General features: G+C 55.6%; 111 protein-coding genes and 1 other RNA gene (2 of these 112 cut by a window edge). 41 read left to right on the top strand and 71 right to left on the bottom strand.

Annotation, left to right across the window (positions count from 1 at the left end):
- From dnaX to KGP22_RS05155, 3 genes are all read right to left on the bottom strand, one after another.
- A protein-coding gene (dnaX, locus tag KGP22_RS05165) for a DNA polymerase III subunit gamma/tau (protein WP_223581462.1) crosses the window boundary here: on the bottom strand, window positions 1–925 show its 5' portion. The gene continues 1,004 nt to the left of window position 1, outside the view; only the first 925 of its 1,929 coding nucleotides appear in the window; it begins with the start codon at window positions 923–925; the stop codon falls past the left edge of the window.
- A gap of 88 nt (window positions 926–1,013) precedes the next feature.
- Window positions 1,014–1,565 (bottom strand): adenine phosphoribosyltransferase, encoded by a 552-nt coding sequence (apt, locus tag KGP22_RS05160; protein ID WP_000127359.1) that lies wholly within the window; start codon window positions 1,563–1,565, stop codon window positions 1,014–1,016.
- Window positions 1,566–1,715: 150 nt separating this feature from the next.
- Entirely contained in the window at window positions 1,716–2,093 is a 378-nt protein-coding gene (locus tag KGP22_RS05155; protein ID WP_024906851.1) for a DUF454 family protein, read from the bottom strand.
- A 50-nt stretch (window positions 2,094–2,143) separates the two neighbouring features.
- Here KGP22_RS05155 and priC point away from each other — a divergent pair, with 50 nt between their 5' ends.
- On the top strand, window positions 2,144–2,671 hold the full coding sequence (gene priC / locus KGP22_RS05150) for a primosomal replication protein N'' (protein ID WP_111963388.1): 528 nt from the start codon (window positions 2,144–2,146) through the stop codon (window positions 2,669–2,671).
- 14 nt (window positions 2,672–2,685) lie between these two features.
- Window positions 2,686–2,862, top strand: a complete 177-nt coding sequence (gene rsmS, locus KGP22_RS05145) for a pleiotropic regulatory protein RsmS (protein WP_223581460.1) — start codon at window positions 2,686–2,688, stop codon at window positions 2,860–2,862.
- A gap of 1 nt (window position 2,863) precedes the next feature.
- Here the strand turns inward: rsmS and mscK are convergent, their stop codons facing one another.
- Both mscK and acrR read right to left on the bottom strand, forming a co-directional pair.
- A complete protein-coding gene (mscK, locus tag KGP22_RS05140; protein ID WP_223581458.1) occupies window positions 2,864–6,211 on the bottom strand; it encodes a mechanosensitive channel MscK in 3,348 nt (1,115 codons plus the stop codon).
- 113 nt (window positions 6,212–6,324) lie between these two features.
- Complete coding sequence (gene acrR, locus KGP22_RS05135; RefSeq protein ID WP_111963391.1) at window positions 6,325–6,978, bottom strand: multidrug efflux transporter transcriptional repressor AcrR; 654 nt, start codon at window positions 6,976–6,978, stop codon at window positions 6,325–6,327.
- A gap of 140 nt (window positions 6,979–7,118) precedes the next feature.
- On the opposite strand from acrR, the gene acrA reads away from it, so the two are divergent.
- The 6 genes from acrA (at window position 7,119) to KGP22_RS05105 (ending at window position 13,953) form a co-directional block, all read left to right on the top strand.
- On the top strand, window positions 7,119–8,312 hold the full coding sequence (acrA, locus tag KGP22_RS05130; protein ID WP_023310601.1) for a multidrug efflux RND transporter periplasmic adaptor subunit AcrA: 1,194 nt from the start codon (window positions 7,119–7,121) through the stop codon (window positions 8,310–8,312).
- Window positions 8,313–8,334: 22 nt separating this feature from the next.
- A complete protein-coding gene (gene acrB, locus KGP22_RS05125) occupies window positions 8,335–11,481 on the top strand; it encodes a multidrug efflux RND transporter permease subunit AcrB (protein ID WP_029741964.1) in 3,147 nt (1,048 codons plus the stop codon).
- 510 nt (window positions 11,482–11,991) lie between these two features.
- Window positions 11,992–12,366, top strand: a complete 375-nt coding sequence (gene tomB / locus KGP22_RS05120) for an Hha toxicity modulator TomB (protein WP_008499288.1) — start codon at window positions 11,992–11,994, stop codon at window positions 12,364–12,366.
- A 27-nt stretch (window positions 12,367–12,393) separates the two neighbouring features.
- A complete protein-coding gene (locus KGP22_RS05115) occupies window positions 12,394–12,612 on the top strand; it encodes an HHA domain-containing protein (protein ID WP_008499287.1) in 219 nt (72 codons plus the stop codon).
- A 204-nt stretch (window positions 12,613–12,816) separates the two neighbouring features.
- On the top strand, window positions 12,817–13,368 hold the full coding sequence (maa, locus tag KGP22_RS05110) for a maltose O-acetyltransferase (RefSeq protein WP_111963392.1): 552 nt from the start codon (window positions 12,817–12,819) through the stop codon (window positions 13,366–13,368).
- A gap of 117 nt (window positions 13,369–13,485) precedes the next feature.
- A complete protein-coding gene (locus KGP22_RS05105) occupies window positions 13,486–13,953 on the top strand; it encodes a YlaC family protein (protein WP_023310598.1) in 468 nt (155 codons plus the stop codon).
- Here KGP22_RS05105 and KGP22_RS05100 read toward each other — a convergent pair.
- Window positions 13,925–15,382 carry a PLP-dependent aminotransferase family protein gene (locus KGP22_RS05100; RefSeq protein ID WP_223581456.1) on the bottom strand — a complete coding sequence of 486 codons (1,458 nt, stop codon included), beginning with the start codon at window positions 15,380–15,382 and terminating at the stop codon, window positions 13,925–13,927. The two genes, KGP22_RS05105 and KGP22_RS05100, sit on opposite strands and share 29 nt — an antisense overlap.
- Before the next feature lie 101 nt (window positions 15,383–15,483).
- Between KGP22_RS05100 and KGP22_RS05095 the strand changes: the two genes are divergently transcribed.
- Window positions 15,484–16,194 carry a GNAT family protein gene (locus KGP22_RS05095; protein WP_115874370.1) on the top strand — a complete coding sequence of 237 codons (711 nt, stop codon included), beginning with the start codon at window positions 15,484–15,486 and terminating at the stop codon, window positions 16,192–16,194.
- Here the strand turns inward: KGP22_RS05095 and ykgO are convergent.
- Complete coding sequence (gene ykgO, locus KGP22_RS05090; protein WP_003859006.1) at window positions 16,191–16,331, bottom strand: type B 50S ribosomal protein L36; 141 nt, start codon at window positions 16,329–16,331, stop codon at window positions 16,191–16,193. The two genes, KGP22_RS05095 and ykgO, sit on opposite strands and share 4 nt — an antisense overlap.
- Before the next feature lie 2 nt (window positions 16,332–16,333).
- Entirely contained in the window at window positions 16,334–16,594 is a 261-nt protein-coding gene (locus KGP22_RS05085; RefSeq protein WP_010428154.1) for a type B 50S ribosomal protein L31, read from the bottom strand.
- Window positions 16,595–16,814: 220 nt separating this feature from the next.
- On the opposite strand from KGP22_RS05085, the gene KGP22_RS05080 reads away from it, so the two are divergent.
- Complete coding sequence (locus tag KGP22_RS05080; protein ID WP_111963397.1) at window positions 16,815–18,380, top strand: EAL domain-containing protein; 1,566 nt, start codon at window positions 16,815–16,817, stop codon at window positions 18,378–18,380.
- Here the strand turns inward: KGP22_RS05080 and KGP22_RS05075 are convergent.
- A complete protein-coding gene (locus KGP22_RS05075; protein WP_111963398.1) occupies window positions 18,373–18,645 on the bottom strand; it encodes a metal-sensing transcriptional repressor in 273 nt (90 codons plus the stop codon). The two genes, KGP22_RS05080 and KGP22_RS05075, sit on opposite strands and share 8 nt — an antisense overlap.
- 134 nt (window positions 18,646–18,779) lie before the next feature.
- On the opposite strand from KGP22_RS05075, the gene KGP22_RS05070 reads away from it, so the two are divergent.
- Complete coding sequence (locus KGP22_RS05070) at window positions 18,780–19,613, top strand: nickel/cobalt efflux protein RcnA (protein WP_223581454.1); 834 nt, start codon at window positions 18,780–18,782, stop codon at window positions 19,611–19,613.
- A 39-nt stretch (window positions 19,614–19,652) separates the two neighbouring features.
- Here the strand turns inward: KGP22_RS05070 and KGP22_RS05065 are convergent, their stop codons facing one another.
- The 3 genes from KGP22_RS05065 to KGP22_RS05055 form a co-directional block, all read right to left on the bottom strand.
- Entirely contained in the window at window positions 19,653–22,742 is a 3,090-nt protein-coding gene (locus KGP22_RS05065; protein WP_149366107.1) for a beta-galactosidase, read from the bottom strand.
- Window positions 22,743–22,844: 102 nt separating this feature from the next.
- A complete protein-coding gene (locus KGP22_RS05060; protein ID WP_149366108.1) occupies window positions 22,845–23,915 on the bottom strand; it encodes a LacI family DNA-binding transcriptional regulator in 1,071 nt (356 codons plus the stop codon).
- A gap of 78 nt (window positions 23,916–23,993) precedes the next feature.
- On the bottom strand, window positions 23,994–24,605 hold the full coding sequence (locus KGP22_RS05055) for a hypothetical protein (protein WP_223581452.1): 612 nt from the start codon (window positions 24,603–24,605) through the stop codon (window positions 23,994–23,996).
- Between the two features lie 86 nt (window positions 24,606–24,691).
- Between KGP22_RS05055 and KGP22_RS05050 the strand changes: the two genes are divergently transcribed.
- Window positions 24,692–26,113 carry a PLP-dependent aminotransferase family protein gene (locus KGP22_RS05050; RefSeq protein WP_149366109.1) on the top strand — a complete coding sequence of 474 codons (1,422 nt, stop codon included), beginning with the start codon at window positions 24,692–24,694 and terminating at the stop codon, window positions 26,111–26,113.
- Between the two features lie 81 nt (window positions 26,114–26,194).
- Here KGP22_RS05050 and KGP22_RS05045 read toward each other — a convergent pair whose 3' ends face one another.
- The 6 genes from KGP22_RS05045 to ffs all read right to left on the bottom strand — a co-directional run bounded on the left by KGP22_RS05045 (window position 26,195) and on the right by ffs (window position 29,521).
- Entirely contained in the window at window positions 26,195–26,410 is a 216-nt protein-coding gene (locus KGP22_RS05045; RefSeq protein ID WP_023310588.1) for a hypothetical protein, read from the bottom strand.
- Window positions 26,407–26,658, bottom strand: a complete 252-nt coding sequence (locus KGP22_RS05040; RefSeq protein WP_032638522.1) for a hypothetical protein — start codon at window positions 26,656–26,658, stop codon at window positions 26,407–26,409. Before KGP22_RS05040 ends, KGP22_RS05045 begins: the two co-directional genes overlap by 4 nt.
- Window positions 26,659–27,093: 435 nt before the next feature.
- Complete coding sequence (locus tag KGP22_RS05035; RefSeq protein WP_223581450.1) at window positions 27,094–27,501, bottom strand: hypothetical protein; 408 nt, start codon at window positions 27,499–27,501, stop codon at window positions 27,094–27,096.
- A gap of 106 nt (window positions 27,502–27,607) precedes the next feature.
- A complete protein-coding gene (locus KGP22_RS05030) occupies window positions 27,608–28,216 on the bottom strand; it encodes a hypothetical protein (RefSeq protein WP_111963404.1) in 609 nt (202 codons plus the stop codon).
- Entirely contained in the window at window positions 28,213–29,262 is a 1,050-nt protein-coding gene (locus tag KGP22_RS05025; RefSeq protein WP_223581448.1) for an N-acetylmuramidase family protein, read from the bottom strand. The genes KGP22_RS05030 and KGP22_RS05025 overlap by 4 nt, the downstream gene beginning before the upstream one ends.
- A 162-nt stretch (window positions 29,263–29,424) precedes the next feature.
- Window positions 29,425–29,521, bottom strand: an RNA gene (gene ffs, locus KGP22_RS05020) — signal recognition particle sRNA small type.
- A gap of 172 nt (window positions 29,522–29,693) precedes the next feature.
- Between ffs and KGP22_RS05015 the strand changes: the two genes are divergently transcribed.
- The gene (locus KGP22_RS05015) at window positions 29,694–30,005 is read left to right on the top strand and encodes an MGMT family protein (RefSeq protein WP_223581446.1); all 312 of its coding nucleotides are present in this window, start codon (window positions 29,694–29,696) and stop codon (window positions 30,003–30,005) included.
- A gap of 33 nt (window positions 30,006–30,038) precedes the next feature.
- On the opposite strand, the gene KGP22_RS05010 is transcribed toward KGP22_RS05015, so the two are convergent.
- Window positions 30,039–30,566, bottom strand: coding sequence for a YbaY family lipoprotein (locus KGP22_RS05010; protein ID WP_024906833.1), 528 nt, complete (start codon window positions 30,564–30,566; stop codon window positions 30,039–30,041).
- Between the two features lie 200 nt (window positions 30,567–30,766).
- Between KGP22_RS05010 and tesB the strand changes: the two genes are divergently transcribed.
- Complete coding sequence (gene tesB, locus KGP22_RS05005) at window positions 30,767–31,627, top strand: acyl-CoA thioesterase II (RefSeq protein ID WP_023310585.1); 861 nt, start codon at window positions 30,767–30,769, stop codon at window positions 31,625–31,627.
- A gap of 96 nt (window positions 31,628–31,723) precedes the next feature.
- Here the strand turns inward: tesB and amtB are convergent, their stop codons facing one another.
- The 5 genes from amtB to KGP22_RS04980 form a co-directional block, all read right to left on the bottom strand.
- Window positions 31,724–33,013 (bottom strand): ammonium transporter AmtB, encoded by a 1,290-nt coding sequence (gene amtB, locus KGP22_RS05000; RefSeq protein ID WP_008503303.1) that lies wholly within the window; start codon window positions 33,011–33,013, stop codon window positions 31,724–31,726.
- Window positions 33,014–33,048: 35 nt separating this feature from the next.
- A complete protein-coding gene (glnK, locus tag KGP22_RS04995) occupies window positions 33,049–33,387 on the bottom strand; it encodes a P-II family nitrogen regulator (protein WP_008503304.1) in 339 nt (112 codons plus the stop codon).
- Between the two features lie 221 nt (window positions 33,388–33,608).
- On the bottom strand, window positions 33,609–35,390 hold the full coding sequence (locus tag KGP22_RS04990) for a SmdB family multidrug efflux ABC transporter permease/ATP-binding protein (protein WP_149366112.1): 1,782 nt from the start codon (window positions 35,388–35,390) through the stop codon (window positions 33,609–33,611).
- On the bottom strand, window positions 35,383–37,155 hold the full coding sequence (locus KGP22_RS04985; protein WP_223581444.1) for a SmdA family multidrug ABC transporter permease/ATP-binding protein: 1,773 nt from the start codon (window positions 37,153–37,155) through the stop codon (window positions 35,383–35,385). Before KGP22_RS04985 ends, KGP22_RS04990 begins: the two co-directional genes overlap by 8 nt.
- Before the next feature lie 30 nt (window positions 37,156–37,185).
- A complete protein-coding gene (locus KGP22_RS04980) occupies window positions 37,186–37,644 on the bottom strand; it encodes an Lrp/AsnC family transcriptional regulator (RefSeq protein WP_023310581.1) in 459 nt (152 codons plus the stop codon).
- Between the two features lie 112 nt (window positions 37,645–37,756).
- Here KGP22_RS04980 and KGP22_RS04975 point away from each other — a divergent pair, with 112 nt between their 5' ends.
- Window positions 37,757–38,806: a PLP-dependent cysteine synthase family protein gene (locus KGP22_RS04975; RefSeq protein ID WP_220353779.1), complete on the top strand. Its 1,050-nt coding sequence runs from the start codon at window positions 37,757–37,759 to the stop codon at window positions 38,804–38,806.
- Window positions 38,807–38,846: 40 nt separating this feature from the next.
- Here the strand turns inward: KGP22_RS04975 and cof are convergent, their stop codons facing one another.
- Window positions 38,847–39,665 (bottom strand): HMP-PP phosphatase, encoded by an 819-nt coding sequence (cof, locus tag KGP22_RS04970; RefSeq protein ID WP_115874355.1) that lies wholly within the window; start codon window positions 39,663–39,665, stop codon window positions 38,847–38,849.
- Window positions 39,666–39,766: 101 nt separating this feature from the next.
- Between cof and KGP22_RS04965 the strand changes: the two genes are divergently transcribed.
- Both KGP22_RS04965 and queC read left to right on the top strand, forming a co-directional pair.
- On the top strand, window positions 39,767–41,467 hold the full coding sequence (locus tag KGP22_RS04965; protein ID WP_223581443.1) for an SgrR family transcriptional regulator: 1,701 nt from the start codon (window positions 39,767–39,769) through the stop codon (window positions 41,465–41,467).
- Window positions 41,468–41,533: 66 nt separating this feature from the next.
- Window positions 41,534–42,229, top strand: coding sequence for a 7-cyano-7-deazaguanine synthase QueC (queC, locus tag KGP22_RS04960; protein ID WP_008503311.1), 696 nt, complete (start codon window positions 41,534–41,536; stop codon window positions 42,227–42,229).
- Between the two features lie 61 nt (window positions 42,230–42,290).
- Here queC and KGP22_RS04955 read toward each other — a convergent pair whose 3' ends face one another.
- The 9 genes from KGP22_RS04955 to bolA all read right to left on the bottom strand — a co-directional run bounded on the left by KGP22_RS04955 (window position 42,291) and on the right by bolA (window position 52,653).
- Window positions 42,291–42,689, bottom strand: a complete 399-nt coding sequence (locus KGP22_RS04955) for a YbgC/FadM family acyl-CoA thioesterase (protein ID WP_024906822.1) — start codon at window positions 42,687–42,689, stop codon at window positions 42,291–42,293.
- 99 nt (window positions 42,690–42,788) lie between these two features.
- The gene (locus KGP22_RS04950) at window positions 42,789–43,169 is read right to left on the bottom strand and encodes a helix-hairpin-helix domain-containing protein (protein WP_133293886.1); all 381 of its coding nucleotides are present in this window, start codon (window positions 43,167–43,169) and stop codon (window positions 42,789–42,791) included.
- A gap of 148 nt (window positions 43,170–43,317) precedes the next feature.
- Complete coding sequence (gene ppiD / locus KGP22_RS04945) at window positions 43,318–45,189, bottom strand: peptidylprolyl isomerase (protein WP_223581442.1); 1,872 nt, start codon at window positions 45,187–45,189, stop codon at window positions 43,318–43,320.
- A 212-nt stretch (window positions 45,190–45,401) separates the two neighbouring features.
- Window positions 45,402–45,674: a nucleoid-associated protein HU-beta gene (gene hupB / locus KGP22_RS04940; protein WP_002444653.1), complete on the bottom strand. Its 273-nt coding sequence runs from the start codon at window positions 45,672–45,674 to the stop codon at window positions 45,402–45,404.
- A 210-nt stretch (window positions 45,675–45,884) separates the two neighbouring features.
- The gene (gene lon / locus KGP22_RS04935; protein ID WP_023334706.1) at window positions 45,885–48,239 is read right to left on the bottom strand and encodes an endopeptidase La; all 2,355 of its coding nucleotides are present in this window, start codon (window positions 48,237–48,239) and stop codon (window positions 45,885–45,887) included.
- 182 nt (window positions 48,240–48,421) lie between these two features.
- The gene (gene clpX / locus KGP22_RS04930) at window positions 48,422–49,696 is read right to left on the bottom strand and encodes an ATP-dependent protease ATP-binding subunit ClpX (RefSeq protein WP_023310570.1); all 1,275 of its coding nucleotides are present in this window, start codon (window positions 49,694–49,696) and stop codon (window positions 48,422–48,424) included.
- Window positions 49,697–49,822: 126 nt separating this feature from the next.
- The gene (gene clpP / locus KGP22_RS04925; RefSeq protein ID WP_010428105.1) at window positions 49,823–50,446 is read right to left on the bottom strand and encodes an ATP-dependent Clp endopeptidase proteolytic subunit ClpP; all 624 of its coding nucleotides are present in this window, start codon (window positions 50,444–50,446) and stop codon (window positions 49,823–49,825) included.
- 260 nt (window positions 50,447–50,706) lie between these two features.
- Window positions 50,707–52,005, bottom strand: a complete 1,299-nt coding sequence (gene tig / locus KGP22_RS04920) for a trigger factor (RefSeq protein WP_023310569.1) — start codon at window positions 52,003–52,005, stop codon at window positions 50,707–50,709.
- 330 nt (window positions 52,006–52,335) lie between these two features.
- Complete coding sequence (bolA, locus tag KGP22_RS04915) at window positions 52,336–52,653, bottom strand: transcriptional regulator BolA (protein WP_021241655.1); 318 nt, start codon at window positions 52,651–52,653, stop codon at window positions 52,336–52,338.
- Window positions 52,654–52,958: 305 nt separating this feature from the next.
- Between bolA and KGP22_RS04910 the strand changes: the two genes are divergently transcribed.
- The 8 genes from KGP22_RS04910 to KGP22_RS04875 all read left to right on the top strand — a co-directional run bounded on the left by KGP22_RS04910 (window position 52,959) and on the right by KGP22_RS04875 (window position 61,833).
- Entirely contained in the window at window positions 52,959–53,537 is a 579-nt protein-coding gene (locus KGP22_RS04910) for a lipoprotein (RefSeq protein ID WP_023310568.1), read from the top strand.
- Between the two features lie 46 nt (window positions 53,538–53,583).
- Complete coding sequence (gene ampG / locus KGP22_RS04905; RefSeq protein ID WP_223581441.1) at window positions 53,584–55,059, top strand: muropeptide MFS transporter AmpG; 1,476 nt, start codon at window positions 53,584–53,586, stop codon at window positions 55,057–55,059.
- Between the two features lie 477 nt (window positions 55,060–55,536).
- On the top strand, window positions 55,537–56,484 hold the full coding sequence (cyoA, locus tag KGP22_RS04900) for a cytochrome o ubiquinol oxidase subunit II (RefSeq protein ID WP_014882770.1): 948 nt from the start codon (window positions 55,537–55,539) through the stop codon (window positions 56,482–56,484).
- Between the two features lie 16 nt (window positions 56,485–56,500).
- Window positions 56,501–58,492: a cytochrome o ubiquinol oxidase subunit I gene (cyoB, locus tag KGP22_RS04895; RefSeq protein WP_014168864.1), complete on the top strand. Its 1,992-nt coding sequence runs from the start codon at window positions 56,501–56,503 to the stop codon at window positions 58,490–58,492.
- Window positions 58,482–59,096 (top strand): cytochrome o ubiquinol oxidase subunit III, encoded by a 615-nt coding sequence (locus KGP22_RS04890; protein ID WP_008503324.1) that lies wholly within the window; start codon window positions 58,482–58,484, stop codon window positions 59,094–59,096. The genes cyoB and KGP22_RS04890 overlap by 11 nt, the downstream gene beginning before the upstream one ends.
- Window positions 59,096–59,422 carry a cytochrome o ubiquinol oxidase subunit IV gene (locus tag KGP22_RS04885; RefSeq protein WP_006176899.1) on the top strand — a complete coding sequence of 109 codons (327 nt, stop codon included), beginning with the start codon at window positions 59,096–59,098 and terminating at the stop codon, window positions 59,420–59,422. Before KGP22_RS04890 ends, KGP22_RS04885 begins: the two co-directional genes overlap by 1 nt.
- An 11-nt stretch (window positions 59,423–59,433) precedes the next feature.
- Window positions 59,434–60,321, top strand: a complete 888-nt coding sequence (gene cyoE / locus KGP22_RS04880) for a heme o synthase (protein WP_013095848.1) — start codon at window positions 59,434–59,436, stop codon at window positions 60,319–60,321.
- A gap of 150 nt (window positions 60,322–60,471) precedes the next feature.
- Window positions 60,472–61,833, top strand: coding sequence for an MFS transporter (locus tag KGP22_RS04875; protein WP_223581440.1), 1,362 nt, complete (start codon window positions 60,472–60,474; stop codon window positions 61,831–61,833).
- Between the two features lie 31 nt (window positions 61,834–61,864).
- Here the strand turns inward: KGP22_RS04875 and KGP22_RS04870 are convergent, their stop codons facing one another.
- Complete coding sequence (locus KGP22_RS04870; protein WP_023334701.1) at window positions 61,865–62,356, bottom strand: YajQ family cyclic di-GMP-binding protein; 492 nt, start codon at window positions 62,354–62,356, stop codon at window positions 61,865–61,867.
- A 121-nt stretch (window positions 62,357–62,477) separates the two neighbouring features.
- Between KGP22_RS04870 and panE the strand changes: the two genes are divergently transcribed.
- Together panE and yajL are read left to right on the top strand one after the other, a co-directional pair.
- Complete coding sequence (panE, locus tag KGP22_RS04865; protein ID WP_223581439.1) at window positions 62,478–63,389, top strand: 2-dehydropantoate 2-reductase; 912 nt, start codon at window positions 62,478–62,480, stop codon at window positions 63,387–63,389.
- Window positions 63,352–63,942, top strand: a complete 591-nt coding sequence (gene yajL, locus KGP22_RS04860; RefSeq protein WP_214576059.1) for a protein deglycase YajL — start codon at window positions 63,352–63,354, stop codon at window positions 63,940–63,942. Before panE ends, yajL begins: the two co-directional genes overlap by 38 nt.
- A 69-nt stretch (window positions 63,943–64,011) precedes the next feature.
- On the opposite strand, the gene thiI is transcribed toward yajL, so the two are convergent.
- Window positions 64,012–65,460: a tRNA uracil 4-sulfurtransferase ThiI gene (gene thiI / locus KGP22_RS04855; RefSeq protein WP_111963420.1), complete on the bottom strand. Its 1,449-nt coding sequence runs from the start codon at window positions 65,458–65,460 to the stop codon at window positions 64,012–64,014.
- Between the two features lie 191 nt (window positions 65,461–65,651).
- Here thiI and xseB point away from each other — a divergent pair, with 191 nt between their 5' ends.
- From xseB to KGP22_RS04835, 4 genes are all read left to right on the top strand, one after another.
- Entirely contained in the window at window positions 65,652–65,894 is a 243-nt protein-coding gene (gene xseB, locus KGP22_RS04850) for an exodeoxyribonuclease VII small subunit (RefSeq protein WP_008503331.1), read from the top strand.
- Window positions 65,895–66,794: a (2E,6E)-farnesyl diphosphate synthase gene (ispA, locus tag KGP22_RS04845; RefSeq protein WP_223581438.1), complete on the top strand. Its 900-nt coding sequence runs from the start codon at window positions 65,895–65,897 to the stop codon at window positions 66,792–66,794. It begins immediately after the preceding gene.
- Between the two features lie 24 nt (window positions 66,795–66,818).
- The gene (dxs, locus tag KGP22_RS04840; protein WP_149366120.1) at window positions 66,819–68,681 is read left to right on the top strand and encodes a 1-deoxy-D-xylulose-5-phosphate synthase; all 1,863 of its coding nucleotides are present in this window, start codon (window positions 66,819–66,821) and stop codon (window positions 68,679–68,681) included.
- A gap of 62 nt (window positions 68,682–68,743) precedes the next feature.
- Window positions 68,744–69,718: an aldo/keto reductase gene (locus tag KGP22_RS04835; protein ID WP_149366121.1), complete on the top strand. Its 975-nt coding sequence runs from the start codon at window positions 68,744–68,746 to the stop codon at window positions 69,716–69,718.
- Window positions 69,719–69,780: 62 nt separating this feature from the next.
- Here KGP22_RS04835 and thiL read toward each other — a convergent pair whose 3' ends face one another.
- The 5 genes from thiL to nrdR form a co-directional block, all read right to left on the bottom strand.
- On the bottom strand, window positions 69,781–70,752 hold the full coding sequence (gene thiL, locus KGP22_RS04830; RefSeq protein ID WP_063453537.1) for a thiamine-phosphate kinase: 972 nt from the start codon (window positions 70,750–70,752) through the stop codon (window positions 69,781–69,783).
- Between the two features lie 77 nt (window positions 70,753–70,829).
- Complete coding sequence (gene nusB, locus KGP22_RS04825; RefSeq protein ID WP_006809908.1) at window positions 70,830–71,249, bottom strand: transcription antitermination factor NusB; 420 nt, start codon at window positions 71,247–71,249, stop codon at window positions 70,830–70,832.
- A gap of 21 nt (window positions 71,250–71,270) precedes the next feature.
- Complete coding sequence (gene ribE, locus KGP22_RS04820) at window positions 71,271–71,741, bottom strand: 6,7-dimethyl-8-ribityllumazine synthase (protein WP_006176874.1); 471 nt, start codon at window positions 71,739–71,741, stop codon at window positions 71,271–71,273.
- 87 nt (window positions 71,742–71,828) lie between these two features.
- Window positions 71,829–72,932 (bottom strand): bifunctional diaminohydroxyphosphoribosylaminopyrimidine deaminase/5-amino-6-(5-phosphoribosylamino)uracil reductase RibD, encoded by a 1,104-nt coding sequence (gene ribD / locus KGP22_RS04815; protein ID WP_223581436.1) that lies wholly within the window; start codon window positions 72,930–72,932, stop codon window positions 71,829–71,831.
- A gap of 4 nt (window positions 72,933–72,936) precedes the next feature.
- Window positions 72,937–73,386 carry a transcriptional regulator NrdR gene (gene nrdR, locus KGP22_RS04810; RefSeq protein WP_008503337.1) on the bottom strand — a complete coding sequence of 150 codons (450 nt, stop codon included), beginning with the start codon at window positions 73,384–73,386 and terminating at the stop codon, window positions 72,937–72,939.
- 152 nt (window positions 73,387–73,538) lie between these two features.
- On the opposite strand from nrdR, the gene KGP22_RS04805 reads away from it, so the two are divergent.
- Together KGP22_RS04805 and KGP22_RS04800 are read left to right on the top strand one after the other, a co-directional pair.
- Window positions 73,539–74,078 carry a DUF3251 domain-containing protein gene (locus KGP22_RS04805; protein WP_223581434.1) on the top strand — a complete coding sequence of 180 codons (540 nt, stop codon included), beginning with the start codon at window positions 73,539–73,541 and terminating at the stop codon, window positions 74,076–74,078.
- A 270-nt stretch (window positions 74,079–74,348) separates the two neighbouring features.
- The gene (locus KGP22_RS04800; protein ID WP_223581432.1) at window positions 74,349–75,227 is read left to right on the top strand and encodes a nucleoside-specific channel-forming protein Tsx; all 879 of its coding nucleotides are present in this window, start codon (window positions 74,349–74,351) and stop codon (window positions 75,225–75,227) included.
- An 88-nt stretch (window positions 75,228–75,315) separates the two neighbouring features.
- Here the strand turns inward: KGP22_RS04800 and KGP22_RS04795 are convergent, their stop codons facing one another.
- From KGP22_RS04795 to queA, 7 genes are all read right to left on the bottom strand, one after another.
- On the bottom strand, window positions 75,316–75,996 hold the full coding sequence (locus tag KGP22_RS04795) for a YafY family protein (RefSeq protein WP_223581430.1): 681 nt from the start codon (window positions 75,994–75,996) through the stop codon (window positions 75,316–75,318).
- A 14-nt stretch (window positions 75,997–76,010) separates the two neighbouring features.
- Entirely contained in the window at window positions 76,011–76,376 is a 366-nt protein-coding gene (locus KGP22_RS04790) for a VOC family protein (protein WP_223581428.1), read from the bottom strand.
- 143 nt (window positions 76,377–76,519) lie between these two features.
- Window positions 76,520–77,491, bottom strand: a complete 972-nt coding sequence (gene secF / locus KGP22_RS04785) for a protein translocase subunit SecF (RefSeq protein ID WP_008503342.1) — start codon at window positions 77,489–77,491, stop codon at window positions 76,520–76,522.
- 10 nt (window positions 77,492–77,501) lie between these two features.
- Entirely contained in the window at window positions 77,502–79,349 is a 1,848-nt protein-coding gene (gene secD / locus KGP22_RS04780) for a protein translocase subunit SecD (protein WP_111963428.1), read from the bottom strand.
- 27 nt (window positions 79,350–79,376) lie between these two features.
- Entirely contained in the window at window positions 79,377–79,709 is a 333-nt protein-coding gene (gene yajC, locus KGP22_RS04775) for a preprotein translocase subunit YajC (protein WP_003859109.1), read from the bottom strand.
- Window positions 79,710–79,731: 22 nt separating this feature from the next.
- Window positions 79,732–80,859: a tRNA guanosine(34) transglycosylase Tgt gene (gene tgt, locus KGP22_RS04770; RefSeq protein ID WP_003859110.1), complete on the bottom strand. Its 1,128-nt coding sequence runs from the start codon at window positions 80,857–80,859 to the stop codon at window positions 79,732–79,734.
- Window positions 80,860–80,912: 53 nt separating this feature from the next.
- The gene (queA, locus tag KGP22_RS04765) at window positions 80,913–81,983 is read right to left on the bottom strand and encodes a tRNA preQ1(34) S-adenosylmethionine ribosyltransferase-isomerase QueA (RefSeq protein ID WP_045328322.1); all 1,071 of its coding nucleotides are present in this window, start codon (window positions 81,981–81,983) and stop codon (window positions 80,913–80,915) included.
- 92 nt (window positions 81,984–82,075) lie between these two features.
- Between queA and acpH the strand changes: the two genes are divergently transcribed.
- Window positions 82,076–82,657 carry an ACP phosphodiesterase gene (gene acpH, locus KGP22_RS04760; RefSeq protein WP_223581426.1) on the top strand — a complete coding sequence of 194 codons (582 nt, stop codon included), beginning with the start codon at window positions 82,076–82,078 and terminating at the stop codon, window positions 82,655–82,657.
- Window positions 82,658–82,784: 127 nt separating this feature from the next.
- Window positions 82,785–83,387 (top strand): peroxiredoxin, encoded by a 603-nt coding sequence (locus tag KGP22_RS04755; protein WP_008503347.1) that lies wholly within the window; start codon window positions 82,785–82,787, stop codon window positions 83,385–83,387.
- Window positions 83,388–83,430: 43 nt separating this feature from the next.
- Here KGP22_RS04755 and KGP22_RS04750 read toward each other — a convergent pair whose 3' ends face one another.
- The 7 genes from KGP22_RS04750 to phoB form a co-directional block, all read right to left on the bottom strand.
- A complete protein-coding gene (locus KGP22_RS04750; RefSeq protein ID WP_223581424.1) occupies window positions 83,431–84,816 on the bottom strand; it encodes a DUF3999 domain-containing protein in 1,386 nt (461 codons plus the stop codon).
- Window positions 84,813–87,428 carry a DUF2339 domain-containing protein gene (locus KGP22_RS04745; RefSeq protein ID WP_223581422.1) on the bottom strand — a complete coding sequence of 872 codons (2,616 nt, stop codon included), beginning with the start codon at window positions 87,426–87,428 and terminating at the stop codon, window positions 84,813–84,815. Before KGP22_RS04745 ends, KGP22_RS04750 begins: the two co-directional genes overlap by 4 nt.
- A gap of 86 nt (window positions 87,429–87,514) precedes the next feature.
- Window positions 87,515–89,332 carry a maltodextrin glucosidase gene (gene malZ / locus KGP22_RS04740; protein ID WP_223581420.1) on the bottom strand — a complete coding sequence of 606 codons (1,818 nt, stop codon included), beginning with the start codon at window positions 89,330–89,332 and terminating at the stop codon, window positions 87,515–87,517.
- Window positions 89,333–89,495: 163 nt separating this feature from the next.
- Complete coding sequence (gene proY, locus KGP22_RS04735; RefSeq protein WP_223581418.1) at window positions 89,496–90,869, bottom strand: proline-specific permease ProY; 1,374 nt, start codon at window positions 90,867–90,869, stop codon at window positions 89,496–89,498.
- An 81-nt stretch (window positions 90,870–90,950) separates the two neighbouring features.
- Window positions 90,951–92,270, bottom strand: coding sequence for a branched-chain amino acid transporter carrier protein BrnQ (brnQ, locus tag KGP22_RS04730; RefSeq protein ID WP_111963434.1), 1,320 nt, complete (start codon window positions 92,268–92,270; stop codon window positions 90,951–90,953).
- Window positions 92,271–92,679: 409 nt separating this feature from the next.
- Entirely contained in the window at window positions 92,680–93,975 is a 1,296-nt protein-coding gene (gene phoR / locus KGP22_RS04725) for a phosphate regulon sensor histidine kinase PhoR (protein ID WP_063620941.1), read from the bottom strand.
- Window positions 93,976–93,996: 21 nt separating this feature from the next.
- The gene (phoB, locus tag KGP22_RS04720; RefSeq protein WP_008503265.1) at window positions 93,997–94,686 is read right to left on the bottom strand and encodes a phosphate response regulator transcription factor PhoB; all 690 of its coding nucleotides are present in this window, start codon (window positions 94,684–94,686) and stop codon (window positions 93,997–93,999) included.
- A gap of 187 nt (window positions 94,687–94,873) precedes the next feature.
- Here phoB and sbcD point away from each other — a divergent pair, with 187 nt between their 5' ends.
- Together sbcD and sbcC are read left to right on the top strand one after the other, a co-directional pair.
- Entirely contained in the window at window positions 94,874–96,079 is a 1,206-nt protein-coding gene (gene sbcD, locus KGP22_RS04715; RefSeq protein ID WP_223581416.1) for an exonuclease subunit SbcD, read from the top strand.
- Complete coding sequence (gene sbcC, locus KGP22_RS04710) at window positions 96,076–99,207, top strand: exonuclease subunit SbcC (RefSeq protein WP_223581414.1); 3,132 nt, start codon at window positions 96,076–96,078, stop codon at window positions 99,205–99,207. Before sbcD ends, sbcC begins: the two co-directional genes overlap by 4 nt.
- 76 nt (window positions 99,208–99,283) lie before the next feature.
- Here the strand turns inward: sbcC and mak are convergent, their stop codons facing one another.
- Window positions 99,284–100,189: a fructokinase gene (gene mak / locus KGP22_RS04705; protein ID WP_223581413.1), complete on the bottom strand. Its 906-nt coding sequence runs from the start codon at window positions 100,187–100,189 to the stop codon at window positions 99,284–99,286.
- 123 nt (window positions 100,190–100,312) lie between these two features.
- On the opposite strand from mak, the gene rdgC reads away from it, so the two are divergent.
- Window positions 100,313–101,227, top strand: coding sequence for a recombination-associated protein RdgC (rdgC, locus tag KGP22_RS04700; RefSeq protein ID WP_023310540.1), 915 nt, complete (start codon window positions 100,313–100,315; stop codon window positions 101,225–101,227).
- Between the two features lie 48 nt (window positions 101,228–101,275).
- On the opposite strand, the gene ppnP is transcribed toward rdgC, so the two are convergent.
- The 5 genes from ppnP to KGP22_RS04675 form a co-directional block, all read right to left on the bottom strand.
- A complete protein-coding gene (gene ppnP, locus KGP22_RS04695) occupies window positions 101,276–101,563 on the bottom strand; it encodes a pyrimidine/purine nucleoside phosphorylase (protein ID WP_008503270.1) in 288 nt (95 codons plus the stop codon).
- A gap of 71 nt (window positions 101,564–101,634) precedes the next feature.
- Entirely contained in the window at window positions 101,635–102,312 is a 678-nt protein-coding gene (locus KGP22_RS04690) for an AroM family protein (RefSeq protein ID WP_032661586.1), read from the bottom strand.
- Window positions 102,313–102,549: 237 nt separating this feature from the next.
- Complete coding sequence (gene yaiA / locus KGP22_RS04685) at window positions 102,550–102,741, bottom strand: protein YaiA (protein WP_023334675.1); 192 nt, start codon at window positions 102,739–102,741, stop codon at window positions 102,550–102,552.
- A gap of 44 nt (window positions 102,742–102,785) precedes the next feature.
- Window positions 102,786–103,310, bottom strand: a complete 525-nt coding sequence (aroL, locus tag KGP22_RS04680) for a shikimate kinase AroL (protein ID WP_032639634.1) — start codon at window positions 103,308–103,310, stop codon at window positions 102,786–102,788.
- Between the two features lie 144 nt (window positions 103,311–103,454).
- Window positions 103,455–103,913, bottom strand: coding sequence for a YaiI/YqxD family protein (locus KGP22_RS04675; RefSeq protein ID WP_010428006.1), 459 nt, complete (start codon window positions 103,911–103,913; stop codon window positions 103,455–103,457).
- 97 nt (window positions 103,914–104,010) lie between these two features.
- On the opposite strand from KGP22_RS04675, the gene proC reads away from it, so the two are divergent.
- Window positions 104,011–104,820, top strand: coding sequence for a pyrroline-5-carboxylate reductase (proC, locus tag KGP22_RS04670; protein ID WP_111963440.1), 810 nt, complete (start codon window positions 104,011–104,013; stop codon window positions 104,818–104,820).
- Window positions 104,821–104,834: 14 nt separating this feature from the next.
- On the opposite strand, the gene adrA is transcribed toward proC, so the two are convergent.
- The 6 genes from adrA to KGP22_RS04640 all read right to left on the bottom strand — a co-directional run bounded on the left by adrA (window position 104,835) and on the right by KGP22_RS04640 (window position 110,502).
- A complete protein-coding gene (gene adrA / locus KGP22_RS04665; RefSeq protein WP_111963441.1) occupies window positions 104,835–105,938 on the bottom strand; it encodes a diguanylate cyclase AdrA in 1,104 nt (367 codons plus the stop codon).
- A gap of 102 nt (window positions 105,939–106,040) precedes the next feature.
- Window positions 106,041–106,361, bottom strand: a complete 321-nt coding sequence (psiF, locus tag KGP22_RS04660) for a phosphate starvation-inducible protein PsiF (protein WP_008503278.1) — start codon at window positions 106,359–106,361, stop codon at window positions 106,041–106,043.
- 89 nt (window positions 106,362–106,450) lie between these two features.
- Complete coding sequence (phoA, locus tag KGP22_RS04655) at window positions 106,451–107,866, bottom strand: alkaline phosphatase (RefSeq protein ID WP_223581412.1); 1,416 nt, start codon at window positions 107,864–107,866, stop codon at window positions 106,451–106,453.
- 99 nt (window positions 107,867–107,965) lie between these two features.
- A complete protein-coding gene (iraP, locus tag KGP22_RS04650) occupies window positions 107,966–108,226 on the bottom strand; it encodes an anti-adapter protein IraP (RefSeq protein ID WP_024906786.1) in 261 nt (86 codons plus the stop codon).
- Between the two features lie 209 nt (window positions 108,227–108,435).
- On the bottom strand, window positions 108,436–109,650 hold the full coding sequence (locus tag KGP22_RS04645; protein WP_048990434.1) for a multidrug efflux MFS transporter: 1,215 nt from the start codon (window positions 109,648–109,650) through the stop codon (window positions 108,436–108,438).
- Between the two features lie 168 nt (window positions 109,651–109,818).
- Window positions 109,819–110,502 (bottom strand): extensin family protein, encoded by a 684-nt coding sequence (locus KGP22_RS04640; RefSeq protein ID WP_149366133.1) that lies wholly within the window; start codon window positions 110,500–110,502, stop codon window positions 109,819–109,821.
- Between the two features lie 103 nt (window positions 110,503–110,605).
- On the opposite strand from KGP22_RS04640, the gene ddlA reads away from it, so the two are divergent.
- Window positions 110,606–111,706: a D-alanine--D-alanine ligase gene (gene ddlA / locus KGP22_RS04635; RefSeq protein WP_111963444.1), complete on the top strand. Its 1,101-nt coding sequence runs from the start codon at window positions 110,606–110,608 to the stop codon at window positions 111,704–111,706.
- Here the strand turns inward: ddlA and KGP22_RS04630 are convergent.
- Window positions 111,703–111,939, bottom strand: a complete 237-nt coding sequence (locus KGP22_RS04630) for a DUF2754 domain-containing protein (protein ID WP_111963445.1) — start codon at window positions 111,937–111,939, stop codon at window positions 111,703–111,705. The genes ddlA and KGP22_RS04630 overlap by 4 nt on opposite strands.
- Window positions 111,940–112,186: 247 nt before the next feature.
- Between KGP22_RS04630 and KGP22_RS04625 the strand changes: the two genes are divergently transcribed.
- Window positions 112,187–112,486 (top strand): DUF2755 family protein, encoded by a 300-nt coding sequence (locus KGP22_RS04625; RefSeq protein WP_008503287.1) that lies wholly within the window; start codon window positions 112,187–112,189, stop codon window positions 112,484–112,486.
- Here the strand turns inward: KGP22_RS04625 and KGP22_RS04620 are convergent.
- The 3 genes from KGP22_RS04620 to KGP22_RS04610 all read right to left on the bottom strand — a co-directional run.
- Window positions 112,483–113,580, bottom strand: coding sequence for a DUF1615 domain-containing protein (locus KGP22_RS04620; RefSeq protein ID WP_223581411.1), 1,098 nt, complete (start codon window positions 113,578–113,580; stop codon window positions 112,483–112,485). The two genes, KGP22_RS04625 and KGP22_RS04620, sit on opposite strands and share 4 nt — an antisense overlap.
- A gap of 14 nt (window positions 113,581–113,594) precedes the next feature.
- Window positions 113,595–114,815 (bottom strand): peptide antibiotic transporter SbmA, encoded by a 1,221-nt coding sequence (gene sbmA / locus KGP22_RS04615; protein ID WP_149366137.1) that lies wholly within the window; start codon window positions 114,813–114,815, stop codon window positions 113,595–113,597.
- Window positions 114,816–114,930: 115 nt separating this feature from the next.
- Window positions 114,931–115,343, bottom strand: partial view of an isochorismatase family protein gene (locus tag KGP22_RS04610; RefSeq protein ID WP_223581410.1) — the 3' portion only. Its footprint extends 121 nt past the window's final position; 413 of the gene's 534 nt are visible here — the last part of the coding sequence; its start codon lies off the right edge, out of view — the gene reads right to left on this strand; the stop codon is at window positions 114,931–114,933.

The following is a 115,343-nucleotide window of genomic DNA, read 5'->3' as shown; positions in this document are numbered from 1 at the left end:
TGGTAGCCATATCCGCACCGATGGCGGACGGAGAAAGCTGCAGCATCGCCACGCGGTGCAGCAGGCTGAGCATCTCAACCAGCAGTCCTTCCCATTCAATACCCCGGGCAGCGGCGGCATTCACCAGCGACATCACGCGTTCGCCGTTGGCGGCAATCATCGCTTCGATAAGCGACAGCGCCTGATCGTCATCCAGCGTGCCGAGCATGGTGCTGACCGCCTCGGTGGAAAGCTTCCCGTCACCGCTGGCAATCGCCTGGTCGGTCAGGCTTAACGCATCACGCAGGCTGCCGTCCGCCGCGCGGGCCAGCAGCTGCAGGGCGCGCGGTTCGTGGACAATCTTCTCTTCATCAAGAATATGCTCAAGCTGCGCGCGGATCTGCTCAACGTCCAGCGCCTTCAGGTGGAACTGCAGGCAGCGCGATAAAATCGTGACCGGCAGCTTTTGCGGATCGGTAGTCGCCAGCAGGAACTTCACGTGCGCGGGCGGCTCTTCCAGCGTCTTCAGCAGGGCGTTAAAGCTGTGGCGCGACAGCATGTGCACTTCATCGATCAGGTAGACCTTGAAGCGGCCGCGCGCCGGGGCGTACTGGACGTTGTCCAGCAGGTCGCGCGTATCTTCCACTTTGGTACGCGAAGCGGCGTCGATCTCGATCAGATCGACAAAACGCCCCTGCTCGATCTCCCGACAGTTATCACACACGCCGCACGGCGTGGCGGTGATCCCGGTTTCGCAGTTGAGACCTTTTGCCAGCAAACGGGCAATAGAGGTCTTACCGACGCCGCGGGTGCCGGAAAAAAGATAGGCGTGATGGATGCGACCTAGCGACAAGCCGTTCGCCAGGGCCGTCAGCACATGTTCCTGACCGACAACGTCAGCAAAGGTTTGTGGTCGCCATTTACGGGCTAACACCTGATAACTCATGGGCAGGCTCTGCAACGCTGGAAGGTGAATTTATGGAGGGGAATGCTATCACAACCTCACCCATTGAGCGAGGTTGTGAAAACCGGGATTAGTGACCCGGGAAAGGCACCAGGCTGTAGCTGGTAATACCCTGTTTTTCCAGGCGCTGTTCACCGCCGAGATCGAACAGGTTGATGATGAAGGCCGCGTCGGTCACTTCGCCACCCAGACGGCGGATCAGCTTCACGGTCGCTTCAATGGTGCCGCCGGTCGCCAGCAGATCGTCAACCACCAGCACTTTGTCGCCAGGCTTGATCGCGTCAACGTGGATCTCAAGCTGATCGGTGCCGTACTCCAGTTCGTAACTTTCTGCGATGGTTTCACGCGGCAGCTTGCGCGGCTTACGCACCGGCACAAAACCCACGCCCATTGCCAGCGCAACCGGTGCGCCAAACAGGAAGCCACGGGCTTCGGTACCTACTACTTTGGTGATCCCGGCGTTTTTATAACGCTCGACCAGCAGTTCAATGCTGAGCGCGTACGCTTTCGGGTCTTCCAGCAAGCTGGTGACATCACGGAAAAGAATGCCAGGCTTTGGATAGTCCTGGATGCTTTTGATGCTGTTTTTCAGATATTCAAGCTGCTGTGCAGTTGCGGTCATCGGTTTTGCCTAAATGAAACAGTGTTACTCACAGCGCGCAACGAGTCGGCCAAGGCAACAATTGTTTAACCTTTGACCAGGCGCACCTGTGCTCGAAAACGGTCGAATTTACTGGCTGCGCGTGATAATTGCAACAGCCATGATGAGGCTTCAGTGCTTTTGTTGCTTTTCATCAACCACGGGGATCCGCCACATAAAGAAAAGCAGGCAGGTCAGGATCGCCAGCAGCAGAATACGTACCCACATCATTTTCACGAGCCATAATGAAATAGCGAAGGTGATGAGAATCACTGCGATCGCGCGCGGCTTCGCGCCGGGCGGCATGGCCCGGTGTTTTTGCCAGTGCCGCAGATAGCCGCCAAACCATGAGCGGTAGAGCAGCCAGTGGTGAAAACGCGGCGACGAGCGGGCGAAGCACCAGGCCGCCAGCAGGATAAATGGCGTGGTCGGCAGCAAGGGTAAAAACACCCCCAGCGTGCCAAGCACTACCGCAAGCCAGCCAATGATGATTAAAATAGTACGCTTCATAATGCGAATCGTTATCAAACTGAACGGCTACTTTACCACTGGAGAGCGCCTTGAAAACAGCACTGCTTCTTGAGAGGCTGCAAAATCAGCTGATTGCTCTGCGGGAGCAGGCCACGCCGCTAATGGGGCACGCCACGCTGAAGCCGCGCTTTGACCGGCAGCTTTTTCGTACCCGCAGCACCGTCATTCAGGATTACCTTGCTGAAGCGCAGACGAACCTCGACGAGCTTCGCCATGCGGTTGAGAGTGAACAGCAGGAGCAGGTGGCGTGGCTTGCAGAGCATCTCACTGAGCAGATCACCGCCCTGCATCGCGAGATTACCGCCTGGCCGCTGCGCGCTTGGGACAGCGCCTCGCCGGGACTCGGTAAATGGCAGCGCAAGCGGCTGGAGAACCAGGAGTTTGAGCGCCGGCTGTTTGAGATGAAGCGCGAACGCGAAGTGCGTCTGAACCACAGCGAAACGCTGGAAGAGCAGCAGCTATTGATGCGCGAGATTAGCGCGCTGGAAGGACGTATAGTCCGCTGCCGTCAGGCGCTGGATGAGATTGAGCATGTGATCGAACGTTTGACCCGTTAACAGGAGCCACACCCATGTCACTGGAAAATGCACCCGATGAGGTCAAGCTGGCCGTCGATTTGATTATGCTGCTGGAGAATAATGAGATCCCCGCCGGGACGGTGCTTAAGGCACTGGAGATTGTACGGCGGGATTTTGAGGGGAAACTTCCCCCTCACCCTAACCCTCTCCCAGGGGGAGAGGGAAAATAGATTAAGCCGGAGTCGGGTCGTCGCCCTTAATGTCGCGCTTCACTTCCGTATGCTCATCACCTTTCTCGTTACGCAGGTGAACCTCAAGCTGGTTGAAGGCGATATTAATATCGTTTTCACGGCACAGCCGATCGATAGAACGGTTAAGTTCATCCACCGTGTAGCTGCGGTCGCGCAGTTCTCGCACGTATAAACGCAGCTCGTGATCCAGCGTACTCGGCCCAAAGGTGGTAAAGAACACCGCCGGAGCCGGATCGTGCATCACTTTCGGATGCTCAGACGCCGCCTTCAGCAACACCTCTTTCACCTTATCCAGATCCGATCCATAGGCTACGCCCAGGCGGATCACCACGCGCGTTACCGTATCCGAGAGCGACCAGTTGATCAGACGCTCTGTCACGAACGCTTTGTTCGGGATGATCACCTCTTTACGATCGAAGTCGGTAATGGTGGTAGCGCGGATACGGATCTTGCTGACAGTTCCCGAGAACGTGCCGATAGTGACGGTATCGCCGATACGTACCGGACGTTCGAACAGGATGATCAGGCCGGACACGAAGTTACCGAAGATCTCCTGCAGGCCAAAACCAAGACCGACCGAGAGGGCCGCCGCCAGCCACTGCAGTTTATCCCACGAGACGCCAAGCGAGCCAAAGACCGTCATCGCCCCAACAATAATGATCACGTAGTTGAGGATCGTGGTAATGGCGTAGGACGCCCCCTGGCGGAGATTCAGACGTGACAGGAGCAGCACTTCAAGCAGGCCTGGCAGGTTGCGGATCAGCGCCCAGGCGACCACCGACGACACCAGCGCAAACAGCAGGCTGCCCATGGTCACGCTTTTCATGACCGCAGCGCCCGCTTCGGTACCGTTGTATTGCCAGAGGGTAATACTATCGAGATAGGCGAAAACGGTAATAAGATCGGACCAGATAGCCCAGAACATCACCGCAAACAGGGCGATCATCACCAGCATGGTAATGCGCAGCGTCTGCTGGTTAACCTGCTCCAGCGCGATGGTCGGCTCTTCCTGTGGCTCCGCGCCTTCCGCCCCCTCTTTCACCTGATGCTGACGACGCGCAATGGCGCGGCGATAGGCAATGCGGCGGGCCGCCACGCTCAGGCCGCGCAGCACGGTCTGATAAAGCAGGTTCCAGACGATCACCAGATAGACCGTTTCAATCCAGCGCCCGGACAGGCGCAGCGTGGTATAGAAGTAACCCGTTGCCGTCAACACCATCAGCGCCAGCGGAATGATCGCCAGCACCGTCACGGTGACCAGGCGAATATTGTGGGACTCTTTATCACGCCAGCTGTCACGGCACATCGGCCACATCAGGATCGCAATCAGCAGCAGGTTCAGCAGGATCACCAGCTGGCCCAGCACATCATCCATCAGATGCAGCGGGGAAAGTTCAGAGACAACCGACCAGAAGTGCAGCGGCAGAAGCGCGAGGCTGATGCGCACAATCTGCCGACGCCAGTGGCTGGTCAGCTGCGCAGGCATGTTGAAATGACGCACCGCCACGCCGTCTTTTTCCAGCACCTTCCAGCACACGCCAAACACCAGCCAGAACAGCGCCAGTTTTTTACTGAACGCCCACAGCAGATCGCTGACGTTGAGCTGCATGGTGAGCAGAATCAGCCCCACGGCCAGAATAATCAGGCACACCGGCAGGGCGCGGATGAGATCGATCAGAATCGCTTTTGGCGTATGGAGCTGGCTATCGTTGCGCAGCTGCCCTACTTCGGAGGCCAGCTTCGCCTGGTATTTTTTCAGCCAGCCCAGACGCCAGCGGATCAGGCCGGCAATCAGCAGCAGCGGTAAACCGGCCAGGAAAGCAATCATTACCGCAGGCCAGGCTTTCTCCCAGTTTACGGTGATCTTCATGCTCTTGATCTGCGTTTTCAGCGTCTCAGGGAAGGATTTGACCCAGTCCCAGTCGATCGGCTTGTTGCTGTTCACCCAGAAAATCTGCTGGGTCAGGATTTCCTGCAGACTTTTCGAGACGCTCACCAGCTGCTGCTGGTTGATTTGCAGGTTAATGGCCATCATCAGCTGGTTGCCCAGCTGTTTATTGAGCTGGTCCAGCAGCTCGCGACGCATATCCACGACCTGGAGCAGCGCGTCGTGCACTTCCGGGTTCACGTCGCTGGAATGCCCCTCTTCAATTTTGGCGACAAAGGTATCGCTCTGAAAAAGGGCATCGCGCTGCTGGTTGACGTCAAACTGTTCCAGACGTAAATCCGCAATGCGGTTGGTCATGTCCTCCAGCTCGTCGGCGGACGGAAGCGTCTGCTGCTGCTGGTAGAGAATACGCGACAGCAGGAGGCTGCCCTTCAGGACCGCGATCTGCTCTTTGATGTTGCGTTCAGCCTGCAGGGCGCGATCCAGCCAGTTCTTCACTTTGATATTTTGCTGAACCAGCGAGTTGCCGTTTTCCGTTGCCAGTATCAGGCGCTGGCTCAGCTGGTGGTTGGCCTCGAGCTCCTGTTTAACCAGCGGATTCGCCTGAATGCGGGCGGTTTCGTCAGGCGATACGGCCTCCTGGGCGGTTTTTTCCGTTAGCGTCAGGCGCTTGCTGTTAACCGCTTCCTGCAGCAGCTGAAGCTGGTGTTCCAGGCGATTAATATTCGCGGTGACGTAATCACGCTGTTTCTGAAGCGTGTCCTGCAGCACCGTATTCCCTTCAAGGCTTTTACGCTGCTGTTCGATTTGCGCATTGAGCAAGGTCTGCTGAACCAGCAGCAGGGTTTGCTGCGTAGGGCGCAGCGTGCCTTCGCCGACCGTCGTGCCGTTCAGACGGTTGCGGATCTGCTGCAGCTGCTGAGACGCGGCGTACATCGCGTTTTGCACGCGCTCGGGCTGGGTCTGCAGAGAGACAAGCTGGCTATTATACGTTGCGAGATCCGACTGTGCGGTTTGCAGGTCGTCGAGCAGTTGAGCCACGCGGGACTCGAGCTGACGTAAGGAGAGCGTCGAGAGCGTCTTGCGCGTCTCGTCGTCGTTATCCACATCGCTGAGGGCATTCAGCGCTTCGGTGGCCTTACGCATGTTTTCAGGTGCCTGCGCCACCTTCTGGCGAAGCTGGACGGTTTCTGCTTTTACGCGTTCAATTTTATCCAGCGTTTCCAGCGTTTCTGTCAGATCCTGCTGGATGAGTTTCTCCTGAGGGGAGAGATCTTTTTGTTTGTTCAGCGTGTCGAGCTGCGACTGAACATCGCCGCGCGAGGGAATATCGTTGCTGTTATCGGCGCGGGCCCAGGTCAGCGGCGCCGTGGCGAAGAAAAATAGCATCGCAAAGAGCAATGCAAAAACAGGATGTTGCGAGCGATTGATGGGCAGCATAGTTGTGAATGATGTCAGAAGATGACCGAAAATAGTCCGGCGTGAAGAATATCACGCTCGCCGAAAGCAGAATAGCGCGAACGTTATCCTCTGAGATAAATCCTGGAAAGGGATCAGGGCGTTAGCGAAGGCGCGTCGCTGCGCAGCGTGGGGCAGAGCTGCAGCATTTCCAGTAAAATCGCCACGTAGCTGCGGGCTTCCTCTTTAAGGTCAAAGGATTGCGGCGCGAAAAGCCAGTTCTCCATCAGACCTGAAATGTAGCTGCGCATCAGGATTGCCGCTCGTCGGGTCAAGAGATTGGCCGGTAATAGTTTTGCCTGCATACAAAGGTTCAGGTTCTGTTCAATACGGTCGTAGCTCTCCAGGCTTAGGCTGCGCTGTGCCTGCTGCACAACCGCCATCTCGCCCACGAACTCGCATTTATGAAAAATAATCTCCATCATTAATCTGCGACGTTCTTCAACTACCGTTGCTTCAAGGATATATACTAATATTTCTCTCAATACTGAGAGTGGATCGTCAGGGAATTTTGCCCGATACTCACTCTCGAGATCGCTAATGCTGGACTCTGAAAGCTCCCAGATTTCACTGAACAGATCTGACTTATCTTTAAAATGCCAGTAAATCGCTCCTCGCGTCACACCGGCAGCCTGAGCAATCTGCGCCAGCGAGGTGGATGAAACACCCTGCTGCGAGAACAAACGTATTGCCACGTCCAGAATGTGTTGTCGGGTTTCCAGCGCTTGTTGTTTAGTTTTTCGTGCCATAGGTGGGTGAATTTACAGGAGTCAGATTTACATACATTTGTGAATGTATGTACCATAGCATGACGATAATATAAACGCAGCAATGGGTTTTAGACTCAGGACCCTTGATCAATTTGAAATCGGACACTCGAGGTTTACATATGAACAAAAACAGAGGGTTAACGCCTCTGGCGGTCGTTCTGATGCTCTCAGGCAGCTTAGCGCTAACAGGATGTGACGACAAACCGGCTCAACAAGGAGCTCAGCAGGCGCCAGAAGTAGGCGTTGTTACGCTCAAATCTGAACCTCTACAAATCACCACCGAATTACCAGGCCGTACAAATGCTTACCGCATTGCGGAAGTGCGTCCTCAGGTTAGCGGTATTATCCTGAAGCGTAACTTCACCGAAGGCGGTGATGTGAAGGCCGGTGAGTCTCTGTATCAGATTGATCCCGCAACCTATCAGGCTTCTTATGAAAGTGCGAAGGGAGACCTGGCGAAAGCACAGGCCGCGGCCAAAATTGCTCAGCTGACGTTGAACCGCTACCAAAAACTGCTCGGCACTAAGTACATCAGCCAACAGGATTACGATACCGCCCTGGCAGATGCACAGCAGGCTAACGCAGCCGTGGTGGCAGCCAAAGCGGCCGTCGAAACCGCGCGCATTAATCTGGCCTATACCAAAGTGACCTCCCCTATCAGCGGACGTATTGGTAAGTCTTCCGTCACGGAAGGGGCTCTGGTGCAGAACGGTCAGACCACTGCGCTGGCGACCGTGCAGCAGCTCGATCCGATCTACGTTGACGTGACGCAGTCCAGCAACGATTTCCTGCGCCTGAAACAGGAGCTGGCTAACGGCACCCTGAAACAGGAAAACGGCAAAGCCAAAGTGGAGCTGATTACCAACGACGGTATCAAGTTCCCGCAGGAAGGTACCCTGGAATTCTCTGATGTGACGGTCGACCAGACCACCGGTTCCATCACCTTACGTGCGATTTTCCCGAACCCTGACAAAAATCTGCTGCCAGGTATGTTCGTTCGCGCACGTCTGGAGGAAGGAACAAATCCAACCGCACTTCTGGTTCCACAGCAGGGTGTGACCCGTACGCCACGCGGCGATGCGAGCGCGCTGGTTGTTGGGGCTGATGACAAAGTCGAAACGCGCAATATCACCGCCACTCAGGCGATTGGCGATAAATGGCTGGTGACGGAAGGTCTGAAAGATGGCGATCGCGTGATTGTTACTGGTTTGCAAAAAGTTCGTCCTGGCGCGCAGGTTAAAGCACAGGAAGTGAAATCTGACGATAAACAACAAGCTTCGGCCGCTGGCCAGTCAGAACAAACCAAGTCTTAACTTAAACAGGAGCCGTTAAGACATGCCTAATTTCTTTATCGATCGCCCCATATTTGCATGGGTGATCGCCATTATCATCATGCTGGCCGGGGGACTTGCGATCCTGAAGCTGCCTGTCGCGCAATATCCAACGATTGCGCCACCGGCGGTGACAATTTCCGCAACCTACCCGGGGGCTGATGCGAAAACGGTGCAGGACACCGTCACCCAGGTTATCGAACAGAACATGAACGGTATCGATAACCTGATGTACATGTCCTCAAACAGTGACTCTACCGGTACGGTGCAGATCACCCTGACCTTCCAGTCAGGTACGGATGCTGACATTGCGCAGGTTCAGGTGCAGAACAAACTGCAGCTGGCGATGCCTTTGCTGCCGCAGGAAGTACAACAGCAGGGCGTGAGCGTCGAGAAATCGTCCAGCAGCTTCCTGATGGTTGTCGGGGTTATCAACACCAACGGCACCATGACGCAGGAGGATATTTCCGACTACGTGGGCGCCAACATGAAGGACGCCATCAGCCGTACTTCCGGTGTGGGTGACGTGCAGCTCTTCGGTTCCCAGTACGCGATGCGTATCTGGATGGATCCGAACAAGCTGAACAACTTCCAGCTGACCCCGGTTGACGTGATCAGCGCGATTAAAGCGCAGAACGCCCAGGTAGCGGCCGGTCAGTTAGGCGGTACGCCGCCGGTGAAGGGCCAGCAGCTTAACGCCTCGATCATCGCGCAGACCCGTCTGACCTCTGCCGATGAATTCAGCAAAATTCTGCTGAAGGTGAATCAGGACGGTTCGCAGGTTCGCCTGCGCGACGTGGCGAAAGTCGAGCTGGGCGGTGAGAACTACGACATCATCGCGAAGTTTAACGGAAAGCCGGCTTCCGGTCTGGGTATCAAACTGGCGACAGGCGCTAACGCCCTGGACACCGCCACGGCGATCCGCGCAGAGCTGAAGAAGATGGAGCCGTTCTTCCCGTCAGGTCTGAAAATCGTTTACCCGTACGACACCACGCCGTTCGTCAAAATTTCGATTCACGAAGTGGTTAAGACGCTGGTTGAGGCGATCATCCTCGTCTTCCTGGTTATGTACCTGTTCCTGCAAAACTTCCGTGCGACGCTTATCCCAACGATTGCCGTGCCGGTGGTATTGCTCGGGACCTTTGCGATCCTGTCGATATTTGGCTACTCGATAAACACCCTGACGATGTTCGGGATGGTGCTCGCCATCGGCCTGCTGGTGGATGACGCCATCGTGGTGGTCGAGAACGTCGAGCGTGTCATGGCAGAAGAAGGTCTACCGCCGAAGGAAGCGACCCGTAAATCGATGGGTCAGATCCAGGGCGCGCTGGTTGGTATCGCGATGGTGCTGTCTGCGGTATTCATTCCGATGGCCTTCTTCGGGGGCTCTACCGGTGCGATTTACCGTCAGTTCTCCATTACCATCGTTTCCGCGATGGCGCTGTCGGTGCTGGTGGCGTTGATCCTGACCCCTGCCCTGTGTGCCACCATGCTGAAGCCGATTCAGAAAGGCGGTCACGGCGAGCACAAAGGGTTCTTCGGCTGGTTTAACCGCATGTTCGATAAAAGCACGCACCACTACACCGACAGCGTGGGTAACATCCTGCGCAGCACCGGTCGTTACCTGCTGCTCTATATCATCATCGTGGTGGGCATGGCTTTCCTGTTCGTTCGTCTGCCAAGCTCGTTCCTGCCGGATGAAGACCAGGGCGTGTTCCTGACGATGGCGCAGCTTCCGGCAGGTGCCTCGCAAGAGCGTACCCAGAAAGTGCTGGATGAAGTGACGGACTACTATCTCACCAAAGAGAAAGACAACGTTGAATCCGTGTTTGCGGTTAACGGCTTTGGCTTTGCGGGTCGTGGTCAGAACACCGGTATTGCCTTCGTTTCTCTGAAAGACTGGTCTGAACGTCCGGGCGAAAAGAACAAGGTTGAAGCCATCACCGGCCGTGCAATGGGCACCTTCTCGCAGATTAAAGATGCGATGGTCTTCGCCTTTAACCTGCCAGCGATTGTTGAACTGGGTACCGCGACCGGCTTCGACTTCCAGCTGATTGACCAGGGTGGCCTCGGTCACGAGAAACTGACGCAGGCGCGTAACCAGCTGTTTGGTGAAGTCGCTAAACACCCTGACCTGCTGGTCGGCGTACGTCCAAACGGCCTGGAAGATACGCCGCAGTACAAAATCGACATCGATCAGGAGAAAGCCCAGGCGCTTGGCGTATCCATCAGTGACATCAACACCACGCTGGGCGCAGCCTGGGGCGGTAGCTACGTTAACGACTTCATCGACCGCGGTCGTGTGAAGAAAGTGTACGTGATGTCAGAGGCGCAGTACCGTATGTTGCCGAACGATATCAACAGCTGGTTCGTGCGCGGCAGCAATGGTCAGATGGTTCCGTTCTCGGCGTTCTCAACGTCACGCTGGGAATACGGTTCACCGCGTCTGGAACGCTATAACGGTCTGCCATCGATGGAGATCCTGGGTCAGGCTGCACCGGGCCGAAGCACCGGTGAAGCCATGAACCTGATGGAAGAGCTGGCGAGCAAACTGCCTGCGGGTATCGGCTATGACTGGACCGGTATGTCCTATCAGGAACGTCTGTCCGGTAACCAGGCCCCTGCTCTGTACGCCATTTCACTGATTGTGGTCTTCCTGTGTCTGGCGGCACTGTACGAGAGCTGGTCGATTCCGTTCTCCGTTATGCTGGTGGTTCCACTCGGGGTTATCGGTGCGCTGCTTGCGGCGACGTTCCGTGGGTTGACCAACGACGTTTACTTCCAGGTAGGCCTGCTGACAACCATTGGCTTGTCGGCGAAGAACGCGATACTTATCGTTGAATTCGCCAAAGATCTGATGGAGAAAGAAGGCAAAGGTCTTATTGAGGCGACGCTTGAGGCGGTTCGTATGCGTCTGCGCCCGATCCTGATGACGTCACTGGCGTTTATCCTCGGCGTACTGCCGCTGGTTATCAGTTCCGGAGCGGGCTCCGGTGCGCAGAACGCAGTAGGTACTGGTGTTATGGGCGGTATGGTTACCGCGACCGTATTGGCCATCTTCTTCGTACCGGTGTTCTTCGTGGTGGTTCGCCGCCGCTTTAGCCGAAAGAATGAAGATGTTGAACACAGTCATTCGGTAGAACCTCACTGATACCGGTTTCACATGATAAAAAGGCCGCATTAGCGGCCTTTTTCATTTTCAGAAAAAATCATAAATTACGCTTATTGTGGTTCAATTTATTTTCTGCCATCTTAAATAGACATATCATAATTAACTGATAACTTAATCGGTGAAATCGGGATTTTTTTAATTTCATTTCCCCGCTTAAAGTATTAGGAATATTCCTAATAAGAAGTTCTTACAAAGATAAGTCTTAATCTGAACTTTTCTCATCATTTTTGCTAAGCCAATGAAACGTAAGGAAGCGATAAAGCACCGTCGTTAATTTGGATAAAAACGTTGAGTCCAGGACGACCATTTGCGTTCAAGCCCCCAGCCTGCGGTTTTATTTGTAATTTTTCGTAATAGCGCGATGAAATCCAGGAAGGAGTGGCTTATAGTTAGGTTATCAGGAACACAGCACTCATGTAGCTAAGTCAGTTGTATCCATCCCGACAATGATGTTCGGTGAGTAAGAAATCACTCAGAAGGGGATGCGCTATGGACGAGTACTCGCCAAAAAGGCATGATATCGCGCAGTTGAAATTTCTCTGCGAATCCTTGTACCATGACTGCCTTGCCAATCTTGATGAAAGTAACCATGGCTGGGTAAACGATCCAACGTCTGCCATCAATTTACAGTTGAATGAGCTGATAGAGCATATCGCAACCTTCGCACTTAATTATAAAATTAAGTACAATGAAGATAATAAGCTCATCGAGCAAATTGATGAATACCTGGACGACACCTTTATGTTGTTCAGTAGTTACGGCATTAACGCTCAGGATTTGCAAAAATGGCGTAAATCGGGAAATCGGCTATTCCGCTGTTTCGTCAACGTGAGCAGAGCTAACCCGGTGAGTCTTTCCTGTTAAAATTATTACAATTACTAAGGTGAATTTATGTCTGATAAACCACTCACAAAGATCGATTATTTGATGCGCTTACGACGTTGTCAGTCAATTGACACGCTTGAACGCGTCATTGAAAAGAATAAATACGAGCTTTCTGATAATGAACTGGCGGTATTTTATTCAGCCGCTGACCATCGTCTTGCTGAACTAACAATGAATAAGCTGTATGACAAAATCCCTACTTCTGTGTGGAAATTTGTCCGTTAATCTTTGAAGGGTGTCTGTAGAGTTCTACGCCTCGTTCTGAGTTTTACCTATCCCGTTATGCCCCCTGTGCGTACGCCAGGTCTCCGTGTAAAACGCGTTCAACAACAGCAATGTTGTGACGATGGTCACATCGGCTTTCCGGGAACGTTCCCCTTCTGGCCAGTTCCGATTAATCTGCGGTAATAACATCCAGAGAGGTTTCCAGTGAGCTTAGAAAAACAGAAAATGATTGCCGGTGAACATTATCGCCCCGGCGATGAGACATTACGGGCTGACCGACTGCGGGCCCGCCATCTGGTTTACCGCTATAACCACACTGCGCCTGATGAAAAAACAGAACGCCAGAACATTCTGGCGGAACTTCTCGGACAAAGCGCAGGCGCTTATATAGAGCCGAGCTTCCGCTGCGACTACGGATATAACATTTATCTGGGCAAAAACTTTTACGCTAACTTCGACTGCGTAATGCTGGATGTCTGCCCTGTTCATATTGGCGATAACTGTATGCTCGCGCCGGGTGTTCATATTTATACGGCAACCCACCCGCTGGATGCGGAGGAGCGAAACAGCGGCGTGGAGTTTGGAAAACCCGTCAATATTGGAAATAACGTCTGGATTGGTGGCCGGGCGGTCATTAACCCTGGCGTCACCATTGGTGATAATGTGGTGGTGGCCTCCGGCGCGGTCGTGACGAAAGACGTCCCGGCTAACGTCGTCGTTGGCGGCAACCCGGCAAAAATTATCAAAGCGCTGTGAAGTCGCGGGGAGTCAACTGTTATAGTCTTTTAGCGCCAGACTGTTACTTTTTTCAGCCTGATGGCTCCCCTAAAATTGGCAGACACCCTGTATTGTCAACTCTCATGAAGGCAAAAAATGACCGAGATACAGCGCCTGCTTACCGCCACCATCGACGATCTTAACCTCCGCGAAAAGCGCGATAATCGCCCGCGCTTTAGCATTAGCTTTATTCGCAAACATCCTGGCCTGTTTGTCGCCATGTATGCCGCCTGGCTGGCGACGCTTATTGTTATGCTGAAGTCCGAAACGCTGGTGGACTCCGTCTGGCTGCTGGTTGTACTGTTTGTCGTCTTTAACGCCTTTTTCTTTTTCGACGTGAATCCGCGCTACCGTTACGAAGATATCGACGTGCTCGATTTTCGGGTCTGCTATAACGGCGAATGGTACAACACGCGTTACGTGCCAGAGGAGCTGATCGAAAACATCATGCACTCTCCGGCAGTTGAAGCCGGGCAAAAAGAGAAGCTGCAGAAAATGGTCTCCACCAAAGGACAGCTCTCATTCTATGATGTCTTTACCCTTTCTCGCCCTGCTGCTGCGTAATTAACGCCTGCAGACGTCGGATCCCCGGCGCAAACTGAGAAGCAGAGGTATTACCGTAACCTAAAACCAGCCCGGTTTGCCCCTGCTTCGCCTCCAGGTAATACCCGCTCAGTGCAGCGGGTGCCAGCTGAAACGCTCTCGCCTTCGCCACCAGCCTCTGGTCGTCAATACCGTCTATCGCCAGCGTCAGATGCATCCCACCTTCGCCTGCCAGAATGCGGTGCGGAGTATGAAGCTCGGCGCCCAGCACCTCCCGCAGCTGGCGGTAGCGTTTACGGTACAGCCGACGCATGGCGGCAAGGTGGCGGGCGTAATGACCTTCTTCAATGAACAGCGCCAGGGTGCGCTGTTCGGCACGATGCCCACCCCGCAACAGCGAGCCGATGGCCGGACGAACCGCCTTAGCCAGCGCTGGCGGTAACACCATGAACCCCATGCGAAGTGACGGAAACAGCGTTTTACTGAACGTCCCCAGATACACAACGGGCGCATTGTTGACCATTCCCAGCATCGCCGGTACGGGCTCACCGGCATAACGGAACTCGCTGTCGTAATCATCTTCAATGATCCACGCGTTGTGCTGCCGGGCCAGGTCAAGCAGCGCCAGCCGCCGCGCGCTGAGCACGCTCCCGTAAGGGAACTGATGCGAAGGCGATGTAAAGATCATTGAGGGGGCAGGCGCATCCAGCCCTTCCCAGCACATTCCCTCGTCATCAACCGGTATCCCCGTCATCGCCAGGCCGGTTTTAACAAACGCACTCTTTGCCCCGCTATAGCCCGGGTTTTCTACCCAGGCGACATCGCCAGGCTCGCTTAACATCATCGTGCAGAGATTGACCCCCTCGAGCGCACCTTCGGTGAGCACAATCTGGCTGGCGTCGCAGTCGATACCGCGGGACAAGGCGAGATGCCGGGCAATCGCTGCCCGCAGAGACGGTTCACCGGCCGGGTCACCATAGCCTAACAGGGCACTTCCCTCCTCGCGCAGAACACGATCGTACAATCGCCGCCACAGCGGCAAGGGGAAATAGTTAATGGCAGGCGTTCCCGGCGTGAACGCCATCACAGGGGTATCGCGCGGCACAGGGGCGGGCAGCAGGGCGACACGTTTTGTCAGCCTGACGTCAGGCTCCGGCAGCGTTCGGGCAATCGTACGATGAGCGAATTGCCCCACCCGTGTCCCCTGACGGTTACGCAGCAAATAACCTTCGAGCGTGAGCTGGTCCAGCGCCGCATTGACGGTGTTTCGGGAAACCGAGATCTGCTGCGCCAGCGTTCGCGAACCGGGCAGCTGGCTGCCGGACCGAAGCCTGCCGCACAGTATCGCCTCCCGCAAAGCATGATAGAGCGTGCGCTGGAGCGTCTCTTGCCCACGCTTTTTCAGCGCAGCATGGAGCAAAGTGTAAAGCTCATCACCCGGTATATTCATCTTTCCTCCTAGTGGTACCAGAAAAACATAGCCTGGTGGTTCTTTTTAAGGAACCAGCAATTCACTAATCTGGAGTTCTTTTCAACGACATGGAAATAAACATGAATACATTCAATGAGTTTGGACAGCCTGTAGGCGAAGCCCTTATCGACTGGCAACCTCGTCAACACCCGTCCCGGGTGGTCCTTCAGGGTCACTATTGTCGGCTTGAGCCGCTGCGCGTGGAGCATGCCCACGCGTTGTTCTCCGCCTATTCCCTGGCCGAAGATACCCGCAGCTGGACATGGCTACTGCGTGAACCCGATGCCACCGCAGAAGAGTTTGCCAAATGGGTGGCGAGCGTAAGTGAGTTATCCGATCCCATCCACTTTACCGTTATGGATAACCAGACCGAGTCTCCTGTCGGGACGCTGTCCCTGATGCGGATCGATCCTAAAAACGGGGTCGTGGAAGTGGGGCACGTTCATTTCTCTCCTCTGTTAAGCCGCACGCCAGGGTCGACAGAGGCGCAATATCTGCTGATGCGGTACGTGTTCGATACCCTGGGCTACCGACGTTATGAATGGAAGTGCAATAGCCTGAACGAGCCTTCCCGTAAAGCGGCGCTGCGTCTGGGCTTTCAGTTTGAGGGGCGCTTTCGCCAGGCGCTGGTCATAAAAGGCCGTAACCGGGATACCGACTGGTTTTCTATTCTCGACAAAGAGTGGCCGGCGCTGGCGAGCGCCTTTGAAAGCTGGCTTGCCACCGACAATTTTACTGCCGATGGCAAACAGAAAAGATCCCTGGAAAGCTGGCGAGAAACGCGCGTCTAGCGTCTTTTTTTACGTCCCTGAACCGCCTTAAAGCGCGGATTAGATTTGCAAATCACGTATAAGCGTCCCTTGCGTTTGACTATCTGGCAATCCGGGTGACGCTGCTTTGCACTGCGTAATGAGTTAAGTACCTGCATGGTTAGCCCCGCTTCGCATTGAGAAAACCGCCAAAACGCTTGCGGAAGCGCGCGGCGCTACCGTCCGTGGAGAACGTTTTCTGCTTACCGGTATAAAACGGGTGCGATTTCGAAGAAACCTCAATGGTGATGTACGGATACGTTTCACCGTCGAGTTCAATTTCGCGGTCGGTCTTAATGGTTGAGCCAACCTTGAAGTATTCATTAGCGCTGGTGTCGTGGAATACCACGGTGCGATAGGCTGGATGGATATCAGGCTTCATCGTAAATCCTTTGTGTTTTGTTATAACATAACAAAATAATATCCAGGCCAGTTCGAAAAAACAACCCCCTCTCGCCGGGCGATATTTTCTCGTTTGCCTGAGATAAAATGAAAACCTGGCTGCCCACGTGCTATAACTATATCATTTCGCGGTAAAATCTTTCTCTTCAGGCAAGGAACTCAATGCCCAGGAACGGGTATACGAGGAAGGACACGACAGCATGAAAACCCGACATCTGGTCAGTCTGGTGACTGGCATACTTATTTTTTCTGTGCTGGTTCCCATTTGCCTGAGCATCTGGCTGGCCCATCGCCAGGCGGAAGATAAGTTTGCCAATGCGCTGGATAACTATGCATCACGCGTGTTGGTAAGAACCGACAGAGTTGTGGATCAGGCAAAAGAAGCGCTCGATCACCTGCAGGCCTTTGAAGGGGTGCCGTGTAGCCCGTTGCAGTTAAGAGAGATGCGCCGGGTCGCTTTTTCGTGGCGATATGTTCAGGAAGTGATTTATATCGATAACCTTCAGCCGCTCTGCTCCTCCCTCGAGCAAACCAGTCATGCCCCCCCTTTCCCTCCTCCGATGCGCATTACCGAAGATGGTTACAGCGCATGGCTGACCACGCAAAACGATCTTGGGTTTAACCGCTACATGGCAGTGCTGGGAAAAGGCCACTACCTTGTCATGGTCGATCCTGCCTCGCTGGTGGACGTTATCCCTTTCGGCGAGATAGCGATTGATGCCGCCCTGGTAGGCACTACAACACACCGCATATTCGCCAGCAGCAGTAAGCTCAATTCTCACATCCGCGACATGGTTCAGGAGCGGGATGTCAAAAGCGTGCAGTACAACGGTTCAATGTACGTCATGAAGTCTGTACCTGAGCTTGGATTTACCGTCGTCGCATGGGCAACGCTCAAACCGCTGGCTGAAACCTGGCACCGGCAGCTTCTTTTCTGGTTACCGTTCGGCATGTTAATAAGTCTGCTCGCCGCGCTGTTTGTCCTGCGGATCCTGCGTCGTATCCAGTCGCCTCGCAATCGCCTGCTTGACGCCATTAACAGCCGGGATTTTGTGGTTCACTATCAGCCCATCGTGGCGCTCTGTAGCGGAAAAATTGTGGGCGCAGAAGCGCTGACGCGCTGGCCGCAGCCAGACGGAAGCAGCCTCTCGCCGGATATTTTTGTCCCCCTTGCCGAGCAAACGGGGCTCATCTCGCAGCTGACGCAGTTAGTCATCGAAAAGGTGTTTGAAGATATGGGCCACTGGCTGCAACGCCATCCCGATCAGCATATCTCCATTAACCTCGCCCCTGCCGATTTAACCTCCGGCATCCTTCCACCTTTACTGAGTCAGCTACTGAATAAGTGGCAAATACATCCCCGACAAATCGCCCTTGAGCTCACCGAGCGCGGCTTTGCCGATCCCAAAATTAGCGCGCCGGCTATCGCAGCGTTTCGCCGTTCAGGCCACCCTGTCTATATTGATGATTTTGGCACGGGCTATTCCAGCCTGAGCTATCTGCAGGATCTGGACGTCGACACGCTAAAAATTGATAAATCGTTCGTCGATGCGCTGGAGTATAAAAACGTGACGCCGCACATCATTGAAATAGCAAAGTCGTTGAAGCTGGCGATGGTGGCGGAGGGCATCGAGACCGCAGGGCAGCTCGCCTGGCTACACCGTCACGGCGTGCAGTACGGGCAGGGGTGGTACTACAGCAAGGCACTGCCAAAAACGGAATTTATTCTTTGGGCAGAAAATAACCTCGGCACGCACGCTACTTGAGATAGGATTTGATCACCCGCAACACCACGCCAAGATCGGCTTCACGCTGCGCTTCTTCAGGCTCTTTCACCACGTGATCGGTTAAATGCCCTTCGATCACCTGCATCATCATGCCATTGACCGCCCCGCGGATCGCCGCCAGCTGCTGTAACACCTCGGCGCATTCGTGATCGCTGTTAAGCATTTTTTCCAGCGCGGTGCTTTGCCCCTGAATTTTCTTCAGGCGAGTCAGTAACATCTTCTGGTCTCTAACGGTATGTGACATCTCTGTATCCCTAATTTTTTGGCTTTTAAAGCATATCACGCTCTACTCCCCCTGAGTATTTTTCTACTGGGGGGTAGTATTAAGCTACTGGGGGGGAGTAGTATCTCCGCACGCTTTCCACTCCGGAATTTCCCATGACCGATTTTGCTTTACTTCTTCAGCAGGGCAATGCCTGGCTGTTTGTTCCCAGCGCTATCCTGCTCGGTGCGCTGCATGGCCTGGAACCGGGCCATTCAAAAACAATGATGGCAGCCTTTATTGTTGCCATCCGCGGCACGCTGAAACAGGCGGTACTGCTTGGCCTGGCGGCAACGCTCTCCCATACGGCGGTGGTCTGGCTCGTTGCGATGGCGGGATTATGGTTTGGTCGGGGCTGGGATGCGCATACGTCCGAACCCTGGTTCCAGCTGATCTCCGGGGTGCTGATCGTTGCGATCGCCCTGTGGATGGCGTGGCGAACCTGGAAAGAGAGCCAGCCGCACGATCATCATCACGACCATGATAGCCATCACCACCACGACCATGACCATGACCATGACCACCATCATGATCATTATCACCACGAACACACGCTGATTGAAGAAGAGTGGCAGGACGCCCACCAGCGCGCTCACGCGCAGGATATTAACCGCCGCTTCAGCGGTCAAAATGTCACCACCGGACAGATTATGATGTTTGGCCTGACCGGCGGACTTATCCCCTGCCCGGCGTCCATCACCGTGCTGCTGATCTGCCTGCAGCTTAAGCATTTCGCCCTCGGCGCGACTCTGGTGTTCAGCTTCAGTATTGGTCTGGCGTTAACGCTGGTCGCTTCCGGCGCGATTGCCGCCTTAAGCCTCAAGCACGCGACCAAACGCTGGCCCGGGTTTAGCGAATTCTCCCGTAAGGCACCGTGGATCTCCGCTGCGCTGATTACCGTGGTAGGAATTTACATGAGCCTACATGGCCTGAGCGGCATTCTGGCGTAAGCCTGCGGCCACGCTCTGTGGCCGCATCTCCACGGTCAGTTAAGGGTTCTGCTGCCAGCTGAAGGTATAGCGCAGCTGACGTGTCTGCAGAATGAATTCCGGTGAAACGCTGGGGCTCCAGGAGTCGTCGCCGCCCACGCCCATATGGAACGCATCGAGGTTAAGCCAGCATCCCGGCTCTTCCCGCAGCAGATGATGATGGGTTGTCTCCCGCAGCTGCTGCTGGCTATAGCGGCTCACCGAGAAGTGGAACTGGCCATTTAGCTGATGCGTTCCCAGCGTCAGCTCCCGCGTATCACAGCGCAAACCATTTTCCGTCGGGAAGATATACGGCGTGTGCATCTCCGCCAGGGGTAATGTCCAGCGCCCCTGCTGTGCCGCCAGCTTTCTGTCCGGATAGTTTTCATGCGGCCCCAGTCCCAGCCAGGAGACGTTTTCCGGCGTTTCGGCGAGATGAACACTCAGGCCAACGCGCGCAGGCTCCGGGATATCAGATGCAATATCGACCTGAATATCGCCATGCAGAACGCCTCGCTCGTCCACCCTCCAGACTTTACGGCTCATGAACAGGGCTTTGCCGCGATACTCAAGGACGTGCTGGGTTGTGACCACTACTTCGTCTGCGTGCTGCTCTGCCTCACAGTGCAGAACGCGCGAGGTGAGATCGTACATGCCCGCCGCTTTCCAGCGTTCAACCCAGGCGTTTGGATCGATCTTCGTCGCTTCACTTACGCCAATGTCGTTGTCCAGCGGCGCGCGGCTGACGTTATCCGTCAGAGGTGAAAGCAGCGTTTCAACGCCATTTCGCCACCACTGGGTCAGATTTCCGGTTGCGCGATCGAATTGCCAGCGCTGTTGACGATGGGAGATCTCCTGGACGCGATCGTTTTGCGTCAAGACCGGCGGCTCGCCCACCGGAGCTGGCGGAGCAATAAAGAGTGGAGCCGGCAGCGGCCACTGCTCCCACGCGCAGCGATGGTCAGCCGGTGACCACGGCGTTGCCCGCGGCTGGCGAACTTCAACGTTCAGCCAGACCTCACCCGGCCCGGCTTTCAGCTCCGGCAGGTCGATCTCCAGACGCTGGATACCTTCAGGCGACATCGAGAGCGTCACCTCTCCCGCGGCCAGCACGTCCCCGTCCCGGGCAACCGTCCAGCTCAGCACTTCGTTATCGGTGTGGCGGAACAGGTAGCCGCTTTGCACCTCAATCACCAGCGGCGAGGTGCTGACCCGCGTAAAGGTAAAGAACTGCTGGGCGCGCTGCGCCTCGTACAGCGCCGGGTGCGGCGTGCGATCGGGGAATACCAGGCCATTGAGGCAGAACTGCCGATCGTTCGGCTTATCGCCAAAGTCTCCCCCGTAGGCCCAGAACGCGTTGCCAGCTTCGTCCTGTTTCGTCAGGGCCTGATCGACCCAGTCCCAGACAAATCCCCCCTGCAGGCGAGGGTGGCTGCGAAACGCCTGCCAGTATTTCGCGAACCCGCCAAAGCTATTCCCCATCGCGTGAGCATATTCACAGAGGATCAGCGGACGCGTTTCGTCCGGCATACCGATCCATTTTTTGATTGACCATTTAGGCACTGCCGGGAAGGGCTGATCCTGATCGACACGGGCATACATCGGACACACAATATCGGTAGCCGTCGTGTTCGCGCCGCCGCCTTCATACTGCACCGGACGCGTCGGATCCGTGGATTTCACCCAGCGATACAGTGAGTCGTGGTTTGCGCCGTGCCCGGACTCATTGCCCAGCGACCAAATGATAATTGAGGGATGATTACGATCGCGCTGCACCATTCGGGTCACGCGCTCGCTCATGGCGGGCAGCCAGCGTGGATCGTCTGCAAGGCGGCTCATCGGCACCATACCGTGGGTTTCGATGTTGGCTTCATCAACAACGTACAGCCCGTAGCGGTCGCAAAGCCGGTACCACAGCGGATGGTTCGGGTAGTGCGAGCAGCGCACGGCGTTGAAGTTGTGCTGCTTCATGATTTCGATATCGCGGCGCATGGTCGCTTCGTCCATCACCTGGCCGTTTTCCGGGTGATGCTCGTGCCGGTTAACCCCTCGGATCAGCAGCGGTTTACCGTTGAGCTTCAGGAGGCCATTGCTGATATCAACGCGGCGGAAGCCCACGTCGCACGCCTCAATCTCAAGCACTTCACCCTGCGGGTTGATAAGCGCAATCGTCAGGCGATACAGTTCTGGCGTTTCAGCGCTCCAGAGCGCGGGCTGTTCAACGGGCATCGCCGCCGTTAAGCGCTCTGCCCAGCTGCCGCGCTCGTCGACGATGGCTGACCCTGGACGCCGGGAAACGCAGGCGCATTTTTCCTCCGCGCGCCACAGGGTAAAAACCACCTCGCAGTCTGCAAAGCCAGCGCCTGCCAGCGCGACATCAACCTTCAGCACCGCGCGGTCCAGCTCCTTATTCAGGTCCGTCACCACGTGATAATCGGCAATCCGGGTATCGGGTTTATGCAGCAAAGTCACATCGCGGAAAATGCCGCTCATGCGCCACATGTCCTGATCTTCAAGATAGCTGCCGTCGCACCAGCGCAATACCATGACCGCCAGGCGGTTCTGCCCGGGGCGTAATGCCGCCGAGAGGTCAAATTCGGCGGGTAGCCGACTGTCCTGGGAATAGCCTATCCACTTCCCGTTGCACCAGAGATGGAACGCCGAGTTCACACCGTCAAAGATGATGCGTGTTTGCCCGCTCTGAAGCCAGGCGTCATTCATTTCAAATGTGAGCGAGTAACAACCTGTCGGATTTTCCTGCGGCACAAAAGGTGGGTTAACGGAGATGGGATAGGTGACATTGGTGTAGATGGGCGTGTCGAACCCCTGCATCTGCCAGTTCGACGGTACGGGCATTGCGACGGCATCCGCGCAATCCTCAATTGCCCATGCTTGAGGAACCTGCTCCGGCGCTGAAAAATAGCTAAACCGCCATAGCCCGTTGAGAGAGCGCCTGCTGGTAGATCCGGCGTCATCTCTGGCGGAAGATTCATTGCGCCAGCTGTGTAACGGCGCATGTGCGGGCAGACGGTTCCACTGGGTGACGCCGGGGTTTTCCCAGTCCCGACGGGCCAGAATGGCGCTGAGGGTCAGCGGTGAAGTGGTGGACATAGTAACCTCTTTGCGAAGCGCTCACAATTTTGGTTAACATGCCCTGGCACCCGGCGATGGTAAAGCGCCCATTCGCAGGGTAGCGAGTCAGATCACAAAGTTTTATTTGCGGGCAATCTGCTCGGCAAGGAGTGCCAGGCTTCTCAGCTGCTCCGCCAGATCCTCGCGTTCAGCCTGCTTCGGGTTGCGGCGTGCGCTTGAATGACGGGTAACCAGCGTCACCGGCAGTTGAACCTGCCAGCACGCCTCCTCCCCGGTGGGGGCCAGCAGCCATTCCACACTGCGTTCACCCGCATCGCGAAACGCCTGACGAATGGTCGTCAGCGGCGGGGAAAACCAGGCGCTGTCGGCCGTATCGTCAAACCCGACCACCGACATCTGGCCAGGAATAGCGATCCCTTTTTCCGCGCAGGCGCGCATTACCCCGAGCGCCATCTGATCGTTAGCCACCAGAATGGCATCCGGTAATATCGTCCCCGACAGAAGGACATGCCCTTTCTCATAGCCGCTGGCGGCGCTCCAGTCACCGTAAGCCACCTCAACGGCTTCATGCCCCGCGCGGGCCAGAGCGGCTTTCCACCCCGCCAGACGCGCCCGAGCAGAGACCGAGCTTTCCGGCCCGCTCAGCAGAGCAATATGTCGATGCCCCAGCGAAAGCAGATGCTCAACGCCCAGACGCGCCCCCTGCTCCGCGTTAAACACGAGGCTGTTTACCCGCGCTGAAGGCGCCACATCGAGAAATAGCACCGGGACGGGCGACGCCAGTGCCCTGAGTTCTTCAGCGTCACGATCGTCAAGCGGAACATTCACCAGCAGCGCGTCCACCCGCTGCGCCAGCAACGCCTGAAGCGCGACCTGACACTGCTGCGGCTGTTCCACCATGGAGATAAGGACACTCGCCCCCTGTTCCGCCGCGCGGGATTTTACCGCCGACACAATTTGCGAGGGCGCATGCAGGGCCAGATCGGTGGTGATAAGTCCCAGCGTGCGGGTGCGTTTACCCGCCAGCTGCTGTGCGCGCAGGTTAGGCACGTAGTGCAGCTCCGCCATCGCCTGCTGCACCTTTTCCCGCGTGCGGGCAGAAACATGCTCCGCGTCGTTAATGACGCGGGAAACGGTCTGATAAGAAACCCCCGCAAGGAGGGCGACATCGTAGAGAGTGATAGCTTTCATGCATTGTGGCATCGCGTGAGTCGGGGCCCATTATTGTGGCACAGCGACGCCGTTAAAACATGTGAGCGCTTCGCAAAATTAAACAACCCGCTCCGGCTGGGGTATTTCCGCAATGCGCGGCTTTTGGCGGAACCAGGGCAAACAGAGCTGGATAAGCGGGCCAATGGTCAGGGCATAAAGTACGGTTCCCACGCCAAAGGTGCCGCCAAGCACGCACCCAATCAGCAGGACGGACACTTCAATTGAGGTGCGCACGCTACGAATGGACCACCCCAGTCGGGCATGAATGCCGGTCATCAGACCATCGCGCGGGCCTGGCCCGAAACCGGCCCCGATGTACATGCTGGTCGCAATCCCGTTCATCACGATGCCCGACACCAGGAAAGCGATTCGAACGGGTAACGATTCCAGTTCCGGGATAAGCGCCATGCTGGCGTCCGCCGCCAGACCGATACAAATCACGTTACTGATCGTGCCAAGCCCCGGCATCTGGCGCAGCGGGATCCACAGCAGCAGCACCGCAGCGCCGGTCACAATAATCACCGTTCCGATAGTCATTCCCAGCTGTAACCCCACCCCAAGGTGAAATACATCCCAGGGGTCGACGCCCAAATCGGAACGAATAAACATCGCGGTGGAAAGGCCATACAGTCCTAAACCGACATAGAGTTGTAGCAGACGACGTACCATTGTTATCTTCTCCAGTGAACCAGGCTTTCATCCTGACCTAAAATGGCACTATGATTAATGTCCAGTTTTCAAATAGTGGACTGCATATGTCATCACGCCGCTTCGGAAGTCAGTCTCTGGTACGCCTTTTAGGCCACTGGCAACAAGCCTCATCCCGAACCCCGCTCTGGCGACAGCTGGCAGACGCGCTGCGTTTATTAATCCTTGACGGACGGCTGGCACTGAATACGCGGCTGCCGGGCGAGCGTGAGCTGGCCGCGGCGCTGGACGTGAGCCGTACCACCGTCAGCAGCGCGCTCGCCCACCTGCGTGAAGAGGGATATCTTGAAAGCCGCCACGGCAGCGGGTCACGCGTGATCCTCCCGGATACGCGCGCCGTTCCCACTCTTTCCGCGGCGAGCGCCGCACTGGATCTCTCCACTGCCGCCCTCAATGCCGGGCCGGAGATCCATCAGGCGTATACCCATGCGCTCACGGCCATTACCCCGCATCTCTCGCTGACGGGCTACGATCAGCTAGGGTTGCCGACGCTGCGGGAAGCCATCGCTGCACGCTATACCGCGCGTGGTCTGCCCACCCGCGCAGACGAAGTGATGGTGGTCAATGGCGCCGTCAGCGGCTTTGCGCTGGTACTGCGGATGATGGCCGGGCCGGGGGACCGCGTCGTGGTCGATCATCCCACCTATCCGCTGGCGATTGCCGCCATTCAGGGTGCGCAGTGTCGGCCAGTCGGGGTGTCTCTGCCGGAAACCGGTTGGGATACGGATGGCTTTGCCGCAACGCTTGCCCAGACGGCGCCTCGTCTGGCCTATCTGATGCCAGATTTTCATAATCCGACCGGGCGCTGTATGGATATTGCCACCCGTCAGGCCATCACGGATATTGCAGCCCAAACCCGCACGGCGCTGGTGGTGGATGAAACGATGGTGGATCTCTGGTTTGATGCGCCTCCCCCACCACCGCTGGCCTCCTTCAACCCGCAGGCCACCGTCATCACTTTAGGCTCTGCCGGCAAAAGCTTCTGGGGAGGGCTTCGTCTAGGCTGGATCCGCGCCTCATCGCGCACCATCGCCACGCTTGCTCAGGCGCGGGATACGCTGGATTTAGGCTCGCCGCTGCTGGAACAGCTGGCAATGCAGTGGCTCATTAACAACAGCGAGACGTTTCTGCCCGCACGCCGGAAAATGCTAGCGGAACGGCGCGATCGATGCGGTGACCTGCTGCGAGAACATTTCCCGGAGTGGAAATTCCACGAGGCGGAAGGCGGGCTCTCCTACTGGATAGAGCTACCGGGCATGCTGGCGACACAGCTTGCCGCACGGGCAGAAATAATCGGTATTAACCTTGGAACCGGGACGCGATTTGGTTTATCGGGGGCGTTTGACCGCTATTTACGTATGCCCTTCTCGCTGGAATCGACAGAGCTTGAGCAGGCGTTACTGAGGATCAAACCGTTATGGCTCGCCCTGAATAAAAACGTGCCATCGTTAAAACGCAGCGTAATTTAATATTAAAAAATTTGAAGCAGATCATAAAATAAAAACTGCTGACTGTAATATATGCAGTCAGCAGTTTTCACTGGTCAGTGTTTAATGCTGAGGAGGAATAGGAAAGCCTTTTAGTGAAATAACGAAATTATCACCGTCTTTCTTTATTTTTGCACCGGTATCGCACCAGTCAGACGCAATACGAAAGAACTCATCGCTTCCAACATTCCAGCCAAGACGTACATGCTTCACGTAGCCTGAACGCAACAGATCGCAGGCCTCGTTGTAGTCACTGGCAGTTGACAGTTGTTGTTTCATTTTCTCTTCTTCAGAAGTTTACGTAGAGCCTTGATTTCTTTAGGAGTAAAAGGAGAAACACTCTCTTCTTCCGTATGCTGATTATCAATATCCTCTTCCGATACTCCCGCCTCTTCTACTGCTTCGAATGCCAGCAGCAGCAGTTTCTCTGTTGTCACGCTTAAATTCTCGTTATTGAGTTCCGCATAGTGGCGAAGCCTTTCTTTTAGCGCGTCATCAATCTTAACGTTTAATACCGCTGTAGCCATGTTTGTCACTTCCCTTCGGAATAAGTACTTTATTTAATACACGAAGTTAACAATGTTATCCAGATATAAATTTTTTCGAGTTATGGAAGAAAATAGACGTCCAATTATAAAATGACAGTCTATTATTACAGGTTTATGACAATAATATTTCAGCGCGATGAAATATATATTACACGATATAGGCATAATATTATTGTGGGATAGCAGTCAAAAGTGAGAGGTGAAAGCAGGAAGATTTTATGAGGGCGGAAATGGGTAGGGGCCCTGCCAGCTAAGCTTTTTCTAATAAAACCTATGTATTTCAATGCACTAAAAAGCGGTGGGGCAATAATTTTGTATCACCAAAAGAATACACTGGCAAGCCGTTTTCTCATGCGACAGACACAAAAAAACCGGGGCTGACCCGGCTTTGTATGGCTTTTGACCAAACTCCATCTAAGCCACATTTTCCACTACCATGTAGGATCGCCCAACCTCTTCAATCAGTGGTTGGAGGTTCGTATTGCTGCCTTTGACTGTAAATAGGTCTTCTGGCTGTTCATCTTTTACGGCTTTTTTAACATAACCATAATACGGACGACTAACCGCAGTCCTTAAAGATACCTCCGTACAAGAAGATAAAGCGACCACATTTTCCCCTGTGTACTTGAACACTGGCGGCTCATAGTTTTTGATCACGCTCCGGCAAGAGTTCATAAATTGTGTGAAAGCTTCAATTTTACCTGCCAGGGCCATACGACGGGCATGTTCGATCTCATCTACCGTGAGATCGGGAGCGGAATATCTGTCGCACAAATGGGTGGGCCCCTGACGGCTAGCTATAACTCTCATTTTCGGTGTCATAGGGTGCGGTCATGCGGGGAAAATAGCGTTACGGATTAGCTTAATGAGATTGCCGATGCGAAAGCATCGCCCGGCAATATTGAATTCAGGGGGAGAAATAAATCGATCAGGATGCAGGAGGCGTTAACGGCTGAACGTCATTGCTATTCACCCAGCCGTGCGTCGTTTTTCCGCTACGGGCGACAAACTCTACCTCTGCCCAGCCAGCCTGGGTTTGTATTACCCCTACTACATCTCCTTTAACGATCCAGGCTTTACGCCGGGTCGCGGCATCAGGCGTGGAGCTCAGATAAGCCCGCGGGCTGCTTACCTTCATCAGCGTTTGCCACTGTGTCTGCCGCGTCCTCTCCAGCTCCAGACCTGTCGCAATTTCAGGCATCAGCACATTCATACACCCAGCATGGTTTTGCCCATCAGGAATGGCTAATGTGACACCCGCGGTATTCGCGGCAATATGGCCCGCGAGCACAGATGAAGACCATGAAGTGATGGTGTCTGGCTGTTGCGCTGAAACATGGCCTGTCAGAAAGAAAGTGCAGGTACGTTTTACGCTGTCTTCAGCCGATTCAGAGTAATACCCGGTGATATTGCCCGTCGGTGAGACGGCGAGTAACAAACCTTCATATACGCCAGACTGTAGCGTAGTGGCATACGAAGAAAACGCCGCCATTAAGACTGAAAAACCGCAAACTATGCGCATCATTTTAATTTTCATCTCCGCCCCTTCTCCAGGCTTTCATACGTTCTGCGAATTTTAACGTCATAATCACCGAAATCGCTTCCGTTATAGTTGAATGCCATATTATAAAAGTCCTTATTTACCATTGCCGACAGTAGTGAGCTGTTCTTATTGCACAAATGTAAAAAAGCATTTAATTGCTTACCGGCATTAGACTTCATATCTTTTAAAAATGTGCCGAGATCTTTATAACCGCACGATTCGTAATTAAACCCCATAACCTGGAACATCCCCCATGAACACGATTTTATCGCAGCTTCGGCATCAAGTGCGTAAGCCTTCGCCAGGGTATTCCATGCAGAAAGCTGGTCGATATTGTTTTTTTGCCATTCCGGACCCGCTTTCTTTACATATTTATAAGACAAGAAAGGGTGGGTTTGATCGTATTTCCTTTTGGTGTATTTACGGAAAATATGCCCTTCATACGCAATAATCGGTAGATTTAAAGCATTAAACCCAGATCGTCCGCCCGACTCCACAATAGAAAAAGCTTTGATGATATTCAGTTCTACCCGACGATTAAGATTTTCCCAAGCTTCAGTAAAGTCCTGTTCCGTCAGCGATACAGCCCCATCAATTCCAGGCGCCATCAGCTTGCTTCGCTCAAGGGTTTCATCTGCTACGTTGTAGCGCTCTTTTCTCAGATAATCGTTAACCAGCTGACGGACGCTATTTTCATTGGCAGAAGGTTGCCTAAAAAATGAAGACGTGAAAGACGATTGTTGAGACGCAAGGGGATATTTCATCGCAGCAGCAACTAATCCACGGAAAGTCTTCCCTTCTGGCTCAATAACCCCATCGGGATGCTGGAAACGCAAATGAATGGACTGAAACTGGCTGATGGTTCTGATCAATGTCGGGGAAATAATCCCATCTTCTGGGATGTCATACTGGATGATAGGCTTAATGAGATTAAACAGGTATTGCACGATAATCACGTCGCGCTGAAAGTTTCCTGCTTTACCTGGCGTTCCTACGGCACTTTTCAATAAAGGTGACAAACGTCTGAGAGAATTATCCATTTCTGAGTACTCATAAATGAAAAAATATACGGTTAGTGGGAAACCGCATCTCGTGATCGACAGCATCAAGCTGCTCACATCCAGCAGGCATTGATACGCCACTTGCGCCGCACCAGGTAAACACTGAAAACAGGAGTTATTGGGAGCACAAATGGGTGGGGGCCCTGCCAGCTACATCCCGGCACACACGTCGTCTGCCCTGGCTGCTTCCTTCCGGACCTGACCTGGTGAACAGAGTAGCGTTGCGGGAGAACCAACAGAGCCCCCATTGAGAGCGTTGATAACCAACGCGCTGGCGCATTATCCCTGTGCTAAAGCCCAATTGCAAGCGACCAGCAACAGGATGCTGGTTTCTTGCGCAAACAGGCGCAGCAATCATGAAGATCTTCGTTTACCATAGCGTTCCAGAAACTCCCCCCACAGGTGAAGGTATGGACAAACACGACTCCTTTCCACAGCGCGTATGGCAAATCGTGGCCTCAATCCCCGAAGGCTATGTCACTACCTATGGTGATGTTGCGCGCCTGGCCGGTTCCCCGCGCGCGGCGCGACAGGTTGGAGGCGTCCTGAAACGGCTACCGGAAGGCAGTACGTTGCCCTGGCATCGCGTGGTGAATCGTCATGGCACCATTTCACTCACCGGACCGGATCTTCAGCGTCAGCGTCAGGCGTTACTTTCAGAGGGTGTCCAGGTGACAGGGTCGGGTCAGATCGATTTGCAGAAGTTTCGCTGGATATATTGACCCCTCTCCCGGAGGAGAGGGGAAATGCAGGAATTACATCTGAGTCGGTGGGGTTGGCAGAGACGGCTGATTGGTCTGCGGTGCGACCGGTACTTCGGTCTGCTGCACCGGCACCAGGTTCAGGTCGATTTTTGTCCCACCGTTGTTGATTGCTTCCTGAACCGTATCGGTGATAAAGACCAGCTTACCGTTGATGGTTACCGCTGCACTCAGCAGAATACGGGCGTTAGGCTGCACGTCCGACGGGTTATACGGCAACACGAAGCTAAATGGCGCCTGCTTACCTTCTGTACGGACCGCACGCTGGGCCACGACTTTAGACGGCGCGTCGGCCAGGGAAGCATCAGACAGCGTTACCGTTAGTACCGCGTCCGGTGGCAGAGCGACTCTCTGCTTGATCCAGATTGTACCGGAAACGTTAGGCTGCTGAATGGACTGCTGTGAAAGGGTATTAATCCCGTTCGGATCTGCAGCTGGAACCGGCACCTGGGCGCTCTTACCGGCACAGGCGGACAACGCCACCGCAATAGCTACACCACTAAGCATGGGCACGAGTTTCATTGAAGTCTCCTTATCAATGCACCAGCGGGATCGATCCCATCCGATGTCGTTTCAATCACATAACGTATTCAAGTGTGGCACAGATCACCGATTTATGCCTGAAAACGTGCCGATATTCAGATTATTCTACCCATCGGACCACTTTCATTTCTGCGTTATACTCTGCCTATCTTTCGCTGCGGCGTTTATTGAGGACAACTATGAGTCAGGCACTGAACAATCTGCTGACATTACTAAATCTGGAAAAAATTGAGGAAGGACTCTTTCGCGGACAGAGCGAAGATCTCGGCTTACGCCAGGTATTCGGGGGGCAAGTCGTCGGACAGGCACTGTACGCAGCAAAGGAGACTGTCCCGGCAGACCGTCTGGTGCATTCATTCCACAGCTACTTCTTACGCCCTGGCGATAGCGCAAAACCGATTGTGTATGACGTTGAAGTTCTGCGAGACGGCAACAGCTTCAGCGCGCGCCGCGTAGCGGCCATTCAGAGCGGCAAGCCGATCTTTTACATGACGGCCTCTTTCCAGGCGCCGGAGCCGGGCTACGAGCATCAGAAAGTGATGCCCCCGGCTCCGTCACCTGACTCTTTAAAATCAGAGACGGATATTGCTCGCGCGCTGGCGCATCTGCTTCCCCCTCAGGTCAAAGAGAAGTTTCTCTGCGATAAGCCGCTGGAGATCCGCCCGGTTGAGTTCCACAACCCGATGAAAGGCCATACCGCCGAGCCGAAACGCCAGGTTTGGATCCGTGCCAACGGGACCGTGCCGGAAGATTTCCGCGTCCATCAGTATCTGCTGGGCTATGCGTCTGACTTCAACTTCCTGCCGGTGGCGCTGCAGCCGCACGGCGTTGGTTTCCTGGAAAAAGGGATGCAGGTCGCGACGATCGATCACTCCATGTGGTTCCACCGTCCGTTCAACATGAATGAGTGGCTGCTTTACAGCGTGGAGAGCACGTCAGCGTCGAGCGCGCGCGGATTTGTGCGTGGAGAATTTTATACTCAGGACGGCGTGCTGGTCGCTTCGACGGTGCAGGAAGGGGTGATGCGTAATCGCGGGTGATTGTGTGCGGCCTGATGCCCTCCCCCTGACCCTTTCCCACCGGGAGAGGGAATACACATTAAAAACGGCAACCAGAGGTTGCCGTTTTGCTGTTTATCAGGCGTTATACGCATTCTCGCCGTGGCTGTTGACGTCCAGGCCTTCGCGCTCCTGCTCTTCCGGTACGCGCAGACCCACCGTCATATCCGCCAGCTTATAGCCAATGAAGGCCACAACAGCAGACCAGACAACGGTGATAGCAATACTTTCCAGCTGCACCAGCACCTGATGAACCATGGTGACACCTTCCGCGTAACCCACGCCACCGAGCGATTTCGCCGCGAAGATACCGGTCATGATACAACCGACTATGCCGCACACGCCGTGCACGCCGAATACATCGCATGGGTCGTCGACGCGCAGCACACGTTTCAGAGCGGTCACGCCCCACAGACCCGCCAGACCCGAGACCAGGCCAACCAGCAGCGCACCGCCGACACCGACATAACCACACGCAGGCGTAATACCGACCAGACCGGCGATGGCACCCGAACAGGCACCCAGCAGAGAAGGTTTACCGCGCACCGCCCACTCGCCAAACACCCAGGAGAGAATCGCACCCGCCGTGGCAACAACGGTGTTCACGAAGGCCAGCGCGGCGATTTCGTTGGCCGCACTCGCAGAGCCGGCGTTGAAGCCAAACCAGCCAAAGTAGAGGATCGCAGTACCGGTAAACACCATCGGCAGGTTGTGCGGTTTAAACGCTTCTTTACCGAAGCCCACGCGTTTGCCAATCAGGTAGGCCCCCACCAGACCCGCTACCGCGGCGTTGATGTGTACAACGGTACCGCCCGCGAAGTCCAGCGCACCGTGCGTTGCCAGCAGACCGCCACCCCAGACCATGTGCGCAATCGGCACATAGGAGAGCGTCAGCCAGACCACCACGAAGATCAGAACGGCAGAGAAACGAATACGCTCCGCCAGCGCGCCCACAATCAGCCCGACGGTAATACAGGCGAAGGAGCCCTGGAACGCCACGTGAATATACTGATAGAAGCTGCCCATCAGCGCGGTCAGCTCAATATTTTTCAGCATCACCCAGTCGAAGTTACCAAAGAACGCGTTGCCCGTGCCGAACGCCAGCGAGTAACCGTAAACCACCCACAGCACGCAGACCAGCGCAAACGTCACGGCAACCTGCGTCAGCATGGAGAGAACGTTTTTGCCACGGATCAGGCCGCCGTAGAACAGCGCAATGCCCGGAATGGACATGAAAAGCACCAGCGCGGTGCTGATCATCATAAAGGCGTTATCGGCTTTATCAGCCACCGCAGGGGCAGCAGCCAGCGCCAGGCCCGGCAGCAGCGCCAGCGAACCCAGACCCGTTTTAAGTGTTGCTATCTTCATTTTCTCGATCCCTATCACTGTGTGCCAGGCGTTATTTACAATGCCGCTTCGTCAGATTCGCCGGTACGGATGCGAATGACGCGCTGCAGTTCGGCAACGAAAATTTTGCCGTCGCCAATTTTGCCGGTGTAGGCCGCTTTGCTAATGACATCAATGACTTCATCAAGCTGATCGTCAGCAATCGCGACATCAATTTTTACTTTTGGCAGAAAGTTAACGCTGTATTCCGCCCCGCGATAAAGCTCGGCATGACCCTTCTGACGACCAAAGCCTTTCACTTCGGTGACAGTCAGTCCCTGAATACCCATTGAAGACAACGCTTCACGCACGTCTTCGAGTTTGAATGGTTTGATTACAACCGTAACCAGCTTCATAGATCCCCTCCAGTCAGAATTCGGTAATGGCCGTAGCTTACGCAGAAGGTATTGCAAGGGATGTGCCAGAAATGCAAACGGGGGGGGAACGGCGGCGCACAGAGCATTACACGGCCTTGATAAACGAACTGGTGAAAAAAAACGCACCATGCCGGTGCATGGTGCGTTTCAGTTTTGCACCAACAGGAATGACTGTTAGTGCGCCGCCTCATTTTGGTGCATCAGGCGCTAAGCGACTCTTCATCGCGCACGCTGGCCGCCAGCTCTTCGCCCGCCAGCTGCAGCTGGTACATCTGCCAGTAGCGCCCTTTTGCTTCCAGCAGTTCACGGTGGGTACCACGTTCAACGGCCTGTCCGCGATGTAGCACCAGAATGGTATCGGCATCGACGATGGTGGAAAGACGGTGGGCAATCACCACCAGCGTCGTATGGTCGCGTACGGCGGAGAGTGCCTGCTGGATGGCCTGCTCGGTGCCGGAGTCAATACTGGCAGTGGCTTCATCCAGAATCAGGATCTGCGGCGTTTCAATCAGCACCCGCGCCAGCGCCAGGAGCTGCTTTTGCCCGACAGAGAGATTATTCCCCTGCTCGCCCAGCCTGGTATTTATCCCATCGCTAAACCCGCGCGCAAGCTCTGCCAGCTGCACTTTTTCCAGCACGTCCCAGACCTGTCCCTGAGTGTAGTCTCGTCCCAGAGTCACGTTGGCGTAGAAGGTATCGGCCAGCACGACCGGATCCTGTTGCACCATCGCGACGCCTTTACGCAACACAGTGTGGCTGAGAGACGCGAGCGGGCGCCCGTCGAGGCGGATTTCGCCGCGCGTGACCGGGTAATAGCCCATCAACAGGCTGGCTAGCGTGCTCTTACCGCTGCCGGTATGCCCCACCAGCGCCACGAAACCGCGCGACGGAACGTCAAGCGTGATGTCCTGCAGCACCAGCCGATCTTCGCGATAGGCAAACGATACGTTATCAAAGGCGATAGTCCCGCTTTGCAGAGGTTGCTCGTCATTGCCGTAGGCCTGACGCGGCCTGTCCATCAGCTCAAACACGCGCTCACCGGCGACCACCGCCTGCTGCAACATCGATTGCTGGGTGGTGAGCTCGATCAACGGCTCGTTAAGGCGTCCCAGATAGCTAATAAAGGCGTACAGCACGCCCACCTCAATCGTACCGTTTGAGCTCAGCCCAAAGAGCATCAGCAGCCCGCAAAGCACCAGCGCCGAGAAAAGGCTCAGCAGCGGACGCAGCAGGAAACCATCAAGCCGCAGCGTCTGCATACGCGCCATATAGTGCGAACGGCTGGCTTCCCCCATGCGTTCGCCAAAGCGGGCCTGCTGGCGGAACTGCTGGATGACGCTCATGCCGTTAATCACTTCGTTGAAGCCATCGTTGATGTCGGCCAGATAGGCGCGAACCCGGCGCACAATCGGCGTGCTGTAACGCTGGTAAATCACCATGACGATCAACACCGCCGGGAAGATGGTGATCGCCACCAGCGCCATACGCCAGTCAAGGCTGAACATCGCAACCAGCATCGCGCCAATCAGCGCCGCGCTGCGCAATACGGTCGCCACAACGGTGACGTACAGATCGCGGATCACCTCGGTATCGTTGGTCACGCGCGAAATTACCTGCCCAACCGGCTGGATATCAAACTCGCTGAGCGGCTGGCGAAGCGCCGCGTCCATCACATCCGTACGCAGCTGCTGAACAACGCCCACGGCAGCACGGTTAAACAGCAGCGACTGAGCATAGTGCAGCCCTGCCGCCGCCAGCTGAAGGCCAACGTAGGCCACGCCTAACCCCGCCACCAGCCCCAGGGGCAGATAGCTTTTGGCGACCATATTGTCGATGAAGTAGCTAATGAGCAAAGGACCGCTCACTTCAGCAATCGCCGCAATCCAGAGTAAAAGCACGGCAACGGAGAGCGGTTTACGCCACGGCGAGCCGTAGGCCAGCAGACGTTTGAGCGTCGGCCACATCGTTCCGAGCTTACGCATTGGCGGCCTCCTCATCTTCTTCCGGCGCATCGTCCAGCGCCGCCTCAAGCTGTTGATAGCGGTACATATCGCGATACCAGCCCGGCTGCTCGGCAAGCGTTTCATGCTGCCCGCGCTGGGCAATGTGCCCGTGCTGCAAGACCAGAATTTCGCTGGCTTCGGTTAGCGCAGACAAACGGTGGGCGCTGATAATGACCGTGCGTCCGTCGCCCCACTGGCGCAGGTTATGCAGAATTTGATGCTCGGTACGGCCGTCCACGGCGGAAAGTGCATCATCCAGAATCAGGATTTCAGCATTCAGCAGCAGCGCGCGGGCAATGGAGATACGCTGTTTTTGCCCGCCGGACAGCATGACGCCGCGTTCCCCGACTTCCGTCTCGTACCCCTGAGGCAGACGCAAAATATCATCATGAACGCTGGCCAGACGCGCCACGTGTTCAATCTCTTCCTGCGTCGCCCCAGGGCGTCCAAGGGCGATGTTGTTCGCCACGGTGTCCGAAAATAAAAACGGCGTCTGGCTGACGACCGCCAGGCGACCACGCCACTCGTCAAGCAGCAGATTCGTCAGGGGGATATCATGGAAACGAATATCGCCCTCGGTGACGTCAAAGTGGCGCTGGAGCAGAGAGAGCACGGTACTTTTACCGGATCCCGTCGGGCCGCAGATGCCCAGCATCTGGCCCGGCTGAAGCGTAAAGCTGACGTTCTCCAGCACCGGATGCTCCGTTTGTGGATAGACAAACTTGCGGACGTCGACATGCATGACGCCGCGTCCTTCCGGTACGACTTCGCTGCCGTCATTGACCACCGGCGCTTCGGCCAGCATGGCGCGAATGCGGCTGTAGGCGGCGCTGCCGCGCTCCACGATGTTAAACATCCAGGCCAGCGCCAGCATCGGCCAGATCATGAGACCCAGATACATCGCAAAGCTGGTCAATTGCCCCAGGGTAAGCGTGCCCTGCACTACCATCCAGCTTCCGCCGCCAATGGCCAACATATTTGCCATGCCGATTGCGATGTAAATCGTCGGATCGAAACGGGCGTCGATACGCGCGACGCGCATGTTTTTCGCCCCCGTGTCCGCGGCATCGGCGGCAAACAGCGCAGACTGCCGGTCTTCCAGACCAAACGCTTTGATCATGCGGATGCTGGTCATGCTCTCCTGGGTGCGATCGTTCAGCGACGAAAACGCCGCCTGCGCCAGCTTGAAGCGCTCGTGCAATTGTTCGCCATAGCGATTGATCGCCAGCGCCATGAGCGGCATCGGCAGCAGGGCCAGCAGGGTCAACTGCCAGCTGATCTGCGTGGACATCACGATCAGCACCGCACAGCCCATCACCAGCGAGTCCACCAGCGTCAGCACCCCTTCCCCGGCGGCAAAGACCACGCGATCGACGTCGTTCGTCGCGCGGGCGATGAGATCCCCGGTGCGATGGCGCAGATAAAATTCGGGATGCTGTCGGCTCAGCTGGCGGTAGAAATCTTCACGTAGCTCAACGGCCAGCTGATAGGACGCACCAAACAGCAGCACGCGCCAGACGTAGCGCAGCAGATAAACAATGACCGCCGTCAGCACCAGCGTGCCAACCCACATCAACACCCGTGCGGTGGTGTAATGCTGTTCGGTGACGCCATCCACGACGTAGCCCACCACTTTCGGCGGGATCAGCTGCAGGATGGCAATGATAATAAGCAGGGCGACTGCACCGAGGTAGCGTTGCCACTCCCGACGAAAGTACCAGCTTAATTGGGCAAATAATCGCACGCGGTTTGTTCCTGAAGGTGTTTTACGAAGTTATTCAATGGGTAATGCTGTGGTGTATTTAATCTGTTCCATGGCGAAGCTTGAGGTGACGTCCGACAAACCCGGTACGCTGTTCACCAGCCGCTTGTAGAAATCATCATAGCGCTTCATGTCGGCCACCTGGACGCGCATCAGGTAATCATACTCGCCGGCCATGCGCCAGAAACCGAGCACTTCGGGCATCTCAGACACCTGGGTGACGAAGCGGCAATACCACTCGCTGCTGTGATGCTGGGTTTTTATCAGCACAAATGCCGTCAACCCAAGCCCCAGCTTTTCGGGATCTAACAACGCGACGCGCCCCAGAAGAATGCCGTCATCTTCCAGCTTCTTAAGACGCTTCCAGCACGGGGTGGTGGTCAGATTAACGGCATCTGCCAGCGCCTGCAAAGAGAGGGTACAGTCATTTTGCAGCAATGAAAGGAGCTTGCGGTCAATTTTATCTAGCATACCCACCTCGCAGAGAAAATTTTTCTCCCTTCATTCTATTTTAAAGGCCAGATAGCAACAATTTTTTCTGTGCTTTTCGCTATCCTAGGCACAAAATGACAAACGGATAACGATGATGAATAGCACCTGGGTTAAACATGCGATCAGCGAAATCAATGCCGACTATCAGCGCTCGGCGGATACGCACCTGATTCGCCTTTCCCTGCCGGGATTTGACGGCATTCAGCTCTATCTCAAAGATGAAAGCACCCATCCTACCGGCAGCCTGAAGCATCGCCTGGCACGCTCGCTGTTTTTATACGGTTTATGTAACGGCTGGATTAAAGAAGGCACGACTATCATTGAATCTTCGTCCGGTTCAACGGCGGTGTCCGAAGCCTATTTTGCCCGCCTGCTGGGCCTGCCGTTTATCGCGGTGATGCCGTCCTGCACCGCAAAACGCAAAATCGAACAGATCGAATTTTACGGCGGACGCTGCCACTTTGTGGAAAGCGCCTGCGAAATCTACGCCGCTTCTGAAATGCTGGCCCGTGAGCTGAACGGCCACTATATGGACCAGTTCACCTTCGCCGAGCGCGCGACGGACTGGCGCGGGAATAACAACATTGCCGACAGTATTTTCCGCCAGATGACCCACGAACCACATCCGGTTCCGTCATACATTGTCATGAGCGCCGGTACAGGAGGCACGTCAGCCACGATCGGACGCTACATCCGCTGTCAGGGTTACGATACCCAGCTGATGGTGGTTGACCCGCAAAACTCCGTGTTCCTCGACTACTGGCAAAACCGCGATGCTGGCCTGCGCAGCCCGGTGGGCAGTAAAATTGAAGGAATTGGCCGCCCGCGCGTGGAGCCCTCTTTCATCCCCGACGTGGTGGACGAGATGATGCGCGTGGCGGATGCCGCAAGCGTGGCAACGGCACACTGGCTGGAAACGCAGCTGGGCCGCAAAGTGGGCGCATCGACGGGCACCAATATGTGGGGAGCACTGCAGCTTGCCGCACGCATGCGCGAAGAGGGCCGCACCGGTTCCATCGTCACGCTGCTGTGCGACAGCGGAGAGCGCTACCTTGAAACTTACTACAATGCGGAGTGGGTGCAGGCCAATATCGGCGATATCGCCCCGTGGAAAGCGCAGATTGCAGAACTGGTGAAATAAAAAAAGCCAGACCGAAGTCTGGCTTGCTGGAAGGGTCTCACTATTCGGGGGAATACGGGAGATTGTTGTTGTCCAGCCAATGAGTCAAAAAATGAGACACTGCTTCATTGCGGCAGTGGCCAATAACCGGCAGATGGGGAAGTTCTGCTTTCAGCTGCGCCATCGCATTCCCCATGATCAGACCGCGACCTACGCTACCCAGCATTTCGCGGTCGTTCATGGCATCACCAAACGCCATACACTCCTGCAGCGTTAATCCCAGGTGGTCGCTCAGAACCGCCAGAGCGGAACCTTTGTTACAGCCGACCGGCAGCACTTCCAGACAATCAACCGCCGAGAAGGTCAGATGCGCCCGGTCGCCTAGCGCCTCATTCAGCTGAATCCGTAAGCGACACAGATCGTCGTGATCGCCACAGAAACAGATCTTAGTGACCGCATGGGCGGGGATCCGACGCAGATCGATAAGCTGGTACCTGAAGCCGCTGTATACATGCGCGTGCAATAATTCCGGGATTTCGCTTCCGGTAAACCAACCCCGATCGTTAAAGACGTGGATACTGGCCTTCGTGTCCCAGGTGCTGTGCAGTACGATATCCGCCACTTCCGGATTGAGATCCTGACGGTGCAGTACATCGCCTTCTATAGAATGAATTCGCGTACCGTTGCCGGTGATCAGAAAAGCGTCAAGGGAAAACGCACCAAGCAGATGGCGCATCTCCAGCACATGGCGGCCAGTGGCAAACGTCAGGGTAACATCACGCTCGTGCAGGCGTTTCAGCGTGTTCAGGGTTTTTTCCCCTAAACGGTGATCCGGCATTAACAGCGTACCGTCCATATCAAATGCAGCGAGCCGAGCCATGATTACTCCCGAAATGTGATGCGGTTAACTTGTGCATCAGTATCGTGTGAGATATACGGAAGTAATAGTGAATAGATGAAAATTATTGTTCCGGGTTTCTTATGCGCCAGCTCAATCGACTCAATCAGTATCACCGCCTCTGGCAGCCTTCCCTGGGTGCAACGCAACAGGTCACTATCAGCGAGCTGGCTGCCCGCTGTTTTTGCAGCGAGCGGCATGTCCGAACGTTGCTGCGTCAGGCCCAGGAGGCGGGCTGGCTGAGCTGGCGAGCGCAGTCTGGCCGCGGCAAGCGCGGTGAGCTGACGTTTCATGTCGCGCCGGAGTCACTGCGCAATGCGATGATGGAGGAGGCGCTGAAGAGCGGGCAGCAGCATAACGCGCTGGAACTGGCCCAGCTTGCCCCTGAAGCGCTGCGATCATTACTGCATCCTTTTTTGGGCGGGCAGTGGCAAAACGATACGCCGACGCTGCGCATTCCCTACTATCGCTCCCTGGAGCCGCTGCAGCCGGGGTTCTTACCTGGTCGGGCGGAGCAGCATCTGGCAGGACAGGTGTTCTCAGGCTTGACGCGTTTTAACGGTAACAGCAGTGAACCCACGGGCGATCTGGCGCATCACTGGGATGTCTCTGCTGACGGCATGCGCTGGCATTTCTACATTCGCTCCACCCTGCACTGGCATAACGGCGATAAAATAGAAACGGCGCAACTCCAGCGAAGTCTGACAGCGCTGTTGACGCTCCCCGCCCTGCGCACCCTGTTACAGAGCGTCTTAAATATTGAGACAACGCATCCACAGTGTCTGACGTTTACGCTGCATCAACCTGACTACTGGCTACCGCACAGGCTGGCAACCTACTGTAGCCGTCTTGCGCATCCCGACCATCCTTCGGTTGGCTCTGGCCCCTTTCGGCTGGCTGCCTTTGAGCCCGATCTGGTTCGTCTGGAAAGCCATGAGCAGTATCACCTGAGTCATCCGCTGCTCAAAGCCATCGAATATTGGATCACACCCCAGCTTTTTGATTACAGGCTGGGTACCAGCTGTCGTCACCCGGTGCAAATCGCGATCGGCGAGGCCGACGAGCTGGAAAGTCTGCGGCTGGTAAGCAGCAGCACAAGCCTGGGGTTCTGTTACCTTACGCTAAAACAGAGCGCACGCCTGAGTGAGCTCCAGGCAAAGCGGCTTATCAATATCATTCATCTCTCCCGGCTTCTCCACACCCTTCCACTAAACGAAGGGCTCATCACGCCAACTCAGGAACTGCTTCCCGGCTGGACCATCCCCGAATGGCCTGATTTATCGGGCGTAACCCTCCCTGAAGCATTGACGCTTGTTTATCATCTCCCTGTTGAGCTTCACACTATGGCCAGCCAGTTGAAGGCATACCTGGCGCTACAGGGGTGTGAACTGACCGTCATCTTTCACGACGCCAAGACGTGGGACGGATGCCTGGAGCTTGCAGATGCAGACATCATGATGGGCGACAGGCTTATTGGCGAAGCGCCGGAATATACGCTGGAACAGTGGCTGCGCTGCGATGCCCTCTGGCCGCACGTTCTTAGCGCACCGGCTTACGCCCATTTGCAAGCGACGCTGGATGCGGTACAGACGCAGGCAGAGGCGCGGGATAGGCACGCGGGGCTGCAAGCCATCTTCAACCGGTTAATGGAAAGTGCAGTGCTGACACCACTCTTTAATTATCAATACCAAATCAGTGCTCCACCAGGCGTGAATGGTATACGTCTCAATACCCGCGGCTGGTTTGACTTTACCGAAGCCTGGCTTCCCGCCCCTAAATCGTGAAGAAGCTGGTCGGCGCCACAGGCAGACGGTAACATAACGTTTTTACCGTAACAGTCGAGATGATTTATGAAACGTGCCGTCGTCGTGTTCAGCGGAGGACAAGACTCTACTACCTGCCTGGTTCAGGCCCTTCATCAGTACGATGAAGTTCACTGTGTCACTTTCGATTATGGTCAGCGCCACCGCGCTGAAATCGACGTTGCCCGTGAACTTGCCCTGAAACTGGGCGCACGCGCGCACAAGGTGCTGGACGTTACGCTGTTAAATGAACTGGCCGTGAGCAGCCTCACACGCGACAGTATTCCCGTCCCGGACTACGAACCTGATGCCAGCGGCATTCCGAATACCTTCGTGCCGGGCCGTAATATCCTCTTCCTGACCCTGACGGCGATCTACGCCTACCAGGTAAAAGCCGAAGCGGTGATTACGGGCGTTTGCGAGACCGACTTCTCCGGCTACCCGGACTGTCGTGATGAGTTCGTGAAAGCGCTAAACCACGCCGTCAATCTGGGGATGGCGAAAGAGACGCGCTTTGAAACTCCGCTCATGTGGCTGGATAAAGCCGAAACCTGGGCGCTGGCGGATTACTGGGGCAAGCTGGACCTGGTTCGCAGCGAAACGCTCACCTGCTATAACGGTATCAAAGGCGACGGTTGCGGCCAGTGCGCGGCCTGTAATCTTCGCGCGAACGGACTGAACCACTATCTTGCCGATAAAGCCGGCGTGATGGCCGCGATGCAGAAAAAGACTGGCCTAAAATAGGGCTACTTGACCGTGCTGTCACAAAACGGGTGTCGACAGCACGAGTACGCCTTAACAAGTCTTACGCGATCATCAACTCCAGCTTTTCACGCAACTCACCTTCGAGCGGCAGCGCTTTCTGCGTTTTCAGATCGATACAGACAAAGGTGATTAGCGCATCAGCCACCACCTGCCCTTCTGGATCGAGCGTCACCACCTGGCTTAACACCCCGCTTTTGCCATTGATTTGCTGCACCTGGCTTGTCACCGTGAGCACATCGCCCAGCACGGCCGGACGGCGGTAGTTGATGTTGATATTGACGACCACGAACGCGATGTTGTGCGCGGTCAGCCACTGAAAGCTTTCGCTGTTTTCCAGCCCGTCCCAGCGCGCTTCTTCAAGAAACTCAAGATAGCGGGCATTGTTCACATGCTGATAAACGTCGAGATGAAAACCGCGTACTTTGATTTTTGTCTGCATAGCGCAATAGCCTTTACTGTTATTGTAGGATGAGAGGTCATAACTGGTATGACCTCTTTATCCTGGCAAAATTTTGCCGCAGTGCAAGAAATTGCGTGATTACAATGTCAGGTGTGAGAGGTTGCGCTCAACCAGCGCGCTGCCCATGCCCGGCACCTGTTTGAGATCGTCGACCGTTTTGAAAGGACCATACTCTTCGCGGTAGCTGACGATGGCCTGCGCTTTTTTCAGGCCGACACCATTCATCGCGCGGGCCAGATCTTCCGCAGAGGCAGAATTGATACTGACCCGCGTACCGTCATCATCCGCATTTTTACCGGCGTCAATCGCTTTGGTTTGCCCTTGCACCGGCGCTGCCGCGTCGGACTTGCTCTGGGTAGTTTGTGATTTGGCGGCGGGAGCCGACGCCATCGCGCCCGCGCTCATCCCAGTGGTGGCAATAGCCAGCGTAATTAACAGTGCTTTGATTCCACATTTCATGCTGTTATCTCCTTGTTTGTTGACAGCCACGTCACGATAGCCGCCAGTTCAAACCGGCACAAACAGCAGATTGCAGAAATGGAAAAGGCCGCGAAAGCGGCCTTTAGTTTTTGCAGAGCGTTACGAAAATCTGCGAGCAGACACGTAATTACTGCTGCTGAGTCATTACATCACCCAGCTTGATTTTGGCTTCTTTACGCAGGTTGCTCATCATGGCTTCGAAGGCAATCTGGGCATTGTTCTGGGTAATTCCCTGAACCATCGCTTTCTTCTGCGCTTCTGGTAAGGTGCCGGCTTTCACTTCATCCAGCGCCAGCAGAACGACGTTACCCTGCGCATCGGTGGTGGTACCGAAGCTTGGCTTGTCCTTCGCAGGCAGAGTCAGACCAAACGCGGCCTGGCTGATAGGGTCCTGACCGGTACGGCTCAGCGTTTTCGCTTCACCGAAGCTCAGGCCAGCCGCTTTCAGCGCGTCTTCTTTACCCGTTTTCAGATCGGACAGAATCTTCTCAGCATCCAGTTTCGCCTGCTGTTCAGCTTTGTTGTGCTTAACCTGAGCGATGACCTGATCCTTCACTTCCGCCAGCGGTTTGATCGCTTCTGGCTTATGCTCGCTGACGCGCAACACAAATGCACGATCGCCGTCGACGGTAATGATGTCAGAGTTACTGCCCGGCGTGCCGTTCTCGCCCACCAGACCACCGTTGAAGATTGCATCAGAAACCGGTTTGAAGTTCAGCTCTTCCGGCAGGTTGTCACGACCAAACCAGCCAGTTTCAACCGCCTTCACGCCCGCCGCCTGCTCTGCACCTGCCAGAGATTCGTTGTCGTTGCTGGCAGCATCGCTAACCTTCTGCTGCAGCGCGTAGTAGGCATCCAGCGCTTTTTCCTGTTTCACTTTCGCTGCGATATCATCGCGGACGTCAGCCAGCGGCTTGGTTTTCGCCGCGGTGATGTCGTCCAGACGCACGACCAGGAAACCAACGGAAGACTTAATGACGCCAGAAAGTTGGCCTTTCTCTTTCAGACCGGCATTTTTCAGCTCGTCAGGCGTGGTCGCGTCTTCCAGCCAGCCCATATCACCGCCATTTTTCGCCGAGATAATGTCGGTGGATTTCGCTTTCGCAACGGTCGCGAAATCAGCGCCTTTGTTCAGCTCATCCAGCGCAGCTTTAGCATCAGCCTCGGTTTTCGTCTGAATCACGCTGTAGCGGTTACGCTGGGGCTGAGTGAACTGATCCTGATGCTGATCGTAGTAAGACTGGATCTCTGCATCAGACGCGGTTTCCTGCAGCGCGGCCGCATCCAGCTTGATGTAGCTCACGCGGAACTGCTCTGGAGAAACAAAAGAATTCTTGTTCTGTTCGTACCAGGCGTTAACGTCAGCGTCGCTCACCTGCTGTTTCGCCGCCAGGGCGTTAACATCAATGGTCGCTTCGCGTACAACACGCTGCTGTGCCACCAGCGCGGCCAGTTCGTCCGTTTCACCTTTGAGCATGAAATCGGTGCCCACGACAGCATTGATGAGCTGCTGGGTGGTCAGCTGGTTACGCAGCGCCTGAGCGTACTGATCGGCCGTCATCCCCATCTGGTTGACGATACTGTTGTAACGCGCGTTGTCGAATTTACCGTTAGACTGGAAGGCCTGGGTGGAGAAGATGGCTTTTTTCACCTGCTCATCACTAATGCCAAGGCCGAGTTTTTTGGCATACTGATCGAGCAGCGCTTCGTCGATAAGACGGTTCAACGTCTGTTGGCGCAGAGTCTTCATGTACCCTTCGTTCGCCGCCAGTTCAGAGAATTGGTCGCCCAGCTGTTGCTGCATACGGTTACGTTCACCGGCAAAAGCATTCTCGAACTGACCGCGGCTGATCTCCTGGCCATTCACTTTTGCGGCGTAGTTTGCGCCACCGCCAATAAGGTAACTGCTCACGCCGGTCAATATGAACGACACGATAATGATACCGAAAATAATCTTGAGCACGAGACTGTTAGCAGCCGTGCGTAAGCTGTCCATCATGGTGTAACAACACTCCGCTGTAGGTGACTGGTTACCTGACGCTGACGGAAAATCCTGCCCGTCGCGCGTGAAGGCGTATTGTGACAAGAAAACGGGGCGATTGTCAGCCCACAACTCGCATAAACTCGCACAAATCAGGTCTGGACAAACAAAAAAGGCACATCAAATGATGCGCCCTTGTACTTTCCGGCTTCCCTGAAACGGGAAAGCAATCAGTTTACTGCGTCTTTCAGCGCTTTACCTGCACGGAAACCCGGCACTTTAGCAGCAGCAATGGTGATCTCTTTACCGGTCTGAGGGTTGCGGCCAGTACGGGCAGCACGCTCTTTAACAGCAAAAGTACCGAAGCCTACCAGTGCAACGTCGTCCCCAGCCTGCAGAGATTCAGTAACAGAAGCAATTAATGCATCTAACGCACGTCCAGCTGCAGCTTTAGAAATATCAGCACCAGCAGCAATTTTGTCAATCAGTTGAGATTTATTCACTGTTCTCTTCCTCTCTTTATAATTTATATCGCGCCTGAATCCTTCACAACGCGACCGCGCAGCAGTTATATCAGGCCTGCCATGACCTTACAACACCCGTTGTTGATGGCTGACCTAATCAGCAATCTAAATTAGCTATACAAAAAAAGGCTGGCAAGTGCGAAATCACTTACCAGCCTTGTTTTTATTGACGCTCTTTGCGCGAGGTCACTATTTTGCGGTTACAACCTGCATTCCGGAGGGTTCATTCTGCAAAGCGAGACTGAGAACTTCCTCAATTCGCTTAACAGGATGGATCTGCAGATCGGCAATCACGTTGTCCGGAATCTCTTCCAGATCGCGTTTGTTTTCGTAAGGGATCAATACGGTTTTGATCCCACCGCGGTGTGCCGCCAGCAGTTTTTCTTTTAAACCACCAATCGGCAGAACCTGGCCACGCAGCGTAATTTCACCGGTCATTGCCACATCGGCACGCACCGGGTTCCCGGTCAGGCAGGAAACCAGAGCGGTACACATGGCAATACCCGCGCTTGGACCATCTTTTGGCGTCGCCCCTTCAGGTACGTGCACGTGGATGTCGCGTTTTTCGTAGAAATCAGGGTTAATTCCCAGTTTCTCCGCACGCGCGCGCACCACGGTCAGCGCAGCCTGGATGGATTCCTGCATCACTTCACCCAGCGAGCCGGTGTAGGTCAGTTTGCCTTTACCCGGTACACAGGCGGTTTCGATGGTCAGCAGATCGCCGCCCACTTCCGTCCATGCGAGTCCGGTCACCTGACCAACACGGTTTTCGTTGTCCGCGCGGCCGTAGTCGAAGCGCTGAACGCCGAGATAGGCATGCAGATTGTCGCCGTTAATCACAATGTGTTTCAGGCTCTTATCCAGCAGCAGCTGTTTCACCGCTTTACGACACAGCTTCGAGATTTCACGCTCAAGGCTACGCACGCCCGCTTCACGGGTGTAGTAACGAATGATGCCGATAATCGCGCTGTCCTCAACGGTCAGCTCGTTGGCTTTCAGCGCGTTACGCTCAATTTGTTTCGGCAGCAGGTGCTGCTTAGCAATATTCAGCTTCTCGTCTTCGGTATAGCCCGAGAGACGGATCACTTCCATACGGTCCAGCAGCGGGGCCGGAATGTTCATGGAGTTGGAGGTCGCTACGAACATCACATCGCTCAGGTCGTAGTCCACTTCCAGGTAGTGATCGCTGAACGCCACGTTCTGTTCTGGATCAAGCACTTCCAACAGTGCAGACGCAGGGTCGCCACGCATGTCCGACGACATTTTGTCGATCTCATCGAGCAGGAACAGCGGGTTTTTAACTCCCACTTTCGCCATCTTCTGGATCAGTTTACCCGGCATAGAACCGATGTAGGTACGGCGGTGACCGCGGATTTCCGCTTCATCGCGCACGCCACCCAGCGCCATACGGATATACTTACGTCCGGTCGCTTTGGCGATGGACTGACCCAGAGAGGTTTTACCCACCCCCGGCGGTCCTACCAGGCACAGAATTGGCCCTTTAATTTTGTTTACACGGCTTTGTACCGCGAGGTACTCAAGAATGCGGTCTTTCACGCGTTCCAGGCCGTAGTGGTCGGTATCCAGGATTTCCTGTGCCTGACGCAAGTCTTTTTTGACCTTGCTGCGGGCGTTCCACGGAACCTGCACCATCCACTCAATGTAGCCGCGTACAACGGTCGCTTCAGCCGACATTGGAGACATCATTTTCAGCTTCTGCAGTTCTGCTTCGGCCTTCTCTTTCGCCTCTTTCGGCATCTTCGCCGCGTCGATCTTACGCTTCAGCGCTTCGTTTTCGTCCGGCGCGTCGTCCATCTCGCCCAGTTCTTTCTGAATGGCCTTCATTTGCTCATTCAGATAGTACTCACGCTGAGATTTCTCCATCTGCTTTTTCACGCGGTTGCGAATGCGCTTCTCAACCTGCAGCAGATCGATTTCAGACTCCATCATCGCCATCAGGTATTCCAGACGCTCGTTAACGTCGGACATTTCCAGCACGGACTGCTTGTCAGCCAGCTTCAGCGGCATATGTGCAGCGATGGTGTCCGCCAGGCGCGCAGGATCGTCGATGCTGTTCAGCGACGTCAGCACTTCTGGTGGGATTTTCTTGTTCAGCTTGATGTAGCCTTCAAACTGGCTAATCGCGGTGCGAACCAGTACTTCCTGCTCGCGCTCATCAAGCTCAGGCGAATCAAGGTACTCTGCCTTGGCAGAGAAGTGTTCGCCGTCGTCTGACAGAGTGGTAATACGCGCACGCTGCAGGCCTTCTACCAGCACCTTCACGGTGCCGTCAGGCAGCTTCAGCATCTGCAAAATAGAGGCCACGGTCCCGACGGTGAAAAGATCGTTTACACCCGGCTCATCCGTTGATGCTTCTTTCTGCGCCACCAGCATGATTTTTTTATCATGATCCATGGCGGCTTCAAGGCAACGGATAGATTTTTCCCGCCCTACAAATAAGGGTATGACCATGTGCGGATAAACCACCACATCGCGCAACGGCAATACGGGGATTTCAATGCGTTCAGAACGCTCAGGATTCATAGAGCTCTCTCTTAGTTAGTGTCCGCCAGGTAAGCTGGTCATGTCACTGTGCTTCACATAACCATTAACATGTATCCAGTATATGGGGATGTTTCCCACACATTCAACGCTATGAATACGGAAAAAGTAAAGGGGAGATAAAATCCCCCCTTTTTGATTAACTGCTTGTATGGTTTGGTGAATTATTCGCCAGATGCCTGCTGCGCTTCAGGTTTGCCGTAAATCAGCAGCGGCTTGGTTTGACCGCTAATAACGGACTCGTCAATCACCACTTTCTCAACATCTTCCATCGACGGCAGATCGTACATGGTGTCGAGCAGTGCTGCTTCAACAATTGAACGCAGACCACGAGCACCGGTTTTACGGACCATCGCTTTCTTGGCAATAGCATCCAGCGCTTCGTCGCGGAATTCCAGGTCAACGCCTTCCAGATTGAACAGCGCCTGATACTGCTTGGTCAGCGCATTTTTCGGTTCTTTCAGGATCTGGATCAGCGCGTCTTCACTCAGCTCATTCAGCGTTGCCACAACCGGCAGACGGCCGATGAACTCAGGGATCAGACCGAATTTGATCAGATCTTCCGGTTCAACCTGAGACAGCAGCTCGCCTTCGTTTGGTTTTTCGGACGTCGATTTCACCGTTGCGCCAAAACCAATGCCGGAGCCGGTTTCAACACGGTGGGAGATGACTTTATCCAGACCAGCAAACGCACCACCACAGATGAACAGGATCTTGGAGGTATCAACCTGCAGGAACTCCTGCTGCGGATGTTTACGACCACCCTGTGGCGGAACGGCGGCAACCGTACCTTCGATCAGCTTCAGCAGTGCCTGCTGTACGCCTTCACCCGATACGTCACGGGTGATGGACGGGTTGTCTGATTTACGGGAGATCTTGTCGATCTCATCGATGTAAACAATCCCGCGCTGGGCTTTCTGTACGTCGTAATCGCACTTCTGCAGCAGTTTCTGAATGATGTTTTCAACGTCCTCACCCACGTAACCGGCCTCGGTCAGGGTGGTGGCATCCGCCATCGTGAACGGAACATCGAGCAGACGCGCCAGGGTTTCAGCCAGCAGCGTTTTACCGGAACCGGTTGGGCCGATCAGCAGAATGTTACTTTTACCCAGTTCTACGCCATTGCTGGTGTCGCCGTTACGCAGACGTTTGTAGTGGTTATAGACCGCTACCGCCAGCACTTTCTTGGCCTGCTCCTGTCCGATGACGTAGTCGTCAAGGTGATGACGAATTTCATGCGGTGTTGGCAGCGCGCTGCGCTCACGGTGCGGTGCGACTTCTTTAATCTCTTCGCGAATAATGTCGTTACATAAATCGACACATTCGTCGCAGATATACACGGACGGCCCGGCAATCAGTTTACGCACTTCATGCTGGCTTTTGCCGCAAAAAGAGCAGTACAGCAGTTTGCCCGAACCATCTTTGCGTTTATCTGTCATGAGTCCAAACCTCTTTTTAAGTTCTTTGTGCCGCACATGACGACGCAAATGCCATTCTAAGACGCAAGCTGCAATGAGCAGCGTGCCGCCCTACCTTAGTATAGCGGCACACTCGCGTCGCGGGCATCAATTACGATGGGTCAACACGGAGTCGACTAAGCCGTACTCAACTGCCTCTGGAGCAGAGAGGAAGCGATCGCGCTCGGTATCGCGCTCGATCTGCTCGAGTGGTTGACCCGTATGCTGCGCCATAAGTTCATTCATGCGCGCTTTTACTTTCAGAATTTCGCGGGCGTGGATTTCGATATCCGTCGCCTGCCCCTGATAACCGCCCAGCGGCTGGTGAATCATCACGCGGGAATTTGGCAAGCAGAAACGCTTACCCTTCGCTCCTGCTGTTAACAGGAACGCGCCCATAGATGCAGCCTGACCCATACAGATAGTGCTTACATCAGGTTTGATGAATTGCATGGTGTCATAAATGGACATCCCTGCTGTAATCACGCCACCCGGGGAGTTAATGTACAGGTAAATGTCTTTTTCCGGGTTTTCCGCTTCCAGAAACAGCATCTGCGCCACGATCAGGTTAGCCATATGGTCTTCCACCTGGCCAGTCAGAAAGATAACGCGTTCCTTGAGCAGACGGGAATAGATATCAAAAGAACGCTCACCACGTGAGGTCTGTTCAATAACCATTGGCACCAGAGCCATATGGGGTGCAAAGTTATCTCGTTCGCCACTGTATGACATTTCCGTCTCCTGGATCAAAATTGAAAACACCTGCTGTACTGATTGTAACCTTACGGACGGATTATCAGCCAGTCTCATTCATCGTGATTACGTACTTATGGGGTTTACAGTGCCCTATTTCAAGCATAACAACCTTTTGTTGTTACGCTAACACCGAAAGGGCGTTTTAGCACTCTTCCTGGGCTATAGCTGCGATAAAAAAAAACCGTTGCCGCAAGGCAACGGGTTTTCTGTTCAAACTTTAAACCGTTGGGGCGAAATTACGCCTGCTGGTTCATCAGTTCGTTGAAAGAGGTCGCTTTTTCGGTCACTTTCGCTTTCGCCAGTACCGCTTCAACAGCCTGCTCTTCCAGGGCAACGTTGCGCATGTTGTCCATCAGTTCTTTGTTCTTACCGTAGAACTCGATCACTTCTGATGGATCTTCGTATGCAGAAGCCATCTCTTCGATCAGGCCTTTCACACGTTCTTCGTCAGCTTTCAGCTCGTGGGTACGAATCACTTCGCCCAGCAGCAGGCCAACAACAACGCGGCGTTTCGCTTGCTCTTCGAACAGCTCGCGTGGCAGTTCCATCGCTTGCTGCTGGTTGCCACCGAAACGCTGTGCAGCCTGACGGCGCAGAACGTCGATTTCGCTGTCGATCAGGGCAGCTGGAACGTCGATTTCGTTGGCTTTAACCAGACCTTCGATCGCCTGAGATTTCACACGGTTACGCACCGCGCCGTTCAGTTCGCGTTCCATGTTCTTACGCACTTCGGTACGCAGACCCGCTACAGAACCATCTTCCACGCCGAAACGCTTGATGAATTCTTCAGTCAGTTCTGGCAGTTCGCGCTCTTCAACTTTCTTCAGGTTGATAGCGAACTTCGCTGCTTTCCCTTTCAGGTTTTCAGCGTGGTATTCTTCCGGGAAGGTCACGTCGATGGTGAACTCTTCGCCAGCTTTGTGGCCTTTGATACCGTCTTCGAAGCCTGGGATCATACGACCCTGGCCCATTGCCAGTACGAAGTCAGACGCTTTACCGCCTTCGAACTCTTCGCCGTCTACAGAACCGGTGAAGTCGATGGTGACACGGTCTTCAGCGTCAACAGCGCCTTCTTTCTCTTTCCAGTTCGCCTGCTGCTTGCGCAGGGTATCCAGCATGCCGTCAACGTCTTCGTCAGTCACGGAAACAACTGGTTTTTCAACTTCGATAGATTCCAGACCTTTCAGCTCAACTTCCGGGTACACTTCGAACTCTACAGAGTAGGTGAAGTCTTCGCCCAGTTTGTATTCGCCTGGAACGTAGTTCGGCGCACCGGCCGGATTGATTTTTTCTTTGATGATCGCATCGATAAAGTTGCGGCTCATCAGTTCACCCAGCACATCCTGACGCACGGAAGCGCCATAACGCTGAGCAACAACATTCATTGGTACTTTGCCCTTGCGGAAGCCGTCAATACGTACTTTTTTTGCTACGTTGACCAGCTCGCTTTTCACAGCAGTTTCGATGCTGTCAGCAGCGATAGTAATCGTTACACGGCGGCCAAGGCCTTGAGTGGTTTCAACTGAAACTTGCATCTTGTTACCTCAAAAAAATCACAGTGCTCGGTCAACTCTGAATCTGTCTGTTATACCGGGATGCTCTCTTAGTGCAGATTCACATTCCCTGTCGCCAGAATCATCCCGAAGACATTCAATAAGACGCGGCATTATAGCGGCATCACTTAGGTGAGTCGAGAACGGTTGGGGCATGTTGCTGCGGCTTTTTTCACACTTTAAGGCTATTTTTAGCCTTAAAATCGCACCATCCGCTCAAAACTCAGACAAAACAAAACGGCCCGGAGGCCGTTTTGAGGAAATCTCTAAGCAACATACTGGAAAAGCTCCAGCCGTTGCAAATCCGATTTATCAGGCGATAGTGCCTGCACCGCGACAAGGTGGCGATGCGAAAACCGTATCCTGCAGACCTTCCCATTCCTTAATGGTGTAGGTATGCAGTGCCAGCGCATGCACGGTCGTGGAGAGTTCTTCCGTCAAGGTGCTGTAGATCAAGCGGTGTCGATTCAGGAAACGTTCTCCCGTGAAGCGATCGCTAACCAGAACCACTTTAAAGTGGCTTTCAGAACCTGCCGGCACGTTATGACGATAGCTTTCGTCGACGACTTCGAGGAACACAGGGTTGAACGCTGCCCTTAATTTATCTTCTATATGCTCACGTATCATCATGAAATTACTCCTCCGACAACGCCAGGATGTCACCCATCCCTTTAAATGTTAGCCGCTTTTACCGTTTCCATTACACCTTGACAACAAATATTTAGCTTTCGTCTGATTTTCTCATTCAAACGAATGAAGTTCACTGTGAGACTCATACGTTTTGTCATACACGGTTTGGGAAAAACGGTGAACTGGTCAGTTTTCGGACAAGGCGATGAATTTACATGCGTTGACCACTTCCCCTCGCCGTTGGCGATGTTATGATGACGACAATTTTTCTCTTTATATGCTTACGATTCGTTGAGAACCCGAAAATGTTAAAAAAACTCTTCTTTCCGTTGGTAGCCCTTTTTATGCTGGCAGGCTGCGCTACCCCGCCTACCACTATTGATGTCTCACCAAAAATCACCCTGCCTCAGCAGGACCCAAGCCTGATGGGCGTCACCGTGAGCATTAACGGCGCCGATCAGCGTCAGGATCAGGCGCTGGCTAAAGTGACCCGCGATAACCAGCAGGTTACCCTCACCGCGTCCCGTGACCTGCGCTTCCTGCTGCAGGAAGTGCTGGAGAAACAGATGACCGCTCGCGGGTATATGATTGGCCCAAGCGGCGCGGTCGATCTGCAGATCATCGTGAACAACCTGTACGCTGACGTGTCTCAGGGCAACGTGCGCTACAACATCGCGACCAAAGCGGATATCGCCATCATTGCCACCGCGAAGAATGGCAACAAGATGACCAAAAACTACCGCGCCAGCTATTCTGTTGAAGGTGCGTTCCAGGCCTCCAACCAGAACATTGCTAACGCCGTTAACAGCGTGCTGACCGATACCATCGCCGATATGGCGCAGGACACCAGCATTCACGACTTCATCAAGCAGAACGCGCGTTAATCCCGCTCGCTGACCCGGTGTATCACCGGGTCAGTTTTATAAGAACATGTCCAGCCATTACTTACGCATTTTCCAGCAACCGAAATCAGCGATTCTGCTGATCCTCGGCTTTGCCTCGGGTTTACCCCTCGCGCTCACTTCCGGCACGCTTCAGGCGTGGATGACGGTTGAAAACATCGATCTTAAAACCATTGGGTTCTTCTCGCTTGTCGGCCAGGCCTATGTCTTTAAGTTCCTGTGGTCTCCGGTCATGGATCGCTACACGCCGCCTTTCCTCGGGCGTCGGCGCGGCTGGTTAGTGATGACGCAGATTCTGCTGCTGCTGGCTATTGCGGGTATGGGCCTTCTTGAACCCACCACCCAGCTTCGCTGGATGGCCGCACTTGCGGTAGTGATTGCTTTCTGTTCCGCCTCTCAGGATATCGTGTTCGACGCCTGGAAGACGGACGTGTTACCTGCGGAAGAGCGCGGTGCTGGTGCAGCAATCAGCGTGCTGGGCTATCGCCTCGGGATGCTGGTTTCCGGCGGGCTGGCGCTGTGGCTCGCCGACAGGTACCTCGGCTGGCAGGGTATGTACTGGCTGATGGCCGCCCTGCTTGTCCCCTGCATTATCGCGACGCTGTTCGCGCCCGAACCGAGTGACGTTATTCCGGTACCCCGCTCGCTGGAGCAGGCCGTCGCCGAACCGCTGCGTGATTTTTTTGGCCGCAACAATGCCTGGCTGATCCTGTTGCTTATCGTCCTTTATAAGCTGGGCGATGCTTTCGCCATGAGCCTGACCACCACCTTCCTGATCCGCGGCGTCGGTTTTGACGCCGGAGAAGTAGGCGTGGTGAATAAAACGCTTGGGTTGTTTGCGACCATCGTCGGCGCGCTTTATGGCGGCGTGCTGATGCAGCGTCTGACCCTGTTTCGCGCGCTGCTAATTTTCGGCATCCTTCAGGGTGCCTCTAACGCAGGCTACTGGCTGCTGTCGATTACCGACAAACATACGATCAGCATGGCCACAGCGGTATTCTTCGAAAACCTCTGCGGCGGCATGGGCACTGCGGCGTTTGTCGCCCTGCTGATGACCCTGTGCAATAAGTCGTTTTCAGCCACCCAGTTCGCTCTGCTCTCGGCGCTCTCAGCCGTTGGCCGGGTGTACGTTGGCCCGATTGCCGGCTGGTTCGTGGAAGCCCATGGCTGGCCAACATTTTATCTCTTCTCGGTCGTAGCTGCCGTGCCGGGAATTTTATTGTTGCTGGTCTGCCGTCAGACGCTGGAATATACCCAGCGAACAGAACACTTTATGCCGCGCACCGAATATCACCGCGCCTACCGTTTTGCGTTACGCCTGTTAATGGCGGGCTGCATTGCTCTGGCGCTCTGGCTCGTGGTGCTTATTATCAATGCCAGCATCTCTCTGGAACTCCCTTTCGAAGCCCTTCTGCTGGACGCAGGCGCCCTGCTGGCTATCGCCGGGATCCTGATCGGAGGTCTGCTTGATTTCATGGCGTTGCGTAAAACGCAGATGACCTGAAGAAAAATGCGAAAGGTTATTTCCCGTTGTAATCACTAACCGAAATTATAACGACGAAATAGCCGCCAGGCGCAAAAAAAATATTTGTTGTTTTGTGCGGGATAGGATTTGGAAATTATTGGCTCCTATTCCAAAACGCTATTTTTCATTAAACGATTCAGCATACGAGAGTTTGATTTTTCGTTTTTTATATGTCTTTTTATTGATAATTAATTGTTAATTTTTTGTTTATTTTCAACAATGGTTATACCAATTGCCCCTTTTAGGGTATGCTTGGGGGTCCTTTCGTTATAAAGTCCATGCCGTGCGGCTTCGGTCATAAAAACCGACATAATTTGCAACACTTGTGACACGTGCGGCAGAACCCGGTAACACCTTCCTGACACAGGCCTAATGATGTTTACAGTAATGTAACCTTCCCGTAAAATGCCCGCACACTTTAAACGCCACCAGACTCCGTGGAATTGAGGTCGTTAAATGAGACTCGGGAAATACAATAAAAGTTTGGGATGGTTGTCATTATTCGCGGGCACTGTATTACTCAGTGGCTGTGATTCTGCACTACTAGACCCCAAAGGACAGATTGGACTGGAACAACGTTCACTGATATTGACGGCTTTTGGCCTGATGTTGATTGTGGTTATTCCTGCCATTTTGATGGCTGTTGGTTTCGCCTGGAAGTATCGTGCGAGCAATAAAGATGCGAAGTATAGCCCTAACTGGTCACACTCCAATAAAGTGGAAGCTGTGGTCTGGACGGTACCTATTCTGATCATCCTGTTCCTTGCCGTGCTGACCTGGAAAACCACTCACGCACTTGAGCCAAGCAAACCGCTGGTTCACGATGAGAAACCTATTACCATTGAAGTGGTCTCCATGGACTGGAAATGGTTCTTCATCTATCCAGAGCAGGGTATTGCTACCGTGAATGAAATCGCCTTCCCGGCGAACACTCCGGTTCAGTTCAAAGTGACCTCCAACTCCGTAATGAACTCCTTCTTCATCCCACGTCTGGGTAGCCAGATTTACGCGATGGCCGGTATGCAGACCAACCTGCATCTGATCGCGAATGAAGCAGGCACCTATGATGGTATCTCCGCCAGCTATAGCGGCCCGGGCTTCTCAGGTATGAAGTTCAAAGCTATTGCGACGCCAGACCGTGCCGCTTTCGACCAGTGGGTTGAAAAAGCGAAGCAGTCTCCAAACACCATGTCTGACATGGCGGCGTTCGAAAAAGTGGCTGCACCAAGCGAATACAACAAGGTGGAGTACTTCTCTAATGTGAAACCTGATTTGTTCAAAGATGTTATTGGCAAATTTATGGATCACGGCAAGAGCATGGACATGACCCAGCCAGAAGGCGAGCACAGCGCGCACGAAGGTATGGAAGGCATGGACATGAGCCACGCGGAAACCGCTCACTAAGGGGCCGAGGAAGAAAATGTTCGGAAAATTGACACTGGATGCAGTGCCCTACCATGAACCGATTATCGTGGTTACGGTGGCTGCAATTATCATTGGTGGCGCGGCCTTACTGGCCCTGATCACTTACTTCGGTAAGTGGAGCTACCTGTGGAACGAGTGGCTGACTTCGGTTGACCACAAAAAACTCGGTATCATGTACTGCATCGTCGGTATCGTCATGTTAATTCGTGGCTTTGCGGATGCGATCATGATGCGTAGCCAGCAGGCACTCGCTTCTGCGGGTGAAGCCGGCTTCCTGCCGCCGCACCACTACGATCAGATCTTTACCGCCCACGGCGTTATCATGATCTTCTTCGTGGCGATGCCGCTGGTTATCGGTCTGATGAACGTTGTCGTTCCGCTGCAAATCGGCGCGCGCGACGTGGCGTTCCCGTTCCTGAACAACCTGAGCTTCTGGTTCACGGTTGTCGGCGTTATCCTGGTTAACCTGTCACTGGGTGTGGGCGAATTCGCGCAGACCGGTTGGCTGGCTTACCCACCGCTGTCAGGAATTGAGTACAGTCCTGGCGTTGGCGTCGACTACTGGATTTGGGCGCTTCAGCTCTCCGGTGTTGGTACAACCCTGACCGGTATCAACTTCTTCGTGACCATTATCAAGATGCGTGCCCCTGGCATGACCATGTTCAAGATGCCGGTATTTACCTGGGCATCTCTGTGCGCCAACATCCTGATTATTGCCTCCTTCCCAATTCTGACCGTCACCATCGCGCTGCTGACCCTGGATCGCTATCTGGGCACCCATTTCTTCACGAATGATATGGGTGGCAACATGATGATGTACATCAACCTGATTTGGGCCTGGGGTCACCCGGAAGTGTACATTCTGGTTCTGCCTGTGTTCGGTGTGTTCTCCGAAATCGCGGCAACCTTCTCGCGTAAACGTCTGTTTGGTTACACCTCTCTGGTGTGGGCAACCGTGTGTATTACCGTTCTGTCGTTCATCGTTTGGCTGCACCACTTCTTCACCATGGGTGCGGGCGCGAACGTAAACGCCTTCTTCGGTATCACCACCATGATTATCGCCATCCCTACCGGGGTGAAGATCTTCAACTGGCTGTTCACCATGTACCAGGGCCGTATCGTGTTCCACTCAGCGATGCTGTGGACCATCGGCTTCATCGTAACCTTCTCCGTAGGTGGGATGACCGGCGTACTGCTGGCGGTACCGGGCGCTGACTTCGTTCTGCACAACAGCCTGTTCCTCATTGCGCACTTCCATAACGTTATCATCGGTGGCGTGGTCTTCGGCTGCTTCGCTGGCGTAACCTACTGGTGGCCAAAAGCGTTCGGCTTCACGCTGAACGAAAAATGGGGTAAACGCGCGTTCTGGTTCTGGATCATCGGCTTCTTCGTAGCATTTATGCCGCTGTACGTGCTGGGCTTCATGGGTATGACCCGTCGCCTGAGCCAGCAGATCGATCCGCAGTTCCACCCAATGCTGATGGTTGCAGCGGGCGGTGCCGTGCTGATTGCCTGTGGTATCGCGTCTCAGCTGATTCAGTTCTACGTGTCTATTCGCGACCGCGATCAGAACCGTGACCTGACCGGTGACCCATGGGGTGGCCGTACGCTGGAGTGGGCGACCTCTTCTCCACCTCCTTTCTATAACTTCGCCATTGTGCCGCAGGTTCATGAACGTGACGCATTCTGGGAAATGAAAGAGAAAGGTGAAGCGTACAAGCAACCTGCTCATTACGAAGAGATCCACATGCCGAAAAACAGCGGTGCGGGCATCGTGATTGCCGCCTTCGCAACGGTATTTGGTTTCGCAATGATCTGGCACATCTGGTGGATGGCGATTGTTGGCTTCGCCGGCATCGTAATCAGCTGGATTGTGAAGAGCTTTGACGAGGACGTGGACTACTACGTACCAGTCCGTGAAGTTGAGAAGCTGGAAAATCAGCATTTCGACGAGATTTCTAAAGCGGGGCTGAAAAATGGCAACTGATACTCTGGCGCACTCAACTGCCCACGCGCATGAGCATGCGCACCACGATACAGGACCGACCAAAGTCTTCGGTTTCTGGATCTACCTGATGAGCGACTGCATTCTGTTCTGCTGTCTGTTCGCAACCTATGCCGTTCTGGTGAACGGCACAGCGGGCGGCCCGACCGGCAAGGACATCTTTGAACTGCCGTTCGTTCTGGTTGAAACCGCACTGCTGTTATTCAGCTCCATCACCTACGGCATGGCGGCTATCGCCATGTACAAAAACAACAAGAGCCAGGTTGTTTCCTGGCTGGCGTTGACCTGGTTGTTTGGTGCTGGATTTATCGGGATGGAAATCTATGAATTCCATCACCTGATCATGGAAGGCTTCGGCCCGGATCGCAGTGGCTTCCTGTCCGCGTTCTTCGCGCTGGTCGGCACTCACGGTCTGCACGTGACCTCCGGCCTGATCTGGATGGCAGTCCTGATGTTCCAGATCTCCCGTCGCGGCCTGACCAGTACTAACCGTACCCGTATCCTGTGCCTGAGCCTGTTCTGGCACTTCCTGGACGTGGTGTGGATCTGTGTGTTCTCTGTTGTCTATCTGATGGGGGCGATGTAATGAGTCATTCTAACGATCATGGCGCTTCCCACGGCAGCGTAAAAACCTACATGACAGGTTTCATCCTGTCGATCATCCTGACGGTGATCCCGTTCTGGATGGTGATGAGCGGTTCTGCGTCTAAGCCGGTTATCCTGGGTGCAATCCTGGTAACCGCTGTGATTCAGATTCTGGTGCATCTGGTTTGCTTCCTGCACATGAACACCAAGTCCGATGAAGGCTGGAATATGACCGCCTTTATCTTTACCGTGATTATCATCGCTATCCTGGTAGTCGGTTCCATCTGGATTATGTGGAACCTCAACTACAACATGATGGTTCACTAAGAGCGGCGAGTATGTTTAAGCAATACCTGCAAGTAACGAAACCAGGCATCATCTTTGGCAACCTGATCTCCGTGATCGGAGGGTTCCTGCTGGCCTCTAAGGGCAGCATTGATTACACCCTCTTTATCTACACGCTGGTTGGTGTGTCACTGGTTGTTGCGTCCGGTTGTGTATTTAACAACTACATCGACATGGATATCGACAAGAAGATGGAAAGGACCAAAAATCGGGTGCTGGTGAAAGGCCTGATCGCCCCTTCCGTCTCGCTGGTGTACGCCACCTTGCTGGGTATTGCTGGCTTTATGCTGCTGTGGTTTGGTGCTAACCCACTGGCCTGCTGGCTGGGGGTGATGGGGTTCGTGGTGTATGTGGGCGTCTACAGCCTGTATATGAAACGCCACTCCGTCTACGGCACGCTGATTGGTTCTCTCTCCGGCGCTGCGCCGCCGGTGATTGGCTACTGTGCGGTCACGAACGAGTTCGACAGCGGTGCGCTGATCCTGCTGGCTATCTTTAGCCTGTGGCAGATGCCGCACTCCTATGCCATCGCGATTTTCCGCTTTAAGGATTATCAGGCAGCGAACATCCCGGTTCTGCCGGTCGTGAAGGGCATTTCGGTTGCCAAGAACCACATCACGCTGTACATCATCGCCTTTGCCGTGGCAACGCTGATGCTCTCTCTGGGTGGTTACGCTGGATATAAATATCTGGCGGTAGCGGCTGCGGTGAGCGTCTGGTGGCTCGGTATGGCGCTGCGCGGTTACAAAGTGGAAGATGACAAAGTCTGGGCGCGCAAACTGTTTGTGTTCTCGATTGTGGCCATCACCTCGCTGTCCGTGATGATGTCCGTAGACTTCATGGTGCCGGATTCACATAACCTGCTGACTTACGTCTGGTAAGCCAAAACAGGTCAATAAAGGGGGTGCTTCGGCACCCTTTTTTATTCGCTGAATCTACTAATAACGCATGTAATATTTGTTAAATAACCCTTTATTTACCCCGCCCCTTCCCCGCACTACACTATGGCCTGCTTTTGAACTGAGGTGGTAATGAACGATTATAAAATGACGCCAGGCGAGCTACGCGCGACCTGGGGCTTAGGGACTGTCTTCTCGCTACGGATGCTTGGCATGTTTATGGTCCTGCCTGTTCTGACCACGTACGGTATGGCGCTGCAGGGGGCCAGCGAGGCGCTGATTGGACTCGCGATCGGCATCTACGGCCTGGCGCAGGCGGTTTTCCAGATCCCTTTTGGCCTGCTCTCTGACCGGGTGGGCAGAAAGCCGCTGATCGTCGGCGGGCTGCTGGTCTTTGTGCTCGGAAGCGTAATTGCCGCCCTCTCCCACTCCATCTGGGGGATTATACTCGGCCGCGCCCTGCAGGGCTCCGGCGCGATTGCCGCCGCGGTGATGGCGCTGCTGTCCGACTTAACCCGCGAGCAAAACCGCACCAAAGCAATGGCGTTCATCGGCGTGAGCTTTGGCGTAACGTTTGCGATTGCGATGGTGCTTGGCCCCATCATTACGCACACGTTGGGTCTGCACGCCCTGTTCTGGATGATTGCCGTGCTGGCAACCATTGGTATTGCGTTAACCCTGTGGGTCGTGCCGGACAGCAAAAACCACGTCCTCAACCGTGAATCCGGGATGGTAAAAGGCTGCTTCAGCAAAGTGATTGTCGAGCCGCGCCTTCTGAAGCTGAACTTTGGCATTATGTGTCTGCACATCCTGCTGATGTCGACCTTTGTCGCCCTGCCCGGCCAGCTTGCGGCAGCGGGTTTCCCGGCGGCTGAGCACTGGAAAATCTATCTGGTCACGATGCTGATTTCGTTTGTCTCCGTCGTGCCGTTCATCATCTACGCCGAAGTGAAGCGCAAAATGAAGCGCGTCTTCGTGGGCTGCGTGGCGGTCCTGCTGATTGCCGAAATCGTGCTCTGGGGTGCCGGTCCGCACTTCTGGGAGCTGATTGCCGGCGTGCAGCTGTTCTTCCTGGCCTTTAACCTGATGGAAGCGCTGCTGCCGTCGCTTATCAGCAAAGAGTCGCCCGCCGGTTACAAAGGTACGGCAATGGGTATTTACTCCACCAGCCAGTTTCTCGGCGTGGCGATCGGCGGCTCGCTCGGCGGCTGGGTGGACGGCCTGTTTGATTCACAAACCGTGTTTCTCGCCGGTGCGCTGTTAGCGACAGTCTGGCTGCTGGTCGCCAGCACCATGAAAGAGCCGCGCTACGTGAGCAGCCTGCGGATAGAAATCCCGGATGATGTGGAAATCAGCGATGCGCTTAAGCAGCGTCTGGAAGGAAAAGAGGGCGTGACGGACGTGCTCATTGTCCCGGAAGAGCGCAGCGCTTACGTCAAGATAGACAGTAAAATGACTAACCGCTTCGAAGTCGAGCAGGCGCTCAAGGCGTGATAAAAAGCCCGGTTTAACCGGGCTTTTTATATTAATCGCGGAAGTTTTTAAACTGGAACGGTTGTCCCAAATCGCCGCCGCGCACCAGCGCCATTACGGACTGGAGATCGTCGCGGGACTTACCGGTCACGCGAATTTCTTCACCCTGGATCTGCGCCTGCACCTTCAGCTTGCTGTCTTTTATGAGCTTAACGATTTTCTTCTGCACCGCACTCTCAATACCCTGCTTCAGCTTGGCTTCTACAAACCAGTTCTTACCGCTGTGCACGAACTCTTCCGGCACATCGAGAGACGTCCCTTCGATACCGCGCTTTAACAGCTTGGCGCGCAGAATGTCGAGCAGCTGATTCACCTGGAAATCAGACTCGCTCAGCACCTTAATGGTCTTATTTGCGTCGTTCAGCTCAAACGACGCCTCAACGCCACGAAAATCGAAACGTGACTCAACTTCGCGGGTTGCGTTCTCTACGCCGTTGCGAACTTCCTGGATATCAACTTCGGAAACAATATCGAAAGATGGCATCTTTTCTTCTCCCTTCACTTTTGTTGCGTTGCATAATACCCGCTACGAGGCATAACTCAACAGAAGCTTAGCTGTATAATTAAGCTGTAACACCTGGCGCAGTTGCAGGTGAGGAGGAACAATGAAAATTACGGTGCTCGGATGCGGAGCGCTTGGTCAGCTGTGGCTGACCGCGCTGTGCAAGCACGGACATGAGGTTCAGGGCTGGCTGCGAGTGCCCCAACCCTACTGCAGTGTAAACCTGATTGGTGAAGACGGAAGCATCTTTAACGAATCTCTCACCGCCAACGATCCTGATTTCCTGGCGCAAAGCGACCTTTTACTGGTGACGCTCAAGGCCTGGCAGGTCTCAGACGCGGTAAAGACACTGGCCGCGCAGCTCCCCCCCACTTCGCCCATACTGCTGCTGCATAACGGCATGGGTACCCTCGATGAGCTGAAAAGCGTCCCGCAGCCCCTGCTGATGGCGACCACCACGCACGCTGCCCGTCGCGACGGCAACATCATTGTGCATGTCGCCAGCGGCGTGACGCACATGGGTCCTGCCAGACCAGAGGATGGCGACTACAGCTATCTTGCCGATGTTCTGCAAAAGGTCTTGCCGGACGTCGCCTGGCACAACAACATCCGCCCTCAGCTGTGGCGTAAGCTTGCGGTAAACTGCGTGATCAATCCGCTGACGGCGCTGTGGAACTGCCCGAACGGGGAGCTGAAAAATCATCCGCAGGACGTTGCCATTTTGTGTGCGGAAGTCGCGGCGGTCGTTGAGCGGGAAGGGCTGCATACCTCGGCAGACGATTTGCGCTGCTATGTCGAGCAGGTTATTGAGAGTACAGCAGAAAACATCTCCTCAATGCTGCAGGATGTTCGGGCATTACGCCACACGGAGATCGATTACATCACGGGATATCTGCTAAAACGCGCCCGCGCGCACGGCATCGCCGTGCCGGAAAACGCCCGTCTGTATGACCTGGTTAAACGTAAGGAGAGTGAATATGAGCGCGTCAGCACTGATCTGCCTCGCCCCTGGTAGCGAAGAGATGGAAGCGGTCACCACCATTGATTTGATGGTGCGCGGCGGCATTAAGGTCACCACCGCCAGCGTCGCCAGCGACGGCAATCTTGCAATCACCTGTTCACGCGGGGTGAAAATCCTGGCAGACGCGCCGCTTGTTCAGGTGGCAGACGGAGATTACGACATCATCGTGCTGCCCGGCGGCCTAAAAGGCGCGGAATGTTTTCGCGACAGCCCGCTGCTGGTCGAGACCGTGCGTCAGTTCCATCTGTCAGGCCGTATCGTCGCGGCTATCTGTGCCGCCGCGGGAACGGTTCTGGTTCCGCACGATATCTTCCCCGTCGGCAATATGACCGGCTTCCCGGGGCTGAAGGATACGATTCCGGAAGAGCATTGGGTGGACAAACGCGTCGTCTGGGACCCGCGCGTAAACCTGTTGACCAGCCAGGGGCCTGGCACTGCGATTGATTTTGGCTTAAAGATTATTGACCTGCTGGTCGGGCGCGAGAAGGCCTACGAAGTGGCATCATCGCTGGTGATGCCGGCGGGGATTTATAATTATTACGAATAGATGTTTTCTCCCTCTCCCCGTGGGAGAGGGCCGGGGTGAGGGCATCTGGCCGCACTCCCCGGTAATAAACTACGGGCGATACACCTTCACATTCGCAAAGCCCTGCTCGCGCAGATACAGCGCCTGCAGGCGACTCATCACCCCGCGCTCACACCACAGCAGATACGTTTTGCTCTGGTCGAGATCGCCAAACTTCGTGCTCAGCTTGTAGAACGGCAGAGAAACCACTTCGACGCCTTCCACCTGCAGCGGCTTGTCATCCTGCTCGTCAATAGAGCGAATATCCAGAATCGCGTCGTTCGCGCCGAAACCGCTCACGGTCTCCACTTCAACCACTTCCTGCTCGGTCTGCTGGGCAATCTCGCGGATATCAATGTTGGACGCTTCTTCCACCACTTTATCCAGAATGCTGAAATCGAAGTTCTCTTCTTCCGCTTCGATCTTCGCCTTTACCGCTTTCACCGTTGGGCTTTTAGAGATCACGCCGCAGTATTCCGGCATGGTGCGGGCAAAATCTTCGGTGCCGATTTCGCGCGCCAGATCGATGATGTGCTCTTTGTCATGGGAGATGAGCGGACGCAGGATCAGCGTATCAGATACGTTGTCGATCAGACGCAGGTTGGTCAGCGTCTGGCTGGAGACCTGGCCCAGCGCTTCGCCGGTGACCAGCGCCTGCACGCCGTAGCGTTCAGCCACTTTGGACGCCGCACGCACCATCATGCGCTTAAGGATGACGCCCATCTGACCGTCGTCCACTTTCTCGAGGATTTCGCCGACCACAGGTTCGAAATTGATTGCCACGAAACGCACGCGGTGGGAGCTGCCGAAGCGGTTCCACAGATAATGCGCCACCTGACGAACGCCGATTTCGTGCGCCGCGCCGCCCAGGTTGAAGAAGCAGTAGTGCACACGGCAGCCGCGACGCATCAGCATATAGCTTGAGACGCCGGAGTCGAAGCCGCCAGAGATCAGGGATAATACGTCTTCCTGGGTGCCGATAGGGAAGCCGCCGATACCTTCATAGCGCCCTTTCACCAGCAGCAGGCGATCGTTTTCGATCTCCAGGTTCACCGTCACGTCCGGGTTGGTCAGACGTACGCGCGCCGTTTCAACGTGCTGGTTTAAACCGCCGCCGACATAACGTTCCACTTCAATGGAGCTGAATTCGTGCTTGCCGCGACGCTTCACGCGCACGCAGAAGGTTTTGCCTTCGATCTGGTCACGGTACTGCACCAGCGCTTTCTCGAAGATGTCGTGCATATCGCTGAACGGAACATCTTCCACTTCCAGGATATGGTGGATCCCCGGAATACGGGTCAGCGCGTCGCGAATATCCTGACGTTTGTTTTCGTCTTTCGCACGGACCTCAACGTGGTCCCAGTGGCGCACCACGGCGAGGGTTTCGTCGTAGTGCTTTAATACGTTACGAATGTTCCCGGTGAGAATTTTAATAAAGCGCAAACGCACAGATTGGCTTTTGATGGTGATTTCAGGGAACAATTTAATGATAAACTTCATGGCGGCAATGTTTCTTAGGCAAGCCTGTTAAGGCTTGTAATGGAAAAGAGTACAGCAGCCCACACCCGTGGCTGCATCCAGGCGCGCAAGTATACCACCATCGCGCCGCTCCTGTGCACATTGCGCGTTATTTGCTTATCCGCCCGAGTCCGTTACCATGTCGGGGCGAAGAATATAAGAGTCAATTCACTATGCCGAAGAAGAACGACGCACCGGCCAGTTTTGAAACTGCGCTGAGTGAACTGGAGCAAATTGTTACCCGTCTTGAGAGCGGCGATCTCCCGCTGGAAGAGGCGCTCAACGAATTCGAGCGTGGCGTGCAGCTGGCGCGCCAGGGGCAGGTCAAGCTGCAGCAGGCCGAGCAGCGCGTGCAGATCCTGCTTTCCGACAGCGAAGACGCGAAAACCACGCCTTTCACACCGGACGCCGAGTAAATGGATTTTGCCAACGAGCTTCAGGCGCGTGTCGTACGCGCCAACGACGCCCTGCGCCGTTTTATTGCGCCACAGCCTTTTCAGAACACTCCACTGGTTGAAGCCATGCACTATGGCGCACTCTTGGGTGGAAAGCGCCTGCGCCCGTTCCTGGTGTATGCCACCGGCAATATGTTTGGCATCAGCGATAGCACGCTGGACGCTCCGGCAGCCGCCGTTGAGTGCATCCACGCCTACTCGCTGATCCACGACGATCTCCCGGCCATGGACGACGACGATTTGCGTCGGGGTAAACCCACCTGCCATATCAAGTTTGGCGAGGCGAATGCCATCCTGGCGGGTGATGCCCTGCAGACGCTGGCGTTCTCGATTCTGAGCGACGCGCCAATGTCGGAAGTGGCTGACCGCGACCGTCTGGCGATGATCTCCGAGCTGGCAATGGCCAGCGGCGTGGCCGGCATGTGCGGCGGACAGGCGCTGGATCTTGAAGCGGAAGGACGTCAGGTTAATCTGGAACAGCTGGAGCGTATTCACCGCCATAAAACCGGGGCACTGATTCGTTCCGCCGTTCGCCTGGGCGCGCTGAGCGCGGGTGAACAAGGGCGCAAAGCCCTGCCGATTCTGGACAGATACGCAGAAAGTATCGGTCTGGCATTCCAGGTTCAGGATGACATTCTGGATGTGGTGGGCGATACTGCAACATTGGGTAAACGTCAGGGTGCGGACCAGCAGCTTGGCAAAAGTACCTACCCCGCCCTGCTGGGCCTTGAGCAAGCCCAACGTAAAGCCCGGGATCTGATTGACGATGCCCGCCAGTCGCTGAATCAGCTGGCTGCGCAATCGCTGGATACCTCGGCACTGGAAGCGCTAGCGGACTATATAATCCAGCGTGATAAATAAACTATATATCTCGATGAGCCTTTGATGAGTTTTGATATTGCCAAATACCCGACACTGGCGTTAGTTGACTCCACCCAGGAGTTACGTCTGTTGCCGAAAGAGAGCCTGCCGAAGCTGTGCGACGAGCTGCGTCGCTACCTGCTCGACAGCGTAAGCCGCTCCAGCGGCCATTTCGCCTCCGGGCTTGGCACGGTAGAGCTGACCGTGGCGCTGCACTACGTCTATAACACGCCGTTCGATCAGCTCATCTGGGACGTGGGTCACCAGGCCTATCCGCACAAAATTCTGACCGGACGTCGCGATAAAATTGGCACCATTCGTCAGAAAGGCGGCCTGCACCCGTTCCCGTGGCGCGGTGAGAGCGAGTACGACGTGCTGAGCGTCGGCCACTCCTCTACCTCCATTTCGGCGGGCATCGGTATTGCCGTTGCCGCCGAGAAAGAGAATAAGCAGCGCCGCACCGTCTGCGTGATTGGCGACGGCGCTATCACCGCCGGTATGGCCTTCGAAGCCATGAACCACGCGGGCGACATCAAGCCGGACATGCTGGTTATCCTCAACGATAACGAAATGTCGATTTCAGAAAACGTCGGCGCGCTGAACAACCATCTTGCTCAGCTGCTCTCCGGCAAGCTTTACTCGTCGCTGCGTGAAGGCGGTAAAAAGGTCTTCTCCGGCGTACCGCCGATCAAAGAGCTGCTCAAGCGTACCGAAGAGCACATCAAAGGCATGGTCGTGCCGGGTACCCTGTTTGAAGAACTGGGCTTTAACTATATTGGGCCGGTTGACGGTCACGACGTGCTGGGTCTGGTGACCACGCTCAAGAACATGCGCGACCTGAAAGGCCCGCAGTTCCTGCACATCATGACCAAAAAAGGGCGTGGCTACGAACCAGCGGAAAAAGATCCGATCACCTTCCACGCGGTGCCGAAATTTGACCCGTCCAGCGGCTGTTTGCCAAAAAGCAGCGGCGGCATGCCGAGCTATTCCAAAATCTTCGGCGACTGGCTGTGCGAAACCGCAGCGAAAGACAACAAGCTGATGGCAATCACCCCGGCCATGCGTGAAGGCTCCGGCATGGTTGAATTCTCCAGAAAATACCCTGACCAGTATTTCGACGTCGCCATTGCCGAGCAGCATGCGGTGACGTTTGCAGCGGGCCTGGCCATTGGCGGCTACAAGCCGGTTGTCGCTATCTATTCCACCTTCCTGCAGCGCGCCTACGATCAGGTGATTCACGACGTGGCGATTCAGAAGCTGCCGGTTCTGTTTGCTATCGATCGTGCCGGCATCGTCGGTGCCGATGGTCAGACGCACCAGGGCGCGTTTGACCTGTCGTTCCTGCGCTGTATTCCGGATATGGTTGTCATGACGCCAAGCGACGAGAACGAATGTCGTCAGATGCTGTTTACCGGCTACCACTATCAGGATGGCCCAAGCGCCATTCGCTACCCGCGCGGCAATGCGGTAGGCGTTGAGCTTCAGCCGCTGGAAAAACTGCCGCTTGGTAAAGGAGTGGTTAAGCGTCGCGGTGAAAAAGTGGCGATCCTGAACTTCGGCACGTTGATGCCCGAGGCCGCGAAAGTGGCTGAAACGCTGAATGCCACGCTGGTGGATATGCGCTTTGTGAAGCCGCTCGACGAATCTCTGATCCTGAGTATGGCTGAGGCCCACGACGTGCTGGTGACGCTGGAAGAAAACGCCATCATGGGCGGTGCGGGTAGCGGCGTGAACGAGGTACTGATGGCAAATCGTAAAGCCGTGCCGGTGCTGAACCTCGGCCTGCCGGATCATTTCATTCCGCAAGGTACCCAGGACGAAGCCCGCGCGGCGATTGGCCTGGACGCTGCCGGTATCGAAGCTAAAATCCGCGCCTGGCTGGACTGATCCCTCCCCTTTTCCGCTCCTGCTATGCTTAAACCTGGTGTTTAAACAGCAGGAGCGGAACCGTGCAATACGCAACATTAGGAAAAACGGACCTTAAGGTTTCCCGACTTTGCCTGGGCTGCATGACCTTTGGCGAGCCCGATCGGGGGAACCACGCCTGGACGCTGCCGGAAGAGAGCAGCCGTCCGATTATCAAACGCGCCATCGAGGGCGGCATTAACTTCTTTGACACCGCCAACAGCTACTCCGACGGCAGCAGCGAGGAGATTGTCGGCCGCGCCCTGCGCGATTTTGCCCGTCGGGATGACGTTGTCGTCGCTACTAAAGTCTACTACCCGGTGGGTGACCTGCCGCAGGGCCTTTCTCGCGCGCAGATCCTGCGCTCCATTGATGACAGCCTCAGGCGCCTGAACATGGATTACGTCGACCTGCTGCAAATTCACCGCTGGGATTACAACACGCCGATCGAGGAGACGCTTGAGGCGCTCAACGACGTGGTCAAAGCCGGTAAAGCACGCTACATCGGCGCGTCGTCTATGCACGCGTCGCAGTTTGCCCAAGCGCTGGATCTGCAGGCGCAGCACGGCTGGGCGCGCTTTGTCACCATGCAGGATCATTACAATCTGATCTACCGCGAAGAAGAACGCGAGATGCTGCCGCTGTGCCACCAGGAGGGCGTGGCGGTTATCCCGTGGAGCCCGCTGGCGCGCGGCCGCCTGACCCGTCCGTGGGGGGAAACCACGGCTCGCCTGGTATCGGATGAAGTGGGAAAAAATCTCTATGAAGGAACAGAGGCCAGCGATGCGCTGATTGCCGAACGCCTGGCCGGGATTGCCGATGATACCGGCGCAACCCGCGCCCAGGTAGCGCTGGCATGGCTACTGGGCAAGCGCGGCGTCGCGGCTCCCATTATCGGCACGTCCCGGGAAGAGCAGTTGGACGAACTGTTAAACGCGGTCGATATCACGCTGACGCCGGAGCAGGTTGCCGAGCTGGAGACCCCGTATCAGCCGCATCCGGTGGTGGGGTTTAAATAAGCCCCATCTTTTGTAGGCCGGGTAAGGCGGAGCCGCCACCCGGCAATACAAAGCGTACAAACTCACGCGAAGTGATCGTACCCTTTCCAGTCCAGCGTAACCGGCGCACCGTCTTTCACAAACTTCAGCCCTTCACTCTCCGGCATGATCTGCCCGATACAGGTGAATTTCGCGCCGAGGTGCGCTAACGCCACGTCGAGCGTTCCGCGGTTCAGCTCCGGAACGGTAAAGCACAGCTCGTAATCTTCGCCACCGGACAGCGCCCAGCGCAGCGCCTGCTCAGGTTCGACATGACGAAGCAGTTCCTCTGACAGCGGGAACAGATCCAGATCAACGCGCGCCCCAACGCCGCTGGCCTTTAAAATATGGCCAAGATCTGAGATCAGCCCGTCAGAGAGGTCGATAGCAGAGCTCGCGCGCTCGCGCAGCGCCTGGCCGTGCAGAATACGCGGCGTCGGGCGCAGATGGCGTTTCACCAGATACGCCGCATCGTCGGCATCCTTCACGGTTAAGCGATCCTGGAGAATCGCCAGCCCTGCCGCACTGTCGCCCGGCGTACCGGTGACGTAGATCCAGTCCCCGGGTTTTGCGCCTGAGCGCTTCAGGGCGCGACCGAGCGGCACATAGCCGTGGATCGCCAGCGTCATCGACAGCGGCCCGGCAGTGGTATCACCGCCAATCAGCTGCATATCGTAGTAGTTAAGCTGCTCAAACAGCGCATCGCTGAAAGCTTCAAGCCAGGCTTCGTCCACCTCAGGCAGCGTCAGCGCCAGCGTTAACCACGCGGGATCGGCACCCATCGCCGCCAGATCGCTGACGTTAACCGCCAGTGCTTTATACGCCAGATCGGCAGGATCGATATCCGGTAAGAAATGACGGCCGCACACCAGAGTGTCGGTGCTGATGGCCAGCGTCTGTTTTTCTGGAATATTGAGAAGTGCACAGTCATCGCCGATGCCGGTTTCAACATCAAGACGAGAGGTTCTGACACGGTCGAAATAACGGGCAATCAGGGAGAATTCGCCGCATGCCATACGTTATGCCTCAGCAAATAAAAGAAAAAACCGGAGCCGCACCGCCCGTCAGGCAATGCAGGACTCCGGTTTGCGGATCACTTTTTGTGGGGACGGATCGCAGGTGCTGCTTTATCAAGTACGCCGTTTACAAACTTGTGGCTGTCTTCAGCGCCGAAGGTTTTCGCCAGTTCGATCGCTTCGTTGATGGCCACTTTGTACGGCACATCATCACGTTTAGACAGCTCAAACAGCGCAATACGCAACACTGCTTTTTCTACCTGGCCCAGCTCTTCGAGCAGACGGGACAGATAAGGCTTCATCAGACCATCGAGATACGCGCTATTAGTCGCCACTCCCGACAGCAGTTCACGGAAGTACAGAACGTCAACATCTTTAACGTCCTGTTCTGACAGGAACTGGTATTCAACATCAGCGATGTCGTTCTGGGACAACTGCCAGGAGTAAAGTGCCTGGACGGCACATTCACGGGCGCGGCGACGAGCAGCAGGTTTCACGGAATTCCCCTTACAAAAAAATCAGGCCTTGATGGCTTTCAATACATTAATCATTTCAAGCGCGGTCAGTGCAGCTTCTGCACCTTTGTTACCGGCTTTGGTGCCAGCACGTTCGATGGCTTGTTCAATACTTTCGGTGGTCAGCACGCCGAATGCGACAGGAATTTCAGCATCCTGCGCAACGTGTGCCAGGCCGTTGCTTGCACCGCCCGCAACGTATTCGAAGTGAGCAGTGCCGCCACGAATAACGGTACCCAGCGCAATCACCGCGTCGTATTTACCGGTTTTCGCCAGCGCGCCTGCCGCCAGTGGCAGTTCGTAAGCGCCTGGAACCCAAACAACGGTAATGTTGTCATCTTTAACCTGGCCGATACGTTTCAGGGCGTCAATCGCACCTTCCAGCAGGCTGTCGTTGATGAAGTTGTTGAAACGCGCAATGGTGATGGCGACGCGAGCGTCCGGGGTAGCTACAGCAGCTTCAATAATGTTCATACTCTTCCTTTACGGGTTCATTTGGCCCCGCAGGGGGGCGGATTTTATCATAATACTTTGCGCACTGCTTCCCTATTTAAGGAGCAATTACGCTGTCGTTAAGTGGAGGCAGACATCCGGACCTACCGGACGAATCTCGCTAAATTTGAGTTGCGGTGCGTCGGCCAGTTTTTCAAGGCCGGGCAGCACAAACAGGCCGCGTGCGTCATGACCTAACAGTTTAGGCGCAACGTAAACAAGCAGTTCATCCACCAGCCCGGCCTGTAAGAGCGCACCGGCAAGCGTTGGCCCCGCTTCCACCCAGATGCTGTTCACCTGCTGCTTGCCGAGCAGCATCATCAGCACCACCAGATCCAGATGGCCGTTATGCTCCGGCACCGTAATGCTGCGTACGCCTTCCGCCCATTCGCGAGCATCCTCTTTGGTACGGGCAATCCAGGTCTCACCAGGCTGCTGGACGATGCGGTGCTCCGGCGTCACGCGGTTCTGGCTATCAATGACAATACGCAGCGGCTGACGCAGGTTCTCCTGCGGGTAAAGAGCCTGGGTATCGGCATTCAGCTCGTCCCAGCGCACGGTCATGGCCGGATCGTCAGCCAGAACGGTTTCACTGCTGGTGAGAATAGCATGGCTTTGCGCGCGCAGACGTTGCACATCGCGCCTTGCCTGTGGAGAAGTGATCCACTGGCTTTCACCGTTTGCCATTGCCGTACGGCCGTCCAGCGAGGCGCCCAGCTTGAGCTGAATATACGGGAACCCGGTGCGCATGCGCTTCAGGAAACCTTTGTTAAGCGCTTCCGCATCCTGCATCATCAGACCATGGCTGACGTCAATGCCTTCTTGCTGCAGGCGATACAGACCGCGTCCCGCCACCTGCGGATTTGGGTCCTGCATCGATGCGACCACGCGTGAAACACCCGCCGCGATCAACGCTTCACAGCACGGCGGCGTACGCCCGTGATGGCTGCAGGGCTCCAGCGTAACGTAGGCTGTTGCACCGCGCGCCTTCTCACCGGCCATGCGCAACGCATGAACCTCGGCATGCGGTTCGCCCGCCCGATAGTGAAACCCCTCTCCTACAATCTCGCCATCGTTGACGATAACGCACCCGACGTTCGGGTTGGGATGGGTAGTAAAACGACCGCGCTGCGCCAGCTTCATGGCTCGCGCCATGTAAATCTCATCCTGCATGAGCTTAATCCTGTAAGCGGGCGATCTCTTCGCCAAACTCTTTGATATCTTCGAAGCTGCGGTAGACCGAGGCGAAGCGGATATAGGCGACCTTATCGAGCTTTTTCAACTGCTCCATCACCAGGTTGCCGATCATTTTGCTTGGCACTTCACGCTCACCCAAACCACGAAGGTAAGATTTTATGTGGTTTAACGCCATCTCCACGTCGTCCGCACTAACGGGACGTTTTTCGAGGGCCTTCAGCATCCCGCTGCGCAGTTTCTCTTCGTTAAACGGCTCGCGCACGTCGTTACTTTTTACCACGCGCGGCATTACCAGCTCTGCAACCTCAAAGGTTGTGAAACGCTCGTTGCACACCAGACACTGCCGACGACGGCGTACGGATGACCCTTCGCCCACAAGACGAGAGTCGATGACTTTGGTATCCACAGCGGAGCAGAATGGGCAATGCATACGGTATCCCTGTTATCTGGTTAACTAATTTTCATTTTACCCTGATCTGGCCTGACAACAAAGGAAGAGCTTTTTGAGACAAAGGATCTATATCTCACATGATGATGCTGGCTAACATTAAGGCGATCCGTTATTTCAAGGAAATAAACGCAATGACAAGACGTTACCTGAAAATCTTGCTGGTGGGGAGCCTCTTCACCCTTAGCGCCTGTGCACAGCAAACCGAAGTCCGTCAGTTGAAACAGAGCGTCAATACGCTCAATACGGCGATGGACAAGCTGAACAAAGAAACGGTGAAAATCACCCAGCAAAACGCGCTGAATGCCAAATCCAGCAGCGGGGTTTATCTGCTGCCGGGCGCGAATACGCCTGCGCGTCTCAATAGTCAGATCGGCACGCTAAAAATGTCTCTGGTGAATGTAGCGGCGAACGCAGATGGTACTCACGCAACATTACGCATCCAGGGAGAGTCCAACGATCCGCTTCCGGCCTTCAGCGGCACCGTCGAGTGGGGCCAGATCCAGGGCACAACGGAGAATTACCAGGAGGTGAACGTGAAGAATCAGCTCTTCACCGCCCCGGCAAGTGTTTTAGCACCAAGCGATGTGGATATTCCGCTTCAGTTAAGCGGCGTTACGCCGGAACAGTTAGGCTTTATCCGCATTCACGACATTCAACCCGCCGCGCACTAATCCCCTCCTTTTTAGCGGAGCGAAATGTCACTCCGCTAACATTTACATTTCGTATGGATTGGCAACATAAATGATTGCCGCTACAATCCCGGCCGTTTAAAGTACGCAAACGTGAACGCAATCGATTACGCGTGTGAGAGATATGTGAAACAACACATATTTTTGTGAGCAGGGATTCCTATAATAGGCACCGCAGAAACACGAAATATTTAGAAACGCAATTCGCGCATTTTTCACTCCCGAAAGGGAATTTCAATCAGTGGCATGATTATGAAAAAAACATTACTCGCAGCTGGCGCCGTGCTGGCACTTTCTTCCTCTTTCACTGTTAACGCAGCGGAAAACGATAAACCACAATACCTCTCCGACTGGTGGCACCAGAGCGTTAACGTCGTCGGCAGCTACCACACCCGTTTCGGACCACAGATCCGCAACGATACCTACCTGGAGTACGAAGCATTCGCCAAGAAAGACTGGTTTGATTTCTACGGCTACATGGATGCACCGGTCTTCTTCGGCGGTAACTCTCAGGCTAAAGGTATCTGGAACCACGGCTCCCCTCTGTTCATGGAAATCGAACCACGCTTCTCCATCGACAAGCTGACCGGCACCGACCTCAGCTTCGGTCCGTTCAAAGAGTGGTACTTCGCGAACAACTATATCTACGACATGGGCCGCAACGAGTCCGGTCGTCAGAGCACCTGGTATATGGGTCTGGGTACGGACATCGACACCGGCCTGCCAATGAGCCTGTCCCTGAACGTTTACGCGAAATACCAGTGGCAGAACTACGGTGCAGAAAACCAGAATGAGTGGGATGGCTACCGTTTCAAAGTGAAATACTTTGTACCAATCACTCAGCTGTGGGGCGGTAACCTGAGCTACATCGGCTTCACCAACTTCGACTGGGGTTCAGAACTGGGAGATAAGAGCGGTTACGCAGAGAACGGTATTAAACAGCGTACTAACGACTCCATCGCCTCCAGCCACATCCTGGCGCTGAACTACGATCACTGGCACTACTCTGTAGTGGCGCGTTACTGGCACAACGGCGGTCAGTGGAACGACGACGCCGACCTGAATTGGATGAAAGAAAACGTCCGTTCTACCGGTTGGGGTGGTTACCTGGTTGTAGGTTACAACTTCTAATCAGTGTGGGTTTCGCCCGGTGGCGCTACGCTTACCGGGCCTGCGACCCAAATGTAGGCCGGGTAAGGCGTAGCCGCCACCCGGCTTTTTACTGCTTCACCTTCCGCAAAAAATCCGCCAGAGACCTGTCCGCGCTCTCGCTAAACCGCCTTTCCGTAGCCACAATATTGAGGCATCGGTCGAGCCGGAAACAGCGATAGTCATCGCGCCGTTCACACCACGCAGCCAGCAGCCAGCGCTCTCCCCAGAAGAATAGCCCCAGCGGCTGAACCTCACGTTTAGACAGCTGTCCGGCTTCATCACGGTAATGCAGCGCCAGCACGAGCTGGGCGGAAATCGCCTGATGAATCATGTCAAAATCGCTGCGGGAGTGGCTTTGCATGCAAAAATCCGGGGCGTAGATCCGCGTCTGCTCCGCCTTTCGGCGGCTCTCCTCGGGCAGGATAGCCAGCACCTTCTCCTGAGCCGACTCCAGCTCGCGCGACAGCGATTCCCCACCCCAGGTTTTGAGCAGGCGAATCGCGACGATCAACGCCTCGGACTCCTTATTTGTCAGCATCAGCGGCGGCAGGTCAAAGCCCGACATCAGCCGATATCCACTCCCCGCCTCACCTTCCACCGGCACGCCGGAAAGCGACAGGTCGCGGATATCGCGATATACCGTACGCTCGGAGACGCCAAGCCGGTCCGCGAGATGCGCTGCCGTTGTCAGACGCCTGCCCCGCAGGATCTGCACAATCTGAAACAAACGGTCAGCGCGTCGGGTCATAACTTTGTCCGCTCTCAGGCAGGTTGATGGAGCCCGACGCGGTTGCCCTCGCTGTCGGTAAACAAGGCGATAGTGCCAATGCCATGCGGCAGTTCCAGCGGGCCAAACACGCACTCGCCGCCCGCAGAGGCGATGCGATCGAGCGTGGCCGCCAGATTGTCAGTATGCAGGTAAATAATAGCGCCCTGCAAAGACGGTGTAACGCCGTCAAATTTTGCCAGTGCGCCTCCGGTACCCGGATCCTCATGCGGGAAAACGGCCAGCTCCGCACAGTCCATTTTCTCGCAACGCAGCGCAAGCTGCATCACGGGCTCATAAAATTTGATGGCGCGATCCATATCCGAGACCGGAATTTCAAACCAGTTAATGACGCTTTTCATACATCCTCCTGCCTGTTGTTTGGGTTCAGACGGAGTCTACGACAGGGCTCCTGACAGCATACTGTCAGGAGTGTTTGTCAGGAGCAGATAAAAAAAAATCCCGGTCAACCGACCGGGATTTCGATAACGCGCTAAACGTCGCCTTACGGCAGAATGGACGGCTGATCCGCCCCTTCTTTCTCGACTTTCTGCTGGAGCAGGTGCTCGCGCTTCATGCCGAGTTTCAGTGCCAGGGCGGACGCAACGTAGATAGACGACGCCGTACCGATGGTGACACCAATCAGCATGGTCAGCGAGAAGCCTTCCAGTACCGGACCACCGAAGAGGAACAGCATCAGGATCACCATCAGGGTAGTACCGGAGGTGATCAAGGTACGGTGCAGCGTCTGGGTCAACGACACGTTAAAGATTTCGTACGGCGTACCGCGACGGATCTTACGGAAGTTTTCACGAATACGGTCAGATACCACGATACTGTCGTTCAGCGAGTAACCGATAACGGACATCAGTGATGCCACGATCGTCAGGTCAATCTCAATGTGGAACAGCGACAGTATGCCCATGGTGATCACCACGTCGTGCGCCAGGGCGATAACCACACCGGCCGCCAGTCGCCACTCAAAGCGGAAACCGACGTACACCAGGATGGAGATCAGCGCCACCAGCAGCGCCATCGCGCCGGTCTGCGCCAGGTCAGCACCCACGCTTGGGCCGACGAACTCAATACGCTTAACCGCCGCGTTCTGGCTGGTTGTTTCGTTAATCACGCTAACAACCTTGCTGCCCAGCTCCTGGCTGCCGTTGGCATCGTGCACCGGCGGCATACGTACCATGATGTCGCGGCTGCTGCCGAAGTTCTGCAGCAGCGGCTCTTCAAAGCCCGCTTTCTGCAGCGATTCGCGCATCTGGTCCATATCGACCGGTTTTTCCAGGGAGATTTCAATTACCGTACCACCGGTAAAATCGAGCCCCCAGTTAAAGCCCTTCACGCCCATAATGACGATGGACAGAATCAGCAGGAAACCTGAAATGCCGAAGGCCCAGTAGTCCCAGCGCATAAAGTCCCAGACTTTACGGCCGTGGTTCAATTGTTCAACAGTATATTCCTGTGCCACAACGCACTCCTCAGATAGACAGCTTTTTGACGCGCTTGCCGCCGTACAGCAGGTTCACGATGGCACGGGTGCCGACAATAGCGGTAAACATTGACGTTGCGACACCGATACCGGTTGTAATCGCAAAGCCTTTGATAGCGCCGGTACCCACTGCATACAGGATAAGAACCTTGATCAGTGTTGTTACGTTCGCATCGAAGATAGAGCTGAACGCGCCTTTATAACCTTCGTCAATCGCCTGCTGAACAGAACGACCGTTGCTCAACTCTTCTTTGATACGTTCGTTAATCAGTACGTTGGCGTCGACCGCCACCGCAAGGGTCAGAACGATACCCGCAATACCCGGCATGGTCAGCGTCGCCCCCGGCAGCAGGGACATGATGCCGATAATCAGCACCAGGTTCGCAATCAGCGCGGACGTCGCAATCAGACCAAACTTCTTATAGAAGAAGATCATGAACAGAATAGAGACCACCAGACCGGCCAGACACGCTTCCAGGCCCTGCTGGATGTTTTGCATACCCAGAGTTGGACCAATGGTACGTTCTTCAACAATCTGAATTGGCGCAATCAGCGCACCGGCACGCAACAGCAGGGAGAGCTGACGCGCTTCGTTCGGGTTGTTGATGCCGGTAATACGGAAGCTGTTACCCAGACGAGACTGGATATTGGCGATGTTAATCACCTCTTCCTCTTTCACCAGCACAGCACGACCGTTTGCATCTTTCTTACCGCTGTCTTTGTACTCCACGAACAGGGTTGCCATCGGTTTACCGATGTTGTCCTTGGTGAAGTTAGACATGATGTTACCACCCGCGCTATCGAGCGAGATGTTAACCTGCGGCTGGTTGTATTCGTCCTGGCTCGACGTGGAGTCGGTGATGTGATCACCGGTCAGAATCACGCGTTTGTACAGCACAACCGGCTGACCTTCGCGGGTCTGTTTCACTTCGGAGTCACCCGGAATACGGCCAGAAGCGGCAGCAGACTGGTCAACGTTGGTATTCACCAGACGGAATTCCAGGGTTGCGGTCGCACCCAGAATCTCTTTCGCACGCGCGGTGTCCTGAATACCCGGCAGTTCAACCACGATACGGTCAGCACCCTGACGCTGTACCAGCGGCTCGGCCACACCCAGTTGGTTTACACGGTTACGCAGAATGTTGATGTTCTGCTGAACGGCATATTCACGCGCTTCTTTCAGACGCGCATCGGTCATCACCGCGCGCAGCTGGTTGCTGCCCTGAGAGGTGATTACCAGGTCACGGTGACGTTGGGTCAGGTAATCTACAGCCTGATCGCGCGCCGCACTGTCGCGGAACGTGATGCTCATGCCGTAGTTATCTTCTTTACGCACGGTGGTGTAAGCGATGCCTTTATCACGCAGATCGCTGCGCAGGCTGTCGATATTCTGTTCCTGCAGCTTGCCGAGCGCGGTATCCATATCCACTTCCATCAGGAAGTGAACGCCGCCACGCAGGTCAAGACCGAGTTTCATTGGCTCTGCTTTCATCGCAGCCAGCCAACGCGGGGTTGCAGGGGCAAGGTTAAGCGCCACGACGTATTTGTCACCCAGCACGCCCATCAGCGCTTCGCGAGCGCGGAGCTGCGTGTCGGTGGTGTCGAAGCGAGCAAGAATTGCGCCCTCTTCCAGAGCCACAGACTTAGCGGTAATTTTTTCTTCTTGTAACGTTTTCTGGACCTGGATCAGCGTTTGCTCACTGGCGGCGACACCGCGCGCGCCAGTGATTTGAACAGCCGGATCCTCACCATACAGGTTGGGAAGCGCGTACAGCAGGCCGACGAGAATCACGACGACCAGCATGATGTACTTCCACAAAGGATAACGGTTTAACACGGCAGTTCCCTTTGGGAAAAGTTGGGATTACAGCGCCTTCATGGTGCCTTTCGGCAGAACGGCAGCTACGAAGTCACGTTTGATGACCACTTCAGTGGTGTCGTTCAGGGCGATAGCAATGTAGCCATTTTCAGCAACTTTGGTTACGCGACCGACCAGACCACCGTTAGTCAGCACTTCATCGCCTTTCGCAATGGAGTTCATCAGGTTTTTGTGCTCTTTGGTGCGCTTCTGCTGTGGACGCAGGATCATGAAGTAGAAGATCAGACCGAACACAACCAGCATCAGAATCAGAGACATCGGGCTGCCCTGCGCTGGAGCACCTGTTGCCGCTACCGCATCAGAAATAAAAAAGCTCATTCAAATTCCCTCATTATTAAAATTAATCAACGTTCAACGGTGGAACATCCCGCCCCTGACGTTGGTAGAAATCGGTCACGAAGCTCTCTAATTTACCCTCTTCGATAGCCTTACGTAAACCAGCCATTAAGCGCTGATAATAACGAAGATTATGAATGGTATTGAGACGCGCGCCCAAAATCTCGTTGCAACGATCGAGATGATGCAGATACGCGCGAGAATAATTGCGACAGGTATAGCAATCGCACTCAGAATCGAGCGGGCTGGTGTCACTCTTATGCTTCGCGTTACGGATTTTCACCACGCCATCGGTAACGAACAAATGGCCGTTACGCGCGTTGCGGGTTGGCATGACGCAGTCGAACATATCAATGCCGCGGCGTACGCCTTCAACCAGATCTTCCGGTTTCCCCACGCCCATCAGGTATCGTGGTTTATCCGCCGGGATTTGCGGGCAGACATGCTCCAGAATGCGGTGCATGTCTTCCTTCGGCTCACCCACAGCCAAACCGCCGACAGCGTAGCCATCAAAACCTATCTCTACCAGACCTTTAACCGAGATATCGCGTAAATCTTCGTAAACGCTACCCTGGATAATGCCGAACAGCGCATTTTTGTTCTGCAGGGAGTCAAAGCGGTCACGGCTGCGCTTCGCCCAGCGCAGAGACATCTCCATTGAACGCTTGGCGTAATCCCAGTCGGCCGGGTATGGCGTACATTCGTCGAAGATCATCACGATATCAGATCCGAGATCGTACTGAATCTCCATCGATTTTTCCGGATCGAGGAAAATCGGATCGCCGTTGATCGGATTACGGAAGTGAACGCCCTGCTCGGTGATCTTACGGATATCGCCCAGGCTGAAGACCTGGAAGCCGCCGGAATCGGTCAGGATTGGGCCTTTCCACTGCATGAAATCGTGCAGGTCGCCGTGGAGCTTCATAATCTCCTGACCCGGACGCAGCCACAGGTGGAAGGTGTTGCCGAGGATAATCTGTGCGCCCGTGGCTTCAACTTCTTCCGGCGTCATCCCTTTTACGGTGCCGTAGGTGCCCACAGGCATAAACGCGGGGGTTTCCACCACGCCGCGATCAAACACCAGGCGACCGCGACGCGCGCGACCGTCGGTGGTATCGAGTTCAAATTTCATTTTTTCTCCGACGTCAGAAAAACAGTCCAACGTTGTAAAACGGTGCCGCGGACTTATTCCCCGACACGCTCATTCAAAGCCAGCGGATTGTACGTGATAAACATCGCGTCCCCGTAGCTAAAAAAGCGATATTTTTGTTCTACCGCAGACTTGTAGGCCGCCATAGTGTGCTGATAACCGGCAAACGCGGAAACCAGCATAATCAGCGTCGATTCAGGCAGATGGAAGTTGGTCACCAGCGCGTCAATTACTTTGTACTGATAGCCCGGGTAGATAAAGATCTGCGTATCGCCAAAGAACGGCTCGATAAGACCGTTCTTCGCTGCCTGCGCGGCGCTCTCGAGTGAGCGCACGGACGTCGTACCAACCGCCACGACGCGGCTGCCGCGCGCTTTCGCCGCCAGCACCGCGTCCACTACGTCCTGCGGCACTTCGGCATACTCAGAGTGCATGATGTGGTCTTCAATGCTGTCCACGCGCACCGGCTGGAAGGTTCCCGCACCCACGTGGAGCGTCACGAACGCCATCTCCACGCCTTTCGCGCGCAGTTTCTCCAGCAGCGGCTCATCAAAATGCAGGCCCGCGGTCGGCGCAGCGACGGCGCCAGGCTTCTGGCTGTAGACGGTCTGGTACAGCTCGCGGTCAGCCTCTTCGTCCGGACGCTCAATATACGGCGGCAGCGGCATGTGGCCGATGGCGTTCAGGATATCGAGCACCGTGCGTTCGTCGTTGAACTCCACCTCGAACAGCGCGTCGTGGCGCGCGGTCATGGTCGCTTTGATGCTCTCATCATCGCCCAGCAGCAGCTCCGCGCCCGGCTTTGGCGCCTTAGATGCGCGAATATGTGCCAGAATACGTTTATCATCGAGCATACGTTCGACCAGCACTTCAATCTTGCCGCCGCTGGCTTTGCGGCCGAACAGGCGCGCCGGGATCACGCGGGTATTGTTAAAGACCAGCAGATCACCAGGGTTGAGCTTGTCGAGCAAATCGGTGAAAGTACCGTGCGTCAGCTCGCCCGTTGGCCCATCCAGTGACAGTAAGCGACAGCTGCTGCGCTCAGGCATGGGATAATGAGCAATCAGGGATTCAGGTAGTTCAAATGAGAAATCGGCGACGCGCATGACGTATACTCGTGACTTAAAAACAGGCGGCATAGTCTAGTGCTCACACCCTTTTGCTGCAACAACTAGCCGCCCCCGGACAAATAAAACGCATGAATTTTCTCGCTCACCTGCATCTCGCACACCTCTCTGACAGCTCCCTTTCCGGCAATTTGCTGGCCGATTTCGTTCGCGGCAACCCCGCGGAGGACTACTCCCCTGAGGTTGTCGACGGGATTTTTATGCACCGCCGCATCGACGTGCTGACGGATAAGCTGCCGGAAGTGACGGAAGCCAAAGCGTGGTTCCGCCCTGAAACGCGCCGCGTTGCGCCGATCACGCTTGACGTGATGTGGGATCACTTTCTGTCGCGCCACTGGGAACAGCTGTCGCCGGAGATGCCCTTGCCGGCGTTTGTGCGCTATGCCCACCAGCAGGTGTCGATCATTCTGCCCGACTCGCCGCCGCGCTTTGTGAATCTGAATAACTATCTGTGGTCAGAACGCTGGCTGGAGCGTTATCGCGAGATGGACTTCATTCAGAACGTGTTGAATGGGATGGCGAGCCGTCGCCCGCGCCTGGATGCGCTGCGGGATTCCTGGTATGACCTGGATGAACATTACGATGCGCTTGAAACGCGTTTCTGGCAGTTTTATCCGCGCATGATGGTGCAGGCGAAAAACAAACAGCTGTAACAGAATTCACATTGATAGGTAAAAGCTGGCGGAACGATTGTCACCACCTCTTTGTCTTATCCATGCACACTCTCTATACTGGCTCGCGTTGCGTTCCAAATAACCTTAGTATCTACAGGAGAATCATATGGTTCTGGTAACTCGTCCGGCTCCGGATTTTACAGCTGCAGCAGTTCTGGGCAACGGTGAAATCGTTGAAAACTTCAACTTCAAACAGCACACCAACGGTAAAGCGACCGTTCTGTTCTTCTGGCCAATGGACTTCACTTTCGTTTGCCCGTCTGAGCTGATCGCATTCGATAAACGTTATGAAGAATTCCAGAAGCGTGGCGTGGAAGTTGTTGGCGTCTCCTTCGACTCTGAGTTTGTACACAACGCATGGCGTAACACCCCTGTCGACAAAGGCGGCATCGGTGCGGTGAAATACGCAATGGTTGCGGACATCAAACGCGAAATCCAGCAGGCTTACGGTATCGAACATCCGGACGCTGGCGTTGCGCTGCGCGGTTCCTTCCTGATCGACGCGAACGGCATCGTTCGCCACCAGGTTGTGAACGATCTGCCGCTGGGTCGTAACATCGACGAAATGCTGCGCATGGTTGACGCGCTGCAGTTCCACGAAGAGCACGGCGAAGTGTGCCCGGCTCAGTGGGAAAAAGGTAAAGAAGGTATGGCTGCTTCCCCAGACGGCGTAGCTAAATACCTGTCTGAGAACGTATCCAGCCTGTAATCGGCACGGTTTACGAAAAAGGCCCGCTTAAGCGGGCCTTTTTTTATGCCTTACGCTGCGTCTCTCGCCAGATGCGCCAGGCCATGCCCGCCAGCAGGATCACGCCCGCAATCAGTACGCCCCATACCAGCAGGGCGTTCAGCCAGCTCGCCCGCTCACCTGCAGAGGTGGCGTTCAGCCGCCCCTCGCCGCCCAACGCGACATCATCCACAATATCGGCCTGCGGCAGGTTCGCCATATCATAGGTCTTGCGCAGGTCGGCTGGGATCAGCATGTCAGGCTCCACGCTGGCAGGCTTTGCGGCACCGTTGCCCCATGCGAGAACGTACGGCGCTTTCCCCTGCGCGTTGAACACAAGATCATAGCGGTCGCGATGCCCCGTAACGCTCGGCAGGTATTCTGGCAGACGCGCATTCAGCGTCGTGATTTTCACTGCCTGCACCAGGCCCCCGCTAAGCGAAACCGGTCCGGACGTTTTCCCCTCCAGACGGTAAATCACCTCTTTCTTCAGGGGATGCCATGCCTCTTTTTCCGTACTGCGCCACGCGATCTCCACGGGAAGAACGCCATCGCCGTTCAGCGAGATGCTGACAGCACTCAGCGGCTGCGGGCGCGCCCAGCGCCACTGAGCTTCACTTGTCGATAGCTGCTCACCTTCCCCTTCAAGACTAATCTCTTCCGGGGCCGCCTGGGCAGGTGCGCTGATTGCGTTTACGCCGGTCAACGTTACCCCCTGGCTCTGCGTATTCAGCACCACCATGAGATAGCGATTCGCATCGGGAGATAAAACCGTATCGGTATCGAGCCGATCGAGCTTAAGACGATCCTGACCGCTGACGACGTCCAGCAGCGGCATATCCTCGCGCAGGGTATACCACCGCTTGAGATCCTCGCTGTAATAGACCGACGCCGTCCCCTGCCACGGCGTCTCATGGGTATTCCAGAGGAGCTGCAGCTGGGATATAGCCAGCTCACCCGTCGTCTGCTCCGGCAGGGTCAGCAGGTAATGTTGCCCGGCCGCGGCGGCTTTTTGCCCCTCCAGCACAATCTCAATGCCGTTTCGGGAACGGAGCCGGATCTTATCGCTGTCACCGGCGTCTGAGGCAGCCGCGATCGGCGAGGCGTCAAGCGGAAAGAGGCGCAGCGCCGTGGATTGCGCTGTCGCCTGCGGGCGCGTCGCGGCGATCAGGCTAAAGGGAACCGGCTCACCCGACTGGTTAAAGACGCGGACATCGTGCAGATCCGGCGACGTGCTTTGCTCATAGACGGCAAGCGGCAGCATTACCCGATACCACCGGGAAGGAACGGACGTGTCAATTGAACGACCAAAGGCATAGTCACGGGGCGATTCCGTTGGTACTTCGTCGCAGAACGCCGGGCCGGAAAGCGCCAATAGCACGGTACACGCAACCGCTTTCATCCATTTCATTTTTCATCTCCTGTTTTTGGCGGTAGCGGCGAGAAATAGCCCACTATCAGTACCAGTATCGCCACGCCGATAAACGCCACCGCGCGCGACAGACCGCCTCCGCCCGCGCTGTCCACCAGCATCAGTTTCACCATCACCACACCCAGCAGCGCGGCACCGCAAAGCCACTCCTGCCGGGAAGCCCTGCGGGTGGCATGGATCATGACCACCAGCGCGCTCAACATCCAGAACAGGGCAAAGCTTGTCTGGATCAGCCGCGAATCCCACAGCGATGCCATATTCCAGGCCACGTCGCCGTACCAGGCCAGGGCGCGCATCAGCACACCGTTTAGCCACCAGAAGCCAAACGCCATAATCGCGACGGCAGGCCACGGGCGCGCTTGCGCAAGCCATGACGGGTAGTAGCGATCCCCCCCCCGATAAAAGACCACCAGCCCCAGCAACGCGAACGCAGCACCTTCCTCGAGCGGGTTCACCAGCGGCAGCCAGGTCTGACGATAGGCCACGCCGTCCTGGAAATTGGTCACCACCAGCAATACCAGCAGCGCCACGACGACAGGGATCGGTGCCAGACACGCATAGAGCGCAGGCCACTCCCGGAACGGCCACACGCGACGCCGTACGGCTGCAGAAAGTGCCATAATAATCCCGCCACCTGCGGCCATCGCTAATCCGCTTCCCCAGGCCGCCATTCCCCACGGCAGAGACCGGGCAAACCAGTAAAGCTCCGCGGCCAGCGCCAGCAAAATCATCAAGAACAGCGACAAATGCAGCCCCATCGCGATACGCGGCAGGAGTCTTTCACCATCGCGCCGCAACAGCATTAGCGCGGCAGGAAGCGCAACGCACCAGGCCAGATTTGACCAGCCGGCGGTAACGATCTGCTGATGCCAGAGCTGATAACCCACCATCAGCAGCATAACCGGCCACAGCAGCCATTTGCTGGCGTCCAGCTCCCGCCACGTCAGGCTAGCAGCCACCTGCCGCCAGCCCCAGACCGACGCCGCCGTCAGCGTCAGCACGCCCGCCAGAATCGGTAATTCCTTCGTCAGTACCAGCTGCGACGCGCCCAGCTGCGCCACTATCCAGAACAGCAGCCCGCCTGCCAGCAGCGCCCAGCTGACCGGCAGGAAGAGAGTCCGCCACAGCCAGGCCGCAGCCAGCCAGCAAAGGCTGAGGATGGCGAAGATGAGGAACAGGCTCAGCGCCGTAACGCCGTCCGTTTGTGCCCACAGCGCGCTGCCGAGCGCCAGCAGCAGCAGCGCCGTCCCGCTATAGCTCATGCGACGCTGATGCTGCTGCACGCCCAGCCAGAGAATCCCCAGCCCCTCCAGCGCCCAGGCCATCGCCGTCCAGCGAGCCGACAGCGCCAGCGGAATGGCGAGCGTGGCGAACCCGCCGCCGATCGCCAGCGCCGCCATGACCAGCGGTCGTCCGAGGGAGGGGTAGCGACGCAGCGCGAGGAACGCGAGGGTAAGATAAAAAGCACCATATCCGAGGGCACTCAGCGCCGGGCCATAGTCCCAGTGCTGCGTCATGCCGTACTGCATTCCAAAACCAACCAGCGGCGGGGCAAACAGCAGCACGCCGTCGATAATCTGCTTCCCTTTCTCCTGCGCCCGCAGCGACAGCGCCACGCTCAGCACGCCGAATATCAGCGTATTGGCAATCAGGAACAGCTGGCAGATCCAATAGTCTTCAGGCTGGTAGTCATTCAGCCCCCACAGGCCGCCCACGCCGAACGTAAACAGCAGCCCGAGCAGGTTCAGCTCGCGCCAGTGCTGCCAGATGCTGATCGCGAGAATGCCGATGGACAGCAGAAGATAGAAAGAGAAAAGTGCGACAAAGCTGCCGCCCCCGGTAGATAAGAGCAGCGGCGCGAGATATCCGCCAAGGCTCGCCAGCATGGCAAGACTCAGCGCCTTCTGCAGCACCGCCAGCCCGACGCTCGCCGCGCAAATCACCACCAGCAGCGTAAAGGCCAGCGTCATCGGCAACATTTGCCAGAGCCGGAATGCACCAAACACCGTCAGGTAGAGCACGCCGGTCGCCCCGCCCTGGAGGATCAGCGCATAGACGCGCTGCCTGTGCCGCACCCGCCACCCAATCGCCAGCAGAACAACGGCAAACAGCGCCGTTGCCACGAGGCGCAGCTCAAGCGGGAACAGGGAATGTTCGACGGTATAGCGCAGCAGAAAAGAGAGGCCGAGGAAGAGCAGCAGAATGCCAAGCTTCGCCAGCGGATTGCCCTGCATGAACCAGCGCGCAAGCGACGTCAGGATGCCGCCAAAGGCTGAAGGCTGTTTTGCCGCTGGCGCAGGCGCCAGAGCGGGTTCTGCCACGGCAGCGGAAATATCGGGGCGCCAGGGGTCAACAGCCGCGGGAGCTTCCTCCACTATCGGCGCGGTAACAGCCTCCGGCGCGGCGGTCTGCACCGGTTCCGGCGCGTTCTCAGACACGCCGCGCTGCTCAAGCGCCTCAATGCGCTGGCGCAGCAGAGCTATCTCCTGCCGCGCTGCCGTACTTCGATTAAACCCGATAACCGCAAGCACGGGCGCAACCAGCAGCGCAAAAACCAGGAATAAACAGCCAAGGATGTAAAGCTCGTCCATGTTTCCACCTTCACCGTAAACGATCTGTTAAGATTGACACAAATCGTTGCATTTGCGCCATCTTAAAAGGTGGAAACATTAGCGCATTAGCTACCGAACCAGATCGTCGCGGATATCGCAGGCAGCGCCAGCACGCCGTCCTGAATCGTGGCCTTGCCCTCTTTACTCTTCCACGCCGCCACCTTCAGCAGCGGCGAATCATCCAGCACCACTTCGCAGGCCTCGCCCCGGTTGATCGCCACCAGCACGCGCTGCTGGTTATAGATGCGAGCAAACACCACCACGTTATCGTGGGCGTACACCACCTGACAGCCGCCATAGCGCAGGGCGAGACTCTGCTTACGCAGCTTCGCCAGGCGCTGATACAGGCTGAACAGCACCGTGTCCTGTTTCGCTGGCTCCCACGGGAAAGTTTTGCGGCAGAACGGATCGTTGTTGCCGTCCAGCCCCACTTCGTCTCCATAATAAATACACGGCACGCCCGGCCAGGTGAAAAGCCAGGTCACCGCCAGCGGCAGACGCGCGACATCCTTGCCGAGCAGGGATTTAAAGCGCGCGGTATCGTGGCTATCGAGCTGGTTAAACATCCGCAGCTGCTGCTGATGCGACAGGCCGGCGCGGTAGTTCTCCATCCACGCCATGCAGGTTTCAGCATCGATATGATTCGGATCGTAGGAGATATCGGTGTTGGCGAGGAATCCCCACAGCGGGAAGGTAAAGCCGCGATAGTTCATCGCCGCATCTTCCGCATCGTTCTGCAGCCACTGGCGCGCGTCGCCAAAGTGCTCGCCAAAGACGAACGCCTCCGGCTGAGCCGCTTTCGCCGAGCGCGTGATCCCGGCGACGTGCTGAAGGTTATTCCGCGCTCCGCCCGCTTCACCGAGCATATGCACCACGTCCAGGCGCCAGCCGTCCATATTCCATGGTGCCTTCAGCCAGTGGCGCACGATGCTGTCTTCCCCGCCGTAAATCTCGTTCACCAGAGACGGCGACTGGAAATCCAGCTTCGGCAGGCTTGGGTAACCCAGCCAGTCCAGCGCACGCCCCTCCTCGTTAAAGCTGTACCAGTCGCGCTGCGGCGAGTCCGGGTTATGACATGCCCCGCCCATCGACTGGTTATGCCGGTCAAACCACGTATGCGAATCTCCGCTGTGGTTGAACACGCCGTCCAGAATCAGGCGCATGCCTTCGTTTTGGGTGTTCTTACGCAGGCGCAGCAGCGCCTCGTCACCGCCAAACTGCGCGTCAACGTGGCGATAATCTTCGGTATCGTATTTGTGTACGCTCGGGGCTTTAAATACCGGGTTGAGATACAACGCCGTCACGCCGAGTTTTTTCAGGTACGGCAGCTTTTCGCTGATGCCGTCGAGATCGCCGCCGTAGAAGGTCGATCCGCCCGCCTGCGCGGTTAATGGCTCGTCCCACGCTTTCAGAATAATGTCATGACCCGCCGCATGGTGGTGATAGATCTTATCCTGGTCGGCAGTGCGCTTTTCGCTGCGCGCAAAACGGTCCGGGAAAATCTGGTAAAAGACCTGATCGTTAACCCACTGCGGGCCGTTATCCGGGTAATCGACCGCAAACTGTTCCAGCCGTGCGGGCGGGAAACGACTAAATCCCTGCGGGGTAAACCACAGCTGGCGGTTGTTCCATAAAAGCTTAAAGCTGTAGCGGCGGCGCGGCTGCCCGCTGCGCAGGTCGATATTCACCCGCCAGGCGGCGATCCCCGGCTGCGGCTGGCTGCGCAGCTTGTGCATTTTCAACCCGGTCTCTTCGTTATCGATTTCGGCGCGGAGCGTCACGCGTTCAGGCTGATTTTCCCCCGCCAGCCAGAGCGTAATCACAAGGTTGTCTTTGTTTTGCTTAACAAATGGGGCAACCGGAAGGTGCCAGGCGTTTAACATCACGAATCCCCTTTGATGAAATTGACGTCACCTTGCCACAGGGTGGTTAAGGATAGCTCACCATGATGGGATTTATTGGGGGAGGAGGACGGGGGAGGAGGCACCAGTGCAGCCTGGTGCCCTCACCCCAACCCTCTCCCACAAGGAGAGGGTGAAAAAAAGATTACTGCGCTTCCGCCAGCTGACGGTCGCGGCGGCATTTAAACACCCAGCCCACCAGCAGCAGCACAATCCACGCGCAGCCCACGTACAGGGAAATGCGGGTGTCCGGATGGTAGCCAATCAGGCCAATGATAAACACCAGGAAGAGCAGCCCCACGACGGTCGTCGCAACGCCGCCCGGTACTTTGAACTTCAGCGCTTTCGCCTCATCCGGCGACAGGCGACGGCGGAACGCAATCTGCGACAGCAGGATCATGATCCACACCCAGACGGTTGCGAAGGTCGCCAGGGACGCAATCACCAGGAAGACGTTCTCCGGCATGATGTAGTTCAGGTAAACCGAGAACAGCAGCGCTACGGTCATCACCACAACGGTTACCCACGGCGTGCCGCGGCGTGAGGTTTTGGCGAACACCTTCGGCGCACTGCCCTGCTCCGCCATGCCGTGCAGCATACGGCCTACGCCAAAGACGTCACTGTTAATCGCGGAAAGCGACGCGGTCAGCACCACAAAGTTCAGAATGCTGGCCGCAAACGCAATGCCCATATGCTGGAAGGTCAGGACAAACGGGCTACCGTTGGTGCCTACCTGGTTCCACGGGTAAATGGACATGATCACGAACAGCGTACCCACGTAGAACACCAGAATACGCATCGGCACAGAGTTGATGGCGCGCGGAATGGATTTCTCGGGGTCTTTTGCTTCCCCGGCAGTGATACCGATAATCTCGATACCGCCGTAGGCGAACATCACCATCTGCAGCGACATCACCATCCCGAGCCAGCCGTTGCTGAAGAAGCCGCCGTTGCTCCAGAGGTTGTGGATCCCGGTCGGCTGCCCGCCGTTGCCAATCCCCCAGATGATAATCCCGAAACCGGCCACAATCATGATGATGATGGTCGCGACCTTGAAAAAGGAGAACCAGAACTCCAGCTCGCCGAACACCTTCACGCTCATCAGGTTGACGGCGCAAATGATCAGCACCACGCTCAGTACCCAAATCCAGTGCGGCACCGCCGGGAACCAGACGCCCATGTAGATGCCAAACGCCGTCACGTCGGCAATCGCAACAATCAGGATTTCGAAGCAGTAGGTCCAGCCGGTGATAAACCCGGCCAGCGGGCCGAGGTTTTCCTGCGCGTAGCGGGAGAATGAGCTGGCGGAGGGGTTGTGAACCGACATTTCGCCGAGGGCGCGCATGATGATATACGCCGCCACGCCGCCGATAATGTACGCCAGCAGAACGCTGGGACCGGCCATTTTGATGGCATCTGCCGAGCCATAAAAAAGACCGGTGCCGATAGCAGAGCCCAGCGCCATAAAGCGGATGTGGCGCGTGCTCAATCCACGTTTAAGTTTGTTAGTGCTTTCCATTTAAATCTTGCCATTCAACACGAAAAAAACAAAAAACCACGGGGCCTTAAGCCCCGTGGTTAAACAGTTTGTTGCCGTTGATTAATGAGCGTTCGATGCGACCTGACGCCCTGCAGCACGGTCCCAGATAATCGCCAGAACCAGTGCAACAACGGTAGGCATCAACCAAGCCAGCCCCTGCTCGGACAGCGGCAGACGCTGTGTCCATGCCGGCAGTATGTGCGCGAAAGCTGATGCTTTAATCCCGTCAAGGATACCAAAAATCAGGCTGATAAACATGGCTGGCGCAATAATTCGTGAAGAGTTGTTCCACCACGGACGAGTAAAGCTCAGCACTACCAGCACGATGCACGGCGGATAAATCGCCGTCAACACCGGAATAGAGACCTGAATCAGGTGGCTCAGACCGAGGTTAGACACCGCCATGGAGAAGATACCGAGGATAAACACCAGGGTGCGGTAAGAAAGCGGCAGATACTGTGCAAAGAACTCTGCGCAGGCGCAGGTCAGGCCAACCGCGGTAACCAGACAGGCCAGGAAGATCAGCGCTGCCAGCAGCATACTGCCCGCACCGCCGAAGGTGTGCTGCACGTAGGCGTGAAGGATAGCCGCACCGTTGGCGTTCTGCTCAACCAGCATGGCGCTATCGGAACCCAGACGGAACAGCGCCAGATACAGCAGGGTCAGCCCTACACCAGCCATCAGGCCAGCCCAGATGGTGTAGCGGGTCAGCAGACGCGCTTCGGTCACACCGCGGGAACGCGCGGCGTTAACGATAACGATACCAAACACCATCGCGCCTAGCGTATCCATCGTCAGGTAGCCGTTCACGAAGCCGTTAGAGAACGCGGCATTTTTATAGGCGTCCATCGCGTCGCTAATCGGGCCGGCGGGCCAGACGATGGCCGCTACCGCCAGAACAATCAGCGCCACAATTTTCAGCGGAGCCAGGAAGTTACCCACGGTATCCAACAGCTTGCCCGGATAGAGGGAAACCAGAATCACGATCGCGAAGTAGATCAGGCTGTAGATAAACAGCGGCATCGCGCCGTCACCGGTCAGGGGAGCAATACCCACTTCGAAGGACACGGTTGCCGTACGCGGGGTCGCAAACAGAGGGCCAACGGCGAGATAGCAGACGGTTGCCAGCAGAACGCCCGCCACTTTGCCAATCGGGGTGCTGAGGCTATCCACACCGCCGCCGACTTTCGCCAGCGCGATGACGGTCAGCACCGGCAGACCCACGGCAGTAATCAGGAAACCAAACGCGGCGGTCCAGACGTGTTCACCCGCCTGTAAGCCAACCATTGGAGGGAAAATGATGTTGCCTGCGCCAACGAACAGCGCAAATGTCATAAAGCCCAGCGCGATGATGTCACGCGATTTTAAGTGATGGGTCATAAAACCTTACTGCCTGTGGATGTGGTGTTGAAAACATTGAGATTTTCGGTATCCCTCACGGGACGATGCAGCCGAAAATTTGCTCAATTTCAGCGGGAAATGCTCCCGTCCTGGCGTGGAGAAGAATAGTTTTTCGATTTACCACGCAAATACAGTCGGTCTGACAGTATCTGGGGCGCAATTTAAACGCTTATAACGTTTAAAGGCAAGGTGGGATCTCAAAACCAGAACAATATGCCAGTATGAAAATATGCACCAGCACAATACGCTGTTTATAAGAAAAACCCATGGCTAATCATGCGAACAAAAAACAGCCAGCCGTATAAAATTCATCCGCGTTTCGCTTGACTGCAAAGCAAACGGGCCAGCGATGGCTGACCCGTGGAAAGGTAAAATGACACGCCCGCCGTCAGGCGATCTTTTTGGCAATTAATCGTTCCGGAATAACGAAACTGAAGCGGGTTCCTTTACCCAGGGTACTCTGAATATCGAGACGGCTTTCATGGTGATTGACCGCGTGTTTCACAATTGCCAGCCCCAGGCCGCTTCCGCCTGTCTGGCGGGATCGCGCTTTATCCACACGGTAAAAGCGCTCGGTCAGACGCGGAATATGCTCCGGCGCAATCCCCGGCCCGTTGTCCTCCACGCTAAACTCGGCCCCCGTTGGGGTATGGTGCCAGCGCACCACGATATCCGTCCCCTCCGGCGTATGATTCACCGCGTTATACACCAGGTTGGAAATGGCGCTGCGCAGCTCATCTTCGCTGCCCAGCACCTTCAGCGTGTTGTCGACGTCAAAGGTCAGGTGATGCTTTTTGTGGCTTAACGTCTGCGCTTCACGCTCCACGACCCGCAGCATCATTGGGACATCAATGGTGTCATTTAGCGCGAGCGTTGGCGCCGCTTCAATCTTCGAGAGCGTCAGCAGCTGCTTCACCAGCCCTTCCATCCGGTGCGTTTGCTCACGCATGGTGTGCAGCGCTTTTTCACGCGGCGCACCTTCCAGCGTTTGCTCCTGCATCATCTCCAGGTAGCCCTGCAGCACGGTCAACGGGGTTCTCAGTTCGTGGCTGACGTTGGCGAAGAAGTTGCGACGCGCCCCTTCCAGCTGGTGCATCTGGGTAACATCGCGCGCCACCATCAGCCACTGCTTATCGCTGTAGGGCATCACGCGGATTTCCAGATGGCGACCATTATTGAGCTTCAGATTGTGCGGACGGCTGAAATCACGCTTTTTCAGGTACAGCGTAAACTCAGGATAGCGCAGAAGGTTGAGGATATTCTGGCCATTGTCATCCGGCCAGCGCAGGCCCAGCAGCTGCTGCGCCAGGCCGTTACACCAGAAGATCGTCCCTTCTTCGGTGGTCAGAATCACGGCATCCGGCAGCGACTCTGCGCCGCTGCGAAAACGCTTAATCAGGCTTCCCAGCTCGCGGCGACGCTTTTTATTACGCATCTGCATCTGATGCAGGCCGTACAGCAGCGGCTCCCAGCTGCCGCTTCCCGGCGGCGGCGTCATGCTTCGGTCAACCCACAGCCACCAGGAAAGGCGCAGCAGGTTCCAGAAATGCCAGATGAGCAGCCCGGTGACCGACGCCAGCAGAAACCACGGCAGGTGTCCAAGAAAGGCCCCCAGAATGAAGGCCGGAATACAGCATAAGATCAGTTCAAAGACGAGCCTTTTCCATGACAGACGTTCCAGCACGCGTCACACTCCTGTCATTGTTCAGAAACGGGTAGAAAAACGATAACCCGTGCCGCGGACCGTCTGCACCATGCGATCGTGGCCGCTCAGTTCCAGCGCTTTTCGCAGGCGGCGGATATGTACGTCAACTGTCCGGTCTTCGACATACACGTTAGTTCCCCAGACGTTATTCAGCAACTGCTCGCGGCTGTAAACGCGTTCCGGGTGGGTCATAAAGAAGTGCAGGAGTTTAAATTCGGTAGGCCCCATGTCGAGGGGATTCTCACCGGTCATCACGCGGTGAGAAGTAGGATCAAGGCTCAGCCCCTGCATTTCGATCACCTCTTCCACCGCCATCGGTGAAATACGGCGCATCACGGCTTTAATGCGAGCCACCAGCTCTTTTGGGGAGAACGGTTTAGTAATGTAATCGTCCGCACCGGTCTCCAGACCGCGCACGCGATCCTCTTCTTCTCCGCGCGCCGTGAGCATCACAACCGGGATATCGCGGGTCAGCGCTTCACGCTTCAGGTGTTTGATAAACTGCAGTCCGGAGCCGCCGGGCAACATCCAGTCCAGCAGAATCAGATCGGGCCAGGGTTCATTCAGCTGGTTCACTGCGCTGTCATAATCTTCCGCTTCAACCGGCTGGAAGCCGTTTTGCTCGAGCACGAAGCACACCATTTCACGAATTGGAGCTTCATCTTCTACGACCAGAATACGTCTCGCCATACTTTGCCCTGTCTTATCTTATTTACGTTACAAGTTTGTAATTCGGCGCCATTATGCGTCAGATTTATGACAGATTTATGAAAAACAGTACCACTATAAATGGCAAACCGTTGTTTTATTACAGCGGTTATTTTCCCTTCTCTGAACGTTTATAATCCTGCTTTCTCTTTTTTGCCACGGATCAGCTATGCGCATACTACACACCTCGGACTGGCATCTGGGTCAAAATTTTTACAGCAAAAGCCGTGCGGCTGAACATGAAGCGTTCCTGAACTGGCTGCTGGAAACGGCCCGGACGCATGAGGTGGACGCGATTATCGTGGCGGGAGATATTTTTGATACCGGCTCGCCGCCGAGCTACGCGCGCGAGCTGTACAACCGCTTCGTGGTGAATTTGCAGCAAACAGGGTGTCATCTGGTGATTGTCGCCGGCAACCACGATTCCGTCGCAACGCTAAATGAATCCCGCGACATCCTGGCGTTTCTCAATACCACCGTCGTCGCCAGCGCCGGGCACGCCCCGCAGATCCTGAAAAAACGCGACGGGTCGCCGGGGGCGGTGCTGTGTCCGATACCGTTTTTACGTCCGCGCGACATCGTGCAAAGCCAGGCGGGGCTGTCGGGCACGGAAAAGCAGCAGCATTTATTACAGGCCATCACCGACTATTACCACCAGCAGCACGCCGAAGCCTGTGCACTGCGGGGTGACCAGCCGATTCCGGTGATTGCAACCGGGCACCTCACCACCGTCGGGGCCAGTAAAAGTGACGCCGTGCGCGACATCTATATCGGCACGCTGGATGCCTTTCCGGCGCAAAACTTCCCGCCAGCCGACTACATCGCGCTCGGCCACATCCACCGCGCTCAGGTCATCGGCGGCTGCGAGCATATCCGCTACTGTGGCTCACCTGTTTCGCTCAGCTTTGACGAAACGGGCAAAGCCAAATCCGTGCATCTGGTGAGTTTTAGCGAGGGCAAACTCAGCGCCGTCGAGACGCTGGAGGTGCCCGTCACCCAGCCGCTGGCGGTGCTGAAGGGCGATCTCGACGCCATTACCGCCCAGCTGGAGCAGTGGCGCGGCGTCGAGCAAGATCCCCCCGTCTGGCTGGATATCGAAATCACCACCGACGACTACCTGCACGATATGCAGCGAAAAATCCAGGCGCTGACCGAAGACTTGCCGGTAGAGGTGTTACTGGTGCGCCGCAGCCGCGAGCAGCGCGAGAAAATTCTGTTAAGCGCTCAACGCGAAACGCTCAGTGAGCTTCGGGTTGAAGAGGTGTTTGAACGCAGGCTCTCGCAGGAGGAAATCGACGACACGAAGCGCGCAAGACTCAGCGAACTGTTCAGCCATACCCTGCATGCGCTCAATGATGAGGAAGAAAACGCGTGAAAATTCTGAGCCTGCGCCTGAAAAATATCAACTCCCTCAAAGGCGAGTGGAAAATTGACTTTACCGCTGAGCCGTTTGCCAGCAACGGGCTGTTTGCCATAACCGGCGCGACCGGGGCAGGTAAAACTACCCTGCTCGACGCCATCTGTCTGGCGCTTTATCACGAAACGCCGCGCCTGAATAAGGTCTCCCAGGCGCAAAACGATCTGATGACGCGCGACACCGCCGAGTGCCTGGCTGAAGTGGAGTTCGAGGTAAAAGGCATCGCTTACCGCGCCTTCTGGAGCCAGAACCGGGCGCGCAACCAGCCTGACGGGAACCTGCAGGCACCGCGCGTTGAGCTGGCGCGCTGCGAAGATGGCAAAATCCTGGCCGACAAAGTGACGGATAAACTGGAGCAAACCGCCGCGCTCACCGGGCTGGACTATGGCCGCTTTACCCGCTCGATGCTGCTCTCACAGGGGCAATTTGCTGCCTTCCTCAACGCCAAACCGAGCGATCGTGCCGAGCTGCTGGAAGAGCTGACCGGCACCGAGATCTACGGCCAGATTTCCGCCATGGTGTTTGAAAAACACAAAGCCGCCCGCAGCGTGCTTGAAAAGTGCGAGGCGCAGGCGGCGGGCGTCGTGCTGTTGAGTGAAGAGCAACAGCAGCAGTTACAGCAAAGTTTGCAGGCACTTACTGACGAAGAGAAAATCCTGCTGGAACAGCAGCAAAGCCAACAGAAAGATTTTCAGTGGCTTACGCGCCATGAAGAGCTCGTAAGAGAGCAACAGCGCGTCAACGCGCTCCAGCAGCAAGCGCAACAGGCGATGGCGGACGCAGCACCTGAGCTGGCAAAACTCCAGCTTGCTCTGCCCGCCGCCCAGCTTCGACCGCTTTGGGAGCATCAGCAGGAACAAACCGCACGCCTGACGCAAACGCAGCAGCGTATTATCGAAGTAAATACTCGCTTACAAGCCAAAACCGCACTGCGCGCGCGGATCCGCAACTCTGCACTGCGTAACCACGAGCAGCTACAGACCGAACTGACGTCGCTGGCGCAGTGGCTGGCGGAGCACGAGCGTTATCGCCTGCTGGGGCAGGAGATCGCCGGATGGCGTGCCCAGTTCTCGCAGCTTAACCGCGATAAAACGCAGTTAGCCTCGCTTGCGGCGCGGATAGGTGAATTACGCAACAAGCTGGCTGAGATGCCGGAAAATGCGCTGACGCTAACGGCGGACGAAGTCAGCGTGGCCATGGAGCAGCAGTCCCGGTCACGCACGCTGCGCCAGCAGTTGACGTCGCTGCATGCCCGCTATCAGCCGCTGCAAAAGCGCCTGCGCCAGAGCGGTGAAAGCGTGCAGAAGGCGCAGGCCGAACAAAATAAACTCAATGAAACGCTGACGCTGCGCCGCCAGCAGTACAAAGAAAAAAACCAGCACTATCTCGACCTGAAAGCCCTGTGCGAAACCGAAGCAACAATCAAGAAGCTGGAGCATTACCGTTCGCAGCTTGAGGCGGGTAAACCCTGTCCGCTGTGCGGTTCCTGCGAACATCCGGCCGTTGAGCAATATCAGTCGCTTGAGCTGACGGATAACCAGCGCCGCCGTGATGCCCTGGAAAAAGAGGTCGCCGCGCTTAAAGAGGAAGGCCTGCTGGTGCTGGGACAGGTTAATGCCCTGACTCAGCAGATCCAGCGTGAAACAGACGACGCGCAGACGCTTTCTCAGGAAGAGCAAGCGCTCACTAAAGAGTGGATGGCGGCCTGCACGTCCCTGAACATTGCGTTGAATATTCAGGATGATATCGCACCATGGCTGAACGAACAGGAACAGTACGAGCGCCAGCTTTATCAGCTCAGCCAGCGTCTGACCCTGCAAAACCAGTTGAACGAGCAGGAAGCGCAGGAGCGACAGTATCAGCAGCAGCTGGCGGCCACGCGCCAGGCGCTGGAACATGCCCTGCTCGCGCTCTCACTTAACGCACCTGAAGAGGGTCAGGAAGCCGCCTGGCTTCAGGCCCGTGAAGCTGAATTCGCGCAGTGGCAGGAGAAGCACGCGCAGCACGGCGTGCTTCAGGAACGCATAAACGCCCTGAAGCCGCTGCTCGACGCGCTTCCGGAAACGCACAGCGAAGAGGCCGAACCGGTTATCCCTGATAACTGGCGCGCCATCCACGACGAATGCGTGTCGCTGCAAAGCCAGCTCACCGCGCAGCAGCAGCAGGAAAAGCTGGAGCAAGAGCGCCTGCAGCAGTCGCAGACGCAGTTCACCGCGGCGCTCGCAGCGAGCTGCTTTGCCGATCGGGAGGCGTTCCTTGCCGCCCTGCTGGATGACGACGCTATTCGTCGCCTCGAACAGCTGAAGCAGTCGCTGGAAAATCAGATACAGCAGGCCGCGGCCCTTTCCGGGCAGGCTAATCAGCAGCTGCAGGCTCATCTGGCGCTGCGGCCGGAAGGGCTCAACGAAGATGCTCCTGCGCTGCAAAGCCAGCTGCAGCAGCTGGCGCAACGGCTTCGCGAGAACACCACGCATCAGGGTGAGATCCGTCAGCAGCTTAAGCAGGACAGCGATAACCGGCAGCACCAGCTGGCGTTGATGCAGGAAATTGAAGAGGCCGCGCGCCAGGCAGACGACTGGGGGTACCTGAACGCGCTGATCGGCTCGAGCACCGGCGACAAGTTCCGCAAGTTCGCCCAGGGGCTGACGCTGGACAATCTTGTCTGGCTTGCTAACCAGCAGCTTAACCGTTTACACGGGCGTTATTTATTGCAGCGTAAGGCCAGCGACGCGCTGGAGCTGGAAGTGGTGGATACGTGGCAGGCGGATGCGGTTCGTGATACCCGCACGCTCTCAGGCGGCGAGAGCTTCCTGGTCAGCCTGGCGCTGGCGCTGGCGCTTTCCGATCTGGTGAGTCATAAAACGCGAATCGATTCCCTGTTCCTGGATGAAGGGTTCGGCACGCTCGACATTGAGACGCTGGATACGGCACTGGATGCGCTCGACGCACTGAACGCCACCGGGAAAACCATCGGCGTGATCAGCCACGTAGAGGCGATGAAAGAGCGTATTCCGGTGCAGATCAAGGTTAAGAAAATTAACGGGCTGGGGTATAGCAGGCTGGATAAGGAATTTGCGGTGGGGTGAAGGGTGGCACGGTGCGTTCTGGAGCCCCTCACCCTTGCCCTCTCCCACAGGGAGAGGGAATAAACACTATTTGCTTTTATTCCGGCCACAGCCACGCCGCGCCGCGCACGCCGCTGGAGTCACCGTGGACAGCTTTGCGGATCGGGGTTTCACACTCGCCGCCGAAAACCCACTGTTTCACCAGGTTCGGTACCGTGGCGTACAGCCGGTCGACGTTGCTCATGCCGCCGCCGAGCACAATCACGTCCGGATCGAGAACATTCACCACGTGCGCCAGGGATTTCGCCAGCCGCATTTCGTAGCGGCTCAGCGCCAGCTCCGCCACCGGATCCTGCGCTTCGACCAGACGCATGATCTCATTACCCTTGAGCGGCTGGCCGCTCAGGCGATGGTAGTCGGTCGCAAAACCGGTACCGGAGATAAACGTCTCAATACAGCCCTGTTTTCCGCAGTAGCACGGCACTTCAGCGCGGTATTTAAGCTCGTCTTCATCCATCCACGGCAGCGGGTTGTGACCCCACTCACCCGCGGTGCCGTTACCGCCGATATGGGCGCGTCCGCCAAACGCCACGCCCGCACCGCAGCCGGTACCGACGATCACGGCAAACACGGTCTGGGCACCTGCCGCCGCGCCGTCGATGGCCTCGGAGACCGCCAGACAATTAGCGTCGTTGGCCAGACGCACTTCCCGGTTCAGACGTTGGCTCAAATCTTTATCGAACGGCTGACCGTTGAGCCAGGTGGAGTTGGCATTTTTAACCACGCCGGTATACGGCGAGATCGACCCCGGGATCCCCATCCCTACGCTCCCGGTTTGCCCTGTCGCCTGCTCGGCCATCTCAACCAGTTGGGCAATCGTCTCGATAGTCTGGCGATAATCATCGCGCGGCGTTGGCAGACGATGGCGAAACAGCTGCTGCCCCTGCTCGCTCAGCGCGATGACTTCTGTTTTGGTGCCGCCCAAATCGATCCCAATACGCACAAGACTCTCCTCATTATTTTGATTATCAACAGAGTAGAAGCACGCATCCCGATTAGCAATGCAAGCGATGCGACAATTCGTTATCATGCCCGCTGATTTAACGACAAGGCCGTGGAAATTATCATGCTGTGGTTCAAAAATTTGATGGTTTACCGTCTCAGCCGCGACGTTTCGCTGCGTGCAGAAGAGATGGAAAAACAGTTAGCCGCTTATACCTTTTCCCCTTGCGGTAGCCAGGATATGGCAAAAACCGGTTGGGTTCCGCCAATGGGTTCACAAAGCGATGCACTGACCCACGCCAGCAGCACGGGTCAAATTATCGTCTGTGCCCGTAAAGAAGAGAAAATCCTGCCGACGCCGGTGGTTAAGCAGGCGCTCGAGGCGAAAATTTTTAAGCTGGAAGCCGAACAGGGCCGCAAGCTGAAAAAAACCGAAAAAGATTCGCTGAAGGACGAAGTACTGCACTCCCTGCTGCCGCGCGCCTTTAGCCGCTTCAGCCAGACCATGATGTGGATCGACACCGTCAACGGGCTGATCATGGTGGACTGCGCCAGCGCCAAGAAAGCAGAAGATACGCTGGCCCTGCTGCGCAAAAGCATCGGATCTTTACCGGTCGTTCCGCTGGCGCTGGAAACGCCGATCGAGCTGACGCTGACCGAATGGGTACGCAGCGGCGCTGCGGCCCAGGGCTTCCAGATCCTTGATGAAGCCGAGCTGAAAGCCCTGCTGGAAGATGGCGGCGTGATCCGCGCGAAGAAGCAGGATCTGGTCAGCGACGAGATCGCCGTACACATCGAAGCGGGTAAAGTGGTCACCAAGCTGGCGCTCGACTGGCAACAGCGCATCCAGTTCGTGATGTGCGACGACGGCTCCGTGAAGCGTCTTAAGTTCTGCGACGAGCTGCGCGATCAGAACGAAGATATCGACAGGGAAGATTACGCCCAGCGTTTTGACGCGGATTTCATCCTGATGACCGGCGAGCTGGCCGCGTTGATTCAGAATCTGGTGGAAGGTCTCGGCGGCGAAGCGCAGAGATAACGGGCAAAACGTAGGCCGGGTAAGCGTTAGCGCCACCCGGCTAATTTTTTATTTCAGGTAGCGGCACAGATAAGAGGTGGGCTCAGCCACCTGCAAATGAAATTCGCTGTGGCCAGGGACGTTGAAAACTTGCCCGGCAGCGTAAACTTTCCATTCCGTTTCGCCCGGCAGCAGGACGTTCAGCGCACCGCTGACGACCGTCATTTCTTCCGCTTCCGCCGTGCCAAAGGTGTATTCCCCTTCTGCCATTACGCCAACGCTGGCGCGGCCAGTGCTGCTGCTGGTAAAACCAATGGATTTCACTTTACCGGAAAAGTATTCGTTACTCTGAAGCATGAACTGGCCCTTATATTTTTAGATAAAAATTCACTATAGGGGCCATGCTCATCACCTGTCACGCAAAATCATTACACGAGCAGTTCCGAGGCCAGGCGAGCCATCAGTACGTTGGATAACAGCACCGGGACATCCAGCGCTTTTTGCAGTAAATCACGATGATGCTGGTGGAAACCCAAGCAGTCCAGAATCAGGACATCGGCCCCTCTCTCCAGCAGTTCCTTCCCGGCCGCAATGAGTTTGGCCTCGCTGTCCCAGAACGGATTCGCCAGCGCGTACAAGGGCACTTTTTCCAGCACGTGCCATTTTGCCTCCTGGTTATCCATGAGCTCCTCGATGGGGACAATCACCCCCACCTGATGACCATCCACGATGGAGGCCACCAGCGGCGGAATGATCCGCATAGGTTCCAGCAAAATCGCATTACGCGCCGTGAGCCCCTTAATGGGAGCCGTGCTCATCAGCAAAATAACGTCATAACCTTGATTATCGAGCACTTCTATCACGCCCTGCAGCGAGCGCTCGATTTTCTGGCGTGAAACGTGCGCCAGTTTACCGTCACTTAATAACGTCGCCAGGGGATCCTCCCCCGCCTCGACAGCGTAGTCCTCCATGACCTCTTCCCGACTCATCTTCCCCAACAGGCTAAGATGCGTTATCTGTTGTTCAGATACATGCTCGGTTAAGAGCGGTAACACTTCGCTTACAGGGACCACACCAATGGTGAGGATCGCCAACGTTGCCTTCATCTTTATCGCCTTCCATTACTCCAACATCGTGCACACAGGTACAGGCTCACTACGCTGCACAGTTCGTTTTTTCAACAAAACAGCACCAAGCGTAGCAGGTGATCCCGACATCGAAATGTAAAGATCGCCTGCCGATACCAGAGTTACTTGTAATAACTAAATATTAACTCCTGCTTAACTTTCACGATGAGTAAAAAGTGTGATTCAGGCACGATCCTGGAGCGTTTAGGAAAACATTCAGGTTATATCGGGATCTTCATAGCGCCGTTTCGCATCCAGCGCTTCCTGTTCAGTCTCGTGTTCACTGATCAGCGAGTCCGGCTTGGGGTGATCGGCACGCAGTTGATACCAGGTCACGGTATGACCCGTATGGCCTTTTTCAACGGTAACAATGCGCGCTTCACGCGGATAGGGAGGTCTGGTTGGCATAGCTCATCCTTTTTTTATGTCTGAGCTATAAGTATAGACGCCGCTTAGCTGGCACAAGCCAAACGCAGGGCGGTAATAATCTGAATCACAACGTCTTCAGGAGAGGCTGACGCATCCACCACGTGGTGAGCCGCTTCGCGGTATAACGCATCGCGTTCCGCCAGCACTTCACTTACCTCTTCGTTCAGCGGCCTGGAAGTCAGCGCAGGGCGTTGCCCCTCTTCCGGAAAGGCTTCCAGACGCCCAACCAGGGCCGACACCGGCGCGCTAAGGTAGATCACAATCCCCTTTTCGCGCATAAAGTGACGATTACACTCCGCCAGAACAATGCCACCCCCGGTCGCGATCACGGCAGACGGGGTGGTGACCGCTTTCAGCGCGGCCGTTTCGCGCGCGCGAAAGCTCTCCCATCCCTCTTGCTCAACAATCTCAGCGATGGTTTTTCCGGCCTCGGTTTGCAGCCAGTGGTCGGTATCCACAAACTGGCGATGACACACGCGTGCCAGCTCCAGGCCAACGGTGGTTTTCCCACAGCCGCGGGGGCCAACTAAAAAGATGGGTTGGGTCATAGCCAGGTGTTCCCCTTGATGCCGGATGGCTGAAGAGTGTAAAGAAATAATTGCAGAAGATGTTGCGATTACTTTACTGCAAAGCGGTACGGGATGACAACCCTGTGGAAGCCACACTGTACCACAAATTGACAATAATTATCATTACGCTGTGCGGCGCTTTACTTCCAGCAGCCATTTATCCAGTTCGGCAGCAAACTGCTGACGATCGCGCTGTGACAGGCTGTCCGGTCCCCCGGTCTGCACGCCGCTGGCCCGCATCGTATCCATAAAATCGCGCATGGTGAGCTTCTCGCGAATGGTCGACGGCGAGTATCGCTCTCCGCGCGGATTGAGCGCCGCGGCCCCTTTTTCCAGCACTTCGGCAGCCAGGGGAATATCCGCCGTGATCACCAGATCCTCCGCGCTGCACAGGCGGACAATTTCGTTATCCGCCACGTCGAACCCGGCCGGCACGCGCAAAGAGCGGATGAACCGCGAAGGCGGTACGCGAATATTCTGGTTCGCCACCAGCGTCAGCGGCATCTGAACGCGCTCGGCGGCGCGAAATAAAATCTCTTTAATCACATTCGGACACGCGTCCGCATCAACCCAAATCGCCATATTGTCTCCCCATAATAACTCTGCCGACTATTGTCGCCTGCATTTCGTTGTTAAGCTATCAATCAGAGAAAACAACGCATAATGACGGAGAATCGTGATGGACAAGAAAATCGGGTTTATCGGCTGCGGTAACATGGGCAAAGCCATCCTGGGCGGCCTGATCGCCAGCGGGCAGGTGCTGCCGGGTCAGATTTGGGTCTATACCCCGTCACCGGACAAGGTCGCCGCGTTGCGCGATCAGTACGGGATCAACGCCGCCGAAAGCGCGCAGGAAGTGGCCCAGGTCGCCGATATCGTCTTTGGCGCCGTCAAGCCGAACATCATGATCAAAGTACTGAGCGATATCACCTCCAGCCTGAATAAAGAGACGCTGGTGGTGTCGATTGCCGCGGGCGTCACCCTCGATCAGCTGGCGCGCGCGCTGGGTCACGATCGTAAAATCGTCCGCGCGATGCCCAACACCCCTTCGCTGGTCAACGCCGGCATGACCTCCGTCACGCCTAACGCGCTGGTGACCTCAGAAGAAGTGGCTGATGTACTGAACATTTTCCGCTGTTTCGGCGAAGCAGAAGTGATTGCCGAATCGATGATACATCCGGTGGTCGGCGTCAGTGGATCAGCCCCTGCGTATGTCTTCATGTTTTTAGAAGCGATGGCCGATGCCGCCGTTCTTGGTGGAATGCCGCGCGCCCAGGCGTATAAATTCGCCGCGCAGGCCGTCATGGGCTCCGCCAAAATGGTGCTGGAGACCGGTAAACACCCGGGTGAGCTGAAAGATATGGTCTGCTCCCCAGGCGGTACCACCATTGAAGCGGTGCGGGTGCTGGAAGAGCGCGGGTTCCGCTCAGCCGTCATTGAGGCAATGGCAAAATGCATGGAAAAATCAGAGAAGCTGAGTAAATCCTGATTTCTGACCGGGCGTCAGGCGGCCACTTCGGTGCGGCCGCGCCCGGCATTTTTCGCCCTGTACAGCGCCACGTCAGCCGCCTTCAGCCATTCCCGATAATGTCCAAACTGCGGCCCCCAGGGGGCAACGCCTACGCTGATGCGCAGCGCTTCTTTTGGTGCGCACGGTAACGTCAGTTTTTCCAGCCGCTCATGCAACCGCGACATCACCGCGATGGCGCTTTCCGCCGCGGTCTGCGACATAATCACCGCAAACTCATCCCCACCAAACCGGCCTATAGCATCGCCTGACCGTACTGACCGCTGGAGCTGACGCGTAATGGCGATGATCGCCTCGTCGCCGACAGCGTGCCCCCAGGTGTCGTTGATGTTTTTAAAGTGGTCGATATCAATCAGCAAAATCGTGGCGGTGCAGTGGTCGCGGCGGCAATGCTCAAATTCATTTCGCAGCAGCATTTCCCAGTGGCGGCGATTAAAGACCCCGGTCATGCCGTCACGGGTGCTCATCATTTCCAGCCGCTGCTTGTGCTCTGCAAGCCTGACGGCGGTGCGGTGGCTGAGCCAGGCAAAAAGCATGGGATAAAGCACCAGTACGGGCAGCGTTAGGCCCCACTCTACCGGGTCGGGCCTGAAAACAGCCACGCTCCCGACAAGCGGCAGCGTCACCAGCGCGGAGAGCAGAGTCAACAGGATCCCCGGGATAAACAGGCGACAGCCCCCGGAGCCCATCATATTCATACCTACCATCATCACCAGCGCTGCCGAGGGTAACGCGCTCATCCCCATCACGCCGATCCAGAGCCCGGCAATGATGGCATCGATCTTAAGATTGAACACTTCCTGCTGTTGAGGTGACGCGGCCCGGCAGGATAACTGCCAGGCGAAATGGGGCCAGACGAACGCCCAACCGACCAGTAAAAGCCACCAGCCTCCGGGTAAAAAATGGGTGACCAGCATTCCCGCAACCGGGAAAAACATCGCTGCCAGCCCCACGGCGCGCGCCAGCCGAACCCGCCGGGCAAACTGAATGCCGGCACGGTGAGGGTCATCCTGAGAAAGGGTTAAATTCCACTCTTCCCGAATGCGCTTTTTGTTGTAATACGTTTCATCATTCATCATTTTTGGGAATATTCTGAAACATTTTCCCAAATTATAGAGAGGGGGTCTGCGGGGAAAGTATGAAATTTCGGGTGAGCCGCCGATGCCGCTCACCCGTTCGAACTACACTTTTTTCTTCAGGCAGGCACTCATGAACTTGCTGCGGTCATCCCCTTTAAGGGACTGCTCGGTTGCCTTGGCATTACACTCGCGCATCTTTTGCTGCTGAGGCGTGAGGCTTTTTTCAGCCGGCTTCGAGGCGCCGTTTTTGAGGCAGTCGCTCATGTAGGTCTTACGAGCATCGCCCTTCAGACTCTGAGACGTCGCCTGTTGATTACAGGTGGTCATACGCTGCTGCTGCGGCGTTAACGTTTTCTCTTCCGCGTTCGCCGATGCGACCAGGAACAGGCCGGAGAGCAGAGTAACCAGTAATGTTGTTTTCATTGCACCATCCTTTTGTGAACATTCCCTGTAAGTCTGGTTCGTGACAGGAAAAAAACCACCCGGCAGATGTGATTTCCGCCGGGATTTTATTATTTAAGGCCCAGCGCAGCCTTCATGGTGTAGAACAGATCCGTTTGATCGGTCAGGCCTACCACGTTGGCCGCGTGCGGGCCGTAGGCGGCAATACGCAGCTGGGTGCCCGTGTGCTCCATGGACTCTTCTTCAGAGTTGCCGTAGCTCATCACCATGACGGCACCATCTTTGGTGTTTAGCGCCTGCGTCAGGCCAGGGGCTTTGGTATCTGGCGGAACGATCTGGCTGGCGTGCGCGTGGTCCGCGGTGACGATCACCAGGGTGTTACCGTCTTTTTTCGCGAACGCGAGCGCTTTCTGCACCGCTTCGTCCAGATCGACGGTTTCGCCAATCTGACCGCACGGATTTGCCGCATGATCCTGCTTATCGATCGACGCGCCTTCTACCTGCAGGAAGAACCCTTTTTCGCTCTTGCTCAGCAGAGAAATCGCTTTATCGGTCATCGCCGCCAGCGTCGGTAAGCTGTCCGTGCGTTTCGGGTTTGGCGCACAGGTCACCGCAGGCTTATCAATATTGCCGTGATACGAGGCTTTTGGACCTTCCCAGCGCACGGGCATGTTGCCGTCAGAGAACAGCCCCAGCAGCGGTTTATCCTGGTTCGCCTCGCTTATCGCCGCCAGAGCATTTGCGTCACTCACCAGCTGATAGCCGCGAGCCTGCGCCTGCTCGCGCAGCGTTTTGCCCTGCCACTCGCCCGCCGTCGCGGTTTCCGCGAAGGTTTTCGCGCCGCCGCCCAGCGTCACGTCAGGACGCGCGTTCAGCAACTGTTCCGTAATCGAGCCTTTGCCGCCTTTTTCCAGCGCATTCGTTGGGCACTTTTCGCTGGTCGCTGACGGGCCGTAGCACTTACGCGAGGTCACGTGTGCCACCAGCGCCGCAGGCGTCGCATCCTGAAGTTCAGCGGTGGAGACGTTGCCGGTCGCCAGGCCCGCCGCTTTTGCCATCTCCAGAAGGGTTTGATGATCTTTTTCGTGAATATCCACGCCCAGCGCACCATTATAGGTTTTCACGCCGGTGGACCACGCCGTGGCAGAGGCCGCGGAGTCCGTTACGTAATCCGGTTTACCGGTTTTTTTATCCAGCGCGTAGTGGGTATATTGTCCGGTCAACGGTAATGCGTCGATACCTTTAAAAAAGCCGCCCGCACCCTCGGCATAATTTCGCGCCGCCGTGATTTCGGAATCCCCCATTCCATCGCCAATCAGCAGAATAATATTTTTCGCCGGCTTATCATTCAGCGAAGCGCGAATAGCAGCAGTTTGATCTTCAGATAAACGACGCGCGCCGCCAGGCTGGGTGATATCCCCTTTTGCCGCACGATTATCCAGCACGCTGGTTTGCGTCGTATCAGCATAAATGGCAGGGGTAATTAACAAGGGAAGTAATGCGATGAAAAGTGCGCTCTGTTTCAATTTATTTTCTCCATGTACAAATACATAAAAATAAAAACAGAGCGACTATAGGCATCCTGCATGACAATTCTATGACACGTCGTTACGTCCTGTGACGGTTTAGCTGCGCGGATGCCTTAACAGCTTCTTTACGTACTGGTGGAGCATCTCAGCATCCTCAACCGGTACCTGCGATTCAGGCCTGACGCTATCCAGCGCGCCTTCCACGCTCTCAATCAACGCCTGCTGATCGGTTTTCGCCATTTGTCGCAGCAGCGCGGTGACCACAATTTCAAGCGCTTCGACCTGAGCCACCAGCTCTTTTGACTCTTCTTCCTTTTGTGCCAGCTTGACCAGCAATTCAGCAATGAGGTTTTTCATCGTGCCAGTTCCTTTTCAGTTTTGTCTGAAGTTATCACTCTGAATCCCTATTGCAAAGAGAAGAAATTAATTATGGTATGCAAAAGTGATACAGGAACGGAAATAAAGAGGCAGCGCCGTGAGCGAAACGTTTTTCTATAAAAAGCAGCCGCATTTTGTTATATAAAAATGCGGCTACCATAAGAATATATAATACATCTATGAAATCGTTACCTTGCCGATTTGGCCTCCGCCATTTGTCTGCGGCGTCGCAGCGCAATAGCCAGCTGGATAATATTGATTAAAACGACAATAGCTGTCGCCGCAAATACCCAACGAAAACCGGCCATCGCAGAAACGGAGGCGCCAATAAGCGGGCCGGCAACATTCCCCAGATACATAAACGACTGGTTATATCCAAAAATACGCCCCGTCACCTGGTCGCTGGAATATTTGACCAACAGGGTCTGTACCGCAGGCAACATGGCGCCATCAGCAAAGCCGAGCAGAAATCGCAATATGCCAAGCTGAAGCGGAGAGGTGACAAACGACATCGCGAAGAAGAGCACCACCGCAAAGATCAGCGTCGCCATCAGGATGCGCGCCGTGCCGATCCTGTCACCCAGTTTTCCCAGACGCGGCGCGGAAATCAGGGCTGATACGCCCGGCACGGCGGCAATCATGCCGCTAAGAAAAGCGATATTCGTGCTCTCCGGCTCCATCGACTTGATAAACAGCGCCAGAATCGGCCCCACCGAACCATTACAGAGCTGGATCACCATAGTGGTCACAAACAGGCTGATCATCAGGCCCGGATAAGGCAGCGAGGCGAAAACGGCCTTGCCGCTGAGGCGTTCAGACTTACTGATAACCGGGCGGCCCCCTTCTTTAATCAGAAAGAGCGTGACCAGAAAACTGACCACCAGCAGAACCGCAGTGATGATAAATACCGCACGCAGCCCGACGTGGTCCGCCAGAAAGCCCCCCAGCAGCGGCCCACCGATGACGCCGCTGATCTGTGCCGTGGAGAGCGTACTCAGCGCCCAGCCGCTACGCTCGCGCGGCACCTGAGAGGCGACCAGCGCCATGGCGTTTGGAATATACCCGGACGTCAACCCCATCACCGCCCGCAGGAAGAACAGCTGCCAGACGTTGGTGGCGAAGGCCTGCAGCAGAATGGCAATCGCCATCCCGAGCGAGGCGCGTAGCAGCATCAGTTTACGGCCTTTCCGATCCGCCAGGCTGCCCCACATCGGTGACACAATGGCGGAAACCAGAAACGTGACGCTGAACGTCAGACCGGACCACATGGAAAGGGCTTCATGCGAGGTCACCCCCAGCTGCGACACGTACAGAGGCAGGAACGGCAAAATCTGGCTGATGGCCAGTCCGGTAAAGAAGCAGCCGAACCAAACCGAGATGAGATTAACTTTCCAGGATTCCATAAAGAAATAGTCTTCATTTTTAGGCGAATTCGCCGACAGATTAGCAAGTTACGCGTATTAACGTCGCACCAGAGATGCGGCCCGACTGACTTTGGTGTTTTATCTCCCCAGTCATCATATTTGTGAAATAAGTCACAATTCATCCATTTTCTGGTGGAATATTATGCTTCAACGGCAGAGGCCAAAACCGCGCATTCCCAGATGAAAATGGTTGGCATGCGCCGCGTTATACTCCGGCCCCAGTCCGTTTCCGTAGTACCCACAGCTCGCCGCCAGCATGGCCTTCAGCCAGGGCTGCGTGGTGGCCGCCTTCCAGCCGTTCAGCACCGTGACGCGTTCACCGTTCGCCAGACGAAAAGCAGCGATATCCAGCGCCTCCGCCGTGGCATGTTCACTGCGGCGCGCGTCAGGGCGATGATAAATATTGCGGCAGGCAAAGCTGCCGAGGTGGTCGATACGCGCCAGGTCACTGCCCGTATAACGTTTTGTCAGCGGCCGGGCCTGCTGGCTGATAAAGAGGGCTGAGCTGAGCGCCAGCGGGCAGCTGGCAAGAAAACTGCTGTTCAGGCCGACCGGGCCGAAGTCACTCACGCGCACGACGTTATTCAGCGGACACGCGCCGCCGCTGTCAGCCACCGGCCGGGTGCGGATGAGATCGCGTTGATTAGCCTGTGCGAGCAGGCTCGCGCACGCCTCGGGGGTTAAACGCCGAAGCTTATACTGGGTGATTCGGCCTGGCGGATCGTCAAGCATCAGCGGCATGAAAGGGTTGTAGTAAGGCGGCAACCAGCGGTAACCCACCGTTGCGATGGCCAAAATGATAAATACAGTCAGTAGCGTTTTTCCTTTCACTCTCCCCCCTCAACATTCCACAAAACATTATGGCAGAAGGCCGCGAAACCCGCCGGGCATCGTGGTATGTTATTGGCTTTTCGTCAGACTGGAAGAGAGTGAGATGGCTAAGCAGCGCGTAGGTATTGTCTTTGGGGGAAAATCAGCGGAACACGAAGTGTCATTGCAATCGGCCAAAAATATCGTTGATGCGATCGATAAAAGCCGTTTCGACGTGGTGCTGCTGGGCATTGATAAACAGGGCCAGTGGCACGTTAACGATGCCAGCCAGTATCTGCTGAATGCCCACGATCCGGCACATATCGCCCTGAATCCTTCAGAAATTAGCGTCGCCACCGTACCCGGCGTCGTAAAAGGGCAGCTCATCGACGCCGGCAACGCGCAGGCTCTCGCCCAGATCGACGTCGTCTTCCCGATTGTTCACGGCACCCTGGGCGAAGATGGTTCCCTGCAGGGAATGCTGCGCATGGCCAACCTGCCGTTCGTCGGATCGGACGTCCTCGGCTCTGCCGCGTGCATGGACAAAGACGTCACCAAACGCCTGCTGCGCGATGCCGGGCTGAATATTGCGCCGTTCGTGACGCTCACCCGCGCCAACCGCGACAAACACAGCTTTACGCAAATCAGTGCAGAGCTGGGTCTGCCGTTGTTTGTGAAGCCTGCAAACCAGGGCTCCTCCGTGGGCGTCAGCAAAGTGACCAGCGAAGCTGAGTTCACGCAAGCCGTCCGCCTGGCTTTTGAGTTCGACCATAAAGTGGTGGTTGAGCAGGGCATCAAAGGTCGTGAAATTGAGTGCGCCGTGCTGGGCAACGATTTTCCCCAGGCGAGCACCTGCGGTGAAGTGGTCTTAAACAGCGACTTCTACTCGTACGACACCAAATACATTGATGATAAAGGCGCGCAGGTTGTCGTGCCTGCGGATCTCGATCCGGCGGTTAACGATAAGATCCGGGCGATCGCCATTCGCGCTTATCAGACGCTCGGCTGCTGCGGCATGGCGCGCGTGGATGTGTTCCTGACGGCGGAAAACGAGGTGGTGATCAATGAAATTAACACGCTGCCGGGGTTCACTAACATCAGCATGTATCCGAAGCTGTGGCAGGCGAGCGGCCTGAGCTACCCGGAATTGATCACCCGCCTGATCGAGCTGGCGCTGGAGCGTCACGCCGCCGACAGCGCGCTTAAAAGTTCCGTAAACGGTTAATCGGCGCGCTTCGCCGACTCTGCCTCATCCGCTGTCGTCTCTTCAGGGCGACGGCGGATAATCAACCCCGCCAGCCAGAAACTAATGACCCAGGTCACCAGCCCTACGGCATACGTTTGCCAGCCTTTTGCTTCAAACCCCAACAGGCCCACAATACCGTTAAGAATAAAGATCAGCCCGATAGCGAAGGCGTAGTAGTGCCAGTCACGGCGTAGTTTGGACGTGAGCTTCATAACAACTCCGGCAGGAAAAAAAGACATCCTCTCACAGTTTTACGGCCAGGTCTGTGGCAGATACGAAAATTCTGAAACGCGACGCAATTTCACTTAAGTTAATAAATTGTGACGTGCTGCAGAAATCAACAATCCAGGAGGATTCCGGCGCGTAAATTACCACGATTCTGATATTGACAAATGCGATGACCTGTCAAACTCACCCTGTACGAAGCGTATTAACAGAGCGATTTATCCGGAGGTCATCATGGCTGACTTTACATTGTCGAAACCGATTTTTGGCGGAAAACCAAAAACCTCTACGGCGGGTAATATCGCGTATGCCCTGTTTGTCCTGTTTTGCTTCTGGGCCGGCTCTCAGCTGCTAAATATGCTGGTGCATGCGCCAGGCGTTTATGAACATCTGATGCAGGTGCAGGATAACGGACGCCCGCGAGTTGAGATTGGCTTTGGCGTCAGCACCCTGTTCGGCCTGATCCCCTTCCTCGCGGGATGTATGATTCTGGGCGTTGTGGCATTAGTGCTGCGCTTTCGCCGCCGCCGTTAAAGCCCCATACAGCGAGCCCGGCGATCGTCCACGCGTTTTGCGAACCACGCGGTGGTCAGGTTACGCGTGATCTTCGGGCTTTCCAGCTGAATGCCCGGCAGGATAGCCCTCGGTAACGTTTTCCCGCTTTTCTGCTCTGCGAGCGCAAACACCTTCTTGTACAGATCCGTTTTCTCAAAGGCCAGACTATCGTCTTTCTCAAGCTGACGGCGAATGTCGCTGTTGCTCAGACCCAGCGTTGTCGAAAGTTTCCGTACGGCCAGCTCGGTGCCCCCTGCTTCGCTGCTGCCATAAGCGATGAGATCGCCGTCCAGCGCGAGCTTGACGCCGCTTGCGCGGCTGACCGCACTCTGGAATGCCGCATTACGGCTGGCATACCAGCCGGCGTTAAAGTCGGCAAAGCGGTACAGCGGCTCATCGTAGTTCGCCGGATAGTTCAACAGGTGATACGTGCCGAACCACAGTCCTCCGCGCAGGGAGAAGACCTCCTGACGCACCGTACCGTCGATTTTCCACGGATAGCCGTCGGTGTGTTTCTCCGCGAACGCGATGCTTACCTGCATTGGGCCACCGGTGTGGACCGGGTTCAGTGAGCCAAACAGCTTCTGCCCCATTGGGACCATGCTGATGAAATCATCAAAGATGGCGCTAAGCTGTTTTTCGGTTTTCACCGTATCCAGCCGTTCGCTGTAGCTTTTACCGTTCGGCGAGGTGATTTTAAGCGCTGTATGCACGAGGAACACCGGGATATGCATGGACTCCGCGCGGCGGTCGATCTCTTTCCAGGCGATTTTGTTCAGACCCGGCACAACCGGATCTGACTGGTACATTGACTCCTGCTGCGCCACCGCCAGCACCGAACAGATGTTCTCCTCGGTCGGCGCGATCTTTTGGCTTTCAAAGGTTTTTGCCAGCGCGTCTGCCCACGCATTGCGATCCTTCACGCTGGCGGGCATTTTCTGCCGCACAACGCTCGCCACATCAACAGGCTTCTCGCCCTTTTTGAGCGGAGCGGACCCCTTTTCGGCACATCCTGACAGTACAAAAGCGGCCAGAATGGTCAACGGTAACGCGCGCGGTACGGCAAAAGACATAGCAACTTCCTGTATTAGCTAAATGTGTTGGTGACTTCCTGCAGGTCACGATCGTCCAGCTCGCGTTCAAAGCTGCGCAGACGTTTGTAGATGGACATCAGTTCTACCAGCGTGGTCCAGGAGCTGATCAGGTACTGGAACGACCCGCGAACCTGACCGAAAACGTTGGTGATCTGCGTCATCAGACCGAGCGTAATCGTACCCGCAACAATGGACGGAAACAGCAGGAACAAACCGAAAACGTTATCCACCTGCAGATACAAAATACGCGCGATGTTGAAATACATATAGTGGAAGTAAAGACGGAAATAGTTACGACGCACGGCGCCAAACAGCTCGCGGACGGTCGGCGGCGAGGCGCGGTTGGCATCGTCTTCGCCATAAACCAGCTCTTTACGGTATGCGGCTTCGACGCGTTGATTTTTAAACTCCAGACCCGGCAGTTTGATCCCCACCACCGCCAGCAGGCCCGTCCCCATCAGCGACCAGACGATCGCGGCAATCACCAGACCATACGGAATATGGCCGACAATCGGCAGATCCGGTACATGCGCCGAGAGCGTTACCAGCACCGGCAGGAAGGCAATCAGCGTCATAATGGCGTTGATAAAGCTGACGCCCATGTCTTCAAGCGTGGAGGCAAAACGCATGGTGTCTTCCTGCACACGCTGTGCGGCACCTTCGATATGGCGCAGGTGCTGCCAGTGCGCCATATAATGTTCGTTCATCGCGGTACGCCAGCGGAAAACGTAGTGGCTGACGAAGAAATTGTTCATCACGCCGATGATAACCGCAATCAGGGCGATGCCGAGGAAGACGCCAACTTCATGGTAGAACTGATTGATGGTCACCTTATGCGGCGAGCTCAGCGCGGTCTGGATCAGATCGTAGAACGGCGCATACCAGGCGTTAACCGCCACGCCCACTTCCACCAGGAACCAGGTCACGAAAATAATCAGCGATGTGCCGAGGATCGACCAGTACTGCCAGCGGTGCGGAGAATAGACAAACCAAAAAAGGGCAAACAGCCCTACGCACACCGTGTAGTAGGCATAAAACAGCAGGTAGCTGAGCGACCAGAAGCGCGCCGCGCTAATCGGTACCTCGCCTGTCGCTCCCGTGATGCGCGTCAGCCATTCGCCGCCGCCCGCCTGCCAGAAAATGACAGCGATGAGTGCCCAAATAAATGCCGACAGGAAAAAAGGCCCCGGCTTTGGGAAAAAAGACTTAAACATAATGCTTCCTTCTTGTTGTTATGGCTGTTGCTGTGCACAACACGTTACCAAACGAAATACCTGCCCAGGCCAGCCTCCCGGCTCAGGCAAAAAGGTCAGACCCGAGGGTTGATTATTAGTTCGCTTTCCAGTTTTCGAGAATTGTTTCGGTGCGTTTCACTGCGAGAGGATTCGCTGGCGCAATGAAGTTACGCCAGACGTCGTTGTGATGGTTAATCAGGATCTGTGCTTCAGCAGCCGGGCGGTTGGATGTGGTATGGGCATCTTCCGCCACGGTAATGTGATAACCCCGGCTAACGCCGTTCTTGATCGTCGCATCGACGCAGTAATCGGTGGCGCAGCCGCAGATGACAAACTCGCGAATGCCCTGGTCACGCAGCAGCGTCTCAAGCGCCGTGTTGTAGAAGGCATCACAGGCCGTTTTGGTCACGTAAAGCGCGTCAGCGGGCTGATAGAGTTCAGGCAGTAGCGCAAACCCTTCACTTCCCTCTTCCAGCCCTCCGGCTTCGGTGTGCTGAATAAAAATCA

It is taken from the genome of Enterobacter sp. JBIWA005 (assembly GCF_019968805.1).
Taxonomy (GTDB): Bacteria; Pseudomonadota; Gammaproteobacteria; order Enterobacterales; family Enterobacteriaceae; genus Enterobacter; species Enterobacter vonholyi.
This window is presented reverse-complemented; position numbering and strand designations above follow the sequence as displayed.

Coding starts and splice junctions, on each gene's coding strand:
- acpH (WP_223581426.1), top strand. CDS start 82,076: ATGAATTTTCTCGCTCACCTGCATCTCGCACACCTCTCTGACAGCTCC.
- KGP22_RS04870 (WP_023334701.1), bottom strand. CDS start 62,356: ATGCCATCTTTCGATATTGTTTCCGAAGTTGATATCCAGGAAGTTCGC.
- KGP22_RS04875 (WP_223581440.1), top strand. CDS start 60,472: ATGAACGATTATAAAATGACGCCAGGCGAGCTACGCGCGACCTGGGGC.
- yajL (WP_214576059.1), top strand. CDS start 63,352: ATGAGCGCGTCAGCACTGATCTGCCTCGCCCCTGGTAGCGAAGAGATG.
- KGP22_RS04980 (WP_023310581.1), bottom strand. CDS start 37,644: ATGCTAGATAAAATTGACCGCAAGCTCCTTTCATTGCTGCAAAATGAC.
- KGP22_RS04690 (WP_032661586.1), bottom strand. CDS start 102,312: ATGAAGGCAACGTTGGCGATCCTCACCATTGGTGTGGTCCCTGTAAGC.
- apt (WP_000127359.1), bottom strand. CDS start 1,565: ATGACCGCAACTGCACAGCAGCTTGAATATCTGAAAAACAGCATCAAA.
- acrB (WP_029741964.1), top strand. CDS start 8,335: ATGCCTAATTTCTTTATCGATCGCCCCATATTTGCATGGGTGATCGCC.
- proC (WP_111963440.1), top strand. CDS start 104,011: ATGGACAAGAAAATCGGGTTTATCGGCTGCGGTAACATGGGCAAAGCC.
- KGP22_RS05060 (WP_149366108.1), bottom strand. CDS start 23,915: ATGAAAGCTATCACTCTCTACGATGTCGCCCTCCTTGCGGGGGTTTCT.
- thiI (WP_111963420.1), bottom strand. CDS start 65,460: ATGAAGTTTATCATTAAATTGTTCCCTGAAATCACCATCAAAAGCCAA.
- aroL (WP_032639634.1), bottom strand. CDS start 103,310: ATGACCCAACCCATCTTTTTAGTTGGCCCCCGCGGCTGTGGGAAAACC.
- KGP22_RS04675 (WP_010428006.1), bottom strand. CDS start 103,913: ATGGCGATTTGGGTTGATGCGGACGCGTGTCCGAATGTGATTAAAGAG.
- KGP22_RS04910 (WP_023310568.1), top strand. CDS start 52,959: ATGTTAAAAAAACTCTTCTTTCCGTTGGTAGCCCTTTTTATGCTGGCA.
- KGP22_RS05065 (WP_149366107.1), bottom strand. CDS start 22,742: ATGTCCACCACTTCACCGCTGACCCTCAGCGCCATTCTGGCCCGTCGG.
- KGP22_RS05085 (WP_010428154.1), bottom strand. CDS start 16,594: ATGAAGCCTGATATCCATCCAGCCTATCGCACCGTGGTATTCCACGAC.
- cyoA (WP_014882770.1), top strand. CDS start 55,537: ATGAGACTCGGGAAATACAATAAAAGTTTGGGATGGTTGTCATTATTC.
- ykgO (WP_003859006.1), bottom strand. CDS start 16,331: ATGCAGGTACTTAACTCATTACGCAGTGCAAAGCAGCGTCACCCGGAT.
- tesB (WP_023310585.1), top strand. CDS start 30,767: ATGAGTCAGGCACTGAACAATCTGCTGACATTACTAAATCTGGAAAAA.
- ddlA (WP_111963444.1), top strand. CDS start 110,606: ATGGCTAAGCAGCGCGTAGGTATTGTCTTTGGGGGAAAATCAGCGGAA.
- KGP22_RS05010 (WP_024906833.1), bottom strand. CDS start 30,566: ATGAAACTCGTGCCCATGCTTAGTGGTGTAGCTATTGCGGTGGCGTTG.
- rdgC (WP_023310540.1), top strand. CDS start 100,313: ATGCTGTGGTTCAAAAATTTGATGGTTTACCGTCTCAGCCGCGACGTT.
- KGP22_RS04955 (WP_024906822.1), bottom strand. CDS start 42,689: ATGCAGACAAAAATCAAAGTACGCGGTTTTCATCTCGACGTTTATCAG.
- ppnP (WP_008503270.1), bottom strand. CDS start 101,563: ATGCTTCAGAGTAACGAATACTTTTCCGGTAAAGTGAAATCCATTGGT.
- clpP (WP_010428105.1), bottom strand. CDS start 50,446: ATGTCATACAGTGGCGAACGAGATAACTTTGCACCCCATATGGCTCTG.
- KGP22_RS04975 (WP_220353779.1), top strand. CDS start 37,757: ATGATGAATAGCACCTGGGTTAAACATGCGATCAGCGAAATCAATGCC.
- lon (WP_023334706.1), bottom strand. CDS start 48,239: ATGAATCCTGAGCGTTCTGAACGCATTGAAATCCCCGTATTGCCGTTG.
- KGP22_RS05030 (WP_111963404.1), bottom strand. CDS start 28,216: ATGAAAATTAAAATGATGCGCATAGTTTGCGGTTTTTCAGTCTTAATG.
- xseB (WP_008503331.1), top strand. CDS start 65,652: ATGCCGAAGAAGAACGACGCACCGGCCAGTTTTGAAACTGCGCTGAGT.
- KGP22_RS04990 (WP_149366112.1), bottom strand. CDS start 35,390: ATGCGTAAGCTCGGAACGATGTGGCCGACGCTCAAACGTCTGCTGGCC.
- KGP22_RS04630 (WP_111963445.1), bottom strand. CDS start 111,939: ATGAAGCTCACGTCCAAACTACGCCGTGACTGGCACTACTACGCCTTC.
- dxs (WP_149366120.1), top strand. CDS start 66,819: ATGAGTTTTGATATTGCCAAATACCCGACACTGGCGTTAGTTGACTCC.
- KGP22_RS04790 (WP_223581428.1), bottom strand. CDS start 76,376: ATGAAAAGCGTCATTAACTGGTTTGAAATTCCGGTCTCGGATATGGAT.
- KGP22_RS04625 (WP_008503287.1), top strand. CDS start 112,187: ATGGCTGACTTTACATTGTCGAAACCGATTTTTGGCGGAAAACCAAAA.
- thiL (WP_063453537.1), bottom strand. CDS start 70,752: ATGGCATGCGGCGAATTCTCCCTGATTGCCCGTTATTTCGACCGTGTC.
- KGP22_RS04805 (WP_223581434.1), top strand. CDS start 73,539: ATGACAAGACGTTACCTGAAAATCTTGCTGGTGGGGAGCCTCTTCACC.
- clpX (WP_023310570.1), bottom strand. CDS start 49,696: ATGACAGATAAACGCAAAGATGGTTCGGGCAAACTGCTGTACTGCTCT.
- KGP22_RS04645 (WP_048990434.1), bottom strand. CDS start 109,650: ATGGAATCCTGGAAAGTTAATCTCATCTCGGTTTGGTTCGGCTGCTTC.
- KGP22_RS04800 (WP_223581432.1), top strand. CDS start 74,349: ATGAAAAAAACATTACTCGCAGCTGGCGCCGTGCTGGCACTTTCTTCC.
- KGP22_RS04755 (WP_008503347.1), top strand. CDS start 82,785: ATGGTTCTGGTAACTCGTCCGGCTCCGGATTTTACAGCTGCAGCAGTT.
- tgt (WP_003859110.1), bottom strand. CDS start 80,859: ATGAAATTTGAACTCGATACCACCGACGGTCGCGCGCGTCGCGGTCGC.
- KGP22_RS05055 (WP_223581452.1), bottom strand. CDS start 24,605: ATGGTACGTCGTCTGCTACAACTCTATGTCGGTTTAGGACTGTATGGC.
- queA (WP_045328322.1), bottom strand. CDS start 81,983: ATGCGCGTCGCCGATTTCTCATTTGAACTACCTGAATCCCTGATTGCT.
- KGP22_RS05040 (WP_032638522.1), bottom strand. CDS start 26,658: ATGGCTACAGCGGTATTAAACGTTAAGATTGATGACGCGCTAAAAGAA.
- sbcD (WP_223581416.1), top strand. CDS start 94,874: ATGCGCATACTACACACCTCGGACTGGCATCTGGGTCAAAATTTTTAC.
- acrR (WP_111963391.1), bottom strand. CDS start 6,978: ATGGCACGAAAAACTAAACAACAAGCGCTGGAAACCCGACAACACATT.
- KGP22_RS05045 (WP_023310588.1), bottom strand. CDS start 26,410: ATGAAACAACAACTGTCAACTGCCAGTGACTACAACGAGGCCTGCGAT.
- glnK (WP_008503304.1), bottom strand. CDS start 33,387: ATGAAGCTGGTTACGGTTGTAATCAAACCATTCAAACTCGAAGACGTG.
- KGP22_RS05100 (WP_223581456.1), bottom strand. CDS start 15,382: ATGAATATACCGGGTGATGAGCTTTACACTTTGCTCCATGCTGCGCTG.
- psiF (WP_008503278.1), bottom strand. CDS start 106,361: ATGAAAACAACATTACTGGTTACTCTGCTCTCCGGCCTGTTCCTGGTC.
- KGP22_RS05095 (WP_115874370.1), top strand. CDS start 15,484: ATGAATACATTCAATGAGTTTGGACAGCCTGTAGGCGAAGCCCTTATC.
- KGP22_RS05115 (WP_008499287.1), top strand. CDS start 12,394: ATGTCTGATAAACCACTCACAAAGATCGATTATTTGATGCGCTTACGA.
- KGP22_RS05035 (WP_223581450.1), bottom strand. CDS start 27,501: ATGACACCGAAAATGAGAGTTATAGCTAGCCGTCAGGGGCCCACCCAT.
- ppiD (WP_223581442.1), bottom strand. CDS start 45,189: ATGATGGACAGCTTACGCACGGCTGCTAACAGTCTCGTGCTCAAGATT.
- nrdR (WP_008503337.1), bottom strand. CDS start 73,386: ATGCATTGCCCATTCTGCTCCGCTGTGGATACCAAAGTCATCGACTCT.
- bolA (WP_021241655.1), bottom strand. CDS start 52,653: ATGATGATACGTGAGCATATAGAAGATAAATTAAGGGCAGCGTTCAAC.
- mscK (WP_223581458.1), bottom strand. CDS start 6,211: ATGCTGCCCATCAATCGCTCGCAACATCCTGTTTTTGCATTGCTCTTT.
- ispA (WP_223581438.1), top strand. CDS start 65,895: ATGGATTTTGCCAACGAGCTTCAGGCGCGTGTCGTACGCGCCAACGAC.
- KGP22_RS04750 (WP_223581424.1), bottom strand. CDS start 84,816: ATGAAATGGATGAAAGCGGTTGCGTGTACCGTGCTATTGGCGCTTTCC.
- KGP22_RS05075 (WP_111963398.1), bottom strand. CDS start 18,645: ATGTCACATACCGTTAGAGACCAGAAGATGTTACTGACTCGCCTGAAG.
- KGP22_RS05025 (WP_223581448.1), bottom strand. CDS start 29,262: ATGGATAATTCTCTCAGACGTTTGTCACCTTTATTGAAAAGTGCCGTA.
- malZ (WP_223581420.1), bottom strand. CDS start 89,332: ATGTTAAACGCCTGGCACCTTCCGGTTGCCCCATTTGTTAAGCAAAAC.
- adrA (WP_111963441.1), bottom strand. CDS start 105,938: ATGATGAATGATGAAACGTATTACAACAAAAAGCGCATTCGGGAAGAG.
- rsmS (WP_223581460.1), top strand. CDS start 2,686: ATGTCACTGGAAAATGCACCCGATGAGGTCAAGCTGGCCGTCGATTTG.
- KGP22_RS05015 (WP_223581446.1), top strand. CDS start 29,694: ATGGACAAACACGACTCCTTTCCACAGCGCGTATGGCAAATCGTGGCC.
- yajC (WP_003859109.1), bottom strand. CDS start 79,709: ATGAGCTTTTTTATTTCTGATGCGGTAGCGGCAACAGGTGCTCCAGCG.
- sbmA (WP_149366137.1), bottom strand. CDS start 114,815: ATGTTTAAGTCTTTTTTCCCAAAGCCGGGGCCTTTTTTCCTGTCGGCA.
- KGP22_RS04965 (WP_223581443.1), top strand. CDS start 39,767: ATGCGCCAGCTCAATCGACTCAATCAGTATCACCGCCTCTGGCAGCCT.
- ampG (WP_223581441.1), top strand. CDS start 53,584: ATGTCCAGCCATTACTTACGCATTTTCCAGCAACCGAAATCAGCGATT.
- cof (WP_115874355.1), bottom strand. CDS start 39,665: ATGGCTCGGCTCGCTGCATTTGATATGGACGGTACGCTGTTAATGCCG.
- KGP22_RS05105 (WP_023310598.1), top strand. CDS start 13,486: ATGACCGAGATACAGCGCCTGCTTACCGCCACCATCGACGATCTTAAC.
- brnQ (WP_111963434.1), bottom strand. CDS start 92,270: ATGACCCATCACTTAAAATCGCGTGACATCATCGCGCTGGGCTTTATG.
- ribD (WP_223581436.1), bottom strand. CDS start 72,932: ATGCAGGATGAGATTTACATGGCGCGAGCCATGAAGCTGGCGCAGCGC.
- KGP22_RS05070 (WP_223581454.1), top strand. CDS start 18,780: ATGACCGATTTTGCTTTACTTCTTCAGCAGGGCAATGCCTGGCTGTTT.
- yaiA (WP_023334675.1), bottom strand. CDS start 102,741: ATGCCAACCAGACCTCCCTATCCGCGTGAAGCGCGCATTGTTACCGTT.
- tig (WP_023310569.1), bottom strand. CDS start 52,005: ATGCAAGTTTCAGTTGAAACCACTCAAGGCCTTGGCCGCCGTGTAACG.
- KGP22_RS04745 (WP_223581422.1), bottom strand. CDS start 87,428: ATGGACGAGCTTTACATCCTTGGCTGTTTATTCCTGGTTTTTGCGCTG.
- KGP22_RS04950 (WP_133293886.1), bottom strand. CDS start 43,169: ATGAAATGTGGAATCAAAGCACTGTTAATTACGCTGGCTATTGCCACC.
- KGP22_RS04620 (WP_223581411.1), bottom strand. CDS start 113,580: ATGTCTTTTGCCGTACCGCGCGCGTTACCGTTGACCATTCTGGCCGCT.
- KGP22_RS04795 (WP_223581430.1), bottom strand. CDS start 75,996: ATGACCCGACGCGCTGACCGTTTGTTTCAGATTGTGCAGATCCTGCGG.
- proY (WP_223581418.1), bottom strand. CDS start 90,869: ATGGAAAGCACTAACAAACTTAAACGTGGATTGAGCACGCGCCACATC.
- cyoB (WP_014168864.1), top strand. CDS start 56,501: ATGTTCGGAAAATTGACACTGGATGCAGTGCCCTACCATGAACCGATT.
- KGP22_RS04890 (WP_008503324.1), top strand. CDS start 58,482: ATGGCAACTGATACTCTGGCGCACTCAACTGCCCACGCGCATGAGCAT.
- phoB (WP_008503265.1), bottom strand. CDS start 94,686: ATGGCGAGACGTATTCTGGTCGTAGAAGATGAAGCTCCAATTCGTGAA.
- KGP22_RS05050 (WP_149366109.1), top strand. CDS start 24,692: ATGTCATCACGCCGCTTCGGAAGTCAGTCTCTGGTACGCCTTTTAGGC.
- KGP22_RS05155 (WP_024906851.1), bottom strand. CDS start 2,093: ATGAAGCGTACTATTTTAATCATCATTGGCTGGCTTGCGGTAGTGCTT.
- panE (WP_223581439.1), top strand. CDS start 62,478: ATGAAAATTACGGTGCTCGGATGCGGAGCGCTTGGTCAGCTGTGGCTG.
- KGP22_RS04885 (WP_006176899.1), top strand. CDS start 59,096: ATGAGTCATTCTAACGATCATGGCGCTTCCCACGGCAGCGTAAAAACC.
- acrA (WP_023310601.1), top strand. CDS start 7,119: ATGAACAAAAACAGAGGGTTAACGCCTCTGGCGGTCGTTCTGATGCTC.
- iraP (WP_024906786.1), bottom strand. CDS start 108,226: ATGAAAAACCTCATTGCTGAATTGCTGGTCAAGCTGGCACAAAAGGAA.
- amtB (WP_008503303.1), bottom strand. CDS start 33,013: ATGAAGATAGCAACACTTAAAACGGGTCTGGGTTCGCTGGCGCTGCTG.
- tomB (WP_008499288.1), top strand. CDS start 11,992: ATGGACGAGTACTCGCCAAAAAGGCATGATATCGCGCAGTTGAAATTT.
- ribE (WP_006176874.1), bottom strand. CDS start 71,741: ATGAACATTATTGAAGCTGCTGTAGCTACCCCGGACGCTCGCGTCGCC.
- queC (WP_008503311.1), top strand. CDS start 41,534: ATGAAACGTGCCGTCGTCGTGTTCAGCGGAGGACAAGACTCTACTACC.
- KGP22_RS05080 (WP_111963397.1), top strand. CDS start 16,815: ATGAAAACCCGACATCTGGTCAGTCTGGTGACTGGCATACTTATTTTT.
- cyoE (WP_013095848.1), top strand. CDS start 59,434: ATGTTTAAGCAATACCTGCAAGTAACGAAACCAGGCATCATCTTTGGC.